Consider the following 106,677-nt stretch of genomic DNA (forward strand, 5'->3'; position numbering starts at 1 on the left):
TGCGTGAGGAAAAGGAGGGAAATGGGCTCAAACGCGCTCTAAAAAAGGGCTTCTTGATCCGGTTTTTTTCAGATCGTGAAGTGTTGGGGCTGGAAGTCCAGGAATTGCCCGGTTTTTAGAGGTTCCCTACAGTATGCCTTGCCCCTTGGCTCGGGCAGCGCCCAGCACCACGGCATCCAGTCCATTCACGCTGACTTCAAAGCCAGTGCCGCGCGCCAAGATGGTGTAGAAAATGTCGGCCTCGTAGGCCTTTTGCGACTCTTTCCCATGCATGGTCACAAGAGCCTGGCAAGTGTAACGGCCGCTGGAATGGTGCTCTATTTGTCGAACCTGACGCAGCTCATAACGCACGCCGGCCTGCAGCTCCTTGCCAAAAGCATTTTGCGCAAAGGTCTCATTGAGCATTCCTTCTACCCGCTGCAATGCCGATGGGGCATCGCACTTTGGAATCTCCTCGCCCAGGCAGCCTGCCAGTGCAACCCCTGCCGCCAACAAAGGCACCATCCGCTTCAGCCCCACCAGACGCACGGCATTGCCATGCCTTGTTGCTGCGTTTTTCATGAATGAGTCCTCCTCAGCTGAATTTGACGGCCTGCACGATATGGGCTCGTCTCTTTATTTGCTTGGGGCGGATTTTAGTGCGACCAATTGTAATGGACGATGCAAAATACAAAAATTAATGTCAACCAATGGTCAAAAATCGAAATGAGACAAAATTTTAAAACTTCTTCTACAGCAGGAAGATTCAGGAATCAATAAATCAACAAAACATATTCAATTTGAATAATCCAAAACGTCAATATTTCGTAATTATTGCAGCCCAATTCTCAATAATGCGCAGGCAACAGCCATCGACTGGCCGCGATCTGGGCGCAAGCCAAGGCGCACACTGATCAGGATGGCTCGCGCTGGCGTGCCAGCAAGCGCTCCTGCGTTGTTTGCGCCACCTTGTTTCGGATGTACAGCGGCGCGACCTCCATGGCCGTTTGCAGGCCATTGCGGGCCATCAGCGCGGGGGCCAGACGCAGCATCGCCTGCGCCGTGGGGCGGGCCTGGTGATGTGGCAGCGCATGGTGTGCAAAGGCTTCGGGGTAAGCGGTTTGGGCATTACCGGCCAGCACGTAACCGGTCGGCAATTGCAGCTCTTGGGGGGGCAAGACCAGGATGTCGGCCTCGCGCTGCCAATGCCCCGCGCCGCCCTGCTCCAGCCCCGCGGCATGCCAGCGATAAGGCGCCGCATAGACCTCTTGCATGCGCGCGTCGAGCACCGCCATGACACGCTCGGCGCCATGCTCGCACCGGGCCTGTTCAGCAATCGCCAGCAGAGAATCCACCGGCAAGGTCGGCACGCCACTGCCCCAGGCCAAGCCCTGGGCGGCCGCGCAACTGGTGCGCAGGCCGGTGAAGGCGCCTGGGCCACAGCCGTACACGATGGCATCGAGCTGCGCCAGAGCCAGCCCGGCCTGGCGCAACAACTCCAGCACCTGGGGCAGCAGCGCCTTGGAGGACTGCGCCCCCCCTGCCTGCTGCACTTGCCAGATTTGATCGCCCGCTTGCACGGCGATGGACAGCATGTCGGTACTGGTGTCGAAGGCAAGCAGGTTCATGCAGATTCCTGTTGGGAGTGGGCGCGGCAGTATATCGGCAGCCCCTGCTGCTTTTTTGCCGGATGCACCGCTTGGGTAAGTGTCAGTGCCAGGGCGCCTGCATGAAGCGGTAGAAATTGCGCAGGATGCTGGCCGTCACGCCCCAGATGAAATACTCGCGCCCCTGCGCCATGTAGGGCATGGACAGCCACTTGCGCTGCACCTGGCCCAGCGTATAGGCGTGGTGGCGGTGGTTGGCCGGATCGAGCACGAAGCGCAAAGGCACTTCGAAAATCTCATCGACTTCATGCGGATTGGCCCGCAGCGGCAAATCTGGCGCGATGACACCAACAACCGGCACAACATGAAAGCCCGTCCCCGTGACGTAAGCGGGCAGCTGCCCAATCACCTCAACCCATTGCGCTGACAAGGCCACTTCCTCCTGAGCCTCGCGCAGGGCTGCAGCCACGGCGTCCGCATCCTGGGGGTCGATGCGCCCGCCGGGAAATGCGATCTGCCCTGAATGGGTCTTGAGCTGCGCCGAGCGCCGCGTCAGCAGCACGGTGGGCTCGGCGCGCGCCACGATGGGGATCAGCACCGCCGCCTGGATCGGTGTGCGCTCAGTGTCGCCCAGCAGGGGCGACTCCCGAACCCACTCGGGCACCCAGACGGGCTGGCGCTCGAAGCGCTCGCGCATGGCGGCGATGGTCTGCGCGGCATCGGGCACCTTGGGCAGTGTGTGATCCACGGCCAGAACTGGCACGTCCTGCGGCCTGAATCCTTTAGGCAGCTGAATGCGCCCTGAAGGGGCCGAGGCAGCTGAGGCGGCCTGGCCTGCTGCTGCGTGAGAGGCGGCGGCAGGCGCCGAGGTCTTTTTGGAGCTCATGCGCGCGCCTTTGGCCTTTGGCATGGGCCCATGCGGGCACGGGCGATCATGCCCGCGCCTGCACGGCCATCATGGAAAAAAACTGCCGCCGGCCCCTCGCAACAGGGGCAGGCGGCAGTTCGCATCGAGACAGTGTGCACAGGCATACAGCAAATGGGGCGCCTACAAGTGAAAACAGCAGCTCAAAAGCTGCTGTTTCAACACGCGCGGGGCAGTTATGCCGCTTCGCTGGTCTTGACGCGCGAAGGCAGCTTTTCCTTGATGCGTGCAGACTTGCCGCTACGCTCGCGCAGATAGTACAGCTTGGCACGGCGCACATCGCCGCGACGCTTGACCTGGATGCTGGCGATCAATGGGCTGTACGTTTGGAAAGTACGCTCAACGCCCTCGCCACTGGAGATTTTGCGCACAGTGAAGCTGCTGTTCAGGCCACGGTTGCGCTTGGCAATGACCACACCTTCATAAGCCTGCACGCGCTTGCGGTTGCCTTCCACCACATTGACGCTGACAACCACGGTGTCACCAGGGGAAAAATCAGGGATTTGCTTGTTCAGCCGCGCAATTTCTTCGGCTTCCAGCGTTTGGATCAGGTTCATCTCAGTCCTTCTCGATCATGCCTGGCTTGATGTTGATGAATGGGGCTGCTGCTCGCCGCTGCGCCTGCAGCATGCGCATCAGTGGCCTGTGATAAGCAGCCAGGCAGAGGATCAAAAACGGGCGATTATAGCATCTGGAATTCAGGCCGATCTTGCACGCGCAGCCCCTCACTCATCGCCAGCCTGCAAGCACTGCTCGTCGCCTTGGCTCAACCGGCCTTCACGGCGGGCCTTGGCCAACAGATCCGGACGCAAGCGGGCGCTGAGCAGCAGGCTTTGCTGGCGCCGCCAGCGGGCGACGCGCGCGTGATCACCACTGAGCAGCACATCCGGCACGGTTTGGTCGCGCCAAGTTACTGGCCGCGTGTAGTGTGGGCAGTCCAGCAGGCCATCGATCTCAGGGTGGAAGCTATCCTGCACATGGCTTTGGGCATCATTGAGCACCTCTGGCTGCAAGCGCAGCACAGCGTCCAGAAATGCCGCTGCGGCCACTTCTCCGCCAGAGAGCACAAAGTCTCCCAGACTGAGCTGGGCATCGACATAGGCATCGACAAAACGCTGATCAACCCCTTCATAACGCCCGCACAACAGCACCGCACCATGGACACTGGCGGCAAACTCGGCCACCACAGCATGGCGCAATGGCCGCCCTGCGGGGGTGAAGAAAACCAATGGCGCGCGCTGGGCCAGCGCGACCGAATCCACAGCCCCCAGCCCCTGTGACGGCCCCTGCGGCTCGCCGCGCGCCTGGCGGATGGCATCCATACAGCGCGCCAGCGGCTCGGCCAGCATGACCATGCCAGGCCCGCCCCCAAAGGGCCGATCGTCGATGCGCCGATAGCCGCCGTCGGAAAAGTCACGCGGATTCCAAAACTGCACCTGCACCCCCGCCTGCTGCGTGGCGCGCCGGTTCACGCCATGCTCAAGATAAGGGGCTATCAGCTCCGGAAATAAAGTGATCAGGTCAAAGCGCACGGCAGCTTGGCAGGTTCGAGTGGGCAACACGCCATTCTGCATCAGGAGAGCAGGCTTCTGCGCTTGGGCAAGAACGCCGACAGTGCAAGCGATCGGCCCCTATTGCCTGTGGCTTATGGTTTCTTGCAGGTTGTACTTCAGCAAGTGTTGCCCTGCACGGTTCTGATGCGCCCACCGGCGCTAACACAAATACGGCGAGTCGCCGCCGAGCTGGCTGTGGCCGAGCCAGGAAACACTGAAACCCCCAAGGCCCCCAGCCCACCCACTTGCCCCCAGCGATCGAAGCTCAAAGCGCCGTTGACACTGCCTGAAACCAGCACCTGGGTTGCGCCTGGCGTGGTGACCGTGCGCAGGATTTGCTCACCATCGTCCCTGACTCTGTTTTCATTGCCATCAAGAAACATCTGCCAGCCACACCCCCACTGCGCATTGCCTGAGGCCAGATTGCAGCCATCCCGATTGGGCAACTTCTGCACAACGATCCGACCACCATGCTTGTACGCTTCAGATCGCGCCAGATAAATGGTAGACAGCATGCTGTCCACCACCTGTCTGACGCGCCAGCTCTCAATGAGAGGCTTGAAACTGGGCACGGCCAGCGCTGCCAAAATGGCCAACAGCAGCATCACGACCATCAGCTCCACCATGGTGAAGCCGGGCTGCTCCAACCGGCGGGCATTCGCCCAACGGGCCGAATGGGCTGCAGAGAGGAAAAGTGCAGCATGTGTCATGGTGCCGAACATGCTAGGCATCCCCTGCGCCCAAGCCCCCTCGCCCCTGACCAGCGGCGGGCGCATGCGGACAAGCGGCCGCTGCTGCGCCACGCGCGAGCGCTTCACGCCCTTGCCCTGGCCCGGTTTCAGCCTGCAAGCTGGTCTGCCAGGCGCGCTGAGGCTGGCTGTGTCTTGCTCCTATAGAATGCGCGGTTTACCTTGCCAACCCTTGGCCCGCAGGGGGGCTGCCTATATTCTTTCGCGCAGCCCTGCAACTCTTGGCGCCTCTCAGCCAAGTCTATTTAGACTTTAGACAGACACCTCATTGGACAAGCATGTTTGAATTCATTCGCAAGCACCTCAAAGTGGTCATGATCGTGTTTTTCCCACTGGTGTTTTTCGCATTCGTTCTGGTGGGCATCGATGCCTCCATGCTGGGTAACAGAAGCCCCGTTGTAGCGCGCGTTGCTGGCAAGGACATCACCCAAAGCGATTGGGACTTCGCCCACCGGCAATACGCCGATCGGATGCGCGTCGAGAACCCTGGCCTGCCTGCCGAGATGCTCGACTCCCCCATGCAGCGCTACCTGGTGCTGGAAAACCTGGTGCGCGATGAAGTCTTCGCCGCCGCCGCCGCCGACCGCCACTACACGATCAGCGATGCGCAACTGGCGCGCGAGTTGCAAAACCAGCCCGAAATCATGCAGCTGCGCGGCAGCGACGGCCGCCTGGACACCAACGCCTACCGCGACCTGCTGCGCCGCCACGGCATGACGCCGGAAATGTACGAGGCCAGCGTGCGCCAGCAACTGGCCCTGCAGCAGGTGCTAGGCGTGGTGCAAAACTCCGCCATCCTGACCCCGCGCCAAGCCCAGCCCGCCGTTGACGCCGTGTTCCAGCGCCGCGTGGTCGGCATCAAGCGCTTCAGCCCTGGCGACTTCAGCGCCCAGGTGCCCGTTGATGATGCAGCCCTGAAGGCTTACTACGACAGCCACTCGGCGCAGTTCCAGCGCCCGGAGCTGCTGGACGTGGAGTACGTCGTGCTGGATTTGGACAGCCTCATGGCAGGCATCGACGTGGCCGATGAAGAACTGCGCAGCTATTACGAAAACAACAAGCCTGCCTACGCCCAGTCGCAAGAGCAACGCCGCGCCCGCCATATTCTTTTTGCCACCGACAGCAGCATGTCCAGCGAGCAGCGCGAACAGGCGCGCGCCAAGGCCGATGCGGCCCTGGCGCAGCTGCGCCAGGATCCCAGCCGCTTCGAGGCCATCGCCAAGGAGCAGTCCGACGACCCAGGCTCCAAGGACAAGGGCGGCGACCTGGGCTTTTTTGCGCGCGGCGCCATGGTGGCCGATTTCGATGCCGCAGTCTTCGGCCTGGACAAGGACGCCATCAGCGACGTGATCGCCACGGAATATGGTTTTCACATCATTCAACTCACTGATGTCAAGCCCGCCATCATCCCCAGCTTCGAAGAAGTGCGCGAGCGCCTGGAAAAGGACGTGAAGAACAATCTGGCGCGCAATCGCTACATTGAGCGCACCGATCAGCTGCGCAATCTGGCTCACGAGCAGCCCGACAGCCTGCAGCCCATCGTCGATGAGCTGGGCCTGCGCATCGAAACCGCACAGAACATCGCTCAGAGCCCGGATGAGAAAAACCCTGCCGCCCTGCAGGCGCCCACCGTGCTCAACGCTCTGTTTGCCCAGCAGGCCAAGCAAGCGCGCGAGAACATCGAAGTCATCGACATCGGCAACAACAAGATGGTCACGGCCCGCGTGACCAAAGTGCATGAGGCGCAAGTCCAGCCCTTCGAGCAGGTGCGCGATCAGGTACAACGCTTGTATGTCGAGCGCGAATCGGCCAAGCTCGCACGCCAGGCTGGCGAGGCCGCGTTGGCGCGCTGGCACGCCGACGCCAACAGTATCGACACTGCACAAGACCTGACCGTCTCGCGTCAACACCTGCAAGGCCTGAGCCCGGCCGATGTCGAACAAATCCTGGCCGTGCCCCAGGCTGAACTGCCCAGCCTGAAGGGCTTTGAACAGGCAGAAGGCGGCTACCTGCTGGCCCGCATCAAGGAAATCGCCCCCCTACTCGACGCAAGCCAACCCGCCGACGCACGCGACACCATGCTCGAAGGCATGCGCCTGCAAGTGGCGCAAAGCCTGAGCAATGCCGAGGTCGAGGCCTACTACGAAGTGCTCAAGCAAGCCTACGACGTGCAAATTCGCGTCCCACGGCCAAACTGAGAAAAATTTCCCCTATAATCTCATTTTTCATTTGGTGGCTGTAGCTCAGTTGGTAGAGTCCCAGGTTGTGATCCTGGTTGTCGTGGGTTCGAGTCCCATCAGCCACCCCAAACAGCAAACCCCTGTTGCTTCGGCAACAGGGGTTTTTTGTTTGGCCATGAATTGCACTCGTGAGCCATTCATTTCGCAGGCTGAGCGCCACAAGCCCATGCAGCAGAGTTGTCAATCGCCGATGCGAGTCCATCGCAGGCCCAGCGCTTTATGTCCTTTGACCAATGCCTTGATGGGTATACCCGTTTTGGGTATATTTTCGAACTTGCCCACACGAATCCAGCGCACCCAGCGCGCGCCGCAGGCCGTCGGCACGGGATCGCAAGATGCAAACCGCCCGGATTCGCAGATGCACACGGCGCAGCGATTCATGCAGACCTTTCTTCGAGCTCTATCGCCCAAATCACGGCCAATAGCGCTCGTCTCAGGCAGGATGAGCGCTGCGCGAGAATTTTGATGACAGACCCTCATCACCATGGACATCCTCAAGCGAAAAGACTTTGCGCGATGGCAGGCAGGGGAGAAATTGTCCGACGCTGCCCTGTGCAAGGCAGTCAAGGAAATGGAGGACGGCCTGATCGACGCAGACTTGGGCGGCTTGCTCTACAAAAAACGGCTGGCCCGCCCTGGTAGTGGCAAGAGCGGCGGCTACCGCACGCTGTTGTCGGCCAAGCTGGGGCAGCGCTATGTGTTCCTGCTGGGGTTTTCCAAGAGCGACAAAACAAACATCACGCACGATGAGAAGAAGGCGCTGCAATTTGCTGGCAAGGTGTTTCTGGAGTTGTCCGGCCAGGGCCTGTCCAAGGCGTTGAAGTCCGGTGTTTTATTGGAGGTGCACTGTGAGCAAGATCATTGAATCCCTGCGCGCCGATCTGGCGGCACTTGTCGAGGCCGGTTCGATCAGCAAGGTGACGATGCGCGAGTTCGACGCCATCTGCCCGCCGCCCGTGCGAGAGTTCAGCGCGGCTGACATCAAGCGCCTGCGCGAAGACCTGAAGTTCAGCCAGCCGGTCTTTGCGCTTCACCTGCACACCTCCGCATCCACCGTGCGCAAGTGGGAGCAAGGCCAAACTCAGCCCAGCGGCCCGGCACTCAAGTTGCTGAACATCATTGCGGACAAGGGCTTGCAAGCCCTTGTCTGATGGCTGCTGCAAGCCTTTGCTCAAATGCACGGCAGGCAATCACGGATTTGAGCGATCTGCGGCATTGCAAGCCCCCACCGTGCCGCCCGGCTCGCCAGCGTTTCGCGCCTTGCAGCCCATCCCCAAGCAATTCTTTGTTGCACCCATATCGTGCTGTCGAGCGGTACACGCACACCCTGCAACCCTGATCGACAACGCGCCGGCCAGTGCCCAGCCGCCGGCGATCGTCGGCCATCGCCACTGGCGGCCGGCAGACGCATGGGGCCCACTGCGCTCTCTATAATCGGCGGCGCTCAAGCCCGCCCCAAGCAGTGCAGTGGGCATGCAGCGCGCTTGCCTCAAGCCTTTTGCGCCGCTCTGGCCAGATGGCGACCTGTGCTACAGCCACGCCCTGCCCAGGCAGGCGCGCAGCCAATGTTCGGGCCTCTGTCGCCCAAGGACTGCCAAGGGGCCGCACGCCACCACTGCTCTTGAACATTGAAGTCTTTCACACGCATGCACACCGCCAAAATTCCCGCCACCATCGTCACTGGCTTTCTCGGCAGCGGCAAGACCACGCTGCTGCGCCACATTCTGGACAACGCCAACGGCCAGCGCATTGCCGTAATCGTCAACGAGTTTGGCGAGCTGGGCATCGATGGCGACATCCTCAAGGGCTGCGGCATCGGCTGTGACGAGGCTGGCAACGAGCGCGAAGGCCAGCTCTACGAACTGGCCAATGGCTGCATGTGCTGCACGGTGCAGGAGGAGTTCTTCCCGGTGATGCAGCAGCTGGCCGCGCGCCGTCAGGACATCGACGCCGTGCTGATCGAAACCAGTGGCCTGGCGCTGCCCAAGCCCTTGGTGCAGGCCTTCCAGTGGCCGGAAATCGCCAATGCCTTCACCGTCGATGCCGTGGTCACCGTGGTGGACACCCCGGCTGCGGCGGCCGGCCAGTTCGCCGCCAACCCTGGCGCCGTCGATGCCCAGCGCCAGGCCGATCCGAATCTGGACCACGAATCGCCGCTGCACGAACTCTTCGAAGACCAGCTCGGCGCGGCCGATCTGGTGGTGCTCAACAAGACCGACCTGAGCGCCGCAGCCGAGGTGGCCGCCGTCGAGGCGCTGGTGCGCGCCGAAGTGCCCGCCGAGGTGAAGATCGTGCACGCCCGCCAAGGCCAGCTACCGCTGCAGGTGCTGCTGGGCCTGGGCAAGGCCGCCGAGGCGCACATCGACGCGCGCCCCAGCCACCACGACCACGACGAGGACCACGACCACGACGAGTTCGATGCCCTGCAATTGGAGCTGCCCGAGCTGGAGCGCGAGCCCTTGCTGGCCGCGCTGGCCGAGCTGGTGCAGCGCCACGCCATCTTGCGCATCAAGGGCTTCGTGGCCGTGCCCGGCAAGCCCATGCGCCTGCTGGTGCAAGGCGTGGGCAAGCGCTTTGACGCCCACTTCGATCGCCCCTGGCCCGCCGGGCAGGCGCGCAGCACGCGCCTGGTGTTCATTGGCCAGCAGCTCGATGCCGCGCAGCTGCGCGCCGAGCTGCTTGGCCTGCTGGGGCTGTGAGGGCCATGCCCACGCCACATCCGTCCACACCACGCCCGCCTGCCAGCGCCATGCAGGCCGCGCCGCAGCCGCGCAGCGCGCTGGACCAGGCCTTTGCACCGCTGCTGGCCGTGGCGCTGGGCCTGCTGGCCTGCTGGTCGGCCATCGCGCCAGCCTCGCGCGCCGTCTGGTACGCCGAGGCCCTGCCGGTGCTGGCCGTACTGGCGGCGCTGGTGATCGGCCAGCGCTGGTTTCGCTTCAGCAACCTGGCCTACTTCCTCATGAGCCTGTGGATGGCCATGCACCTGGTGGGCGCGCACTACACCTTTGCCAACGTGCCCTTTGAATGGGGCAACCGCCTGCTGGCACCGCTGTTGGGCGAGGGGCGCAACCACTTCGACCGCCTGGCGCACTTCATCATCGGCTTCTACAGCTACCCCATGGCCGAATGGCTGCTGCGCCGCCGCCTGTGCGGGCCGGTGCTGGCCTGCTTCTTTGCGCTGTTCTTCATCATGAGCGTGGCCGCCGCCTACGAAATCATCGAGTGGCAATACGCCGTGATCGAAGGCGGCGATGCCGGCATCGAATTCCTCGGCTCGCAAGGCGATGTCTGGGACGCGCAAAAAGACATCCTGGCCGACACCCTGGGCGCGCTCACGGCGCTGGGCCTGTTTCTGCTGGTGCGCCCGGATCGCCGCCTGCCGCCGAGCTGATGCCCCCTGCCCGGCTGACAGGCCCGGCGCTTTGCTCCGCCACCCATCCTTTTGATTTGCCCTGCCCGTGGCCCCACCCCATCAGCAAGCCATGCCCACCGCTGCCACCACCCCACCCCTGAACAACCGCCACATCGGCGCGCAAACGCGCCTGCTCAGCCCCAAGGAGCTGCTGGCCGCCCACCCCTTGAACGAGGCCGCGCGCGCCACCGTGACCCAGGGCCGCCACAGCGTCGAGGCCATTCTCGAGCGCCGCGAGCCACGCGTGCTGCTGGTCGTGGGCCCCTGCTCCATCCACGACCCGGCCGCCGCGCTGGATTACGCCCGGCGCCTCAAAGCCCTGGCCGATGAGCTGCAGGACGTGTTCTGCATCGTCATGCGCGTGTACTTCGAAAAGCCGCGCACCAGCGTGGGCTGGAAGGGCCTGATCAACGACCCGGACCTCAACGGCTCCTTCGACATTGAAAAAGGCCTGCACATCGCGCGCCAGCTGCTGCTGGACATCAACGCGCTGGGCCTGCCGGTAGGCACCGAGGCGCTGGATCCGATCTCGCCGCAGTACATCGGCGATCTGGTGAGCTGGACGGCCATCGGCGCGCGCACCACCGAGAGCCAGACGCACCGTGAAATGTCCTCGGGCCTGTCCACCGCCGTGGGTTTCAAGAACGGCACCGACGGCTCGCTGGAGGTGGCCATCAACGCCATCGAAAGCGCCTCGCGCCCGCACAGCTTCCTGGGCATCGACGCCAGCGGCATGACGGCCATCACGCGCAGCACCGGCAACCCCTACGGCCACGTGGTGCTGCGCGGCGGCCACCGCGGCCCCAATTACGACAGCGTCAGCATCGCGCTGTGCGAGCAGGCGCTGCGCGCGCGCGGCCTCACCCCCAGCCTGGTGGTTGATTGCTCACACGCCAACTCCAGCAAGGATCCGCAGCGCCAGCCACTGGTGTTCCAGAACGTCATCGAGCAAATCGCCCACGGCAACCAATCCATCATCGGCCTGATGCTCGAAAGCCACCTGCAAGGCGGCAGCCAGCCGCTGGGCGATGACCCGTCAAAGCTGACCTATGGCCAGTCCATCACCGACGGCTGCATCGACTGGCCCACCACCGAGGCCCTGCTGCGCCAAAGCGCGCACACGCTGCGCCAGGCGCGCGCAGCGCAGCGCAGCGCCAGCGCCAGCGCCGCCCCAGCCGGCAGCGCGGCCTGAGAGGCACGGCGCGCCCATGCACCTGCTCAGCGCCCGCCCCGGCGGCTTCGCCGAAGACGAGGGCATCGTCACCCGCCTGGAGCAAAGCCCGGCGGACATGGTCGTGCTCAGCAGCGCCGACACCACGCTGGCGCTGCTGGCCGATGCCTACGCCCAGCTGGCCGCGCAGGATGCGCAATTTCCCTCATTGCGCCTGGCCAACCTGCTGCACCTGCGCCAGAACGCCTCGCTGGATCTGTACCTGGACGAAGTGCTGCAGCACGCGCGCCTGATCGTCGTCGATCACCTCGGCTCCGAATCCACCTGGCCCTACGGCATCGGGCAAATCAGCGCGCTGGCGCGCCAGCGCGGCCTGGCGCTGGCCATGTTCTCCGGCGATCTGCAGCAAGACCCGGCCCTGCTGGCGCGCAGCACCCTGCCGGCGGCCACCTGCCAGCAACTGTGGCAATACCTGCGCTTTGGCGGCGCGGCCAATGCCGCGGGCTTTCTGCGCGCCGCTGCGCACGCCGGCCTGGGCCACGGCCAGGCCGCGCCGCCACCACGGCCGCTGCCGCAGCTGGCCATCCACCTGCCCGCCGAGCTGGGCCCGGCCCACGCCGTGGCCGGCATCGACGACTGGCAGCGCCACTGGCGGAGCGGCGCGCCCGTGGTGGCGCTGCTGTTCTACCGCGCCCACCTGCTGGCGGGCAACACCCGGCCCTTCGACGCCCTGGCGCTGGCCTTGCTGGAGCAGGGCCTGAACCCGCTGGCGCTGGCGCTGGACTCGCTCAAGGATCCGCTGTGCCTGCAGGCCCTGCGCAGCCTGTGCCTGCAGCACCAGGTGCAGCTGGTGCTCAACACCACCGCCTTTGCCGCGCTCAACCCCGGCCAGGCCGGCGCAGCCCAGCCCGCCAGCGGGCCAGAGACCTTCACCCCGCTGGCCGGCGACGCGCCTGTGCTGCAGGTGCTCATCAGCGGCAGCAACCGCGAGGACTGGCAAGGTGACGGCCAGGGCCTGCGCCCGCGTGACATCGCCATGCAAATCGTGCTGCCCGAGCTGGACGGGCGCATCATCGGCCGGCCCATCAGCTTCAAGGGCCTGCTGCGCCGCTGCGCGCTGACGCAGACCGACGTAGTCGGCTACCAGCCCGAGCCCGAGCGCATCGCCTTCACCGCCGAGCTGGCCGCGCGCTGGTGCCGCCTGCGCCAGCTGCCTGCGGCCGAGAAAAACATCGCCCTGGTGCTGGCCAACTACCCCGGCAGCGAAGGCCGCATCGGCAGCGGCATCGGGCTGGACACGCCCGCCTCCGTGCTGGCCATCCTCGACGCGCTGCGCGCCCAGGGCCATGCGCTGGGCGCGAGCGAGCAATTGCCGCGCGACGGCGCGCAACTCATGCAGCTGCTGCTGCAAGGCATTGCCAACGACCCGGCGCAATGGCCGCAGCGCCCGGCGCTGCAAAGCTACGCCCTGGCCGATTACCGCCAGCGCCTGGCGCGCCTGCCAGCGGGCATGGCCGCCGCCATCGACGCGCGCTGGGGCCCGCCCGAGGCCGACCCCATGCTGCGCCAGGGCCGCTTCATGATCGCCGGGCTGCGCCTGGGCCGCGTCTTCATCGGCATCCAGCCCGCGCGCGCGCACCTGCCGGCGCAGCCCGGCCAGGCCATGCAGGACTGGGCCGGCTACCACGACGCCGAGCTCGTGCCGCCGCACCACTACCTGGCGTTCTACTTCTGGCTGCGCGACGTATTCGCCATCGACGCCGTGGTGCACGTGGGCACGCACGGCAACCTCGAATGGCTGCCCGGCAAAAGCCTGGCGCTGGGCGCGCACTGTTGGCCCGACGCCATCCTCGGGCCGCTGCCGCACCTGTACCCCTTCATCGTCAACAACCCCGGCGAAGGCGCGCAGGCCAAGCGCCGCAGCCAGGCCGTGCTCATCGGCCACCTCACGCCGCCGCTGACGCAGGCCGGCAGCCACGGCCCAATGCAGGCGCTGGAGCAACTCATCGACGAGTACTACGACGCCCTGCTGGTCGATGCGCGCCGCGCCAAGGCGCTGCGCCAACAGATCCTGCAGACCGTGCGCCAGCAGCAACTGGCCGAGGAGCTGGATTTGGGCCAGGCCCTGGCCGCTGGCCAGGACGATGCCGTGCTCGAACGCATCGACGCCTACCTGTGCGAGCTCAAGGAAACCCAAATCCGCGACGGCCTGCACACCTTCGGCCACAGCCCGCAAGGCGCGCAGCGCAGCGAGCTGCTGCTGGCGCTGCTGCGCCAAGGCACACCCGAGCAGCCCAGCCTGCCCCAGGCCCTGGCCGCCGACCTGCAGCTGCTCCAGCACCCAGCGCAGGCCGCGGCCCAGCCCCTGCCGCCCGAGCCCGCGCATTGGCCCAGCACCGCCGCCTGGCACGGCCCGCGCCCAGCGCTGCTGCAGGCCCAGAGCGCCGCCCCCTGGCGCCACCACGGCGACACGCGCGAGCGCCTGCACCTGCTGGCCCAGCAGGTGCTGCAACTGGCGCTGGGCGATGCGCCCATAGGCTGCGACGCCGCTGGCCATGCCAGTGAGGACGCCCGCCACGATGCCAACCACGACGCACAGCACTGGCAGGCGCTGCGCCAGGCCCTGCCCCACTGGCCGCAAACGCAGGCCGTGCTGGCGCGGCTGCGCACGCAGCTGGCCCCGGCGCTGGACGCCTGCGGCCCGCGCGAGCTGCAAAGCCTGTGCGACGGCCTGCAAGGCCGCTTCGTGCCGCCTGGGCCCAGTGGCGCGCCCTCACGCGGGCGGCCCGACGTGCTGCCCAGCGGGCGCAACTTCTACACGCTGGACACCCGCGCCATCCCCACGCGCACCGCCTGGGCGCTGGGCCAGCAGGCCGCGCAGCGCCTGATCGAGCGCTACCTGCAAGAGCACGGCGACTACCCGCAGGCGCTGGGCCTGTCCGTCTGGGGCACGGCCACCATGCGCAGCGGCGGCGACGACATCGCCCAGGCCTTCGCGCTGATCGGCGTACGCCCGCGCTGGGCCGAAGGCAGCCAGCGCGTGGTCGATTTCGAGGTCGTACCGCAAGTCGGCCTGGGCCGCCCGCGCGTGGACGTGACGCTGCGCATCTCCGGCTTCTTCCGCGACGCCTTTGCCAACGTCGTGCAAATGTTCGACGCCGCCGTGCAGGCCGTGGCCGCGCTGGACGGCGAGGACGAGGCGCAGAACCCCATCCGCGCCCGCATCCTGCGCGAAAGCGCCGCGCTGCAGGCCCAGGGCCTGGGCGCGCAGCAGGCCCGCGCCCAGGCCGGCTGGCGCGTCTTCGGCAGTGCCGCCGGGCGCTACGGCAGCGGCCTGGGCGAGCTGCTGCACAGCGGCCAATGGCAAGACCAGGCCCAACTGGCCCAGGCCTATCTGCAGGCCAGCGCCTACGCCTACGGCCAACATGCCGACGGCCTGCCCGCGCACGACGCGCTGCGCCGCCGCCTGGCGCAGCTGAACATCGTGCTGCACAACCAGGACCAGCACGAAAGCGACCTGCTCAGCGCCAGCGACTACGCCGAATTCCAGGGCGGCATGGCCAGCGCCGCGCGCCTGCTCAGCGGCCGCCAGCCGGCGCTCTACCACGGCGACCTGGGCCAGCCGCAGCAGGCGCGCGTGCGCAGCCTCAAAGAAGAAATCGGCCGCGTCGTGCGCGCGCGCGCCACCAACCCCAAGTGGATTGCCGGCGCCATGCGCCACGGCTACAAGGGCGCTTTCGACATCGCCGCCACCGTGGACTATTTGTTCGGCTTTGCCGCCACCACCGATGCCGTCAGCGACCACCACTGGGCGCTGCTGACCGATGCCTACGCCGGCGATGCCGCCGTGCGCCAATTCCTGGCCGAGCACAACAGCGCCGCACTGCGCGATCTGCTCGAGCGCCTGCTCGAAGCCATGCAACGCGGCCTGTGGCGCCAGCCCGGCCCCTACCAGGAGCTGGTGCAGCAGCACCTGCTCGAACTCGAAGACCAGCTGGAGCACTGACATGCCCCACAGCCCCGCCCCGCCACCAGAGGCCAGCGCCGCGCTGCCGCCGCTCTACCCCTTCGCCGCGCTGCAGGGCCAGCCCTTGCTGCAGCAGGCGCTGCTGCTGGCGGCCATCGACCCGGCCATCGGCGGCGTGCTCATCGAAGGCCCCAGCGGCACGGCCAAGAGCACCGCCGCGCGCGGCCTGGCCGAGCTGCTCGAGCCGGGCGCGCCCTTCGTCACCCTGCCGCTGGGCGCCAGCCTGGAGCACCTGGCCGGCTCGCTGGACCTGGGCCGCGCCCTGGCCGGCCACAGCGTGCAATTCGCCCCCGGCCTGCTGGCGCGCGCGCACGGCGGCGTGCTCTACGTGGACGAAATCAACCTGCTGCCCGATGCGCTGGTGGACGTGCTGCTCGACGCCGCCGCCAGCGGCGTGCACCGCGTCGAGCGCGACGGCATCTCCCACAGCCACGCCGCGCGCTTCGTGCTCATCGGCACCATGAACCCCGAAGAAGGCGCACTGCGCCCGCAGCTGCTTGACCGCCTGGGCCTGTGCGTGCGGCTGGGCGGCCTGCACGATGCCGCGCAGCGCCAGCGCATCGTCAAGGCGCGGCTGGCCTTCGACGCCGACCCCATCGGCTTTCGCGCCCGGCACGCTGCGGCCCAGCAGGCCCTGGCCGCACAGCTGCAGGCTGCGCGCCAGCGCCTGCACAGCGCCGACGCCCTGCCCTGGAGCGATGCCGTGCACGCCGCCGCCGCCGAGCACTGCCTGGCCGCCCAGGTGCACAGCCTGCGCGCCGACATGGTGCTGCTGCGCGCCGCGCGCGCGCTGGCTGCCTGGGAAGGCGCGGCGCACATCGGCACGCAGCACGTCGATCAGGTGGCTGAGCTGGTGCTGGCGCACCGCCGCCGCCCCGCCAGCGCCCACCAAGCCGCCCAGGCAGACAGCGCCACGCCCCAGCCCGCCCCCCAGGCTCAAAGCACACCGCAGGCTGCCGCGCCAGAAGGCGTACCCGCACACAGCAGCAACGCACCGCATCGAGGCCCAAACCAGCCGCACAGCGGGCACAGCCACCATGCCGGCAGCCCCAATGCCCATGACAACGAAAGCAGCGACACCGGCAGCGCCCAGCGCCGCGCCAGCGAGGCCGACTGGGGCGCGCTGCCGCCCGAGCCCGCCGGCCTGCAGCCGCTGGGCCCTGGCCAAGCGCTGGACCTGAATGCCCTGCCCCTGCACCAGCGCGCAGGCGCGCCTGGCCAGCCGCTCACTGCGGCAAAAAAAGCCTAGGCCTTGCGCCGCGCCGGCCTGCCGGCGCAAGGCCGCCCACGCCAGCGCCCAGCCTGGCCACCCAGGCCACCGCGGCCAGCGGCAACGCCGCAGCCGGCCCCTGGGATTGGGTGCGCACGCTCATCGCGCGCGGCAGTGCCGAGCTGCAGCCCCAGCACCTGCGCCGCCAGAGCGTGCTGAGCCAGCCGCCCCAGCTGCACTGCATCGTGCTGGACTGCTCAGCCTCCATGCTGCGCAGCGGCGCGCTGGCGCAGGCCAAAGGCCTGCTGCTGGCGCTGACGCAACAGGCCTACCAGCAGCGCCAGCACATCGCCCTGCTGTGCTTTGGCGGCCAGGGCGTGCAGCTGCGCCTGCCGCCGCAACGCCCGCCCGCCTGGAGCCAGGAATGGATCGCCCCCATCCCCGGCGGCGGCGGCACGCCGCTGGCCCAGGCCGTGGCCCAGGCCGACCAGCTGCTGCACCGCCACGCCGGCCGCAACGGCCCTGCAGGCCACAGCCTCTGGCTGCTCAGCGACGGCCGCAGCCAGAGGCTGCCCCAGCGCCCGACCCACGCCCAGCAGCTGGTGCTGATCGACTGCGAACGCGCCCGCATCCGCCTGGGCCGCATGCGCACCCTGGCCGAGCAATGGCAGGCGCATTACCAGTTGCTGCCTGGGGCTTGAGGCAGGCCGCCAAGCGCAAGCCGCTCAAGGGATCAAGCGGCCAGCACCTGCGCCAGCACCGCCGCGTCCACGTTGGCGCCGGTCAGCGCCAGGCCCACGCACTGGCCTTGCAGCGAGGCGCGCTCCTGCAAGGCGGCGGCCAGCGCGGCCGCCCCCGCGCCTTCGGCCAGGTTGTGGGTGTCGGCATGCAGGGCGCGCATGGCGGCGGCCACTTCGTCGTCACTGACTTGCACCAGATGGTCCAGCCCGGCTTGCAGCACGGCCAGCGCATCGGGGTGGGCGCGGCGCACGGCCATGCCGTCGGCCAGGCGCGTGGTGGCCGGCGCGGGCACCACGTGGCCGGCGGCCAGTGAGTCGGCATAGGTGGTGGCGTGCCGGCTGACCACGCCGACAATGCGCACGCCATGGCCCAGCGCCTGTTTGGCGGCGATGGCCGCGCACGCGCCGCTGCCCATGCCAATGGGCACGTAGGCCACTTGCAGTTGCGGCACGGCGCGCAAAAACTCCAGCCAGTAGCTGGCCACGCCGGCCACCAGCGCCGGATGGTAGCTGGGCACCATGTGCGCGCCGCGCTCGGCGGCCAGTTGCTGGGCATGTTCAGCGCTCTCGGTGAAGTCATCGCCGTGCTCGATCAGCTCCACGCCCAGCGCGCGCATGGCGGCGTTCTTTTCCACCGAATTGCCGCGCGGCACGACGATGGTGCAGGCCACGCCGTGGGCGCGCGCAGCCCAGCCGATGCTTTGGCCGTGGTTGCCGCGCGTGGCGCTGATGACGGCGCTCGGCAGAGCGCCCGCGTCCTTCAATTGTTGGAAGTAGGCCAGCCCGCCACGGATCTTGAACGCGCCCACGGGCGTGTGGTTCTCGTGCTTGAGCCAGCATTCGGCGCCCAGGCGCTCGGACAGCAGCGCCCAGCGGTATTGCGGCGTGGGCGGGAATTCACGGTAAACGGTGCGCGCGGCCGCTTCGATGGCGGCCAGGCTGGGCAAGGCGGCAAGGGCATGGTTCATGGCGTAGGTGGGCAATGGGGGGTTGATGGCAGTGGATCGAGCGGCAGGCCCTGGCCATGGCGGCGCAGGCTCTGGCAGAGCCAGGCCCGCTGGGCCTGGGCCAGCACAGGCTGGAAGTGGGGCGAGAGCGGGTTCATGAAGCCGTGTCGCGTACCCGGCAAGATGGCGCAGTGCGCGCCGCTGGCGGCCAGCGCCGGGGCAATGGCCTGGGGCTCAAAGCCCGCTTCGTGCTCGGCAAACACCAGCTGCACCGGGCAGCGCGGCGTGAGCGTGAGGGCATCGCGAATGCGCGAGCCGTAGTACAGCACGGCCCGGCTGTGCGGGTGGCAGGCCGGGCCAGCCAGGGCATGCCAGGCGCTGGCCGCGCCAACGCTGAAGGCCACGAGAAACACCGGCGCATCGCCCATGGCCTGCGCGATGCGCTGCGCATAGCGGGGCAAGCCCTGGTGCGCATGAAAGGCGGCCACGGCTTCTGCCTCGCTGGCGTGGGGCGGCCTCTCGCCATCGCCCGGCCAGGGCGAGAGCAGCTGCACGCTGTGCGCCAGGGTCAGCAAGGGCGAGAGCCAGGCGCGCAAGGGCGCATGCAGGCCGTGGATATCGGCGGCGATGAGCAGGCGTTGGGGCATGGTCTTCAGGGGTTGTCTTGCCCATCCAGGGCGCCAACTGGTTCTTGGAACCTGTTCACGATCTTGGTGCGGGCGGGAACGGATTTTGAACAGGTTTTCAACGCCGTCACGCCACAGTCACCAGGCCGCGCGGCGTGTGCAGTTGCGCGCTCAAGCGCGCTGGGCCGGCGCTCAGCTGCAGCTGCCCGCTCAGGCCCAGGGCCTTGAGTGCGGCGCGCAGCGCCTCGGCCTGGGGGTGCTGCAAGTGCAGGCTGTGCAGCGCCAAGCCGCTGTCGGGCAGGGCCTCGCTCGGGTGCGCCTGGCCCCATTGGATGAGGGTGGGCAGGCAGCCATCGAACAGGCGCTGGCCATCGGGGCGCACGGCGATCTGCCATTGCAGCAGGCCGCGCGGCGTCTGGCGGCTGGCTGGCAGGATGTCGCCGCGCTCGATGCCTTGCGCGGCCAGGGCGGCGCAGGCGTGGGCCAGGTCGGGCACGCGCGCCACCCAGTGGATCAGGCGCGGGCCTTGCGCGCGCACCTGGGCGCGCAGCGCGGCCTCGTCCATGTCGAACCAGCGCCGGCGCGCGCGGCCATCGGGCCCGGCGGCGGGGCTGGCGGCCGGGTCGATGGCGATGATTTCCAGATAGGCCTGGGCAAATGGCCCGGCCTGCGTGGCGATGGGCAGCAGGCGGTTGTGCGTGCCAAACAGCGGGTGCGCGCCGCCAGGGCCGGGCGCGATGCCCAGCGTGGCCTGGCACCAGGCCGCGCCCTGCTCCAGCGTGTCGGCCATGACCACCAGGTGGTCGAGCCGGGCCTGCGCGGCGGCTGTCGTTGCCGCTGCGGTCTCGCCAGCGGCGCTCACAGCTGCACCTCGCCCTGCACCACGGCCACGCAGTCGCCGCCCACCCAGACCTGGCCTTGCGCATCGCGCGCCACGTGCACACGCCCGGCGCGGCCCATGCGACTGCCTTGCGCGGCCACGTAAGCGGCGGGCAGCTGGCCTTGGGCCATCAGCCACTGCGCCAGGCTGGCGTTGAGGCTGCCGGTGACCGGGTCTTCGGGCACGCCGATGACGGAGACGAAGGCGCGCACTTCGATCAGCGGCTCGGCCTCAGCCTGTGCAGGCTGTGCGGCTTGTGCAACCTGCGCCGCCTGTGCCAGGCGCGCGGCCGGGGCGGCGAAGGCGCGTGCCTCGCGGCTGGCGCGGGCAATCAGCGGCGCGCCTTCTTCGGCCTCATCTTCCCCCGCCGCCTGGGTCACCGTCTGGGCCGCCAACTGCGCTGCCCACTGTGCCGGATAAGGCCCGGCCACGCCGGTGTACACGCCCAGGGCGGCCAGCGCGGCGTGGTCGGGCTGCAAAGCCAGCACGGCGTCGGCATCGGCCAGCCACAGGCCCAGCCAGCGCGGGCCATTGTCCAGCCAGCGGGCCTGGCCGATGGCGGTTGTATCGGGCAGGCCCAGCGCGCGGGCCACCTGGGCCAGCAGCGCCTCGTCCACCGCCGTAGCCTGCATGGGCGGTGCGGCAAAGGCCAGGCGGGCGCCGCCGCCGGGTTGCGCCTCGCGGCGGATGGGGATCAGCCCTTTGGCGCACTGCTGCACGATGCAGGCCGGATCCTTGGGCTGGCCGCCGGCGGCCAGCCAGGCAAAGCAGGTGCCCAGCGTGGGGTGGCCGGCAAAGGGCAGCTCCTCGGCCGGGGTGAAGATGCGCACGCGGTAGTCGGCCCCGGCCTCGGTGGGCGGCAGCACGAAGGTGGTTTCCGACAGATTGGTCCAGCTTGCAAAGCGCTGCATGGCCTCGTCCGTCAGGCCTGCGCCATCGAGCACCACGGCCACGGGGTTGCCCCAGCCGGGCTGGGCGGTGAAGACGTCGATCTGGGCGAAGGGGCGACCGAAGGAGCGGTGAATGGCGGCAGTGGGCATGGCAATGCAACGGCAAGGGTGAGGAAAAAGCGCCAGTCTATCGCCAATGGCGCGCAGGCCCACACAGCGCGGACGTGGCGGGCGAAAGGGGGATAAAATCGCGGGTTTTTGTTTTTTCACCCCAGCCGGCATGGCTGGCATGCGGCGCAGGATACGGCCCAGGGCCTGCCTGGGTCGCCCATTTTTGAATTGTCTTTATGGCCAAAGAAGAACTCATCGAGATGCAGGGCTCCGTCACCGAGGTGCTGCCCGATTCGCGCTTTCGCGTCACGCTGGACAACGGCCACGAGCTGATTGCCTACACCGGCGGCAAGATGCGCAAGCACCACATCCGCATTCTGGCGGGCGACAAGGTGACGCTGGAGATGTCGCCCTACGACCTGAGCAAGGGCCGCATCATCTTCCGCCACCTGCCCGGCCGCGGCGGCCCGGCCTCGTCGAGCTGAGCGCCATTGCCACCAGCTGCCGCCAGGCTTGGCGGCCCAAGCCCTCAGTCTGCCCTGGGCTGGCGGGGAATGCGCCCGAGCAGATAAAACTCCGGGTTGGGCAGCAGGCCCGTGGCGTTGGCAATGCGGTTGGACATGCCAAAGAAGGCCGTGATGGCGATGATGTCCCAGATGTCCTCATCGTCGAAGCCATGCGCCAGCAGCGCCTGGCAATCAGCATCCTCGACCTGGGCTGAGTGCTGGCTGACCTTGACGGCAAAGTCCAGCATGGCGCGCTGGCGCGGCGGCAAGTCGGCTTTGCGGTAGTTGATGGCCACCTGATCGGCCAGGCGCGGCTTTTTCTCATAGACGCGCAGCAGCGCGCCATGGGCCACGACGCAGTACAGGCATTGGTTGAGTGCGCTGGTGGCGGTGACGATCATCTCGCGCTCGCCCTTGGTCAGCGAGCCGCCCTCGCGCAGCATCAGCGCATCGTGGTAGGCAAAGAAGGCGCGCCACTCGGCCGGACGCCGCGCCAGGGCCAGAAAGACGTTGGGAATGAAGCCGCTTTTCTCCTGCACCTGCACGATGCGCTCGCGGATATCGTCCGGTAAGTCGTGCAGTTCCATCAATGGGAAGCGCTCTCGCATGGGGGTGTCTCCTGTTGGCTCAATCTTCTGAAAATTGTTTCCTGGCACAGCAGGAAGCCTCGAACGCCAAGATAATACGCAGCGTTTGCCCATTGGCCTGTCGCGCAGTCGGCCCCATGCCGCCGGTTTGCTGCTGGCCCGCCCCTACGCCCACAGCGCCTAAAGCGCCCGCCCCATGTCCTACCTGCCCCAGCCCGATGCCGAGTCGCTCGAGCTCTCGCAACTGAGCCTGCCGCCTGCGCCGCGCCTGCAACTGGCGGGCATCACCAAACGCTATCCCGGCGTGGTGGCCAACGACGGCATTGACCTGACGGTCGAGCGCGGTCAGATCCACGCCATTCTGGGCGAGAACGGCGCGGGCAAGTCCACGCTGATGAAGATCATCTATGGCGCCGTGCAGCCCGATGCGGGCAGCATCCACTTCGACGGCCAGCCGGTGCGCATGCGCTCGCCGCACCACGCGCGCCAGTTGGGCGTGGCGATGGTGTTCCAGCACTTCAATCTGTTCGAGTCGCTGACCGTGGCCGAGAACATCTGGCTGGGCCAGGAGCGCCAGATGCGCCGCGACATGCTGGATGTGCACCTGGACGAAATCGCCACGGTGTTTGGCCTGGATCTGGACACCAGCCGCCCGGTGCATGCGTTGAGCGTGGGCGAGCGCCAGAAGATCGAAATCCTGCGCAGCCTGGTGGCCAAGCCCAAGCTGCTGATCCTGGACGAGCCGACTTCCGTGCTCACGCCGCAGGCCGTGCGCAGCCTGTTTGGCGTGTTGCGGCGTCTGGCCGATTCGGGCTGCAGCATTCTCTACATCAGCCACAAGCTGCACGAAATCCGCGAACTGTGCGATGTCTGCACGGTGATTCGCCAGGGCAAGGTGCGCGGCGTGGTCAACCCCAAGGAGCAAAGCGATGCCTCGCTGGCGCGGCTGATGATCGGCATCGAGCCGCCGCGCCTGCTGGGCCGCCACCACCGGCCAGGGGCCACGGTGCTGGAAGTGCGCGGCCTGCAGCTGCCCAGGGCGCACCGCTTCGGCGTGGATTTGCACGACGTGCAGCTGCAATTGCAGGCCGGTGAAATCGTGGGCATCGCCGGCATCTCCGGCAACGGCCAGAACGAGTTGCTGCAAGCGCTCAGCGGTGAAGATACACGCGCCGCGCCCGGCCAGGTGCTGCTGTTTGGCCAGGACGCGGGCCGCGCCGGCGTGCAGCAACGCCGCCGCGAGCACGGTCTGCACTTCGTGCCCGAGGAGCGCCTGGGCCGAGCCACGGTGCCCAGCATGAGCCTGGCGCAAAACCTGCTGCTCACGCGGCGCCTGGAGCGCGGCCCGCTGGGCTGGCTCAGCCCGCGCCGCCTGCACGCCAAGGCCAGCGCGCTGATCGAAGGCTTTGGCGTCAAGGCCGCCGGCAGCCACGCCGCGGCGCGCTCGCTCTCGGGCGGCAATCTGCAAAAGTACATCGTCGGCCGCGAGATGGACGCCGCGCCGCGCATCCTGCTGCTGGCGCAGCCGACCTGGGGCGTGGACGTGGGCGCAGCCGCGCAGATTCGCTCGCAGCTGCTGGCGCTGGCCGAGGCCGGTTGCGCGGTGCTGGTGGTCAGCGAGGAGCTCGAAGAGCTGTTCGAAATCTGCGACCGCCTCTACGTGATGGCCAAAGGTACACTCTCGCCCTCGCTGCCGCGCGCCCAAGCCAGCGTGGAGCTGATCGGCCTGTGGATGAGTGGCCTGTGGGAGGCCTCCGCCCCAAGCCAGGCGACCGGCCAGCAAGAACAGCCCAATGCCCAGCAAGAGATCGCCACGATGGTCTGACGCAGTGGCCCGACGGCACAGATGACGCAAATGCCCCCTCTGCTTGCACACGACAACCCATCGCTGATCGGTCCCTTTTCTTCGCTTTTCTTTCTCGCCCCAGCAACCTGCCCGGCATGAAACTCGTCCTCGAACCCAGGCCACAGCCCTCGCGGCTGTGGTCGGCCCTCTCCCCGCTGCTGGCGCTGCTGCTGACCATGCTGCTCGGCGCTGTGCTCTTTGGCCTCTCGGGCACCTCGCCATTGCAGGGCCTGGCGGTGTTTTTCGTCGAGCCGCTCAAAAACGCCTACGCCTGGGGCGAGATCGCCCTGAAGGCCACGCCGCTGCTGTTGATCGCGCTGGGCCTGGGGCTGTGCTTTCGCTCCAACATCTGGAACATCGGCGCTGAAGGCCAGTTCGTGCTGGGCGCCATCGCCAGCGGCTGGGTGGCGCTGCAGGCCCAACCGGGCAGCGGCCCAGGTTTCATCGTGCTGATCCTGCTGGCCGGCAGCCTGGGCGGCATGGCCTGGGCAGCCATCGTGGCGCTGCTGCGCGACCGTTTCAACACCAATGAAATCCTGGTCAGCCTGATGCTGGTGTACGTGGCCATCCAGCTGCTGAACTACCTGGTCTATGGCCCCTGGAAGGATCCTGCGGGCTACAACTTTCCGCGCACGGCCTCTTTCGATGCCGCCACGCAGCTGCCGCGCCTGATGAACGGCGCGCGCGCCAATGCCGGGCTGTGGCTGGCGCTGGCGGCCTGCGCACTGATGTGGCTGTTCATGTTCCGCACCCGCGCTGGCTTTGCCCAGCAGGTCGGCGGCCTGGCGCCTGCGGCAGCGCGCTACGCCGGCTTCCCGGCGCGGCGTGCGCTGTGGACGGCGCTGCTGCTCTCGGGCGCGCTGGCCGGTCTGGCCGGAGCGCTGGACGTGATCGGCCCGGTTGGCCAGCTCAACCCGCAGATTCCCGTCGGCTATGGCTTCACTGCCATCATCGTGGCCTTCGTCGGTCGGCTGCATCCGGTAGGGATGGTGTTCTCCAGCGTGCTGCTGAGCATGCTGGTCATCGGCGGCGAGCTGTCGCAATCGCAGCTGGGCCTGCCCAAGTCGCTCTCCAACGTCTTCCAGGGCCTGCTGCTGTTCTGCCTGCTGGCCTGCGACACGCTGATCAACTACCGCCTGCGGCTCAAGCGCGCGCCGGTCGATGGCACGGCAACGCCGGCCAGCGCCACAGCGCCCAACCCGGCAGCCCATGTGGCAACCGGCGCGGCCACCACCAGCGCCCACCAAGGATTGTGATGGACCTGTTCATTGCCTCCACCCTGAGCACCGGCACGGTGCTGGCCCTGGCTGCGCTGGGGTTGTTGATTAACGAGAAGGTTGGCATCGTCAACCTCGGCGCCGAGGGCATGATGCTGTGCGCGGCCATTGCCGCCTACGCCACCGTGGTGCACAGCGGCAGCCACTCGCTGGGCTTGCTGGCCGGCGCGGGCGCGGGCGCGGCGCTGGCTGCCGTACTGGGCCTGTTGGTGATCTTCCTGCACACCAACCAGTACGCCACCGGGCTGGCGCTGAGCCTGTTCGGCATGGGCTTTTCCGCCTACGTCGGCGTGGGCTACGTGCAGGCCAGCATCCCGGCCACGCCCAAGCTGGCGCTGCCGCTGCTGTCCGATCTGCCCTTGATCGGCCCGGCGCTGCTGCGCCACCACGCGCTGGTGTACGTGGCAATCGCCCTGGCACTGGCCCTGGCCTGGCTGTATGGGCGCACGCGCACTGGCCTGGTGCTGCGCGCCATCGGCGAGTCGCCCGAATCGGCCCACGCCCTGGGCTACAAGGTGCGCGCCATCCGGCTGCTGTGCGTGGCCCTGGGCGGCGCGCTGTGCGGCCTGGCCGGCGCGTATCTCTCCACCGCCTACACGCCGCTGTGGGCCGAGGGCATGGTCTCCGGCCGCGGCTGGATTGCCCTGGCGCTGACGGCCTTTGCCACCTGGCGGCCGCTGCGCATTTTGCTGGGCGCCTACTTGTTCGGCAGCATGACCATGCTGCAGCTGAGCCTGCAGGCCGGCGGCATCCAGGTGCCCAGCCAGTTGCTCAGCATGCTGCCCTACCTGGCCAGCATCGCCGTGCTGGTGCTGATCTCGCGCAACCCGGTGTGGATCCGCACCAACATGCCCGCCTCGCTGGGCAAGCCTTTCTCGCCTTGAGCATGGGCTTGTCACAGCCCACCGTTTTTTGTTTTTTCACCCACTTTGGAGAACCCCTCATGAGCCCCCTGCCCCATCGCCTGAGCCTGCGCAGCGCCGCCCTTGCGCTGTGCGCCGCCACGCTGGCCGCCTGCGGCCAGCAGGACGCCCCGGCCCCCGCGCCAGCGCCCGCCCCCGCGCCTGCCCCGACAAGCAGCAGCGCCAGCCCCGCACCGGCTGCAGCGCCGGCCACCGCACCGGCCTCGGCGCCCAGCGCCGCCACCGCGCCACAAGGCGAGCAGGCCGCTGCCGAGAAAAAGCCGCTCAAAGTGGCCTTTGCCTACATCGGCCCGGTCGGTGACGGCGGCTGGACTTTCGCGCACGACAACGGCCGCAAAGCCATGGTGCAGGCCTTGGGCGACAAGGTGCAGACCAAGTTCGTCGAAAGCGTGCCCGAGTCGGCCGATGCCGAGCGCATCCTGCGCGGCTTTGCCGCCGAGGGCCATGACGTCATCTTCGGTACCACCTTCGGCTACATGGACTACATGGCGCGCCTGGCGCAGGACTTCCCCAACGTCAAGTTCGAGCACGCCACTGGCTACAAGACCGGCCCCAACCTCAGCACCTACGACAGCCGCACTTATGAAGGCGCCTACCTGGCGGGCATCGTCGCCGGCGCGATGACCAAATCCAATGTGCTGGGCGTGGTCGGCTCCGTGCCCATCCCCGAGGTGATCCGCAACATCAACAGCTTCACGCTGGGCGCGCAATCGGTCAATCCGGCCATCACCACCAAGGTCGTCTGGGTCAATGAATGGTTCAGCCCCCCCAAGGAGACCGAGGCGGCCACCTCGCTGCTGCACAGCGGCGCGGACATCCTGTTCCAGAACACCGATTCGGCCGCCGTCATCAAGACCGCGCAGGAAAACGGCAAGCGCGCCTTCGGCTGGGATTCGGACATGACCGCCTATGGCCCCCAGGCGCACCTGGCCTCGGTCGTCATCAACTGGGGCCCCTACTACACCCAGACCGTGCAGTCCGTCATGGACGGCAACTGGAGCAGCAAGCAAAGCTGGTGGGGCGTCAAGGAAGGCGCGATCGATCTGGTGGGCTTGGCCGACGACATCCCGCAAGAGGCCAAGGACAAAGTCGCCCAGGTCAAGCAGGGCCTCAAGGACGGCAGCTTCCATATCTGGAAAGGCCCGATCGTGGACCAGAGTGGTCAGGCCGTGCTGGCCGACGGCCAGGTGGCCGACGATGCTTTCCTGCTGGGCATCAAGTTCTACGTCAAGGGCGTCGAAGGCCAAGTGCCCGGCAGCAAGTGATTGAGCGGCGGTGCCACATGCGCCCGCCGACCCAGCGCTGCAGCCTGAGCCTGTAGCGAACGCATCAAAAAAACCCCGCCATGTATGCGCATGGCGGGGTTTTTGGTTCATGCCCGGCTGGATGCTGCCTCAGGCATCAGCTGCATTCATCAGCTGGCATCTCCCACTCGCAGGTGATAACCCTGGGCGAGCGCATCGCGCGTGGCGCTGCGCACCTCGGCGCGGGTCAGGCGGCTGGCCGGCTGGGCCAGCGCGGCAGTGGCCGAAGCTTCGCCAGCGGCTGGGCGCTGGGCCAGCGCTTCGGCATGCACAGCCGCGCGCTCCACCACTTGCTGCGAATGCTGCTGTGGCTCAGAGAACAGCGGCCCTTCGCCAGCTGCAGGAGTGGATTGAGCGGCCAAGGCATGACCAGCCAGCAGCAAAGCGGCCAGGGCGGGGGCGGTGGTGATAAGACGGCGGTTCATGGTCGTGATTCCTTTCACTTTCAAAGTCCATGCAGTGGAGACATTCCACTGCAAAAAGCCTTCAACGGCTTGCGTGGGACGCATTGTGAGACAACCAAAATGTGTAAAAAAGCCCCAAATAGGCAATACATTGATTCCCAAAAAGAAACAATTGAAGCACTGCCCCCAGAAATCTCACGCCAACCCACGCCTGCCCTGCCTGGCCCAGCCCAACGCTGGGCCGGGCCACCGGATCGGGCGCAAGCGCGCTGGGGCCGTTGCAGGCAGCAGCGGCAAACCCCACCGGCCCGCACAGCCGCACGCAAGCACAGCCTCGCCAACACGGCAGGCGGCCTGGGCTGTGTTAGGCTCGCCGCCCTGTAGCGGGCAACGCCCACCTTGGCCAAGCCCCCGCCGCCCCCATTGCGCCATGGCCCTCGCTGGCGCAACGGCATTCCCCTCGATGGCCTGCACCATGATTTCTTCGACTTTTCGCCGCCTGGCGCTGCTGTGCTGCGCCCTTGGCCTGCCGCTGGCCGCCACCGCCAGCGAGCAGCTGATCAAAAGCAAGGCCTGCATTGCCTGCCACAGTGTGGAGCGCAAGATCGTCGGCCCCTCGTTCAAGGACATTGCCGCCAAGCGCCATGCCGAGGATGGCGCGGCCGCTGCCATGGCCGAGCGCATCCGCAAAGGCAGCAAGGGGCAATGGGGCCCCGTGCCCATGCCGCCCAACACGCGCGTCAACGAGGCCGAGGCCCAGGCGCTGGCGCAATGGATTCTCTCTTTGCACCCCGCCAGCGCCACGCCGGCAAAAGCGCCGCCTGCCTCAGATCAAGCGACGGACAGCGCCAAGGGCAGCCCCAAAGACCAGCCCAAGGAAGACAAAGCAAAACCCACGGCCAAGCCGTGAGCGGCTTGCCGTGGGTTTGAGCAGGCCATCAATGCCGGCTCTCAAGCCTTGTGCAGCAGTAGCGCCAGTTGATCGGGCTGCAGCCAGCGCCACTGGCCTGGGGCCAAGTCTGCGGGCAGTTGCAGCGCGCCGATGCGGCTGCGGTGCAGCGCCTCGACGCGGTTGCCCACGGCCGCGATCATCCGCTTGACCTGGTGGTACTTGCCCGCGTGCAGCGTCAGGCTGATGTGGGTGGGGCTGTGCTGCTCGATGGCATCGGCGCGCACGCTCTGCCCGGCGCGGGCATCGTGCAGCACCACGCCCTGGCGCAGTTGCTCGATCTGCGCGGGCGTGACGGCATGGCGCGTATGCACCTCATAGACCTTGGGCACGTGGTGGCGCGGCGAGCTCATGCGGTGGATGAAAGCGCCATCGTCCGAGAGCAACAGCAGGCCGGTGGTGTCCTGATCGAGCCGGCCAATGGCCTGCACGCCCGGCTGCCCGCCCTTGACGGGCCGCTGGCGCAAGGGCCCAGGCAACAGGGTGTAGATGCTGGGGTAGGCCGAAGGCTTTTGCGAGCACTCCGTGCCGGCGGGCTTGTGCAGCATCAGATAGGCCTTGGCATGGTAGGGCCAGACCTGCCCTTGCACGCGCAGCTGCAGCGGCGGCTGCGCGGCTTCATCGACGGGCAGCCATTGCGCCGTATCGTCGGCGCGCTGCCAGGGGCCATCGCCCCAGGCAAATTCCACCATGCCGGCTTGCACCAGGCCATAGCACACGCGGCGCGTGCCAAAGCCTTGCGAGTACAGGATGTCAACCAGCTGCACGGCTGCGCCCGGCCTCAGGCTGCGCGCCCGTTGGCGTAGAAGCGGCGGATCAGCTCCCAGGCCTGCTCGGGCTCGTCGCAGTAGTGAAACAGCTCCAGGTCCTCGGGCGAGATCATGCCCTCCTCGACCAGTACCTCGAAATGCACCAGGCGCTTCCAGTACTCGCTGCCAAAGAGGATGATGGGCACGCGCTTGGCCTTGCCCGTCTGCACCAGCGTCAGCACCTCGAACAATTCATCGAGCGTGCCGAAACCGCCAGGGAACACCACCAGCGCCTTGGCGCGCATCAGCAAGTGCATTTTGCGCAGCGCGAAGTAGTGGAACTTGAAGCTCAACCCCGGCGTGATGAAGCGGTTGCCGCTTTGCTCGTGCGGCAGGGTGATGTTCAATCCCACGTTCAGCGCGCCGGCCTCGTAGGCGCCACGGTTGGCCGCCTCCATGATGCCGGGGCCCCCGCCAGTGCAGATGACGAAGCGCTGCGGCACCGGCTCGGATTCGCAGGCGCGTGAGACCAGGTGCGCAAAGGCGCGCGCGCTTTCGTAGTAGCGTGCGTTGCGCACCATGCGCTGGGCGCGCGCCAGGGCGGCGGCATCGCCGCTGCGCTGCGCCGCTTCAAGCTCGGCCTGGGCCGTCTTGGCATCGGCCACGCGCGCGCCGCCAAACACCACCACCGTCTGGTGGATGCCGCGCGCCTCCTGCTCCAGCTCGGGCTTGAGCAGCTCCAGCTGAAAGCGCAGACCGCGTGTTTCCTTGCGGCTCATGAACTCCGGGTCGTCAAAGGCCAGGCGGTAGGACTCGGGCTGCAGGGCCTGGGGGTTGAGGGCCTGGGCGTCGATCTCGTCGATCGAGCGGGTCAGGGTGTTGTGGATTTGCGGTGGCGTAGCTTGCATAAAGAAAGAACAGAAATCGGATGGCGATGAATCAATGAACGGATTGGCTGGGCTTGGCGCAAGACGCTGGCTCGTCAGGCATGGGTAGCAGCGGACTGGGCCGCACCGCTGCTGGCCATGGCCTGGCCCATGCGCACGGCAGCGCCGGGCTGCCACTGCGGGTTCCAGCGCAACCGCGCCTCGGGGGGGGTGAGCACGATCACAGTCGAACCCAGCAGAAAGCGCCCCATCTCCTGGCCCTGGCGCAGATCCACAGGCGTGCCGCTGGCGTACTCCCAGTGGCGCACAGCGCCAGTGCGAGGCGGCGTGACCACGCCATGCCAGCTGGTGGCGATGCTGCCGACAATGGTCGCGCCCACCAGCACCAGCACGAATGGCCCCCAAGGCCCTTCGAACCAGCAAACCAGCCGCTCGTTGCGCGCAAACAGGCCATCGAGCGCCTGGGCCGTGGCTGGGTTGACCGAATACAGATCACCCGGCACATGGCTCATGCGCAGCAGGCGTCCGGCACAGGGCATGTGGATGCGGTGGTAATCGCGCGGGCTGAGGTAGAGCGTGGCGAAGTCGCCCTGGTGGAACGGCGCGGCCCGCTGGGCATCGGCCAGCAGCTCGGCCACGCTGTAGTCGCGCCCCTTGGCCTGCACGATGCGCCCTTGCTCGATGCGCCCGCACTGGCTGATGGCGCCATCGACCGGGCAGATCCAGTCGCTGTCGGCCAAAGGCCTGGCATCCGGACGCAGCGCGCGCGTGAAGAAATCGTTGAAGCAGGCGTACTGCGCCGCATCGCTGTGCAGCGCCTCCTGCATGTTCACCTGATAGCGCCGGATGAACCAGCGGATCAGCGGCTGCGCCAGCCAGGGCTGGCGCGCCGCTGCCAGCTGACCAGCCAGGCGCGTGAGCGCCACGCGCGGGAGAATCTGTTGCAGCAGCAAGGTCATGGAGGTTCCAGAACGGCGCCAGCCAGCCAAGACGGGGACGGAGATGGCGCCTTTTCGGGGCAAAGGGCGCGATTTTAGAGCCTGTTACGAACCCACGCCCGCCACGCTGGCCTCATGGTTTTTGGCGCCAAAGCCCGGCGCTGACGTTGTGCCGCTCGTGGCGCAACACCTCAAAGTGCGCGCCGCAGGCTTGCTGCAGCGCCTGGGCCACCGCCGGGTAGTAGGCCATGTGCAGGTGCGCAAAGCGCTGCGGCAGCGGCGCTTGCCGGCACAGCGGCTGTGCATCCTCGGCGCTGTAAAGCGGCAGAATGCGCACCGGCTTGTCCGCCTTGCGCTACAGGTAGTAGCGGTAGCCGGCCGGGTTAGAGCGTGTTCAAAATCTCGGCGCGAGTGGGCAAGAAGCGGTTTGGGGTGGGCTGCAAGGCGCAAAACGCAGCCATAGCTGGGGCTATGGCGAGGCTTTGCGGGCGCAGCAGAGCGCCCAAATCCGCTCTCTTGACCGCCGTGCAAAGATTTTGAACAGGCTCTGAGTGCTGCAGATGCATTCTGGCTGGCACAGCGACGGGGCAACCCTGCACCTACACAGTACAAAGCCCGCCCCCCGGCGATGCCAGAGAGCGGGCTTTGTATGGGCAGCCGATTACTCAGTCTGCGCGCAACGCACAGGCTTACTTCTCAATCTTCGCTGCCTTGTAGAGCTTTTCCTGGAACTCGGCCAGCTGCTGCTGGGCCAGGTGCTGCTCGATCTGCGGCTTGAGCGCGTCCAGTGTGGGCGGCTTGCTCTCGCGCTTGTCCTTCAGGTGCAGGATGTGCCAGCCGTATTCGGTTTTGACGGGCTCCTGGGTGAACTTGCCTTTTTCCAGCTTGGTCAAGGCCTCGGCAAATTCGGGCACGTAGGTCTCTGCGCGCTGCCAGCCCAGATCACCGCCCTTGGCGCCCGAGCCAGGATCCTTGGATTTTTCCTTGGCGATGGCCTCGAACTTGCTGAAATCCTTCTTCAGATCGGCAATGATGGCCTTGGCCTCTTCCTCTTTCTCGACCAGGATGTGCGCCGACTGGTATTCAAAGCCTTTTTGCTGCTCGACGAATTTGTCGTACTCAGCCTTGATGGCCTTGTCGGTGATGGGATTGTCCTTCTGGTGCTTCTGGAACAGCGCGCGGATCAGAAAGGTCTGGCGCGCCAGGGCCATTTCTTCCTTAAACGCCTGGCTGTCTTCGAGCTTGAGCTTCTTGGCTTCCTGCTCGAACACGGCGCGGCGGATCAGCTCCTCCTTGACCTGGGCCTCCAGCTCAGGGGTCTTGGGGCGGCCACTTTCTTCGAACTGCTTGATGAAGAAGTCGTAGCGCGCCTGCGGGATGGCCTCGCCGTTGACGACCGCCAAATCCTTGGCCGAGGCGGGCAGCACAGTTGCAGCCAGGGCGCCGGCCAGAGCGGCGCACAGCAATTGTTTTTTCATTGAGATCAAAGCCTTTCAGGGCGTGGAGAAAAGAAAACACGGCGCCACGGGCACCGGGCCATGCGCTCAGCAGCAGAGCAGCCATGGCTGCAAAACACAGCGGGGGCTGCAAAGCCCCCTGCTGCAACCCGCTTCGGGTTCAGGACTGCTTGAGCTCGATGGCCAGGGCATGCAGGCCGGCATCGAAAAAATCGCGCAGCGCATCATACACAAGGCGATGCGCGCTCACGCGGCTGGCCCCCAGAAACAATGGTGAGGCAATGTGCACCCGGAAGTGGGTGCCAAAGCCCGTGCCATTGGCCCCGGCATGGCCGGCGTGCTGATGACTCTCGTCGATGACCTGAAGTTCCGTGGGCTGCAGCCGCTGGCGCAGCCGCGCCTCGATGGCGGCGGCGGTGACGGCGTTGGCTGCATGAGATGCAGCGTCAGCGCCTGGGGTGTCGGGCGAAGGGTTCATGGCGTATTGGGGGTGGGGTATTGAGAAGGCCACTCTTTCAGCGCTGCTCCGGATGCTGCACGGCGGCGGCATCACCTGTCGCTGCGCTGGGCGGCGGCGCATCGCCAGGCGGCGTGGCAGGCGATGCTTGGCTGCCGGGCGCGCCGACGATCTCGATGTGCCGGCCCAGCAGCATGAACAGCAGTGCAATGGCGAGGAAGCTGATGACCGGGCTGCCAAAGGTCTTGTAGTTGACCCAGGCGGCCTCGCTAAAGTTTTTCGCCACCACAATATTGATCACGCCCATGGTGATGAACAGCCCGCTCAAGCCCCAGACCAGCTGGCGCCAGGCGTGCTCGGGCATGCGCATCTGCCCACCCAGCAGCAGCTTGAGCGGGTTACGGCCCAGCACATGCAGAGACACCAACAGCACGGCCGCCAGCAGCCAATTGACGATGGAGGAGCGCCACATCACGAAGATGGGGTTTTGCAGCACCAGGGTCATGCCGCCGAAGACGCCGATCAAACCCATGCCCACCCACTGCATGGGCTCGACCTTGCGCCCGCTCAGCAGGGTCAGCACGATCTGCAGGGCCGAGACGCCAATGGCCACGGCAGTGGCTACGTAAATCCCCCATTTCACATAGGAGACATAAAACAGCACGAAGGGCAGAACGTCGAAGAAGAATTTCATGGCGCAAGGACCAGGCGGCGGCATGGCCTGCCGCCTGCCGTGGCAGGGGGAAAAGAAGCGCCCGCCAGCGGCGGGCTCCAGCGGGCGATTCTATCCACGGCCTGCCATGAGCGCCTTGTCCCTCACCCGCCCAGCGAAGGCCTGCGCCACTGCCAAGCTGGGCGACAATGCGCGCTGGATTTGCCACCCGCCCGCGCCTGAGCACCTGCTGCGCCGGATGTGCCAGCGCCAAGGCCCGGGCGGGCCATCCCGCATTCCCCAACGACATTCCCAAGACATTTCCAAGGAGAAAAACCATGCTGGGCCTGATGCAGCATCAACCGCTTTTGATTTCGGCCATGCTCGAACACGCCGAGCGCCACCACGGCGACGGCCAGATCGTTTCGCGCCGCGTCGAGGGCGACATTCACCGCTACACCTACAAGGATCTGGCCGCGCGTGCGCGCCAGATCGCCAATGCACTCGATGCCGAGCAATGCGCGCCGGGCGAGCGCGTGGCCACGCTGGCCTGGAACGGCTACCGCCACATGGAGCTGTACTTCGGCGTCAGCGGCTCGGGCCGGGTGCTGCACACCATCAACCCGCGCCTGCACCCCGAGCAGATCGCCTGGATCATCAACCACGCCGAGGACGTGATCCTGTGCTTTGACACCACTTTCACGCCGCTGATCCAGGCCGTGCACAGCAAGTGCCCGGGCGTGAAGAAGTGGGTGGCCATGTGCGACGCCGACAAGCTGCCGGCCGACACCGGCATCCCCAACCTGGTCAGCTACGAGAGCTGGCTGGCCGGGCAAAGCAGCCAGTACCGCTGGCCGCAGCTCGATGAGAACACCGCCTCCAGCATGTGCTACACCAGCGGCACCACCGGCAACCCCAAGGCTGCCGTCTACAGCCACCGCTCCACCACCTTGCACACCTACGGCATTTGCATGCCCGATGTGATGTGCCTCTCGGCCAGCGACGCCATCTTGCCCGTGGTGCCCATGTTCCACGTCAACGCCTGGGGCACGCCCTACGCGGCGGCGGCCACCGGCTGCAAGATCGTCTTCCCCGGCCCGGCGCTGGACGGCAAATCCGTCTATGAGCTCATCGAGAGCGAAGGCGTGACCATGGCCGCTGGCGTGCCCACCGTCTGGCAGATGCTGCTGGGCCATATGCTGCCCAACCAGCTCAAGTTCAGCACGCTCACGCGCACCATCATCGGCGGCTCGGCCTGCCCGCCAGCCATGATCGAGACCTTCGAGAAGCAGCTGGACGTGCAGGTGCTGCACGCCTGGGGCATGACGGAGATGAGCCCGCTGGGCACGCTGGGCAAGCTCAAGAACAAGCACCTGCAGCTGCCGCAAGAGGAGCAGTTCAAGGTGCTGCAAAAGCAGGGCCGCGCCGTGTTCGGCGTGGACATGAAGATCGTCAACGAAAAAGGCGAAGAGCTGCCCTGGGACGGCAAGACCTATGGCGACCTGCTGGTGCGCGGGCCCTGGATTCTGTCCAAGTACTACAAGCTCGAGGGCAACGACCCGCTGATCTACGACGAGCGTGGCCAGGGCTGGTTCCCCACTGGTGACGTGGCCACCATCGACGCCGACGGCTTCATGCAGATCACCGACCGCAGCAAGGACGTGATCAAGTCCGGCGGCGAGTGGATCAGCTCCATCGACATCGAGAACATCGCCATGGCCCACCCGGCCGTGGCCATGGCCGCCTCCATCGGCATGCCGCACCCCAAGTGGGACGAGCGCCCCATCGTCGTCGTGGCCCTCAAGCCCGAGCAGCAGGTGAGCAAGGAAGAGCTGCTGAAGTTCTACGAAGGCAAGCTGGCCAAGTGGCAGATCCCCGATGACGTGGTGTTCGTCGACAGCATCCCGCTGGGCGCCACTGGCAAGATGCTCAAGACCAAAGTCCGCGAGCAACTGGTGGGCTACAAGCTGCCCACGGCCTGAGCGCCCTGTTCACCGTCTCTGCCCCCCGCTCTCGCTCATCGCCTCCGTGGCAAGCGGGGATGAGTGTCTGAGGGCGGGTCGCAGCACCCGCCCAGCCTCAGCGCCATCGCAGACGCTGCTGGGCGTTCATTCAGCGTCTGAAGGCAGCAGCACGGTGCGACCATCCGCGGCCTGGGTCAGGCGCAGCAGTTGGGCATTGAAGGCTTGGTGGTCGCGCTCGTCGTGCGAGATCAGCATCAGCGGGATGCCCAGCTGCAGCAGCAGCGCCAGCACCTGCTCGCGCATCTCTTGGCGCAGTTGCGGGTCGAGCGCCGAGAACGGCTCATCGAGCAGCAACGCCTGCGGCTTAAGGATGGCCAGGCGCGCGAGCGCCACGCGCTGCTGCTGCCCGCCCGAGAGCGTGTGCGGGTACTGCCCGGCCAGGTGCGCGACCTGGAAACGCTCCAGCCAGTGCATGGCCTCGTCCTTGTGCGCGCGCGACAAAAACCCCCAGGCGCCACGGCGCAGGCCAAAGCCGACGTTGCCCAGCGCCGTCAGGTGCGGCAGCAGCGCGTAGTTCTGGAACAAAAAGCCCATGCGGCGCTGCTGCGGCGCCACGTGCAGGCCGCTTTCGCCGTCGTAGAAGGTCTGGCCGCCGATGCGCACGTGCCCGGCATCGGGGCGCAGCAAGCCGGCCACGGACTGCAGCACCAAGGTCTTGCCAATGCCCGAAGGGCCCATCAGCACGATGCGCGGGTGGCTGGCGCGCAATTGCACGTCCAACTCGAAAACACGCTCGGCCGATTGCAGGCGCTTGCGCACGTCGATGTCGCACCAGGGCTGGGCGCCCTGCCCTGCTGCGGCCTGCAACGCGGCGGCATTGGCGGCTCTGGCACCGCTGACGGCCTCTGGGAAGCTCAAGCTGTTCATGCTCCGCGGGCCTCCTGCCGCTTGGGGGTGATCCAGGTGGCCAGCAGCAACATGCCCACGCACACGCTGGAGATCACCAGCGCCAGCAGCGTGGCCGTGCCATCGCGCCCGGCCTGCACGGCCTCATAAATGGCGATCGACAGGGTTTGTGTCTTGCCCGGGATGCTGCCGGCAATCATCAGCGTGGCGCCAAACTCGCCCAGCGCGCGCACGAAGCCCAGCACCATGCCGGCCATGATGCCGCGCCAGGCCAGCGGCAGGCTGATGCGCAGCACGATGCCCCATTCGCTCACGCCCAGCACCCGCCCGGCCTGCTCCAGCTGCGGGTCGACGGACTCAAACGCTGCGCGCGCCGGCTTGAACACCAGCGGAAAGCTGACCACGGCGGCGGCCACGACCGCACCCTGCCAGCTGAAGATCAGGCTGATGCCCAGGCTGTCCTTGAGCCAGGCGCCCAACCAGCCCTTGCTGCCCAACAGCACCAGCAGGTAATAGCCCATCACCGTGGGCGGCAGCACCATGGGCAGCGTGAGCACGGTGTCGAGCACATTGCGCAGCCAGCAACGGCTGCGCGCCAGATACAGGCCGACGACGATGCCCAGCAAACCGCTGATGCAGGTGGCCCAGAACGCCACCTTCAGCGACAGCAGCAGCGGCACCATGACCGCTGCCATGTCCAGCCCCTGCGTCATCGCGCCCTCCCCGGCCCTAGCGACCGGCTGCCCTTGCCATCCATGGCGTCGCGCTTACTCGGCCGGCGGCAAAAAGCCAAATTGCGCCAGCACCTTTTGCCCATCGGTCGAGAGCACCAAAGCCATGAAGCGCTGCGCCGCCTCGGGCTGCGGCGCCTTCTTCAGCACAGCAATGGGATAGACCACCGGCTTTTGCGTAGGCACCGTATAGGCTACCTTGACCTTGTCGGCCATCAGCGCCGCATCCGTGCCATAGACGAAGCCGGCATCGACCTCGGCGCGCGCCACGTAATCCAGCGCCTGGCGCACGTTCTGCGCCAGGATCAGCTTGGGCTGCAGCGCCTCCCACTGGCCGCCGGCCTCCAGCGTGGCCTTGGTGTAGCGGCCCACGGGCACGCTGTCGGGGTTGCCGATGGCAATGCGCGCAATGCCTTGGGCGCGCAGGCCATCGACATCGGCCAGCGCCACGCTGCTGTCCCTGGGCTGGATCAGCACCAGGCTGTTGCGCGCAAACGCCTGGCTCTTGCCCTGCTCGATCAGGCCCTTCTCCTCGGCCATCTGCATGGTCTTCTGATCGGCGCTGGCGAACACATCCACCGACGCGCCCTTGTCGATTTGCTGCAGCAGCGCGCCCGAGCCGGCGAAGTTCAGCTCCACCTTATCGCCCGGATGGCGCTGCTCGTACTGCTGGGCGATGACCTTAAAAGCATCGGCCAGGCTGGCCGCTGCCGAAACCGTGATCGTCTCAGCCCAGGCCGCGTGTGCGCCCAGCGCCAAAACCGCAGCGGCCAGGGGCCGCAGAAAAACAGAAAACCGCTTGTGCATGGCAATGCTCCCATCGTGAGGTGAAACTGCGCGCCCTGAGCGCCGCATTTGCCCTGCAGGCTGCAGCGGCTGGCGCAAGCCGCGAAATATACACAAAGATATAGCGCCAGCCAGGCAAGCGCCGCCCATGCCGCAACCCACTTGCCGCTCATTGCCCACCCATTTGCCGCTACCATGCGGCCCCATGCCCCATCGCCCCGAACAGCCCCACAACGACCGCCCGGCCAGCACCTCCGGCCTCAGCCACTTCGACGCCCAGGGCCAGGCCTGGATGGTGGACGTGGGGGCCAAGCCAGCCACCCAGCGCAAGGCCGTGGCCTGCGGCAGCATCCGCCTCTCGGCCGCCGGCTTTGCCGCGCTGCAAGACCCCGCCGCCGGCCACAGCCCCAAGGGCGACGTGCTGGGCGTAGCCCGCATCGCCGCCATCCAGGGGGCCAAGCAAACCAGCGGCCTGATCCCGCTGTGCCACCCATTGCCGTTGAGCCACCTGCGCGTGGACTTCCGCCTCGACGCTGCCGCGCTGCGCGTGCATATCGAGGTCTGCGCGCAGACGCTGGGGCAAACCGGCGTGGAGATGGAAGCCCTGACCGGCGCGGCCATTGGCCTGCTGACCATCTACGACATGCTCAAGGCCCTGGATAAGGGCATGGAAATCGAGCACATCGGCCTGCTCAGCAAGGAAGGCGGTAAAAGCGGGCCCTGGCAGCGCCCGGCCCAAGACTGACCGCCTGTCATTCAGGGCCTGTCATTGCCCTGTGCCGCACCGCAGACGGCGCAATGCGGGTCGCGCGCCAAGGCCCAGGCCTGCGGCGCAGGCGCCAGCGCATTGAACAGCAGCAGCTGCCCGCACGGCGCGCCGCCCAGGCCCAGCAACAGCTTCAGCGCCTCGCTGGCCTGCGCCGTGCCCACCATGCCCACCAGCGGCGCGAACACGCCAAACACCGCACAGGCCCCGTCGCCCGCCTGCCCTGGCGGGAACAGGCAGGCATAACACGGCGAATCTGCGCGGCGCGGGTCGAACACACTGAGCTGCCCTTCAAAACGCGTGGCCGCCCCCAGCACCAGCGGCGTGCGCGTGGCCACGCTGGCCTGGTTGATGGCATGGCGCGTGGCAAAGTTGTCGCTGCAATCGAGCACCACATCGCAATCGCCCAGCAACTGCTGCAACTGCGGCCCATCGAGCCGCCGCACCAGCGCGCGCACGGCAATGTCCGGGTTCTGCGCCGCCAGGCGCTGCGCCAGCACCTGCGCCTTGGGCTGGCCCAGATCGCCCGGCGTGAAAAACACCTGGCGCTGCAAATTCGAGGCCTCCACCACATCGTCATCGGCCAACCAAAGCCGCCCAACCCCCGCCGCCGCCAGATACGCCGCCGCCGCATGGCCCAAGCCGCCGCAGCCCACCACCAACACCGTGGACTGCAACAGGCGCTGCTGGCCCGCGATGTCGATCTCATCGAGCAGAATGTGCCGCGCATAGCGCAGCAACTGGTCGTCATTCATTCAAAGCCACCCGCATCCAGACCGCGCCAGCAACACACACCGCGCCAACGCCAAAATCGGCCATTGTGCCGCAGCGGCGCAGGCCCACCATCCCGAGACGAGACACAGACCATGACCACCCGCGCCCACCGCCTGCTGCAATTGCTGGAGCTGCTGCGCGCCCGCCGCAGGCCGATGCCCGGCCAGCAACTGGCCGAGGCACTGGGCATCAGTCTGCGCACGCTCTACCGCGACATCGCCAGCCTGCGCGCCGAAGGCGCCGCCATCGAGGGCGAACCCGGCATCGGCTATCTGCTGCGCCCCGGCTTCACTCTGCCGCCGCTGATGTTCAGTGCCGACGAGCTGGAAGCCCTGGTGCTGGGCGCACGCTGGGTCGCCAACCAGTCCGCCGACCCGGCATTGGCCGAGGCCGCCGACCAGGCGCTGCGGCGCATCACCGGCGTGCTGCCCAGCGATTTGCGGCTGCAAGTGGAAACCAGCGGCCTGTTTGTCCCCGGCCGCTGCGACGCACCATTGACTGAGCCGTGGCTGCCTACGCTGCGCCATGCGATTCGCCACGAACACATCCTGCAACTGGACTACCGCGATGCCGAAGATGCCCCCAGCCAGCGCCGCATCTGGCCGTTTGCCATGGCCTTTTTCGATGAAACCCGGCTGATTGCCGCCTGGTGCGAGCTGCGCCAGGACTTTCGCCACTTCCGCGCCGACCGCGTGCAGCATCTTGCCGACACCGGCCAGCGCTACCCCGAGCGCCGCCACAGCCTGCTGCGCCGCTGGAGCATTGAGCAGGGCATTGCGTTAGATTGATCGCCCTTTCTTGCAGCACCCGACCCGGCAGCCGCCATCATGACCATCTTTCACCAAACCATCGACAGCCCGGTTGGCCGCCTGCTGATTGCCGCCAGTGACGAGGGCCTGCACGCCATCGAGTTTCCGCAAGGCCGCCACTCGGTCAAACGCGATGCCAATTGGCAGGAAAGCCGGCAGGAAAGCCCGCACCCGCTGCTGAGCGAAGCCGCCCGGCAACTGGGTGAATACTTTGCCGGCCAGCGCCGTGTGTTCGAGCTGCCGCTGGCGCCGCAGGGCACGGACTTCCAGCAGCGCGTCTGGCAGGCGCTGCGCACCATCCCCTATGGGCAAACCCGCAGCTACGCGCAACTGGCCGCCGCCATCGGCCAGCCCAAGGCCATGCGCGCCGTCGGCGCGGCCAATGGCCGCAACCCGCTGTCCATCGTCGTGCCCTGCCACCGTGTCATCGGCGCCGATGGCGCCCTGGTCGGCTTCGGCGGCGGCCTGCCGGTCAAAACTTTTTTGCTGCGGCTGGAAGGCGCGCTGGCGCGAGGCTTGACCGACTGAAAAGGCATCGCCCCCAGGGCATCTTCAGCCACCGCAAGCGGGGCAGCCGCCCAAGTGCGCTGCGGCTCAAAGCCGCACCCGGCGGGCCTCGCGGCCTGCACGCTTGTCTTCCAAGTCGGCATAGATCACCAAATCGTTGCCCACGATTTTTGCCCTGGGTTTCTCCCAAGCCTGCGCATCATCTGGGACGATGCACTGCGCCGTGCGGGTCTGCACGTCATAGACCCAGTGGCCACGGATATTGCCCAAGCCAAAGGCATCAATACAGATGCGGGCATGCGGGTGCTGGTGAAAGCCCCCCAGCCACGCCGCAAAATAGCGTTCGCTCAGCCACCAGCCCCAGTCATCCAGGCGGCTGCCGCCATCCACCGCGCGCGGCACGGGCACCGATTCGCCATCCACCCACACCACTGCGCCACCTTCCCACGCATCGGGGCCCGCAAACAGCAGCGCGCAATGGGCCTGCTCAGGCGAGAAGAACGCCCAGGCGCTCCAGTGGTCCTGTTCCCGGGCGTGAATCTCTCCGGCAGTGTCGAAAATCTTCCACTCTGCCGCGCGGAAGTCATGCACGCGTGCGCTGGCCGCCAGCGGGGGCATGGCTTGGGTGAACACGCCCTGGTCGGGCCGCACGCCGTTGCGCATGGCCTCAATCAGCGTGGCGTACCAAGCCTTCAGGGCTTTGGATGCCGGAGTGGGCGCGGGATCTTCTTCAAGCGGCATGGTGACAACCCCTGATCAAAGCGGCACCCAGCGGGCCACGCGGCCTGCGACCTGATCCTCAGGGCTTGCATAGATCGCCAAATCGTTGCCCACCACTTCCGCTTTTGGTGTTTCCCAGGCGTCTTCGTCGCCCGGCGCGATGCTCCGCGCCGTGCGGGTCTGCGCGTCGTATATCCAGTAGCCAAAGATGTTGCCCAGGCCGTGGGCGCTGATGCAGATGCGGGCATGCGGGTGCTCGTAAAACCCTCCCAGGCGCACCGCAAACCAGCGCTCGTTCAGCCATTCGCCTGTGTCCTCCAGACGGCTGCCTCCCGTAGCAAATCGCGGCACGGGCACCGGCTCGCCATCCACCCAGACCATCGCACCACCACCCCAACCGACGGTGGTTCCGGTAAAAAGCAGCGCACAATGCGCCTGCCCCCTGGGCGAGAAAAAGGCCCAGCCGCACCAGTTGTCCCGCTCCTGCGCTTCTGTTCGTCCCGCGTCCTCATCCACCGTCCATTGCGCCGCCAGAAAATCCGACGCGCGTGCGCTGGCCGCCAGCGGTGGCATGGGCTGGATAAACACGCCCTGGTCCGACGGCACGCCGCTGTGCATGGCCTGCACCAGGGTGGCGTACCAGGCCTTCAGGGCTTTGGATGCCGGAGTGGGCGCGGGATCTTCTTCAAGCGACATGGTGACAACCCCTGATCAAAGCGGCACCCAGCGGGCCACGCGGCCTGCGCCCTGATCCTCAGGGCTTGCATAGACCGCCAAATCGTTGCCCACCACTTCTGCTCTGGGTGTTTCCCAGGCATCTTCATTTCCCGGCGCAATGCACTGCGCGGTGCGGGTCTGTGCATCCAAGACCCAGAGTCCGAGGATGTTGCCCAGGCCGTGGTCCGTGATGCAAATCCGGGTGCGGGGGTGATGGTAGAAGCCACCCAGCCGCACCGCAAAGTAGCGCTCGCTGAGCCACAGTCCCCTGCTGTTCAGACGACTGCCGCCGTCAAGCGCCCTGGGCACCGCCACCGGCTCACCATCCACCCACACCACGGCGCCACCGGGCCATTCCACGGTGTCGCCCGCAAAAAGCAGCACGCAGTGCTTTTGCCCTTGCGGTGAAAAGCTGGCCCAGCCGCACCAACTGTTTTGCTCTTGTGCCTCCAGCTGTCCCAACTCGTCATCCACCGCCCACTGTGCCGCCAGAAAATCCAGCGCGCGTGCGCTGGCCGCCAGCGGGGGCATGGCTTGGATAAACACGCCCTGGTCGGGCCGCACGCCGTTGCGCGCGGCCTCAATCAGCGTGGCGTGCCAGGCCCGCAGGGCTTGCGAGGCGGGCGTGGGCGGGCAATCTTCGTCAAACAGCATGGCGGTTGTTGGCAGGTGAAAGGGCGCGTGAAAGCACGCATCACCCAGCGCATTTTCACGACACGCAGACCTTTCACCCAAGATGACCCTGTTTTCGGCTCAGTCACGCCCCCGCCTATGCGCGGCCCTGCCGGGGACCACCCGACGCCGTCAGCACCTTATGGCTTGTCGCCTCTTTCGCTTAGCCAAGTCTTCCAAGTATCACCCGGCTCCAGTTGCTGGACGGAGGGATCCGGAAGCGGCGGCGCATCGGGCCGGCGCGGCAGAAAAATCTTGACCTGCACCTCGCCCGTGAGGGCGTTGACCTTGGCTTGCGTCAGGACGATGGCATTCTCAGGCGGATCGGCTGATATATACAGCATGAATGTTTGATGATCTCGGTCATCAGGAGATCCAAAAACACCTAATGTCAGATTTTTTTCGTCTTCCGGCGTCAGCGGCCACACGTAATCTTTAAGCGCCTCCCGCGTAGCCGGTCGCGCAATCGCTTCCATTTCCCTGGAGTGAAGGCGTTTCTTTTTATCAACTGAACGTTGTTTGTTTGCCATGGCTTCCATCCGGTTAAACATCCAGCCCAGCCGGCCATTGACCACTTTCTGCCCCAGGCTGTTGGCCGGGGGGTTGCGCCTTCCACGGCCATGCCCAGACGGCTTTGGAAAAACCCCTGCGCAGGCGTGTAGAGGTTTTCCACCGGCGGCAAAGTGGCGTGTGTCTGCGGTGTCTGTGTCAAGCCGGTTGACACTTTGACGGCAACGGCTGGGTCCAGAGGCAGTTGCCTCAGATCCATCGGAGGATGCGCGGCAGGCGCCGCACTGGCGGAGGATACGGCCACGCCCGCCTGAGGGGAAGACTCCGCAGAGCCCGGCGGGCTTTGGGCTGCATCAGGCTTGCAGTACGCGTCTTGCGCAAATCGCGGGCCGGCAGCAACGGAAACAGGGCCAGTCATGGGAGCCCCTTCAGGCGATGGGACAAACGCCTTGGATTAGGCGCCGCCAAGCCATTGCTGTACAGCCGGTAGCGTTACCAGCTAGGACTTTTACTAGCTGGGATTCTTGCTAGCTGGTGCTCTTTCTTGTCAGGCGTTGGCGGCTCGTACCGTCTGCCTGCCACCCATCACACTGCTGACAGAAAATGACAGCCTGCCGCTCTACAGTGGCGCTGGTCGGGCAAGCCGCCTGAGACTTGCCCAGCTCCGTCCCGTCCACTTTCTGGAGATCGCCCATGTTCGCCCAGCTCACCTTCTATACCCACCCCATGTCCCGTGGGCGCGTCGTGCGCTGGATGCTGGAAGAAACCGGCCTGCCCTACGACACCGTGCTGCTGGAATACGGCACCACGATGAAAGCGCCCGAATACCGCGCCATCAACCCGATGGGCAAGGTGCCCGCCATCCGCCACGGCGACACCGTCATCACCGAAGTGACTGCGATTTGCCTGTATCTGGCCGATCTTGTGCCCGAGAAAAAACTCGCCCCGCCGGTGGGCAGCTTTGAGCGCGGCAGTTATTACCGCTGGATCAGCTTCATGGCGCCGCTGGAGCAGTTGATGATGGCCAAAGCCAGCGGCGGCAACCTGCCCAGGCCGGAATCGGCCGGTTTCGGCACCGAGCAAGACCTGCTCGACACCCTGGAAGCGGCGCTCAAAGACCGCGTGTATCTGGTTAGCAACACCTTCACCGCCGCCGACCTGCTGGTATCCGCCTTCGTCGGCTGGTATCTGCAATTCCAGCTGCTGGAGCCGCGCCCGGCCTTCGTGCAATTTGTCGAACGCCACAGCCAGCGCCCCGCTCGCCTGCGCGCCGACGAAATAGACAACGCTTTGCTGGCCGGGTCTTGATCGCGGCGCAAGCGCCCCATGTCCGTTTGGGTAGCCCAGCAGCGGGGCTTGCGACCACTGCTGTGCCACCTTCGGTCGCGCCCACACACTGCTGACAGAAACTGACAGCAGCCCGCTCTACAGTGGTGCAGGCCGGGCAAGCCGCCCGACTTGCCCAACCCCGTCCCGCCCACTTTCTGGAGATCACGCATGTCCGCCCAACTCACCCTCTACACCGCCTTTCCTTCCCGCGGCAACAACGTGCTGTGGATGCTGGAAGAATGCGAAGCCCGCTATGAAGTGGTGCCGCTCACCCTTGGCCCGGCGCTGAAAACGCCCGAGTTTCTCGCCATCAACCCGATGGGCAAGGTGCCCGCGCTCAAGCACGGCGAGGCGGTGATCACCGAAACCGTCGCCATCCTCAGCTACCTGGCCGAGCTGCATCCGCACAAGCAGCTGATTCCCGCCGCCGGCACGCCCGAGCGCGGCGCCTATTACCGCTGGCTGTGCCTGGCCCTGCATCTGGAATACGCCGCCTTCGACCGCTGGCGCGGCGTGCACAACACGCCCGAGCAGCGCATCGCCATCGGCTATGGCGATTTCGACACCTTGCTCGCCACGCTGAAAAACCATCTGCAAGGCAGCGACTACATCGTCGGCCAGCAGTTCAGCGCGCTGGACGTGTACTACAGCGGCCTCTTGGCCTTCTTGATCCACCGCGCCCAGGCCATCCCCGCCGACCCGCTGCTGCTGGCCTATATGCAGCGCCACCTGGCCCGCCCTGCCTTCGCCCGCGCCGAACAAATGAGCGCCTGATTGATGGAGGAAAGACCATGAAGATAGAAAACGTCCAAGCCTTTGTCGGCCAACACTGCGAAACCACCGCCACCGGCACCCTGCTGCGGCAACTGGGGATTGAGCTTTCCGAGCCCATGCTTTTCGGGCTGGGAGAGGGGCTGAATTTCATGTTCTGGAAGATGAAGTCGATGGCATTCCCTTTCATCGGCGGCCGGATCAAACCCGGCATCCTGACGCAAAACATCGCCAGAAACCTCCAGCTTGAACTGATTGAAAAAGAGACTTCATCCCCGCAAAAAGCCTGGAGCCATGTCAAACAGCTTCTGGACGATGGGCATGTCGTAGGACTGAAGCTCGATTGCTTTCATCTTGAATACTTTAAAAACGCCCCTCATTTTGCAGCGCATTATGTGGCCATCTATGGCTATGACACGGAAAATGCCTTCCTGATTGACACCGAACCACAAGGCGTGCAGGTCAAAACCAGCCTGGACAGCCTGGCGCGGGCCAGAGCTGAAAAAGGCTTCATGGCATCCAAACACCTGTATTACACGCTCCGGCCTTCCGGCAAGCATTTCGAGCTTGAAAAAGCCATCCCGGCGGCCATCCGCAACAACGCCCGCGAATACCTGAACCCGCCCATTACCAATATTGGCTACAAAGGAATTTCAAAAGCCAGCGCAGAAATCCAAAAGTGGTTCAAGACCAGCCACAACATCGAGCATGAATTCAAAACGGCGGCCATGCTGATGGAGCGCGCCGGAACCGGCGGCGCCTTGTTCAGAAACTTCTACCGGGATTTTTTGCTGGAAAGCCACCGGCTGCTGTCGCTGGAGCCGCTGAAAGCCGGACATGAAGCCTTTGTGGAAATTGCCAGCCTCTGGCAACAGGTGGCCGAGTTGTTTGAAAAGGCAGGCGAAAGCCAGGACTTCCAATACATCGCTCAAGCCTCGCAAACCTTGAAAGCGCTATCCGACAAGGAAAAAAGCGCCATGGAAATCCTGGCAGGGATATAGCCCACGCCCAGCCCAGGGCGCAACGCTCGCCTGCTTCGCATACAGGCCGCCATCCCCAAACCGCCCAGACAGGAGCCGCTCATGCCCACCAACCCCGACCTCGCCGCCCGCGTCCGCCGCCTACTGATTCGGCACCTGCCCGATGGTTTGGCCGTGGACGACATCACCGAGAAAAAGATGTTCGGCGGCCTGGCATTCATGGTGCGCGGCAAACTGTGCGTCGGTATCAGTGGCCGCGACTGCGAGGTGATGCTGCGCATCGGCAAGGCCCAGCACGACGCCGTGCTTGAGCACGAAGGCGTGCGCACCACGGTGATGAAAGGCCGCGAATACCGCGGCTACATCGACCTGGACGAAACCGCCTTTCCCATGCTGGAAGACCTGCTGGCGCTGGCGCTGCGCCACAACCAGGAGCTGACCGATGCCCCGCCCCGCCGCCGCAAGCAAAAGCCATGAGGTATTGGCTCGGCGTCGTCAGCCGCGCGCATGTGCTGCGCAGCGTAGCCTGACCTGATCAGCCCTGCCATGGCAACACTGCTCAAGATATGCCGCTTTTGTCCAGAAAAATGACCGACACTCTGCACACCATTTCCTATCTTGGCGCGGCCCTGCATGTGACCGTGAGCGGGCGCAGCGATGCGCCAGCGGTTTTGTTGCTGCATGGCGGGCTGGGGTCGATGGATGATTTCGCGCCCTTGCTGCCGCACTTGCAGCAGGCGTTTCGCGTCATCGCCCTCGACAGCCGCGGGCATGGCCGCTCCACCTTGGGCGATGTGCCCTTGAGTTATGCGCAACTGGCCGAAGATGCCCGCCATGTGCTGCAAACGCTGGGCGTGGCGCGCTGCACCGTGATCGGCTTCAGCGATGGCGGCATCGCCGCCTACCGGCTGGCCGCCTGCCATCCGGACATGGTCGAGCGCCTGGTCACCATCGGCGCGCACTGGCACAGCCGCCAATTGGCCGGCATCCGGCCGCTGTACGAGGCGCTGGACGAGGGCTTTGCGCGCGAGCACATGCCCTCACAAGTGGCCGCCTATCTGGCGCACAACCCCGCCCCCGACCTGCCGCGCCTGCTGTCCGAGCTCAAGCGTATGTGGCTGGATGAAAGCGCCAGCGGCTACCCGGATGCGCTGATTGCACAGCTTCGCGCGCCGCTGCTCAGCCTGCGCGGCGAGGACGATTTTTTGCTCTCGCTGCCTGACTGGGCGGCGCTCAAAACCGTGCTGCCCGGGGCGCACCTGATGCAGGTGCCGTTTGCCGCGCACGAGGCCATCGCTGAGCAGCCGGACATGGTCTGGGCAGCGCTGCAAGCCTTCATCGCAGCCTGCTGACCATGCAAGCTCTGCTGCGCCATCTGCTACATTCACAGGTAGCATCCTGCAACTGCAACAAGGTGTTTTCATGAACCGCCCCAACCCCAATATCAGCCTACTCTCGCACGTCTCGCTCGGCACCAACCGCTTTGCCGAGGCGGTGGCCTTTTACGATACCGTGCTGGCCACGCTCGGCATTGGCCGGGTGATGGATGTCAGCGAGGTATTCCCCGCCATCGCCTATGGCCGCATCTACCCGGAGTTCTGGATTCAGCAGCCACACGACGGCCAGCGCGCACAAACCGCCAACGGCGTGCACATCGCCTTCATGGCCGCCAACCCGCAACAAGTGCATGCCTTCTATGAAGCGGCCCTGGCCGCTGGCGGCACGGGCGATGGCGAACCCGGGCCGCGCCCGCACTATGGCGAGCAGTATTACGGCTGCTTCGTGCGCGACCTGGACGGCCACAAGATTGAGGCCATGGCCTGGCTGGAGCAAACGCCGGCATGAGCACACTTCCCGCCGGACTCCCCGCCGAGCTGACCGAGGCGCTGGCGGCCGCCCCACAAGCGCACGCTTTGTTTCTGGCGCTGCCAGCTTCGCACCAGCGCGAGTACGGCCACTGGATCAGCGAAGCCAAGCGCCCACAAACCCGGCAACAGCGCGCGGGAAAAGCCTTGGCGATGCTGTTGGCTAAATCACAGGCATCAAAACCACGAAAGACATGAAGGCCAAGCCCGCCCCTGCTTCACCTTGGCGCTGTCAGCCGCCCGCCATCAAAACGACGAACCCGGCTGCTTGAGAAATTCGACCTCCTCGGCCGTGCTTTCGCGCCCCAGCACGGCATTGCGGTGCGGGTAACGGCCAAAGCGGTCGATGATGCGCTTGTGCCTGATCTCGAAATCCAGCGCAGACGGCGTGGTGTAGCGCTCGAACAGGGGCACCGCCTGTTCATGGATGCGGCGGCTCTCGCTGTGCATCAGCGGCATCAGCATGAAATGCCGTTCAGTGGGCTGCATGTCGGCCCAGCCCGGCTGGCGCACGGCCTCCTGCGCCAGCGCCACGGCCATGTTGTCCTGGGCAAAGGCAATGGGGCTGGCGCGAAACAGGTTGCGCGAGAACTGGTCGAGCACGATGATTTCCGCCAGCCGCCCGGCCAGGGTTTCGCGCCAGCCATCGAGCTCCGAATACGCGGCCTGCTGCCACAGCGCGGCAAAGCGCTCGCGGATTTGTGCGTCGAAATCCTCGCTCTTTTTGAACCAGAGTGGCTGATGGTCTTCGTTGAACCAGAAATCGAGTACGGCTTGGGGGGACATGCGGGCTTTCTTGAGGTGGCTGGTGGATGGTGGGTTCTGGTTGCGGCTCAGAGCCTGTGCAAAATCTCAGCACGAGTGGGCAAGAAGCGGTTTGGGATGGCTGCAAGGCGCAAAACGCAGCCATAGCTGGGGCTATGGCGAGGCTTTGCAACGCGGCAGAGCGCCCAAATCCGCTCTCTTGACCGCCGTGCAAAGATTTTGAACAGGCTCTCAGGGCTTGGGCGCGCTCAACTGCCAGCGCGAGCGCGCCAGTGGCACGTCCTCACAGCGCTGCATCGACAAGGTGCGCCAGCGGTGATCCGGGTCGAAGGTGCGCGCCGACTCGGCCCCCGCCGACAGGCACAGGCCCGAGCCGGCCAGCTCCACCCGGCCATCGGGCCGGTGAATGAAGCGTTGCAGATGCTGCGCTTCCAGAAACGGGCTGCGCTCATCGCACTGGCGCGGCATGACGGCGGCGCCGGGCAATACGGTTTGCTGGATGCCCGCCACGGTGGCGCAGACGTTGTAGGCGGGAAAGCGGATCTTGCCGTCGGCATCCCAGACCACAGCCTCGTCGGCATACAGCCCCGGCTTGCAGTTGTGCGCGGTCATCGGCATGTCAAAGCGGATGTACGGCCCGGAGCCGAGAATATCCAGGCAATAGCCATCCTGCGGGCGGTCCAGGGCGTCCACCAGCCGCAGGTGCGCGGCCTGGGCCGGGCGCTGATTTTCGGGACTGCCTTGCGCCTCGGCCTGGGCACAGGCGGCGAAGGGCAGGCTGCTCAAGAGCAGGGCCCAAACAGGGCTGCGCCAGGATGGGATGGGGTTGCGGTGTAGGGGCATGGGGCTGGATCAATCAGATGAAAGGATGAACACAAGTGCGGCCGGCTGTTTTCGCGATGGCGATGGCGATGGCTATTCATCACACGGCAACTTGTCGCTGATGAAGTCGATGAAGCTGCGCACTTTGGCGCTCAGGTATTGGCGGTCGGGATAGACCGCATACAGCGGGTGGGCGGGCATCTGGTAGTGCGGCAGCAGGCGAATCAGGCGGCCTTGGGCCAAGTCCTCGCGGGTGATGAAGTCGGGCAGATAGCCGATACCGCGCCCTGCCAGAATCATCTGATAGACCATCATGCTGTTGTTGCTGCTGAAGGCGGTCTGCAAGTGCAGCGGATGGCGCTGGCCGTCCGCCGCTTGCAGCATGCGGCTGCGCATGTCGGCATAGTTGGGCAGCACCGCCGGAAGGGCTTGCAGCGCGGCGATATCAGCAGGCAAGCCGTGTTCGGCGATGAAGCCGGCAGAGGCGCACAGCAGCATGGTGACGGTGCCCAGCTTGCGTGCAATCAGCGAGCCGGAGAGCGTATCGGAGGCGCGCAGCGCCAGATCGAAGCCTTCGGCGACCAGATCGGTGTGGCGATTGTCCAGCGTCACATCCAGCGCCACCTCGGGGTATTGCGCGCTGTATTCAGTCAGCCACTGCGCAAACAGCGGTGAGGCAAACCAGACCGGCGCAGTCAGCCGCAGCTGCCCTTGCGCACGCGCTACGCCAGAGGCGGCTTTTTCTGCGGCCTGCTGCAAGGTGTCCAGCGCATAGACGCATTGGCGGTAATACTCGCTGCCGGCTTCGGTCAGGCTGAGGCTGCGCGTATTTCGCAGCAGCAGCTTGGCGCCGATGCTCGCTTCCAGATGGCGCACATGCTTGCTGACCATGGCGGTGGAAAGGTTCATGTGTGTGGCGGCCTTGGTAAAGCTGCCGTGCTCCACCACCTGGCGGAAGATTTTCATGCTGAGCAAAGTGTCCATACCGCCTCCATCAAGCAACAAGCTCAAGCCACAAGCAAAAAACCATCCGCCCACGTGAGCGGGCGGATGGTAGGCAATCATTGCACGGGGCAGGCAGGGGTGTTGGCCGCTTGCCTGCCGAGCGTGCCATCAAAGGCCGTGTACTTTGACACGCTCTTGCAGCGGAGCGAAAGCCTTTTCACCGGCCGGAGCGCTGATGCCGCCGAACACCAGTTGTGCGCGCAGCTTCCAGTGGCTGGGGATGTTCCAGGTGCTGGCTACCTGCGCGTCAATCACCGGGTTGTAGTGTTGCAGGTTGCCGCCGACACCGGCTGCGGCCAGCGTTGACCAGACCACGTACTGGTGCATGGCGCTGGTGTGCTCGCTCCAGATGGGGAAGTTGTCGGCATACAGGGCGAACTTTTCCTGCAAACCCTTGACCACGTCTTGGTCTTCAAAGAACAGCACGCTGCCCGCTGCGGCCTTGAACATGTTGAGCTTGTCCTCGGTGGCCTGGAAGTTCTCGGCCGGCACAATCTTGCGCAATTCGCTGATGGCGATGTCCCACAGCTTTTCATGCTCGCTGCCAAACAGCACCACCACGCGGGCGGATTGCGAGTTGAAGGCGGACGGGGTGTGTTTGACCGCATGCTCAACGATTTGCACTACCTGCTCGCCGCTGACCGGCAGGTTCTTGTTGAGGGCATACACCGAGCGGCGGGTTTCTGCGGCTTGTTGCAGGGTCTGAAGATTCGACATGGGATTTCCTTGCATGAAAAGTGGAAAGATGGGGCGGCTGCCCGTGGGCAGCCAGCCTTGACAGAATATCCGCTCAATGCGGCTGATTGATATTGGCCTCGATATCCATGGGCACGTCCATCAGCAGGATTTCGGCATCGCCCAGCGCCTCGACCTCGAAGCCATCGGTTTCCCAAAGACCCAGGCCATCACGCTCGCCCAGCTCGATGCCGCCGACTTTGGCCTTGCCCTTGATCACGAACACATAGACGCCGTTGCCTTCGCGCTTGACCTGATAGCGCTTTTGCGTGCCGTCAGCAAAGCGCGCCAGCGAGAACCAGGCATTTTGGTGGATCCACACCCCGTCATCATCGGCATGCGGCGAGAGGATTTGCTGGAAATCGTTGGGCTGCGCCTGATCGGCGATGGTGATTTGCTGATAGCGCGGCTCGACACCATTCTTGCGCGGCAGCACCCAGATTTGCAGGAACTTCACCGCCTGGTCGCGGTTGGCATTCATCTCACTATGGGTGACCCCGGTGCCGGCCGACATCACCTGCACATCGCCATTTTTGATGATGCTGCCATTGCCCATGCTGTCGCGGTGCGCCAAGTCGCCGGACAGCGGCACGGAGATGATTTCCATGTCGCGGTGCGGATGAGTGCCAAAGCCCTGGCCGCCTTCAACGAAATCGTCATTGATCACGCGCAGCACGCCAAAGCCCATGCGCTCGGGGTTGTAGTAATTGGCAAAGCTGAAGGTGTGGGCGCTTTTGAGCCAGCCGTGGTTGGCGAAACCGCGCGAGTTGGCAGCGTGGTGGATGGTTTTCATCACAGAACTCCTGATATTCAAGCAAGCGCCACAAAAGCGCGATGGCAGGCATGTTAGCCACGCAGCGGATGCAGAAAAAGCCGCAAACAGGAAAATCACTGTTTCCAAACAGGAAATTATCAATCAAAAATACCGCAACCCATTTCCATTTCATAGGCCAATTACCCACAATCCTCAGGGCGTCATGGCATCAGTGTGCACTGCGGCAATGGTCGCAGCCATAGCACCCACCGGGCAAAGCTTGCAAACGCAGCAGACCGTGGTCAATCCACAGGCAGGCCCTTGACGCCGGGGTTCGTGCAGATCTGTGCCTGCCCCTCACTTCCCACGGTCTTTGCGCAAGCCAGCCCCTACGGCACACAATCCTATGTCTTATATAAGATGCGAATGCCATCGCGCTGATCGGCAGTAAAATTTGCGCCACACCGACCCGCTCGCGCCTCCTGCCTCCTGCTATGGCGCCTTTTCCCTCTTATTCTTTGCTCTTCTTGCTGCGCTGCAACAGCTGCGCGGCCCCACACCATGACCGAGCTCCAAGGGCTGAACAAGGCCAGCCATGGCACAGCCAACGCCCTGTCGCCCCCCTCCTTCAGCCCTCTTTATCGCCAGATCAAAGACTTGCTGCTGCAAAAGCTCCAAGCCGGGCAGTGGCAGCCTGGGCAAGCCATCCCCAGTGAAATGGAGCTATCGCAGCAATTGCGCGTCAGCCAAGGCACGGTGCGCAAAGCCATTGATGAGCTGGCTGCGGAGAACCTGTTGGTGCGCCGCCAGGGCAAAGGCACCTTCGTGGCCACACACTCCGAGCAGCATGTGCAATACCGCTTTCTGCGCCTGCGGCCCGACGCTGGCGATCTGGACGAGGAAGGCGCTGCGCAGCGCCACATCCTGCATTGCAAGCGTGGCCGCGCCAGTGCAGAACTGGCTGCGCAGCTGGGCCTGCGCAGCAGCGATGCCGTGGTGCATATCCGCCGCACGCTGTCGATGCAGGGCGTGCCCTCCGTGCTGGAGGACATCTGGCTGCCCGGCAACACCTTCAAGGGCATCAGTGCCGAACAAATTGCCGATTACCCCGGCCCAACCTATGCGCTGCTGGAAAAGGAATTCGGGATACGCATGGTGCGCGCCATCGAAAAGCTCAAAGCCATTGCCGCGCCCGATGCTCAGACCGCCACGCTACTGCAGGTGCCTCCAGGCTCGCCACTGCTGGCCGTCCAGCGCCTGGCCTATACCTACAACGATGTGCCGATGGAAGTGCGCCACGGCCTGTACCGCACCGATACCCACCACTATTTGAATGAGCTGAACTGAACACGGCGCGCCCTCGCCGAGCGCGTCAACTTTTTACATTGTTGTCACAAATGGCCGCAGTTGTCAGCCAGCTGGAATGGTTGGGTCTAAAATCCTGCCGTTTTGCCTGAAACAGGCCCACGGCTGCCTGCGCTGCCGTCAGCTTGAATCGACTGCTGTTTCAACGCATTGCCCCGCTCCCCTGCACAGAAAGACATACGCCCATGAATGAAGTCGCAAAGAAAAGGCCTGAATTTCGCAACATCAATCTCTTCCACGATGTGCGCACATACCGCCTGCCGCCAGCAGGGGTGCTGTCGATCCTGCACCGGGTCAGCGGCGCGATCATGTTCCTGCTGCTGCCCGTGCTGCTGTGGCTGCTAGACATGTCGCTGCGCTCGCCAGAGACCTTCGCAAAGGCCACCAGTATCTTCCGCACGGGCCTGTGGATCTTCCCCGGCTTTCTGGTGCGCCTGGGCGTGCTGGTGCTGGTCTGGGCGTTCCTGCACCACCTCTGCGCTGGCATCCGCCATTTGTGGATGGACGTGGATCACCACAGCGTCACCAAGGAGTTCGGCCGCAAGTCGGCACTGGCCTCGTTCGCCATCAGCCTGGGCCTGACCGTGGTGTTCGGCGCCAAGGTCTTTGGCCTGTACTAAGCCCAGCCAGTGCCAGCCCGCATCTCACCTTAGGAGTTCTTCCCATGTCCATCAACTACGGTTCCAAGCGCCTCGTGGTCGGCGCCCATTACGGCCTGCGCGATTGGCTCAGCCAGCGCATCACAGCCATCCTGATTGCCTTGTTCGCTCTGGTGCTCATGGCCCAGATTTGCTTCACCAAAGGCCCGATCGACTACGCCGCCTGGCGGGCGATTTTCGATGCGCAGTGGATGCGTCTGTTTACCTTCGTCACCGCGGTGGCCGTGCTTTGGCATGCCTGGGTTGGCGTGCGCGATATCTGGATGGACTACGTTTCCCCGGCGGGCCTGCGCCTGTTCATGGACGTACTGACCATCGTCTGGCTGGTGGGCTGCGCCGGCTGGGTCTTCCAGATCCTGTGGCGCCTCTGACCGCCCCGGCCGCAGCTGCCAGCGGCCTCTGACCGGCCCTGCAAAAACAACGATCCCCGCCCCGCTTTGAGATACCACGATTTCCCAACACCATGAGCTACTCCAAAGAAAACATCATCACCCGCAAGTTCGACGCCGTCATCGTCGGCGCGGGCGGCTCCGGTCTGCGTGCCGCGCTGGAACTCTCGCGCGCGGGCCTGTCCGTGGCCTCGCTGTCCAAGGTCTTCCCGACCCGCTCGCACACCGTGGCGGCCCAGGGCGGCGTGTCCGCATCGCTGGGCAATATGAGCGAGGACAACTGGCACTACCACTTCTACGACACCATCAAGGGCAGCGACTGGCTGGGCGATCAGGACGCCATCGAGTTCATGTGCCGTGAGGCACCCAACGTCGTCATCGAGCTGGAGCACTTCGGCATGCCGTTCGACCGCAACCCCGACGGCACCATCTACCAGCGCCCCTTCGGCGGCCACACCGCCAACTACGGCGAGAAGCCCGTGCAGCGCGCCTGCGCCGCCGCCGACCGCACCGGCCACGCCATGCTGCACACGCTCTACCAGCAGAACGTCAAGGAAAAAACCAACTTCTTCGTCGAGTGGATGGCGCTGGATCTGATCCGAGACCAAGATGGCGACGTGGTCGGCGTGACTGCGCTGGAGCTGGAAACTGGCGACCTCTACATCCTGCAATCCAAGGTGGTGCTGCTGGCCACTGGCGGTGCAGGCCGCATCTTTGCCGCCTCGACCAACGCCTTCATCAACACCGGCGATGGCCTGGGCATGGCCGCACGTGCGGGCATCCCGCTGCAGGACATGGAGTTCTGGCAGTTCCACCCCACCGGCGTAGCCGGCGCTGGCGTGCTGCTGACCGAGGGCTGCCGCGGCGAGGGCGCCATCCTGCGCAACAGCGAGGGCGAGCGCTTCATGGAACGCTACGCCCCCACCCTCAAGGACTTGGCGCCGCGCGACTTCGTCTCGCGCTCCATGGACCAGGAGATCAAGGAAGGCCGCGGCTGCGGGCCGAACAAGGACTACATCCTGATGGACATGACCCACCTGGGTGCAGACACCATCCGCAAGCGTCTGCCTTCGGTGGAGGAAATTGGCCACAACTTCGCCAACGTGGACATCACCAAGGTGCCCATTCCCGTGGTGCCCACCATTCACTACCAGATGGGCGGCATCCCGACCAACATCAACGGCCAGGTGGTCGTCAAGACACAGACCAACAATGCCGAAGTCGTCGGCGGCCTGTATGCCGTGGGCGAGTGCTCCTGCGTCTCGGTGCATGGCGCCAACCGCCTGGGTACGAACTCCCTGCTGGACCTGCTGGTATTCGGCAAATCGGCCGGCAAACACATCGTGCAAACCGTCAAGGCGCAGGCCGCGCACAAGCCGCTGCCAGCCGATGCCGCCGATCGCACGCTGGCGCGCCTGAACCGCCTGCAAGCCTCAAGCTCGGGCATCTACTCGCAGGACATCGCCAACGAAATCCGCCAGACCATGCAGCAGCACGCCGGCGTGTTCCGCACCCAGAAGGGCATGGACGAGGGCGTGGTCAAGATCAACGCCATCCGTGAAAAGGTCGGCAGTGTCACCCTGCAGGACAAGTCCAAGGTCTGGAATACCGCCCGCATGGAGGCGCTGGAAGTGGACAACCTGATCGAAGTCGCCCAGGCCACCATGACCTCGGCCGCAGCGCGCAAGGAATGCCGTGGCGCGCACACCGTCTACGATTACGAGCGCCCTGCCGATGATCCGGAAGCGCCACTGGGCCGCAACGACAAGGAATGGATGAAACACACGCTGTGGTACAGCGATGGCAACCGCCTGGACTACAAGCCCGTGAACCTCAAGCCGCTGACGGTCGAGAGCGTTCCGCCCAAAGTGCGCACTTTCTAATCATCCACCGGCCACCGCAGAGCCTCACGAGAGCCAAGACACCATGACAATCCGCAAATTCCAGATCTACCGCTACGACCCCGACAAGGACACCAAGCCCTACATGCAGGAGGTCGAAGTCGAGCTCGATGGCCACGAGCGCATGCTGCTCGACGCGCTGGTCAAGCTCAAGGCCAAGGATCCGTCCATCGCCTTCCGACGCTCCTGCCGCGAAGGCGTGTGCGGCTCGGACGCCATGAACATCAACGGCAAGAACGGCCTGGCCTGCCTGACCAACATGAACACGCTGCAGGGCACCATCGTGCTCAAGCCGCTGCCGGGCCTGCCAGTGATCCGCGACCTGATCGTGGACATGACGCAGTTCTTCAAGCAGTACCACAGCATCAAGCCCTATCTGCAAAGCGACATCTACGCCTCGGCAGAAAAGGAACGCCTGCAATCGCCTGAGGAGCGCGAGGAGCTCAACGGGTTGTACGAGTGCATTCTGTGCGCCAGCTGCTCCACCAGCTGCCCGAGCTTCTGGTGGAATCCGGACAAGTTCGTCGGCCCTGCCGGCCTGTTGCAGGCCTACCGCTTCATCGCCGACAGCCGCGACACCGCCACAGGCGCGCGTCTGGACAATCTGGAAGACCCCTACCGCCTGTTCCGCTGCCACACCATCATGAACTGCGTGGACGTCTGCCCCAAAGGTCTGAACCCCACGCGCGCCATCGGCAAGATCAAGGAATTGATGGTGCGCCGCGCCATCTGAGCCTCTGGCCCCGCCAGCATCCATGACCGAGCCCACCGCCCCCTCCGCCACTTGCACTGCCACTGCCGGGCAGCCCACCCAGAGGCTGCTCAGCGAGCTGGAGCTGCGCCAGCTGCACTGGCGCAGCCGCCGCGGCCTGCTGGAAAACGATCTGCTGATCGAGCGTTTCTTCAAGGCCCACGGCAGCGCCCTCACGGTCGAGCAGGGCATGGCTGTCACGGCGCTGATGAACCTGGCCGACAATGATCTGCTGGATCTGCTGCTGCGCCGCAAGGAACCCCAAGGAGATACCGATACCCCCGCGATCCGAGCCGTGCTGGAGCTGATGCGCCCCGCCAAGCCCTCTTCGATGGCTTGAGGCCACTGGCCCCAAGCCTGTCGCAGCCAACGCGCAGCCGCCCGGCACTCCATCCCTGCACCCGCATTTTTCGAAACCCTCCCGCCAGGCATGGCCCTTGCGCTGTATTGCGCAAGCCGCCCCACCAGCTTGGCCCCACCAAAGGAAGAGAACCATGAAGTTGTCCGACAACAAAGCCACCCTCTCATTCAGCAATGGCAAGGCATCGGTCGAGCTGCCCGTTTACGAGGGCAGCATGGGCCCGGACGTGATCGACATCCGCAAGCTCTACGGCCAGACCGGCATGTTCACCTACGACCCCGGTTTTCTGTCCACTGCAGCCTGCCAGTCGGCCATCACCTACATCGACGGCGACAAGGGCGAGCTGCTCTACCGCGGCTACCCCATTGAGCAACTGGCCGAAAAGTGCGACTACCTCGACACCTGCTACCTGCTGCTCAAGGGCGAGCTGCCCAACGCCCAACAGCGTGAAGACTTCCACCAGCTCGTGCTCAAGCACACCATGGTCAACGAGCAGATGCAGTTCTTCCTGCGGGGCTTTCGCCGCGACGCGCACCCCATGGCCGTGCTCACCGGCCTGGTGGGCGCCATGTCGGCCTTCTATCACGAGAACACCGACATCCATAACCCTGAGCACCGTGACCGCGCCGCCATCCAGCTCATCGCCAAGATGCCCACGCTGGTGGCCATGGCCTACAAATACGGCAAGGGCGAGCCGTACATGTACCCGCAAAACAACCTCAGCTATGCCGGCAACTTCATGCGCATGATGTTCGGCACCCCGTGCGAGGAATACAAGGTCAACCCGGTGATTGAAAAGGCGCTGGACCGTATCTTCATCCTGCACGCCGACCACGAGCAAAACGCCTCCACCTCCACCGTGCGCCTGTGCGGCTCTTCGGGCACCAACCCATTCGCCGCCATCGCCGCAGGCGTGGCCTGCCTGTGGGGCCCGGCCCACGGCGGCGCCAACGAAGCCTGCCTGAACATGCTGGAAGACATCCAGAAGATGGGCGGCGTGGCCAAGGTCGGCGAGTTCATGGAAAAGGTCAAGGACAAGAATTCCGGCGTGCGCCTGATGGGCTTTGGCCACCGCGTCTACAAGAACTACGACCCGCGTGCCAAACTGATGCAGGAAACCTGCAACGAGGTGCTGGCCGAGCTGGGCCTGGAAAACGACCCGTTGTTCGCCCTGGCCAAGAAGCTGGAGCAAATCGCGCTGGAAGACGACTACTTCGTGCAGCGCAAGCTCTATCCGAACGTGGACTTCTACTCCGGCATCGTGCAGCGCGCCATCGGCATCCCGGTCAACCTGTTCACCGGCATCTTCGCGCTGGCGCGCACCGTAGGCTGGATTGCCCAGCTCAACGAAATGATTGCCGACCCCGAGTACAAGATCGGCCGCCCGCGCCAGCTCTACACCGGCTCGCCTCGCCGCGACGTGCCCTGAAGCACTCACTGCTCGGCCAATGCCACGAAGCGCGATGCCCGCATGGGCGTCGCGCTTTTTCTTTGTCCGTCGCAGCCAAGCAATTTGCATATTTGCAGAGATAAACTGCAACCCCTGCTATTGATACAACAAATTTGCACAGTAAGATGCGTGCTGCACGGCGTGTGCCGCACCATCGCTTGCCCCAGCGCCTACCCACAGGCCATGGCCGATGAGCGCATGCGCCCCGCTTTCACCTTTTTTTCAATCTAGGAGACAACGCATGAACGCTATCAGCGAGCAGGGCCTGAAGGCCCCCACCGTCAAACTGCTCATCAACGGCCAGTTTGTCGAATCCAAGACCACCGAATGGCGCGAAGTCATCAACCCCGCCACGCAAGAGGTGCTGGCCCGCGTGCCGTTCGCCACGCAGGATGAAATCAACCAGGCCGTGGCCGCCGCCAAGGAGGCCTTCAAGACCTGGCGCAAAACCCCCATCGGCGCACGCGCACGCATCTTCCTGAAATACCAAGAGCTGATTCGCGCCAACATGAAAGAACTGGCCGCGTTGCTGACGGCCGAGCAAGGCAAGACCCTGCCTGACGCCGAGGGCGATGTGTTCCGCGGCCTGGAAGTGGTGGAGCACGCCGCATCCGTGGGCAACCTGCAACTGGGCGAGCTGGCCAACAACGTGGCCAATGGCGTGGACACCTACACCCTGCTGCAACCGCTGGGCGTGTGCGCGGGCATCACGCCGTTCAACTTCCCGGCCATGATCCCGCTGTGGATGTTCCCCATGGCCATTGCCACGGGCAACACCTTCGTGCTCAAGCCCTCCGAGCAAGACCCGATGGTGACCATGCGCCTGTGCGAGCTGGCGCTGGAAGCGGGCATCCCCGCCGGCGTGCTCAACGTCATCCACGGCGGTGAGATGGCCGTCAACGCCATCTGCGATCACCCCGATATCAAGGCCGTGTCTTTCGTCGGCTCCACCAAGGTCGGCACGCACGTGTACAACCGCGCCAGCCTGGCGGGCAAGCGCGTGCAGTGCATGATGGGCGCGAAGAACCACGCCATCGTACTGCCCGATGCGAACAAGGAACAAACCCTCAACGCCATCGCCGGGGCATCGTTTGGCGCCGCAGGCCAGCGCTGCATGGCCCTGCCGGTGGTGGTGCTGGTGGGCGAGGCGCAAAAATGGCTGCCCGAGCTGGTGGAAAAGGCCAAGACGCTCAAGGTCAGCGCCGGCACCGAGCAAGGCGCCGATCTGGGCCCGGTGATCTCCTGCGCCGCGCTCTCGCGCATCGAAGGACTGATCGAGCGCGGCGTGGCCGATGGCGCCAAACTGGAGCTCGACGGCCGCAAGCCCAACGTGCCCGGCTTTGAGAAGGGCAACTTCGTTGGCCCCACCATCTTCAGCGGCGTCAAGCCCGGCATGGCCATTTACGATCAGGAAATCTTCGGCCCCGTGCTGTGCGTGGTCGAGGCCGCTACGCTGGAAGAGGCCATCGAGTTCATCAACGCCAACCCCAACGGCAACGGCACGGCCATCTTCACGCAATCGGGCGCGGCGGCGCACAAGTTCCAGGAGGACATCGACGTCGGCCAGGTTGGCATCAACGTGCCCATCCCCGTGCCCGTACCCCTGTTCTCGTTCAGCGGCTCGCGCGCGTCCAAGCTGGGCGATCTGGGCCCATACGGCAAGCAGGTCATCCTGTTCTACACACAGACCAAGACGGTGACGGCGCGCTGGTTTGACGACAAGTCCACCGGCGGCCTGAACACCACCATCAGCCTGAAGTAAGAAGCTGTTCAAATCTCGGCACAAGTGGGCAAGAAGCGGGTTGGGATGGGCTGCAAGGCGCAAAACGCAGCCATAGCTCGGGCGATGGCAAGGCGATGTAACGCCGCAGGCCGCCCAATTCGCTCTCTTGGCCTCCGTGCAGAGATTGAGGACAGACTCTAGAGCGGCGGCCAGCAACCCTAAAGTTGCTGGCCGTTTTGGAATGTTCTGCGGTGGATGCGCGGCGCGCCTCCCAGCGCTTGCCATCCGCCATTTGATTTGTCATCCCACACGGAGGGTTTGCCCATGTTCGTCACCGTCACTACCTTTGTCATGCCCCAACCCGTCACGCGGCAGGAGGCCCAGCGCATTTTCGAGAGCACCGCGCCCAAGTACCAAAGCGTGGCCGGGCTGCTGCACAAGCGCTACATCCTCAGTGAGGATGGGCGCACCGCTGGCGGCATCTACACCTGGCAGAGCAAGGCCCATGCCCAAGCGCTGTACACGGAGGAATGGAAAGACTTCGTGCGCGACAAATACCACTGCGAGCCGCAAATTGCCTGGTTCTACAGCCCCGTGGTGGTGGACAACGAACGCGGCGAGATCCGCACCGACTGAGCCTCTCATCACCCCATCGCTCAACCCGCCCAACCGCCATGCGCCTGCGCCCGCCGCCGTTTCTTTCTGCCATCGCCGCCCTGGCCTTGAGCGCCGCTGCGCCACAAGCCCAGGCGCAAGCGCTGGCCCCGGCCACGCCCGCTTGCACCGCCGCCACCTGCACGCTGCAGGACTTCGAGGCCGTGCGCGATGCCACGGAAACCCTGTATGGCGACGTGCTGCTGGTGCTCTCGGCCCATGAGCGCCCCGCCCTGCGCGGCAACCAGAACGAATGGCGGCGCACCGCGCGCCAGCATTGCCAGCAAGCAGCCCCCGCCGGGCCAGACTTGCACGCGCCCGCAGCCAGCGCACACCACGCCTGCATGATCGAGCAGCACGCCCTGCGCCGCCAGGCCCTGCGCCACTGGCTGATGCACGGCTACAGCGTGGAATGAGCGCACGCGATGCCCATTGCGATGAAGATTTTTTGCGCCCATGCCCGCCTTCGACCCCGTTTTGCTGTTGTTGCTGGCCATCGCCGCCCTGGGCATCGTCAGCCAGAACCACAGCATCACCTACGCCATGCTGGCCCTGCTGCTGGTGCGCATGACGCCCTTGCAGCAGTACTTTCCCTGGATCCAAAAGCACGGCCTGAATCTGGGCATCACCATTTTGTTCATCGGCGTCATGGCGCCCATTGCCAGCGGCCAAATCGCTCTGGCCGATGTGCTGCGCAGCTTTACCCACTGGCAATCGCTGCTGGCCGTGGCGGTGGGCGTGCTGGTGGCCTGGCTGGGCGGGCGCGGCCTGCCGCTGATGATGGAGCACCCCGGCCTGGTGCCTGGCCTGATGGTGGGCACCGTCATCGGCGTAGCCTTCTTCAAGGGCGTGCCCGTCGGCCCGTTGATTGCGGCGGGCATGCTGGCCGTTGTCATAGGCAAATGGTAGGCCGGTAGGCCGGAGAGCGCGGGCCAGCCGCAGCGACTGAAAAACCAACGCATCCCTCAAACCACAACAACCCAAGGAGACACTCCATGCACTTTGAACCCACCGAAGACCAACTGGCCTTTGCCGAAACCGCGCGCGCCTTCGCCCAGGCCGAGCTGGCCCCCTACGCTGCGCAATGGGATGAGGAAGGCCACTTCCCCAAGGAAACCATTGCCAAGTCCGGCGAGCTGGGCTTTTGCGGCCTGTACGCGCCCGAATCCATCGGCGGCCTGGCTCTGCCGCGGCTGGATGCCACCTTTGTGTTTGAAGAAATGGCCGCGGTCGATCCCTCCACCACCGCCTTCATCACCATCCACAACATGGCCACCTGGATGCTGGGCACCTGGGGCGGCGACGAAGTGCGCAAGGAATGGGGCGAGGCGCTGACCAGTGGGCAAAAGCTCGCCAGCTACTGCCTGACCGAGCCGGGCGCAGGCTCTGACGCCGCCTCGCTCAAGACCCGCGCCGAGCTGGTGGGCAACGAATACGTCATCAACGGCAGCAAGGCCTTCATCTCCGGCGCGGGCAGCACCGACGTGCTGGTGCTCATGGCGCGCAGCGGCGGCCCCGGGGCATCGGGCGTTTCGGCCTTTGTCGTGCCCGCCAACGCCGAGGGCATCAGCTACGGCAAAAAAGAGCAAAAAATGGGCTGGAACAGCCAGCCCACGCGCACCATCAGCTTCGACAACGTGCGCATCCCCGCGCACAACCTGCTGGGCAACGAGGGCGAAGGCTTCAAGATCGCCATGAAGGGGCTGGACGGCGGGCGCATCAACATCGCCACCTGCTCCGTCGGCGGCGCGCAGGGCGCGCTGGCCCAGGCGCAGCGCTACATCCAGGAGCGTCAGCAGTTCGGCAAGGCCATCTCCACCTTCCAGGCGCTGCAATTCAAGCTGGCCGACATGGCCACCGAACTGGTGGCCGCGCGCCAAATGGTGCGCCTGGCCGCCAGCAAGCTCGACCGCCAGGACCCCAACGCCACCACCTACTGCGCCATGGCCAAGCGCTTTGCCACGGACTTTGGCTTCAAAGTCATCAACGAGGCGCTGCAACTGCACGGTGGCTACGGCTACATCCGCGAATACCCGCTCGAGCGCCTGCTGCGCGACGCGCGCGTGCACCAGATTCTGGAAGGCACGAACGAAATCATGCGCGTCATCATCGCCCGCCGCATGCTCGACGGCGACGCGCCGGATGTGATCCGCTGAGCCAACGCAGCCGCTGCCCCGCCGCATGGCCGCCCGCCCCCTCGACCCGCACACCCTGCAACGCATCGACGCCGTGCGCGATGTCTTGCTGGCCTGCGCGCCCAGCGCCGAAGTGGCAGAAAAAACCCTGTTCGGCGGCTACGCCTTCATGGTCAACGGCAAGCTGTGCCTGGGCGTGGGCGAGGACGAGCTGCTGTGCCGCATCCACCCCGAGCAACACGACGCCGCGCTGGAGCGCCCCGGCACGCGCGAAATGCGCCACGGCCAGCGCGTCATGCGCGGCTATGTGTTCGTGGAGTGGGCCAGCTTGCAAACCAAGGCACAGTTTCAGACCTGGATCGAGCAGGCCCTGGCCTACAACCCGCTGGCCAAGGCAGCGCCCCGTCGGCGAGCACGGCAACAGGCGGGTCAGCGGACAAAAGGACTGCGCGCATGAGCACGCCGCTGCACACCGCCTCCAGTGCCGCCCTGCCCTATTGGATGTGGGTCGGCCTGGGCGGCCTGCTGGGCGCTATCGCCCGCTACACCCTGAGCCTGCGCCTGAGCGCCGCCACCGCGCCCTCGGCAGGGCTGGCGCCGCTGCCCTGGGGCACGCTGGCGGTCAATCTGCTGGGCTGTTTGGCCATCGGCCTGCTGGCGGGCCTGGCGCTGCGCGGCGATTGGCTTGGCCCCGCACTGCGGCTGTTTCTGTTCACCGGCGTGCTGGGCGGCTTCACCACCTTTTCCGCTTTCGGGCTGGAGGCGCTGACGCTGCTGCTCCAGCGTCAGTGGGCGCTGGCCTTGGGCTATGTGCTGGCCAGCGTGGGCCTGGGCCTGCTGGCCGTGGCCGCCGGGCTATGGGCTGGCGGCGGCGCAGCCGCATTGCGGCATTGACGCTCTTTCACTTTTTTCCCTTCAACCCTCAACAACCCTTTCCAAGGAGACTCTCATGAAAATCGCATTCATCGGCCTGGGCAACATGGGCAGCGGCATGGCTTTGAACCTGCACAAGGCAGGCCACGAAGTCAGCGGCTTTGACCTGTCCGAAGCGGCCAAGAAGTTCCACGCCGAGCAAGGCATCCGCGTCGCAGGCAGCGCGAAAGAAGCCGCCGCAGGCGCCGAGGTCGTCATCACCATGCTGCCGGCCAGCCAGCACGTCGAAGGCATGTTCATCGGCACCGCCGAGCAGCCCGGCCTGCTGGCCGACATGCCTGCAGGCACGCTCATCATCGACAGCAGCACCATCGCCGCCGACACCGCCCGCAAAGTGGGCAAGGCCGCCGCTGCCAAGGGTGTGGACTTCATCGATGCGCCCGTCTCCGGCGGCACCGCAGGCGCGGCCGCGGGCACGCTGACCTTCATGGTCGGCGGCAGCGATGCCGCGCTGGAGCGCGCCCGCCCGCTGCTGGAGAAAATGGGCAAAAACATCTTCCACGCCGGCGACGTGGGCGCAGGCCAGACCGCCAAGATCTGCAACAACATGCTGCTGGGCATCTTGATGATCGGCACCAGCGAGGCGCTGGCGCTGGGCATGGCCAACGGGCTGGACCCGAAAGTGCTCTCTGAAATCATGCGCCGCAGCTCTGGCGGCAACTGGACGCTGGAGGTCTACAACCCCGTGCCCGGCGTGCAAGAGGCATCTGCCGCCACACGCGGCTACACCGGCGGCTTCGGCACCGACTTGATGCTCAAGGATCTGGGCCTGGCGCTGGAGAACGCCGTCACCGCCAAGGCCAGCACCCCGCTGGGCGCCATGGCCCGCAGCATCTACGCCGCCCACAGCATCGGCGGCCACGGCGGCGAGGATTTCTCCAGCATCATCAAGATGCTGCAAAAGCAGGCCTGAGCCTCTGCGAGAGCCCCAAAGCGCGCCTTGGGTTGTCTGCGCCTTGCAGGCCGGCCCAAGCCGCGCTTTTTTTCAAGCCCAAAAGAGATCCCAAGAATCCGCGAACAGACGCTGACACCATGGAACAGCCCAGCAGCCCCACCGTGCGCCTGGACGAAGCCGCGCTGCGCGCCATTGCCAGCGCCTACCCCGGGCTGGCGGCCGATTACCTGGCCTATCTGCGCGATACCGGCTGGGGCGAAAGCGCCAGCGGCTGCATGATCTACAGCGCCCCGGTGCCCGCGCACGAAATCTACGGCCCCGAGGCCGCCCTCAGCGGCAAGCTGCTGCTGGGCGACGACTTCCAAGGCCACTGCCTGGGCTACGACCTGCAGGCGCGCTGCTACGGCGAAGTCAGCCCCGAGGGCCTATGGCAGCCCTGGCCGGCAGACCAGGGGCTGGCCAGCTACGTGGCCTGAGGGTATTGCCGCCGCTGCAACAAGTACCCAGAGTGACCATGACCATCACTTGACCAAGGCCAGCATTTCCTTGAACTTGGGATGCTCGGCCGAGCCGCACCATTCGAAGGCCACCATCTCGGTGCTCACCAGCTCTGCCCCAGCCGCCGCCAAACGATCGAAGGCCGCATCGCGGTTGCGTTCCGTGCGCGAGCTGCAGGCATCGGTGACGACCCAGACTTCAAAGTCCTGCTCCAGCAGGCCCAGCGCCGTTTGCAGCAGACAGACGTGGGCTTCGCAGCCGGCAATGACGATTTGCTCACGCGGATTCGGCGCGCTGGGGCGCGCTTTTTGCAGGTGCTTGGGCAGGCTGCGCGCATTGCCCGCAGGCGCAGGCGCTGGCGGGCGCAGCAGTTGCAGCAGGTCAGGCTCGGCACAGGCGCCGAAGTGCATTTTCGAGATGGTCTTCTGGCACAGGCTCTGGATGGCCGCGTCGTTGGGCCCCAGACGCTGGGGGTTTTGCTCCGTGCCCCAGCAAGGCACTTCGAACAAGGCCGCCAGTCGCCCCAGCAGAATGGCCCGTTGCAGCACCTGCTCGGCCTCAAAAATGACGGGCATCAGTTTGGTCTGGTAGTCCACCAGCACCAGCTGTGCTTGTTGTGCATCCATCAGCATGTGGTTTTCCTATGTATTGCAGTCGGTGGGTTGCGGTCGTCGAATTGGGTCGCTCTCTGCCCTGCCGGCCAGGTCATTCAGCGGCGCAGGCCCCGGCATGGCGCCTGGGCAGCGATTGTGCGCGCCTGCACGGTTTTGCTCAATTGGTCAATTGGGCCTGCAGCGCCTGGGCAAACAATGCTCCGCAAGCACGTCAAAGATGCCAAAGCCGCTTGGTAGGGCAAAGCCAGGGCATTATTTGAAAATGGAACAATTTGTGTTCAAATGCAAGCCCTGTTTCTGATACGCCAATGTCAAATATTGCAATCTTGCATGAAATCATGAAGTTACAAGAATTTTCTCATGATTTTCTGTGAATTGATGCTAGGCTTACAACCATGACTTTCCGCCACCGCCCACTGCCTGCCGCCTTGCTGCTGGTCGCCTTGTTCAGCCCCTGGGCCGCCCATGCCGACGTAGCCCCCAGACAAGATGTTCTGGGTCAGTTCCTGCTGGGCCAGCAGGCCCACAAGCCATTGGCGCGCGGTTTTGGCGAGCGCGTGGCCGCTGCGCGCCACAAGGCTGCCACCAGAAGCCAGGCCCAGCTGGCCCGCAGCCCCAGCCCTGCCGCCCAGTGGCCCGGTCAGCCTGCGCCACAGGCCAGCGCCGCGCCACGCATCGACACGCACACGCTGATGATGTCGGATGTGGTCGTTACCGCCATGGGCTATCTGGGCAAGCCTTATTCGTATGGCAAGAGCTCGATGCAAGGCGGTTTTGACTGCAGTGGCTTTGTGTTGTCCTTGTTCCAGCGCACACTGGGCCATACCCTGCCGCGCACCGCCGCCGAACAGGCGCGCGCCACCAAGGCCATAGCCAAGAAGGAGTTGCGCCCGGGGGATCTGGTGTTCTTCAACACCATGCGGCGCCAGTTCAGCCACGTGGGCATTTACATTGGCGAGGGGCGCTTTATTCACTCACCGCGCGCCGGCTCGCGCATCCGGGTGGAGAGCATGGAAAAGGCCTATTGGCAGTCGCGCTTCAATGGCGCACGGCGCATTGCCTTGACCAGCACCCAAGTAGCCAGCGCGCGCTGACACAGCGCCCATCGCAGCCTCGCACCTGAAACCAACAAAGAGCGCCCACACCGGGCGCTTTGTTTTGGGCGCTCAGCCGCTCTTGAGGCCAAAGAGCTGCCAGAACTGCGCCGTCTGCTGGCGCACGTTTTCCTGCATTTGCTCCTGCGCCCGCACAAAGGCCTGACGCGATTGCTCGGTGTAGTTTTCCACCACGCCGGGCATGACGGGCTGCCCCCAGGACTGCCACTGCCGCCAAAGCTCTGGCGGGATCTGGCGGCTTTGCTCCATCCACTGGGCCTGCATCTCGGCCATGCTCAGAATGGTTTTCTCGATGTAGGCGCCCATGAAGCCCTGCATGGCATGGCCATAGAAGCGGATCAGCTGCGCCAGCACGGTCTCGCTGAAGATCGGGCTGCCGCCGATTTCTTCCTCAAGGATGATCTGCAACAGGATGCTGCGCGTGAGGTTCTCGCCCGTCTTGGCGTCCACCACGACCAGCGGCTCACGTTGCATCACCATCTGCTTGACGTCCGCCAGCGTGATGTAGGTGGAGGTCGCCAAGTCGTACAGGCGGCGGTTGGGGTATTTCTTGACGATCCGCCCTTGCACGTCGCCATGTCCTGCGGTTTCGGTGGATGATTTCTTGCGGGTCGCCATGCGCGCTGGGCTCCATTGATTGTGCAATGCACGCGATTCTAGAGCGTGCAGCACGCCTCAATGCCCTGTGGGCGACTCCAACCGCGCCACGCTGCGCTGCGACAGCGCCGGTGTGAAAAACAGCAGCACCAGCACGCCCAGGCTGGCTGCCAGCGCAAACGCCTGCAGCACGCGCTCGGGCCCATGGCCAGCGGCCAGGATGTGGCCGCCCAGCGATGGCGCGATGACCGCCCCCAGTCGGCCCAGGCCCAGCGTCATGCCGATGGCGGCGGCCCGGTAGGCCACAGGAAATGCATCGCTGACCAGGGCATTGTGAACAGAGATGAGATAAATATCTATGGATGGGCGCGATAAATCGGGATGTTGCGGGACTGGGCGGGAAATAGGGGGATTGGTTTTTGCAATAGCCTTGCATCTACTGCAATGACATGCCTGGAAGGATTCCGAGCCTTTTAGCTCAAGTTGCGGCCCAGGTATTCCTGCACGATCTCTACGATGGTTTGCTCGTCGCTTGCGTTGATGCCCAGATAGGGGCGCGCGGGGATGTGGCCCCAGGGCGATTGGGCGCGGCGGCCGCGCTTGTCCCGCCCTTGCCAGAGGCTGCCCTGGGCGGTGCCGAATTGGTGTACGGCGGCGTATTCCTGGGCGCTGCCGATTTCGATGGTTTGGCCGCGCACCTGGTGGATGATGCCTGTGGCCAGGGCCAAGGTTTCGCCTTGCAGGGGCTTGTGCTTGGTGCGGGGGCTTTTGCGCTGGGCCAGCTCGCCCTTGGGCGCCCAGGGCGTGCCATCGGGGGCCTTGGCAGCAGGGAAGCGCCGCATGGTGGATTCGGCCATTTCGCGGCCGATCTTGTGCAGCATGGGCTGGGGGTTGTCCAGCGCGGCGATGAGCTTGCCCAGCGCGGTTTGCACGGCCTGGCCTTGGTACTTGATGGTGAGCATGGATGTTTCCTACAATGATGGCGTGTGCCCGGTAATGCTTGTCGTTGTGGACGTTAGGACTCCGGGGGCTGATGCAGCAGCATGGGGTCGCAAGAAACCCGGGCACCGAAGCGGCGAATCATTCGCCGCTTTTTTCTTGCCCGCTCCATGCACCATGCTTTTTGCGCATGGAGTTGAACGCCAGAGCGCGGCGACCTGGCTGTACTTCCATGGCCACCAAATAACCCACGCCGTCAATGAGCTTGGTGAACAGCAGCACGTCTCGGCCCGAGGCGTTTTTGCCATCGGCAATGATGGCATCGGGCTGGTTGACGATTGGCTCAATGAGGCCGAAGTCGCTGGCCGTGATGCCGATTTGACCGCGCTTGGCCTCTGATTTCGGGTTGCCGTGGTTTTTGATGGCGTGCTGCACGCCCGAGTTGTCCAGGCTGATGGTGTAGCCGCTCAAGTCCAGGCCGGGCCTGTCCGGGGTGGCGCTGGCCTTGGCAATGACATCGGTTGCCTTGAGGGGGCCAACGTGCATGACCAGTTTGCGGTTTTGGGTCTCCTGCGCCGTCTGGGCAAACTGCTGCAACGCGGCAGCGCTGGCCGTAGTTTGGGCCTCGCGCGCGGCCTGGTAGGCGGCGATGGCTTCGCGCAGGGCCTGGCCTTCGGGCAGGGGCAGCTTTTGCGCTTTTTGCTCCACCATGAACCGGATGGCTTCGCCGATGTACTGCGGCGGCGCGCCTGCGCCGATCTGCGCGTCTTTTTGCCAGCCCTGCGGGGGCTGGGTTGGCGCGCCTTGCGCCGGGGCGGCGACGGGGCGCACGCGGCAGGTGCAGCCCCAATCGGGCGGGATGCGCGGGGGGTAGTGGCTGCGCCAGAACGGGTCGCTGTGGTGCAGCGTCATACCGTGCCAGGCCAGGTGCTGGGGGCGCGGATCATTGGCCAGGCCGCTGTGCACCCATTCCCAATACGGGTATTGGGCGGCAAATTCAGGCTCGGTCATTTGCGCCCAGCGCCCGGCGGCGTAGCTTTTGCGCAGGTTGGTGGTGTAGATGACGCGGGTGCGCCAGGCGCGGCCGCCTTCGCTGTCTTCGCCCGTCCAGCCGTGCCAGCCGTGTTTGTGCACAGCGGCCCAGAAGTCCTTGCGGAAGGCTTCGATGGACACGCCCGATTCGATGACGCGCTGCACGGCGGCGCGCAGGTCGGCCAGCAGGTCGGCCTTCATCGCACCTGCGACGGCAAAGGCGCGGTAGTGTTCTTCGCTGCGCAAGTCGTCCCAGCGCCGGGTGCCTTCAAGGCGCTGGCGCTGGGCCAAGGCGGCGATGGCCTCTTCAAAAGCCAGGCGGGCGTTGTCGATGCGGGCATCGACGGTGCGGGCGCTGCGGTTGTCGTCGCTCATGGCCGGGCCTCTTGCTGCACGTCGTGCATGCCGGCCAGGCGCGCGGCGGTCATGGCCAGGTGCATGACTTCGACCAGGGCGTCTTCGGGCAGCTCATCGAATGCGCTGGCGATGCGCTGTTGCAGTTGCTGCCAATCGCTGGCAGCGCTCAGGTGCTGCTCGATGCGGCGCATCCAGTCGGCGACGATGGCCTGGCCGGCCGGGGCCAGTTGCGCGGCCAGGCGGGCGGCATGGGCTTCTGTATCGCCGGGCTGCACGCCCGATGTTTCGGCGGGTGGCTCGGCAAACAGGGCGGCAGGAGCCGTTTTATAAAACGCCAGGGCAGGTTTTTGAGCGGCGGCGGGTACATCGGCCCCGGCGGCGGGCAAAAAGCGCCTGTACGGCCCCAAATCCTGCGCGCCGGTTTGCAGCGGCTGCAATGGCGTTTCAGGCTGCTCGGGCAGGTCGCCGTCTTCCAGCTCGTAAACGCGCTTGAAGTATTCGGGCGAGAGGCCGCCCATGCGGATGGCGCGGCTGAGGATTTCGTCCCTTTCTGCCTGCGCCTTGCTGACCTCCTCGTCCTGCCACATCACAAAGCGCGGCGCGGGCGCGCCCTCGCCCTCGTGCAGATCGACAATCCAGCGCAGGAGCTGGCTGTTGATCACGCCCTCGACCAGGCGCTTGTCGCCGTCACGGATGTCGGTGGCCACATCCAGCCCGGCGGTGGCGCTGGCGCGGGTGCTGTCGGCCTCGGTGGACTGGTTTTGCCCCAGCAAGGCAATAGCGACTTCACTGCGGCAGAACTTGAGCAGCAGCTCGTAGGCGCTGGCGTTGCCGCTGCTGCCTGCGGCCTGGATCATCTCTACGCTGGCGTCGTCGGGGATGACGGCCACGGCGTCTTCGATCATCGCCTCAAGTTGCTCCAGCAGGCGGTCGCTTTCGGGCTGCGGGCTGTTGCGCGGCTGCTTGCCCACGGCCCAGGGGCTGCCGTATTTCTCGGCAAACTTCACCCAGTAGCGCAGCCCGCCGCGCTTGAAGGTCACGGGCCAGAAGCACATGGAGAGGTCGGCAAAGCCGTAGGGGTTGGCGTAGCTGGCTTCCTGTCTGGCCAGGAGGAACTTGCGCTCGGGCAGCAGCTCGCCATGCAGCGGGTGCTCGCGGCTGCGAAAACGCAAGCGCGCGTCCGCGTCAAACAAAAACCACTCGGGCGGCTTGCCCACGATGTGCTGCACCGTCGGGGCCTGGCCGGGGCGTTGCTGCCAGAGGATTTCCAGCGGCTGCCAGCCGTAGAGCGTGGCGTCGAGCATTTGGTCGATCAGCGCGTCCAGGTCGAGCTGCTCCAGCACGGCCTGCGCTACCTTGTGCATGCGGGCGCTGGCGCGATCGCGCTCCACGCGCCACTCCAGCGCACGCACGGCCGCTTTGCGGCGGCGGATGCAGCCGCCCGTGTGGGCATCGCTGCGCAGCTCGCGGTACACGGCAATGTCCTTGCCCTGGCGCTTGAGGATGGGGTCGGGGTTGGGCAGCCACATGCCCAGGCCCACAAAATCCGGGCCGCGCTGGCGCGTGGCGATGTGGGCCGAGAGCGGGCGGGCCGTGCTCATGGATGCCCCCAAACGGCGGGGCGCCTCGGAAAAGCGCACGAAATCGCCGCCGGGCAGGTACAGGCCGGGCGCGCTCATGCGTGGCCCTCCATGGCCTGCTCGGCGCCTACCAGCGCCAGGGCCAGGCGGCCGTGGTCATTGGTGCGCGCCAGCAGCTCGCGCAGGGCCTGGGCGGCCTGCTGCACGCCGCGCTGGTCGGCCTCGGGCAGGCTGGCAATCACGCCCCGGATGTAGGTGAGGGTTTCGTGGTCGGTCATCAATCGTCCTTTACCAATAGCCTTGCAACAGGTTGGCCGCATCGCGCTTGCGGCGGCTGGTGATGTGCACGGGCCCCCAATCCATGCGCGCGGCGGCATGCGCATACACACAGGCCATGGTGCTGTCGCCGTGCCCGCCGTCGGCCGTCTTGCCATCGGGCATGCGCGGCACGCCGCGCACCAGGCGGATGGCGCGGTGGCCCTGCAGCAGCGGGTCGTGCCGGGGCAGCCAGATCGTGCCGTCCTCCAGCGCCGCCTTGTAGGGCGGCATGTGATCGCGGTACCAGCCCTCGGTGGGCATCAGCCGATCGACCACCGAGCCGTATTTGTCGTGCGCGGCCTCGCCCACGTAGCTGCCATTGCCCCGACTGTCGATCACCATGCCGCTCAGACGCGGCAGCGCATCGGCAATGGCAAACAGCACCTGCAGCTGCTGGTTGTAGGGCACGTTTTTAAGCTCCACCAGAAACGGGATGCGCTGGTGCAGGTTGGGCGACACCTCGTTGGGTGCAATGGCGCTCAAATCGCCCGTGCGCGCAAAGTCCATCCCCAGCGCATGGCGCAGCGCTGGGTCAAACGCCAGCAGCGGGCGCAATTCGGCGTCGATCCAGTCCTGCATCTCGGCGGCGCGCCGCTGCGCGCTGGCCTGGTTGAATGCCTCACTGCCGGTAAAGCGCAGCACCGGCGCGGGCCGCATGCGGCTCTCGACCAGCGCGCGCGTCAGCCAGGCGCCACCGCCCTGGGCCGGGATGCAAAACAGCTCCTCATCCTCGTTGGGGCGGTAGCGCTCAATCGTGGCCTTGCGCCAGGCGGCCTCGGCTTCGGGCGACCAGGCACGGCCCGTGACGGCGCAAATCTTGCGGTACAGCCCATCGTGCAGGGCATCGTCGAGCGTGATGCGGTGCAGGCCGTAGTCGTAGCGGCCGGCGCGCACGTCGTTGATCAACTCGTTGAACGGGTTGTCCGTGCCATTGTGGGTGCTGATGATGCGGATTTGCCCGCCCCACATCGTCATGGCCATGGCCGCCTTGAGCAGCTCCTTGAGATCATCCACAAAGGCCGCCTCGTCGATCACCAGACGCTCGCCAGGCCGCCCTTTGGAGCGCAGGTTGCGCGGCGCGCTGGTGAAGGCCTGGATCATGTGGCCGCTGTCAAAGCGGATGGTGTAGGTGAGGATTTGCTTGTCCTCCTCCTCCAACACCGATTCTTCGATTTGGCCGGCGGCCGTGTTGAACGCGCGCGCCCACGTGGCGCAGTCCTGGACGAAGCCCTGCGTCATCTCCTTGTTGTAGGAGATGTAATAGACATTGGCGCCGCCCTCGCTGGCGGCGTACAGCACATCGTCGGCCGCCTCGGCATAGCTCAGGCCGATGCGGCGCGACTTCTCGCAAATCTTCACCGGCGCCTGGTCATTGATCCAATCGACCTGGTACTGCATCAGGATGCGCGAAGCCCGCGCCGTGCCTGCCGCCTGCATTACAGCGCCCCCGCAATCGCATCGCGCAAGGCCTGCACGCCCTGGGCTGACAGGCCCTGGCGCTTGGCCTCGGTGGCGGCCGTCTCGGCCGCTTCGGCCAACGCCTTCTTGCGCGCCGCTGCCTCCACTTTGGTCTGAAACTGCTTGAGCGTCACGCTGGAGCGGGTGAGCGTGGCAATGTGCTTGGCCGCCTCGCTGAGCAGGCCGATGCGCTCGGCAGGCTCCAACTGCCGGCCATCGGGCCCCGGCTCGTCCGCAGACTGCAATGCCAAAATGGCTTCGAATAACTCGGTTTGCACCAGGCTGGTCAGCGCTTCGCTTCGGGCATCCTCCCTGTCTTCAGCGTGCTTGCGGATCAGCATGGCCGCCTCGGTGCTGGCCTTGATCGCCGCCAGGCGGCGGTCAAGCTTGCTGCCATAGCGGTGCAATGCCGTGCGGCTGGGCAGCTCGCCCGCGCGGGCCTCAGCCGGCCAGCGCTCTTGCAGATCCGCAATCATCTCATCGAGCGTCTGCGCGCCAGTGGCCAGCATTGCCTCTATGTAGGCTTTGATCTCGGCGGGCAGGCGGCTGATGCTGCTCTTGCGTCCCATGGCCGCCTCACCAGTACTTGGCGGGCCGGGCAATGCCTGGCTCGCAATCGACCGTGTACTCGGCCACGTCCACGCCGTGGCGCGTGAGCTTGGCCTGCCAAATGCCATCGGGGCGGCGCTCCAGCGCCACCAGATCGCGGTCGCTCAAGTACTCCAGCTCACGGCGCAAATCCAGCAGCGTGGCATCCGGGTATTGGGTTTGGGCCACGGTCAGCACCAGGGCATCGGTCGCGCCAATCGGGCGGGCATTGTTAAGGGTCAGCACAATCAGCCAGCGCAAACCTTCGCGGCGCGCGCGGGCCAGATCAAGCGGGGTGGCGGTGGTCATGGCTTTTGGCCTCCTATCAACATTTGGACATTGGTCAATTGCCCGGCAATGGCATCAAGCCGGGCCTGCGTCACGCTCTCGCTGCGGATGTGGTCGGTGCGCTGCAAATACGTCATGGGCAGCTCCGCCTTGAAGACCAGAAACTCCCGCTCCAGCTTCTGCACCCGCACGGACTCCTCTTTTTGCGAGATTTCGATGCCGTCCAGGCGCTTGTGCAGGCTGGCTTGCATGCCCTGGCCCGCGCGCTCCAGCGCGGCAAACTTGGCGTCCTGGTGCTTTTGGTGCTGGGCCAACAGCAGCTTGCCAATGCCCGCAGCGGCGCCAAAAAACGCGATGAGCAAGCCCACCAGCCAGGTGAATTCAATCTGCAAAGTCATCGTTGTTGCTCTCTCTCCATAGCGGCCTGGCAGCCCACACAGCGCCGCACGCCCGGCAGCGCCTGGCGGCGCGCGGCGGGGATGGGCTCGCCGCAGTCCTCGCAGTCCAGCACCTGCACCGCACTGCGCTGGCGCGCCGCGCGCACGGCCTGGTGGGCGAGCTGGTCGTGCAGCCATTCCTGCCCGCGCTCCTGCGCGCGATCCATCACATCGCCCATCACTGCACCTGCTCTAGCCAGTCGATCAATTGCCGATGCCGCCAGGCGCACAGGCCGTAGGCGTCATAGGTGTGCTTGAGCGCCAGAATCACCGCATCCACCTCAGCGCCCCCCTGTATCCCTGGGGGCGGCTCGCAGCCGCTCATCAGCGCCGCTGGGGGCATGGCCGGCGGCAGCCGCAGCGGCTCGGCGGCGGGCGCCCTCCAGCTGCTGCACGATGCCAGCATCCATGCGGCAGCCAGCACGATCAGCGGCCGTTGCCGCCAGTGCCTGGTGCAATTCATCGGTAGTCCTCCGGTTGGTTTGCGCAATTGCTTCGGCCGCGCTGCGCACACGGGCGCTGGCCGCCTGGCTGGCCTCGATCAGCGCGGCATGCTCGCGCGCGGCGGCGCGGTATTCATCCAATTGGCTGGCCTGGGCGGCCACAGTGGCGCGGTCGGCAGCAGCCCGCGCGGCAGACTGGCCGCTGGCATAGCCCAGCGCGTACACGGCGCACAGGCCGGCCAGCACCAGCAGCGGGCCGATCAGCGGCCCAATCAAAGGGCGCAGCAACAAGGCGCTCATCGCTCACACCCCCGCGCTGAAATGCCCATCGCGCCCCCATTCGGCGCAGATTTCCGCCGTGCTGTTGCGGCGCTTGACCAGACCCGCCCAGCGCACCTTCTGCCCCGTGCGCGCATCGCGCCCCCAGACCCAGCGCAGCATCTGCGCGCACGCCGCATCCAGGCGCCCCGCATTGGCCTCGCGCAAATGGGTGGAGGCCCCCACCTGAGCCGCGCCCAGGTTGTAGAGCATGTCCAGCATGCTCGCGCGAACCCACATGTTGTAGCTGCCCCAATGGCGGTACAGCCGCCTGGCATCGCGCTCGGCCTGCGCGTAATGGGCCAGCTCCAGCCGCTTGCACTCAGCCTCCGAATAGCGCTTGCCCGTGCGCGCCGCCTGATCCACCGCAGAGCCGGTAATGCCCCGGCACACCGTCCACACCCCGCCGCCATCGCGATACGGCGTAAAGCGCAAGCCCTCGTAATGCGCGCCAATCTCCATCGCCAGCAGCACCTCCGGCGACGGCGCAGGCACATGGCCCACACTCGAAACCCCCAAGCCCGCGCCCAGCCCCACACTGGCCGCCGTAGCGGTCGAAAGCAGGCGGCGCGTCAGCGACGAAGGGACAGACGAATCGGACATGGCGGCACTCCAGGAAAAGCAACAAAAAAGGCTCCCCGCGTGGGGGAGCCTTGACTGTGCCGGGCAGAGTGCCTGGGGAATAAATAAAGCGTTTTAGTGTTTGGCTGTACGCCTTAGTCAGGTGTCAAAACACGCTCGCCCAAGTAGTACAAGCCCCAGAAAGTGATGCATGTCATTTGAGCGATCAAAAACAAGAACCACACTGAGCCTGGCCACCATAGCCATGCAGAGACAGGCGCCGGTATGGCAGGCGAAACGACAAGCGCCGCAATGGCGCAAAGGTTGAAAATGAAGCTCGATGCCGTCAGGAATGCAAACATCGACGTCAGAAAGCGCCTGCGTGTGAGCTCGACCTTCTCATAGCCGCCCTGGTACTTCACCCGCATCGTTGGGGCTGGGGACGGCATGATTCGATCAAGATGAGGGCTATTGAAAGAAGACACCGCCGCCAAGGCAGCAATGTAAAAACCCGTGAGAGTTTGTGTGAACGATAGCAAGCGATCAACCACCCCTTGCGCACCGAAAAAGTCGATGTTGAGCCCGCTGTACCCCAGCAGCAATGCCACGGCCGCCACTGCTGCACCTGGCGCAATCCAATTCACAGCAACAGGCAAGCCCGATGCATGACGGATGGTGAGGTAGGCAAACGGCCTGAGAAGATCGCCGATCATGGGCACATTCCATCTAGGAAGGCACGACTTTTAAGAGTTCGCGCAAAGGTTGGACGATAGCCCGATGAAAATCGCTTTGGTATTCCTCTACCTCACCGTCCAATTCAATCTTGGCCTTTTTGGTAAAGGACCGCTCTAGATCGTTGATCGCCAAGGTAGCTGTGGCATCCCTGCCATCGTCAGATTCGTAATGCACACGCAAGGTCTGAAATTCATCCCCGTCAGCAAGCGCCTTTTTCCCTGCAAGAGACTTGACGAAATTCTTGAGACTAGCCGCTGTCACCAATTGTGGCGTATGGGCTTTAACCGTCACCGTTTTTTTGACGGCCTGAAAATTGCCGCTCCCATCATCCATCTTGATCGGCCCCTCGGCAATCAACTCCATGTCTTGGAACTTGCCGTGCGTAAGCGCTTCGCTGAGCGTCTGGCCAAGATAGCATTCATGCTCGAAGCGATACCGTACCTTGTACTGCTCAGAAGTGCCATCCTCCTTCTTGGCCGCTGAAGGATGATCAAACCAAAAACATTTTTTGAACCTGCTATCACCAGCAGCTTTGTTGGCCAGTTGGCCCAACAGCTTGGTTACATCGCGGACACTCACCCCCGCTCCCATTGTCATCAGCACAGTGGCCGTATAGGGGTTTGTGGTATTGGGCCGCACTATAACGTAAGACGAAATTTCCACGCCTTCGTCAACCGCCTTCCCTGCCTTGCGCCGGTTGACGCTTTTCAGTTTACGAAACGTGACGTCTGAACGGTCAGCATTGGCTTTGGAAAGCAACAGCTCATACGTCTTCCCGTTTGGTCTGAATCGATCAAGCACAGTCTGCTCTTTGTCAAAGACGCTGATCTCATATGGCAAAGCTTTGGGGTCAAGCTGACTGATGCAGGCATTGAGCAAATCCTCCATGGTGCAGCAGGCAGGGTTTTGAATACCTTTGGCAGATGACTTCAACCGCAGAAGAAAAAAATGCACGGTACGGCTGCGCAATGGAAGGGACATAGGCTGGCTTTCTTTTTCAATGCAGGTTAAAGGTAGGCGCTGGGAAGGTTTTTCGGGTTGGGATATCGGAACAGACTGCGCACCATCACCGCGCCGAGATATGGCCCGCGCAGGTCAGCCACTGGCAGGGCAGTTGGGGCCAGGCGCGCTGCGCCTCTGAGGCGGGCAGCGTCTTGCCGCGCAGCTTCTTGTGCGGGCAATGGCGGCCACTGATTTCGGCATGGCACACAAAGCCCCATTGCCCGTAATGGGCCATGAAATCCGGTTGCAGCAACTGCTCATAGCGCAGGGCATTGATGGCCTTTGATGCCGCGCGTGAGGCGATGAACAGCGCCATCTTTTCGCGGCACTTGCGCACATCGCCATCGCGCAGGCGCCGCACCACGCCATCGAGCGCATCGCGCGCCTGGCCGCGCCCCGCCCGCTGAAGCAACTCGCCCAGCGCCGCCTTCGTTTGCGAGCGCTTGAACTCAATGCCCAGCACATCCAGCGCCTGGCCCAACTCATCCTTGCTCGCCTTGGCCAGCACATCGGCCAGCTTGATGCGCTCATAGCGCCGTTCAATTTCCTCCAACGTGTCATAGCCCTCGGCGCGCGCAAACGCCTCCCAGGCCGGCCAATCCCACCAGGCGCAACTATTGAGCGCCACCAACAACGCCTTGGCCGCTTCGCGCGGGTTGTTCAGGCGCCGCACCACCAGCGTCTCCACCGCCGCGCAGCGCCGACGCATGGCCTCATCGCCCACCAGCTCGTCCAGCACCTCGCGCAAGGCGCGGCGCAGCTGCGCGTCGCTGGGGCCAAAACCGTCAGGGTTGCTCATATGGCCCGTCCTTTCGTGTTGTATTGGGCATCTCAAACGCCCGCGCCCGCATGGCTGGCTGCGGGCTTTTTTTCTTGGGGCAGGGGCGCCTGCACATAGATATGCACATGGGTATGGCTGCCCCAGTTGTGGATGGCGTGCGCGGCTTGCCCGATTTGCCGGGCGCTGGCCGTGGTCACCGCGCCATGCCCGGCACTTGCGGCCTCAGCCCTTGCCAGAGCGCTTTCTTGCATTGGGTTTGTCTCCTTTTTGTTGTTTGAAAAAACCGATAGCCCCGGCGTTGTGGATGGTCCCTGCCTGCTGGCCTATCTGTACGTTGCCGCTGCCTGACTGGTGCAGGTTGAGGCCGCTTTGCACTGCGGCGCCTTGCAGCGCGCCAATGGCTGCGGCCTTGACCGCCAGGGGCGCGGCACGAAACAAGGCCAAAAGCTCTTGTTCGTCAGGCGTAAGGCGGTGGGCCGGAGCTGCGGGGTTGCGCTGGCCCGTGAGGATGTACAGGACATCGGCGCCTGCTGCTGCAATGGCAGCCAAAAAGGCGGCATCCGGCATGCGTTCATTTTTTTCATAGCGAATCAATGCTCGTTTGAGCACCCCGCCGATTCGGCCAAAAGCCTCTTGTGTCATTTCGAGCCGTTCGCGCTCTTCGCGAAGTCGCGCGCCAATGTCCATACGAGCACCTCGACTATTCAGTCAATACTTGAAAAGTGTCCAAATGGACATAAAATAACACCCATCAACAACGAATCACAGCGAACAGCCAATGCAGCACACACCCAACCAAATCAAGCACCGCCTGCGCCAGCAAGGGCACACGCTCAAGAGCTGGGCGGCGGCCAACGGCTTCAAGTACCGCACCGTCAGCGACGTGGTGCGCGGCCTGCGCCAGGGCAACTACGGCGAGGGCCGCGAAGTGCGCCAGCGCCTGGGCCTGCCCGTGGCCGATTGAGATTTTCGCACTGTTTCACAGTGTAACCAGCGCCCAAGGCCCCGGGTTTTCCTGATGCCCCAAGCCCCTGTGACGCCCGCCAGCGGCGCGCCCCAGCCACCGCCTGGCGGGCACCCCATGAAGGAGACGCCATGAGCCGCCTGCAAACCGGCTTCGACATCATCCGCGCGCTCTCGGGCCATGAGTTCGATGGGCTGCGCCTGGCGCAAATCGCCAGCGCCTGCCAGCGCAATGCGCCCACCACGCTGCGCACGCTGCAAGAGCTCGAAGCCCTGGGCATCGTGCAGCGCGACGCCCGCCGCGAAGAGGTTTGGCGTCTGGGCCCGGCCCTGGTGCAAATCGCCATCGCCTTCCAGCAACACCTGCTCAATAAGCAGCGCGAGCTGGCCGACTTTGAACGCAACTACACCCGCACACCGTAAGGAAAAACATGGCCAAAAAACTCAAACCCGCCGAAAACTACCTGCCTGAACTGGTGGACAACGCTGCCGAAAAAATGGGCGAACTGGTCAGCACCGTGGCCGAGCAGGAAAAGGACGAAGTGTTTGCCGCCGGGGTGGACGTTGGTCGACTGGAGGCAATGGATTTTGTGGCGACGATCGCCACTAGTGCCATGCTGACTGTTTACGAAAACGTAAAAAAATCAAAGACTTGGCGTTTTCTGCGCAATCCAGAAAGTGGCGATGGTCGCCACTTTGAGAGTCTGGAGGAATTTTGCGAGGTCAAGTTGGGGCGTTCTTATCGGCGCGTCCGCGAATTGGCCGCCAACCGCAACCTCATCGGCCAAGAAGCCTTCGAGCAAGCCGAGCGCATTGGCCTTCGGCAGACGGACTACAAAGCCATCAAAGCCCTGCCCGCGCCCGAGCAGGAGCTGGTGCGCCGCGCCGTGGAAGAGGCGCAAAGCAAGGATGAGGTGGTGGATTTGATCCAGGAGCTGGCCGCGCGCACGGCCAGCCACAAGGCGCAGGCCGAAGAGGCCCGCGCCGAGCTGGCCGCCAAAGAGCAGTTGCTGGCCGACAAGAACAGCCGCATCGACGCCCTGACCAGCGATCTGGCCCGGGCCAGCCAGCGCCTGGCCAATCTGCCCGCCGACCAGGCCTGGGTAGAGCTGCAGCGCGAGGCCACGGGCAAGGCCGCCGAGGCCGCCGGGCTGATTGCCGGCAGCCTGCGCCATGCGCTGCAAACCCTGCACGAGGCGGGCGAGCAGATGGGGCGGCGCGACCAGGTTTTCATGGCCGGGCTGCTGGGCCAGGTGGAGCAGGAAATCCACACCCTGCGCGAGCAGTTTGCCCTGCCCCTGGCCCCGGCCGCGGGCCGGCCCGAATGGCAGCAATGGGCCGATGCGCAGGACGCGGCCGAGGCCGCCGAGGCCGCCGCCCAGGCCATGGATGCGGCCCATTGAGCCCCGGCGCAGGCGCCCCCGCACGACGCCCCATCACCAGGAAAAGCCCCGCCATGCCCCCCGCCGCCCACACCGAGGTTTTGCTGCACATCAAGCAGCAGGCCGATGCCGCCGGCCACGGCCACAAGGAGCGCATCTACCAGGCCGCCTGCCAGCAATACGGCTGGGCGCTGCCCACGCTCAAGCGCTGGCTGTCGCAGCTGGGCGCGGCCCGCGCGCGCAAGCGCCGCAGCGATGCCGGCGCCTGCGCGCTGACGCTGGAGCACGCCCAGATGATCAGCGCCGCGCTGATGGAGGGCTACCGCGCCAACAACAAGCGCGGCGCCACGCTCGATGGCTGCCTGCGGCGCCTGCGCGCCAACGTCCCCGGCCTGGCCTGCGCGCTGGATGCGGCCACGGGCGAGCTGCGGCCGCTGTCGGCCAGCGCCGTCTCGCGCGCGCTGCGCCACTACCGGCTGCACCCCGAGCAGCTGCGCCGCGCCGCGCCCGCGCAGCCGCTGCGCAGCGAGCACCCCAATGAGGTCTGGCAGATCGACGCCTCCATCTCCATCCTGTTCTACGTGCCCGATGAGGGCGGCCTGCAGGCCATGGCCCGGGCGCAGTTCAACAAGAACAAGCCGGGCAATTTCGAGCGCATCAAGCGCCAGCGCCTGACGCGCTATGTGATCACCGACCACTACAGCGGCAGCATCTTCGTGCACTACGTGGCCGGCGGCGAGAGCACCGTCAACATGGCCGAGGCCTTTTTGCGCTGCATTGCCCAGCGCCCGGGCCAGCAAATGTACGGCGTGCCCTTTCACCTGATGATGGACCCGGGCAGCGCCGGCACGGCCGGGGCCTTTGGCAACCTGCTGCGCCGCCTGCAGGTCGCGCCCATCGTCAACCAGGTAGGCAATGCCCGCGCCAAGGGCCAGGTGGAAAACGCCCACAACCTGGTGGAGGTGGATTTCGAGAGCGGCTTTCGCCTCACGCACGTGCCCGGCATCGACTGGATCAACCAGCAGGCCGCGCGCTGGATGCGCTACTACAACAGCCAGCGCGTGCACAGCCGCCATGGCGCGCCGCGCTGGATGAAATGGATGGAGATCACCCCCGCGCAGCTGCGCACGGTCGATGCCGCTCTGGCGCGCGAGCTGCTCACGCATGCGCCGGCCACGCCCAAGGTCGACGCCTTCTTGCAGGTGCGCTTTGCCGGCCGCGTGTGGGACGTCAGCGGCGTAGGCGGCGTGATGGTGGGCGAGCGCCTGGCCATCACCTACAACCCCTTCAACCCGGCCGCGGCCTATGTGCTGCTGCGCGATGCGGACGGCCATGAGCAGCTGCTGGAAGTGCCCGAGGTCGAGAAAAACGCCGCCGGCTTTGCTGCCAGCGCTGCGCACATCGCCCACGAATACAAGCGCCCGGCCGACACCGCCGCCGACACCCAGCGCAAGGCCATCGAGCGCCTGGCCATGCAGGCCGACACCGATGCCCAGGCCGAAGCGGCCCGCAAGGCCAAAGCCCTGCCTTTTGGCGGCCGCATCGACCCCTACAAGCACCTGGAGCAGGCCGACAAGCTGGCGCTGCTGCCGCGCCGCGGCACAGAGCTGGCCCCGGCGGCCAGCGCCCGCAGCGATCTGGCCGAGCGCACCCTCACGCATTTCGAGGCCGCGCAAGCGCTGCGCGCGCAGCACGGCGTGGAAATGGACAAAGCCAAATTCGCCCAGCTCGCCGCCTGGCACCCGAACGGCGTGCCCGAAGGCCAATTGCCCGAGCTGGCCCACAAGCTGACCGTGCGCGCCACGCTGCGCGTGGTCGGCGGGCATTGATCACCCAGAAAAGGAGAAACGACATGGACATGACCGAACAAGAGCTATCCATCAGGATGCAGCGCCTGCTGGAGCAGCTGATCACACTGCTGGTTCGAGAGGGCGAGCCTGTTGGCATATGCATTGGCGCGCTGATTGAAGCGGTGGGCCGCCTGGCCGTGGCCGATGGCCGCACCGAACCGGCGGCCGCCCTGCTGCGCGAATGCGCCGATGCGCTGCAAGAGCAGGGCCGGGCATCGGGGAACCTGCAATGAGCGCCGCCGCCGACATGTGCATCCACCCCGCCGCCCTGGCCGCCCTGGCCGCGCGCCTGGAGCTCAGCCAGCGCGAGCTGGCCCGCGGCGCCGGGCTGAGCCTGGGCAGCGTCAACCACCTGCTGCAAAGCGGCGAGCTGCCCCGGCGGCGCAGCAGCACGCTGCGCGCCAAGCTGCTGGAGTTCCTGCACGACCGCGGCGCCCGCGCCGATGAGCTGGCCGCGCTCCAACCCCCATCCCAACCCCAATCCAAAAAGAAGGCCCCAGGCGCGGCAACGCCTGAGGCCGGTATCCCCCTGACTGAAACCACTCAACCAGAAAAGGACGATCCTATGCTACTGGAAAAATCAGCCCTCACCCTGCAAGCGCGCCAGCACTTTGGCCTGCCGCGCAACCCCTTTGTGGACGACGTGCAAACCACGGACGACGTCTACCAAACCCCCAGCGTGCGCTACGCCCGCGCCGCGCTGCTGGACTGCGCGCGGCACCACGGCTTCATGGCCCTGGTGGGCGAGAGCGGCGCGGGCAAATCCACCCTGGCTGAAGACTTGGAAGAGCGCCTGGCCGCAGGCGCCGGCGGCGGCGGCGAAGTCGTCGTCATCCGCCCCTACGTGCTGGCCATGGAAGAAAACGACGCCAAGGGCAAAACCCTCAAAAGCGGCGCCATCGCCGAGGCCGTGATCGCCGCGCTGCAGCCGCACGCCACGCCGCGCGCCAGCGCCCAGGCGCGCTTTGCCCAGGTGCACGCGCTGCTGCGCGAGGGCCAGCGCGCCGGGCGCCGCCATCTGCTGCTCATCGAAGAGGCGCACAACCTGCCCACGGCCACGCTCAAACACCTCAAGCGCTGGCTGGAGCTCAAGGACGGCCTGCGCCGCCTCATCGGCGTGGCCCTGATCGGCCAAACCGAATTGCGCCGCCGCCTCTCGGCGCAAAACGCCGAAGTGCGCGAAGTCGCCCAGCGCTGCGAGATCGTGGAGCTGGAGCCGCTGAACAACGAGCTCGAAGGCTATCTGCGCCACAAATTCGCGCGCTTTGATCTGCCCTATGAAAAGGTTTTTGCGCCCGATGCGCTCGACGCCATCCGCGCGCGGCTGATCTACACCCCTCGCGGCGGTAGCGCCCGCGACGCCATCTCCATCTGCTGGCCGCTGGTGGTCAACAACCTGGTCTGCCGCGCCATGAACGCCGCCGCCGCCGTGGGCAGCCCCGTTGTCAATGCCGATGTGATCCGGGGGTGCTGAGATGCATGTCTTGCCCCACACCATCACAGCAGCCCCCGCCACGCCATGCCGCGCCATGCCCGGCATGGGCGCCTGGCTGTTTGCCGTGCACTGGCCCGGCCAGGCCGTGCGGCAGATTGCCAAGACCGGGCGCAGCCAGGCCGATGCCCTGGCGCGGCTGATCGACCAGGACTTGCGCGGCGCGCCCGAGGTCAGCCGCATCGACTGCCTGGCCCTGGCCCCCGTCGCCCCGCTGTTTGTGGGCATGGAGGGCGCAGCATGAGCCGCAAGCCACACATGCCCTACCAACCCGCGCCCTGGCACGGCGTGATCGTCGGCTACGCCCGCCGCCGCATGCTGCGCGCGCGCTGGCAGCGCTGGCGCTGCACGGCGCTGGCGCTGCTCATCACGGCATTGCTGATGGGCACGGCCATCGGCCTGGCCTGGCTCGTCACCGAACTGACCTGGGGGGCGCTATGAAAGGCTTGACGCATGACATGGCCCGCCTGTGGCGGCACCTGCGCCAATCGGGCAGCTGGTGGACGGCGCAGGATCTGTACCAGCACTGGTACCCGGTGTTTTCCGAGGAGGCCGTGCAGCAAATGCTGGACTACCTGCAGCGGCACCGATTCGCGGCGCGGCGCATGCACATCGACTGGGGCCTGCCCATGTACGCCGTGACGGCCGATTGCCGGGCGCTGCCCGGCTTCGAGAAAGGAGGGCGTGCATGAGCCAATGCCCATTTTGCGCCGGCACGGGCCGGCAGCAGGCGCCGCAGCCCAGCGCCAGCCTGCGCTGCCCCTACTGCCGCTGCGACCTGCCGCTGACGCAGCTCTTTGCCGATGCCGTCACCTGCGAGGCCGTCACCCGCCTCGCCGCCGTCAGCCTGCCGCTGGGCGAGCGCGTGACGCAATACATCATGCTCTTTGGCCCGCAGCAGCGCCCCTTGACCGTAGCGCGCCAGGTGCGCCTGCTGCTGGAGCTGCTGCCCGACATCGAGCGGCGCGCCATCACCTACAAGGGCCGCGACTGGCAAACGCCGCTGCGCGCCTGGGGCGAGGCGCTGACGCGCATCCTCGCCGCGCGCGACGCCGGCAAGCTCGATTTGCCGCTGACCGGCCACAACTACCTCTACGCCATCCTGGCCAGCCTGGCGAGCGCGGCCGAGGCCAAGGCCGAGCAAGAGACCGAGCAACAGCGCCGCAACGCCGTGCGCAGCGCGCCAGGCGCCGGCGCCGTCGATGCCTCCGCAGCGGCCGCCGCGGCCCTGGCGCCCGCCGCAGCCAGCGCCACAGGCGCTGCCGCCGCCCAGGGCGCCGAGCCCGTGCGCTACACCAGCCTGGCCGTGCGCCGCATGCAGGAAGAGCGCCAGCGCAACCTGCAGCGCCGCGAGCGCATGCTGCAGCGCACGCAGGGCGAGGCACAGGGCAGCGACGCCGGCGGCAACGGCCCCGACGAGCCGGGCAAGCCAAGCGATGGGAAGGCGGCCCCATGAGCGGCGCCCCCATCACCCTGCAGGCGCAGGTGCAGCTGACCGAAGGCCAGGCGCGCGGCGTGGCGATCCGCGTGCTGATCGGGCTACTCGATGGCGGCGAGGCCATCGCGCATGACCTGCTGCTGGCCGATGACGGCCGCGGCCTGTACTCACCAACCCTGGCGCCGCTGCGGGCCGCCACAGACCTGGACCGCGCCGCGCTGCTGGTGTTGCGGCACCTGGCGCAGATCAAACCGTGATTGTTGATTTTGAGAGAGAGGACACACCATGGACACCCAAACCAACCCTATGACTGCCATTGCCGCTGCTGCACGCAGCTACCGCCAGCACAAGGATGTGCTGACCGAGCGCGCCCAGGGCCTGCATGACGCGCTGGAGGCCATCAAGCGCCAGCGCCTGGCCGGGCTGCGCAGCGCCGTGGCGCGCGTGACCGAGGCCGAGGCGGCGCTGCGCGCGGCCATTGAGGCCAGCCCGCAGCTGTTCATCCGGCCGCGCACGGTGGTGCTGGAGGGCATCAAGCTGGGCTACCAAAAGGGCAAGGGCAAGATCAGCTGGGAGGATGACGCGCAGGTCGTGCGGCTGATCCGCCGGCACCTGCCCGATGCCGCCGATGCGCTGATCCAAAGCCGCGAGGTGCCCATCAAGGCGGCATTGGCGGGCCTCAGCGCCGCCGAGCTCAAGCGCGTGGGCGTGAGCATCAGCGATGCCGATGACGAGGTCGTCATCAAGGACACCACGGCCACCGTGGACAAGCTGGTGGCGGCCCTACTCAAGGGGGCGGAGGAAGAGGCTGGCGAGGCAGTTTGAGGAGGTGTGACCATGACCCGCGACGAAGCACTGATCAAGATCAAAAAGTGCATGGCATTGGGCCGCAGCGCCGAGCCGCACGAGGCCGCCGCTGCGCTGCGCCAGGCGCAAAAGCTGATGGAGATGTTTAACCTCTCCGAGCGCGCTTTGGAGATGGCCGATGTGCATGAGGAGGCCGTCAACGCCAAGAGCGGCAGCCATGCCCTTTGGGAGGGCTTTCTGGCCAACTGCATCGCCGAGGCATTCGGCTGCGAGCACTACATCAATCGCAGCCGCAAATGGACAGCGGCGTTTGAGATCAAAACCACTTGGCAATACGTGTTCGTCGGGCTGGATGCTGCACCCACTCTGGCCGGTTATGCGTTCGACGTGCTCGGCCGCCAGTGCTACCGGGCGCGTGCCGCCCACATCAAATTGCAACCCAAACGCTGCAAACCGGCCACCAAAACCGCCCGTGGCGATGAGTTCGCCATCGGTTGGGTCAATGCCGCAGTCTCTGTGGTCAAGCGCCACGCCCAGCCGCAGCGCAACGAGCAGCTGCTGTTGGAGTACATGGCAGAGCGCCACCCCAATATGACCACCATCAAGGCGCGCGACTCCCGCAGGGGCAAGAACGTCAGCGGGCATGCGCAGGAGGGATACCGCCAGGGCCAGGGCGCGCAGCTCCACCACGGCGTAGGCCAACGCGAGCAGATATTGATCGGGGGGGTGGGATGACAAACCTGCGCGTGCAATGCCTGACCAATGCGTTCAAAAGCGTTCAGAACGCGCCGTCGCGCCGCGGCATGCCCCGTTGCATGCCCGCGCCCCAAAAACGCCTTGCAGGCCCGGTTTTTTGAACCAGGGGAAAAGCCATGACCCAGCAACACATCGCCGCCATCCACACGCTCAAGGCCAAGCTGCGCCTGAGCGATGACGACTACCGCGCGCTGCTGCTGCACCTGACGGGCAAAAACAGCAGCACGGCCATGAGCGTGGGCGAGCGCGCCCGCGTGCGCGACCACCTGCACGGCCTGGCCGTGCGCGCCGGCCTGGCCGCGCCCACGCGGCTGCGCCGCCAAAGTTTTGCGCAGGCCTACCAGGCCGCCAGCCCGCGCGAGCGCAAGGTCTGGGCGCTGTGGAACCAGCTGCACCGCCAAGGCCGCATTGCCAGCGGCGGGGCCCGGGCCCTCAACGCCTGGGTCAAGCGCCAGACCGGCGTCGATGCGCTGCGCTTTTGCAACGGCGCACAGCTCGATGCGCTGATCGAGGCGCTCAAGCTCTGGCAGGGCCGGCCAGAACAAGAGGCACAAGAGGCGGGCCATGACTGAGCGCAAGCAGCCCAGCGCCGCCGAAGCGGGCGTGCTCGACGCCGCGCTGCCCGCCGGCCTGACCGAGGAAATGCGCGACGTGGCCTATTGCCTGTTTGAGGCATTGGTGCTCGACGATGCACGCTGCGGCACCGCCGCCCCGGCAGGCCCCTGGCTGGCCCAATTGCACAGCATGGCACGCCAGGCGCTGATGCAGCTGCAACACCTGGCGCGCGAAAAGGGCGGGCGCGCCATCTACCTGGCCAAGGGCATGGCCGTGCACCTGAGCGCGCGCGACCGCGCCATGTGCGCCGAATTCCGCGGCAATAATTACCGCGCCCTGGCCGACCGCTACGGCCTGACAGAAATGCGCGTGCGCCAGATCGTGGATGCCTGGCAGCGCGAACAGTTTGCCCGGCGCCAGGGCAAGCTGCCGGGCATTGACCCCGATCCCGAGGATTGACGGCGCGCCCGTCCACCCCCTCCATCAATTCCTAAAGCGCTTTACTTAAGCGCCAGGCCCCATGCCCCGCACCATGCGGGGCATGCGTCATATAGAAATCTTCCGCGCCGGCCGCCACACCGACATCAACGGAGTGGAGCGCCAATTTACCGATGCCGACCTGCAAGGCATGGCATCGGGCTACGACCCGGCCCTGCACGAAGCGCCGCTGGTGGTAGGCCACCCGCGCACCGACGACCCCGCCTACGGCTGGGTGCAGGGCCTCAAGGTGGCTGCCGGCAAGCTGCTGGCCATCCCCCACCAGGTGCAGGCCGCCTTTGGCGAAGCCGTGCAAAGCGGCGCCTACAAAAAAGTTTCAGCAGCCTTTTACAGCCCCACGGACAAACACAACCCCACGCCCGGCCAGTGGTACCTGCGCCATGTGGGATTTCTGGGCGCCATGCCGCCCGCCATCAAAGGTTTGGAGGGAGCAGCCTTTGGCGAGGGGGACGCGCTGGAAAACGCGGTCGTGATCGAGTTCTCCGAAGGTGATGGCCCACAGCCAGCCGACACCCAAGGGGCCGATGCCCAAGACACGACCGCCAGCGCCGAACCCTCGCCCGCTTTTTCCCCCACCGATACCCCGCAACCCCCGAAGGAGCCTGCCGTGACTGAAGCCGAAGCCGCCGCCCTCAAAGCGCAAAACGAAACCCTGCAACGCGAGCTGGACGCCGCCCGAGCCCGCGAAACCGCCGCCGCCCAGGCCGCGCGCACGGCCGAGCACGTGGCCTTTGCCGAGCGCCTGATCAGCCAGGGCAAGGTGCCCGAGGCCGACAAGGCGCGCATCGTGGCCATTGCCGATGCCATCCACCCCGTGGGCGAGCCTGTGATGTTCGGCGAGGGCAAGGACACCACCGAGCTGTATGTGCAGTTCCAGCAGTTCCTCGATGGCCTCAAGCCCATGGTCGCCTTTGGCGAGGCCGCCAGCCGCGAGCGCGCCCCTGAGAGTGACGAGCAGGGCGAGCACATCGAATACGCCGAAGGCGCCGACCCCGAGCGCATCGAGTTGGACAAACGCATCCGCGCCCATGCCAAGGCCAAAGGCGTGGACTACCGCACCGCTGCGCTGGCCGTGGCGCGTTAAGAGCCTGCCCCAGCCCAACCCATTTCACCCACTGCAAAACCCTTGCAAAGGATTGACCCATGTCCCGATTGAAAGAGCTGCGCATCGTTGACCCGGTGCTGACCAACCTGGCCACCGGCTACAGCGGCAATGAATACATTGGCCACCACCTGCTGCCGTTCGTGCCAGTGGAAAAAGAGGCGGGCAAGATTCCCCGCTTTGGCAAAGAGGCATTCGTCGAGAGCCGCACCGAGCGCGCCATTCGCGCCGATTCCAACCTCATCGACCCCGAGGGCGTGGGCCTGGCCGACTTCACGCTCACCGAGCACGACATTGGCCAGCGCATCGATTACCGCGAGGAGCAAGAAGCCAACTTCGCGCTGGAGGCCTGGGCCACGCACGTGGTGACGGAAAAAATCCGCCTGCGTCACGAGATCAAGGTCGCGCGCCTGGTGCAAAACACGGCCAGCTACCCGGCCAGCAACCGCATCACCCTCTCGGGCAGCGACCAGTTCACGCACGCGGACAGCGACCCCGAGGGCGTGATCGACGACGCCAAGGACGCCATCAGCGCCGCCGTGGGGCGCGAGCCCAACACCATGGTGATCGGCCAGGCCGCCTGGCGCGCGCTCAAGCGCCACCCCAAGCTCAAAGCCATTTTGAGCGACACCCGCACGCGCCTGGTGCAGCTGGCCGACCTGCGCGAAATCTTCGAGGTGGAGCACATCGTTGTCGGCAAGGGCGTGCAGGCGGCCACGCCCACCAGCCCCTTTACCCGTATCTGGGGCGACAACATCGTGCTGGCCTACGTCAGCCGCGGCGCGGGCGGCCAGCGCACGGTGTACGACCCCTCCTTTGGCTACACCCCCCAGAAAAAAGGCTGGCCTCAAGTGGACAAATATGCGCTGCCCGGCGGCAAGGTGCAGGTGGTGCGCAGCACCGACATTTTCGAGCCCTTCATCCTGGGCGCCGATGCCGGCTACCTGATTGCCGACACCAACGCATAAGGAGCGCGCCATGGCCACCAAACCCAACAAAGCTGCCGATCAGGACACCGCCGCGCGGTACGTGGTGCGAGAGCCCCTGCGCTGGGGCGGGCAACGCCACGAAATCAGCGGCGAGCTGCATCTCACCCCCGACCAGGCCAAGGCTCTGCTCGAACGCGGCCTGATTGCCCCCGCCTCCACTGAGCGCACCGACCAGGAGTAACGCATGCAACCGAGTTTCCACCCCATTCTCACGCTGAGCATCACCGCTGCTGCCGATCTGGACAAGCCCCGCCGTTTCGTCGGCTTTGACGGCCAGCGCTGCGCCGCTGCCGCCAAGGCCCTGGGCACCAACAACGCCACCTTTGCCAAGGGCGAGCAGGCATCCATTGACGCCCTTGGTGTCATCCTCGTCGAGGCCGGCGGAGCCATCGCCCTGGGCGCCGAAGTGCAGTGCGATGGAGAGGGCCGCGCCGTCCCCCTGTCCGGCGGCAAATCCAACGGCTGGGCAATGGACGCGGCCAGCGACGCGGGCCAAATCATCCGCATCGCCCGGGGCATCTGATGCCATACGCCACGCCCGCTGACCTGGCCCGCGTGGCCACGCGCGGCTGGGACGATCTGGCCCAGCGCAGCGTGCAGGACGCGCGCCTGTCTGGAGCCCTGCTGCGCACCCTCTACGAGGGCGGCAGCACCGCAGGCGCCGACCCCGCCGCGCTGGAGCTGGCCCGCCGCGCGCTGGAGCTGCTGCACGATGTATTGGAGCGCGCCAGCCGCCATGCCGACACCTACATCCAGCCGCGCTACCAGGGCGCGCTGCCGCTGCCCGCGCACCTGGTGGCCGGCAGCGATCTGCCCAGCGTCGTGGCCACCATCGCCTACCGCCGCCTGATGGGCGCATCCATCAGCGAAGACGTGGAGCGCAACACCCGCTGGGCCGATCAATACCTGCGCGATCTGGCCGATGGCCGCGTCAGTCTGGGCGGCAGCGACCGCCACACCCCGCAGCCGCCGGGCCGCATGATCAGCTGCACCGCGCCCAAACGCATCGACTGGCGCACGTATTGAGGGAGCGGGCCATGAACACCATCGACATCAAGCGCGGCAGCAGCATCCACTGGCAATGCACCGTCCAGCAAGGCGGCGCGGCGCTGGACATCACCGGCTGGCACATCGCCTGCCAACTGCGCGAGCCCGGCGGCGCGCTGGTGCAGCAGTTCGCGGGCGTCGTCACCGATGCCGCGGCGGGCCAGTTTGAGCTGCGCGCCAGCGCCGCCGAGACCGCCGCCTGGCCCTTGGGCGGGCTGTACGCCGACATCCGCTACACCGACGCCGCAGGCGCCGTCATGCACAGCGCCACCTGGCCCGTGCGGGTGGAGGCCGCCATCACCCGGGAGCAGCCATGAGCCCAGACAACTGGATGGCCGCCGAGCCGCTGCTCATCGCCCGCCTGCGCGCCACGCTGCCGCCCCAGGTGCACGTGCTCTCAGCCGCTGACCTGGCCGCCGTGGCCGATGGCGATCAGCCCACGCCCGCCGTGCACGTGCTGTACCTGGGCTACCAGGTGGCCGACAGCCGCACCGGCGCGCTGGCCGCCGTGGATCAGCAATGGCTCACCGTCATCCACACCCGCAACGTGGCCGACATCGAGCAAGGCTTCCATGCCCGCCAACAGGCCGGGCCGCTGGCCGCGCAGGTGATGGATGCGCTGTACCGCCACCGCCTCAAGGACTCGCAGGGCCAGCCCATTGGCACATCCCCGCTGCGCCTGGCCCCGGCCCCGGCAGCGGGCTACCGAGACGGTGATTTCTTTTTGCCGCTGGGCTGGATTTGCCCAGTCATCTTTGGGAGCGACACATGTCCATCGTGACCATCATCAACCACGGCGCCCGCGCCAATCTCGTCACCATCGTCGGCGTGCCCGGCCCCGCCGGGCCACCCGGCCCGCCAGGCGCAGGCAGCGGCGGAGCGCCCCTCATCAGCGCGGACGCCGCCAACCGCCTCAAGCCCGGCCGCGACGGCGGCCTGCATGTCGCCGACACCCTCAGCGACCCCGTGGCCTATTACATCCTGGCCAAGTCCTGATCCCATCAATCCCCATCACCCAAGCACCACAAGGAGCAAACACATGACCATGGACGCCCAAATCATCACCCTGGCCCAGACCATTGGCGCAGACATCAAAGCCATCAATCTCAAGCAGGGCGATTTGAGCGCGCTGCCCACCACTGCCAAGGCCAGCCTGGTAGCCGCGCTCACCGAACTGCACACCGCCATGCAGCAGCTCAGCGCCAGCGCCGGTGCGCAGATCGACGACAGCGCCGGCACGGGCGTGAAAGACAAGACCTGGAGCGCCGACAAACTCATCGCCGCCATCGACGAGGCCAAGCAGGCCGTCAAAGACGATCTCACCAACGGCGCGGGCGCGGCGCTGGACACCCTCAAGGAGCTGGCCGAGGCCCTGGGCAATGACGCCAATTTCAGCCAGACCATCGCCGCCGACCTCGCCCGCCGCGTGCGCTGCGACCAGGCCCAGGTGTTGAGCCAGGAGCAGCAAAAACAGGCCTGCGCGAACATCGGCGTGGGCGACCCCACGCACGACTACGTGGCCGACTACAACGCCGCCAAGGCCTGATTGCGGGGCACGCCATGACGATGCAACAAAGCATCAGCGCGGCCTTTGCGGCCGTGGGCGCAGACATCAAGGCGATGCGCGCCAGCATCCCGCCCAACGCCATCCACAGCAGCAGCAGCGGGCGGGGATCACATTCGCGCTACATCAGATTTGCCGATGGCACCCTGATTGTCTGGGGCTGGATGAATACAGGCCAAATCAACGTGCCCGCAGGCGAGGTGCGCGATCTAGGCCATGCCACATGGTCGTTCCCGGCGCGATTTGTTGAGGGGCCAGTGGTGTCGTGCCAAGTCTATGGCGCCCAGGCGGCGTATTTCACGTGCGGCTATGGAAGCATCTTCAACGATGTGGGGCCGCGCGGCTCAGGCGGCCCCAATTACACCCGGCTGCAGCAGCTGTGGGTGCGCAGCCATGCGACCACGCAGCAAAGCGTCAATCTGATGCTGACGTTCCATGCGTTTGGCCGCTGGAAATAAAAGGAGCACACACATGCAAACCACCACCATCCAATTGCTGCGCCCGCACCGTCATGCTGGGCGCGATTACCCAGCCGGCGCGCAGCTGACGCTGCCCGCGCACAAGGCCAGCTGGCTGGTCGGCCTGGGCGTGGCTCAAAACGCCCCGGCAGCCGCGCCCGAAGGCAACCCGCCTAAAACCAAGAAGGAGTAAGCCATGTCCAAAATTGCAGCCAAGCCGATGATCTGGAACGGCCAGGGGCCGGTCATGGTCGGGACATACGACCCGCAACGCGGTCGCCCAGACATGGGCTATCTGGTGGATATCTACAGCGTCGGCTGTGCCAACCGCACATTGACGGCCACGCCATCGAGCGAGACTACCAAATTGGTGGAAAGCTGCTCCGGCCAGAGGTTGACCCTCAAAGAGCTCGATGGCAGCAAAGAGTTGCAAATCAGCTTGTCCATGGCGCAGTTCGACAGCCGGACATTGGCGCAGGCGTTCTATGGCGAGGCCATCTCCAAGCCGGGCGGCACGGTCACTGATGAAGTGCTCGCCGCGCTCAATCCAGGGGACTACTTTTACTTGAAGTACCCGCGTAGCTCCAGCGTGGTCATCGAGGACAGCACAGGATCGCCCAAAACCTACGTGGAGGGTACGCACTACAAAGTCAGCGATGCCGATCACAGCCGCTACCAGCTCATCGCCCACCCCGATAGCCACACTGAGCCACTGAAGGTGGACTATTCGTATGCTGGCTTTGTCAATATCAGCGCGTTCTCGAAGACCAACATCGAGAAGGGGATCATCTTCAGCGGCCTGAATGGCGACGGCCAAAAGATACGCGTGATCATCCCCCGCATCCGATTGGCCATGAGCAATGATTTTGGCTGGATCTCCGACGAGCCATCCGAGCTGACCCTGGGCGGCCAAGCTCTGTATGCAGCCGAGCTGCAATCGGACGCCGAGTTTGGCCCGTTTATGAGGATCGATGTCATGCCCGATCTCTGATCGCCAGCACGGGCATTGACCACACCAAAAAAAACCGCGCCGGGCAAGAGCTGCTGGGCGCGGTTTTTTGTTGATGTGGCCAGGCTATCGGCGCAGCGCGCCCACGAACTGCCAAGCCGTGTAGAGGCACAGCGCCGCGAATGCGCCGCCCAGCAGCAGCCAGAAAGGCAGGCCCAGGCCATAGGCCGCAGACACGGCGGCCAGCACCACGCAGCAGAAAACGAATTTCATGAGATTGAGCATGCCCAAATGATAGGGCCAGAGAGGAAGACATGGCAACGGAGTTGAAGACCAAGCTGACCATTGAAGCGCAGACCAGCGGCAGCGAAAAAATCACGCAGCTGGCCGGCGAGCTCGATGACCTGGCCCAGCAAGGCGGCAAGGCCGCGCCCCAGTTCCAGATGCTGGCCGCTGAGCTGCGCGCCCTGGCCCAGCAAAAAGAGGCCGTCGAGCAATTTGCGCGCCTCAAAGGCGAGAGCCGCGCATACGCCCAGGCTGCGCAAGAGGCCCAGGCGGCCACCCGGGCCGCGGCCCTGGCCCTGCGCGAAAAACAGCAGGCCGCCGCCCAGGCCGCCGCGGCCGAGCGGCAGGCCGGCGAGCGGCTGCAGCAGCAGCGCAGCTACCAGGATGAGCTGCGCAGCGCCATCAAGGCGCTGGCGACCGAATACAAGGCCCAGGCCAAGGCCGCCAAGGCCTCGGGCGACAGCTCGGCGCAAACGGCCCAGCGCCTGGCCGACACGCGCGCGCAGCTGGCCGTGCTGCGCACCGAGTACAGGCAGGCTGCCGCCAGCGTGCAGCAGCTGGGCGCGGCCCAGCGCGACAGCGCCCAGGCGTTGGCCGTCGCAAACAAGGCCCAGGCCGAAGCCGGCAGGCAGTTCGATGGCTTGCGCAAGAGCGCCCGCCAGGCCCAGGATGCGCTGGATGCGCACAGCATCACCTTGCAGCGCCTGCGCGATGCCATGGCCGCCGCGGGCGTCTCCGGCAAAGACCTGGCCAACCAGCAGGCACGCATTCAGCGGGACATGGGCCGCGTGAGCGAGCGCGCCACGGCGCTGGCGGCCGACTACAAAAAACTCGCCGGCGCCGCCCAGGCCTCGGGCGATGCGCAGCAGCGCAGCCACCGCAAGGTGGGCGAGGGCGTGCAGTCCATCAGCCGCCAGCTGGCCCAGCTGCGCAATGCCTACATTGGCCTGCAAGGGGCCATGGGCCTGGCGCACTCGGTCAAGGGCCTGGTCGAGACGGCCGATGCCGTGCAGGGCCTGCGCGCGCGCATCCAACTGGCCACCGGCGAGGGCGCGCTGTTTGAGCAGATGTGGCAGCGCGTGGCCGAGACGGCCCAAAGCACCAGCAGCAGCCTGCAGGCCACGGGCGATTTGTTTGCCAGCCTGACCAAGGCCGGCCAGGACGCGGGCCTGTCCACGGCGCAGGCCGCCGAGCAAAGCCTGGCCCTGGTGCAGACCATCAATCAGGCGGTGCAGGTCTCAGGCGCATCGGCTTCGGCCAGCGAGGCGGCCGTGCGCCAGCTCATCCAGGGCCTGCAGGCGGGCGTGCTGCGCGGCGATGAGTTCAATTCCGTCATGGAGCAGGCCCCGCGCCTGGCGCGCGCCCTGGCCGATGGCTTGGGCGTGACCACCGGCGAGCTGCGCAAGATGGCCGAGGCCGGCCAGCTCACAGCCGAGGCCGTCACCGGCGCGCTGCAATCGCAGGCCCAGACGCTGCAGCAAGAGTTCGGCCAGCTGCCGCAGACCGTGGGCCGCGCCATCGAAAACCTGGGCACGGCCTGGTCGCTGTTCGTCGACCGCATCAACGAGGGCACCGGCGCATCGCGCCTGCTGGCCGGCGCCATCGAGGCGCTGGCGGGCAACCTGGAGACGGTGGCGGCCTGGGCCCTGCGCGCCGGCGCCGTGGTGGCGGCCGTGTTTGCCATCAAGGCCGTGCAAAGCGCGCGCGACTTTGCCGCGGCGGCGCTGTCCTCGGCGCGCGCGCTCGATGCCGTTGCCGCCTCGGGCAAAAGCGCCAGCGCCGCCATCAGCGCCGCGGCCGATGCCAAGCAGCGCTTTGCCAGCATTGCGCGTGGCATTGCCTACGTGGCCATTGCCGAGCAGGTGCTGCGCATCGCCTCGGCCTATGCAGAGCTGCGCCGCCAGCGTGAGCGGCAGGCCCAGGCTGAGCAACAAAACGCCAGGCTGCAGGAGCAACTGGCCCAAAGGCTGCGTGAAATCTCCGAATCCACCGGCGTGCTGGTGCAAAGCGCAGAGGAGTTTGAAGCGGCGCTGGCCTCTGGTTTGATTGTGGCCGACGAGGCCAGCGGCCAATGGCTCTCGGCCGCCCAGGCGCAAGAGCGGCTGGCCCAGGCCGCGCAAAAGACCACCGCCGAGCTGACGGCCCAGGCCGCCGTCGATATCGTGGGGCAGTTCGACAAGCTGACCCAGGCCGGCAAGGATGCGGCCCAGGCGCTGGGCGAGATCGGCCAGGCCGTGGACTGGGCCGACACCACGCAGATAGACGGCTACATCCGCGCGCTGTACGCCCTGGAGGCCGCAGGCCGCACCACGGCCGAGCAGACCGCCGCGGCCTGGCAGGCGGCCTTTGCCAAGATGAGCGGCGCGCAGCTGACCCAGGCGCTCGAAGGCGTCAAGCGCGCCTATGCCGAGCTGCGCATCGGGGCCGATCAGTTCGCACAATTCAACGAGGCCGTGCTGACCGAGAGCTTCAGGCGCCTGGGCCTGAGCGCCTCGCAGGCCATGGGCAGCGTGGGCCAGGCCGTGCAGGACGCCATGCAGGACATGGAGCGCATGGCCGAATCCATGCGCCTGGCAGGCGCCAGCGCCGATCAGCTCGGCCAGGCGCTGGAGCTGGCCTTTGGCCAGGCCATTGCCAAGGCCGACAGCCTGCAGGCCCTGGACGCATTGCAGGCCAAGCTGCAGGACATGGGCGCGGCGGGCAAGATCGGCGCCGAGGGAATCGCCCGCGTGCAGGCCGCGCTGGACAAGCAGCGCGCAGCCATCGAGGAGCAGTTGCCCGGCATCCAGAGCCTGGAGCAGGCCCTGAAACAATTGGGCGTCACCCCCGTCCGTGAGCTGCAAGAGCTGGCGCGGCGCGCGCGCGAGGCCTTTGAGGCCGTGAAGCAATCGGGCCAGGCTACGCCGCGCGAAATCAATGAAGCCTGGAAGAAGATGGCCGAAGCGGCCATTGAAGCCAACGGCGGCGTGGCCGACGCCGCGCTGAGAGCCCAGGCCGCGCAGCATGGCTTTGCCTTGCAGGCCGATGAGTCGGGCAAGGTCGTCATCAAGGCCATGCAGGGTGCTGCCCGCGCCACGCGGGAAGTGGGCCAAGCCTCGCGCGAGGCGGCCAAGCAAATGCAGCAGATGCAGGCCCCGGCCCAGGACGTGGAGCAGGCCGTCTACAACGCCATTGAGCGCCACAAGGAGGCTGGTAAGACCATCACCAGCGCCTGGCTATCGGCCAGCGCCGCGGCCAGCCAGTATGCGCAAGAGGCGGCGCGCCACGCCCACGAGATGGTCGGCGCCATGGAGGTGCCCGGCCGTGTGCTCATGTCCTGGGGGCAGCTCGACCAGTTGCAGGCCGAGCACCTGGCCAAGCTGGGGCGGGTGGCCGATGAGTATGTGCGTGCTATGCAGGCCATCGACGCGCAGCAGCAGGCGCTCTCGCGCAGCAACAGCTCGGCCGCGCAAGGGGTGGATGATCTGAGGCTGCGGCTGCTGGAGCTGGGCGGCACCGAGGCCGAGATCGCCCGCGAGCGCCACCGCCGCGACGAGCTGCGCATCGAGCGGGAGATCCAGCTGGCGCAACTGGAGCTGCAGCGCGCCCAGTTGCGCGGCGACGAGCAAGGCGCGCAGCGCCTGCAACAAGACATTGCGCATTTGCGCGAGCAAATCCAACTGCTGGACAAGATTCACGCCATTGAGGAGCGCAACCGCAAGGCCCGCGCGCGTGAAGAGGCCCGGCGCGGCGGCCAGGCCGGCGGCGGCGCAGGCAGCGGCGCAGGCGGCCTGCCGCCGCCCGCGCCCGCGCCAGCGCCCCAGCTCCAGCCAGCCCCGCCCGTCAACATTACCCTGCACGCCCACGGCATCACCGATCCCGTGCGCCTGGCCAAGGCGATTGAGCCGGAATTGGCCCGGCTGACAAGGCTGGCCCGCTAAGCTGCCCATCAGCCGCCCATCTTCTGACACCCGTCAAAAGACCCGCCCCAATAAACCCGGCACAGTGCCCCCACTGGCCGGGTTTTGTTTTGCCCATTTTGCAAAACGCTTTAATCAACGTTCGCGGCCAGTACCCAGCACACTGCCGCCATGCCATCCGTCCAACGCTATCTCTCCGGCCACAACAACGCCGCCCGCAGCGCCGCATTGAGCGCCTCCAGCGTGCGCGCCAGCCAGGCCATTGAGCGCGTGCGGGCGCAGCGCACGGGCGGCGGGCGCGTGCGGCTGTCAGGGGCCTACAGCGGCCATGCGGCCGCGCAGGTGGAGATTGAGCTGCGCGCCGCCGGCGGCGTGCCGCGCGCCTCGCGGCCGCAGTTTGCCGGCGTGGGCAATGGGCAGCTGTCGGTGCTGGGCGTGGATGCGGCCGCGCCGCTGCAGGCGTTGACGCTGACGCTGGTCGATCTGGGCGTTCCCACCGAGCATGCGCAGCTGGCGCTGCGCGAGGTGCAGATCCGCGCCCGCGCCCCGGGCGCGGCGGGCAATCAGATCCGCATCACGGTGCAGCCGCAGCTGCAGCGCGCGGCCACCGATTGGGCGCTGCTGGCCGATTGGCCCGCAGGCAGCGCCCTGCAGCAGGGCGCGCAATGGGATTGGGGCGGCCTGCCGTTGTCGGCCCAGGGGCAACTCGATGAGCGCAGCGGCCGCATCCAGGTCGGTCACGACCCGCAGGTGTATCGCCCGTACCGTGTTTACAAGGATGGGGCCTGGCAGTTTGGGATCACGCCCGCGCCCGAGCGACCGCTGCCGGCGGGCGCGCCGGTCTGGCGCGTGAGCGGCGGGTATGTGGTGACGGTCACCGATGGCCAGGCGGTGGAGACCTACGGCGACACGGCCGCCGGGCAGCCGGCGCTGGTGACGCTGTATGAGCTGCTCTCCGCGCTGGCCGGCTCTGCCCTGGTGGAGGTGGCCGGCGTGGTGGCCGCCGAGCGCGCCCTGGGCGGGCAGGCGGCGCTGGACGTGCCGCTGCGCACGCAAGCCTGGCTGCATGGCACCAGCGGCAAGGTGGCATTGCAAGACGTGGCCGTGCCGCCAGCCGCGCCCACGCAGCAGCTGACTGTGCGTTGCATCAATGCCGATGTGGTCGGGCAGGAGCGCTGGAGCGTGCAGGGCGCGGTCTCCGGCGCGCTGCCCGTGGCCGTGACCGGCCAGCGCTACCAGAGCGCGGCGGCTGATTTTTTGATCCCGGCCATTGCGCCTGCTGTCCAGGGCAGCGGCGAGGTGGGGTTTGTTTACACGCCCACGGGGCGCAGCGATGACGAGGGCCTGCCCAGCGTGTGCCTGCGCCCGTTGCGCCTGGGGGCCAATGCGCGGCCGCTGACGGTGACGTTTCGGTATTCCAAACGCCCGCCGGCCGAGTGTTCGTGCAGCGACATGCCCGCGCCGCGGCTGTCGCCAGCCTGTCTGGGGATTGGAGAGGATATGGACATTGAGGACGTGGAGTTCATGAGCCGCATCAAGGCGGTCTACGCCTGGCGCGAGGCGTTCATTCGGGGCAACACCGACATACAACTGGCGGGCATGACGCCCGGCACGCCGGAAATCCCCGGCACCCCCGGCACGCCGCCTGTCACGCGCTGGCGGTTTACCGTGCAGTACGGGGGCAATGTGATGCAGGGTGGCTCCACCACCTGGCAGTCGGCGCGCGCCGTGTCGCAGCAGCTCTACGATGATGAGTCTGAGGCGCGGACGGCGCTGGATGCCGCCAAAAACGCAGGCCCATTGCCGGCAGGTACGGCCCTGGGGCCCATCACCCGTGGCGGCGTGGCGCTGGACCTGCAATCGATTTCTGGTGGATTCAGTTTTTCGAAGGTGGATGGGCCATTGCCGGTGGATATCCATGCCTCAGGCGCCGGCTCTGTTGTCACCGGGGGCACGCCTGGTACGCCGACCATCCCGGCGCAACCGGGCAAGGCCGTGCCGCTGAGCTACCGCGCCTATGTGATTGATCTGGATTGGATGGAGTCGGCCATCCCCATCCTGGTGGGGTGCCTGTCCCGCGTGTACGACAAGCCGGCTGCGCGGCAAGCGTGGGATGCTCTGTGGGAGGAGGTCAAGACAGACCTGGGCCACCTGCAGGCTGCGCGCAACGACCTGGAGACCGCGGCGCACGCGCACGCGCGCTATCTGGATCGCTACAAATCGACGGTGGACAACATCCTGCTCTCGGTGGGCATCCTCCCAAAATCTGAGGCCAGCAGCACAGACGCGGGCAGCTGCTGGACCGACCACGGTGGCACCCATTGGTGGGTGGACACCGATGGCAACTACCTGCCCGCATTCACCAATCACGCTTACATCAGCGCCAAGCGCGATGCCGATGGCAAGGTGTACTCAACCAAAGAATTCGGCTTCGGCCTGCTGGTGGCCTGCCCGGATCGCCTCAAAGAGGGCGATCAGATCACCGTGCGCATCCACAGCGTGGATGGCCACCGGCCCTACCAGGTGGGCGACGAGGCTGTGATCTCCACCGTGGCCGCAGGCCCGGCCTGGCTCTCTGGCGGCGTGGATGGCACAGATGCGCTGATCTGGCGCGTGGCCGGCAGCGTCAGCGGCGCGCTGCCCGATTACATCGTGCCTACCGATGGCGCGGCCGCGCCCGTCTATCACCAGGCGGGCGCGCGCCTGCAAATGGCCCTGGGCGGCATCCCGTTCGCTCTGGGCGATACGTTCAGCCTGGCCATCGAGGCCGGGCAGTGGCGCTGGCGGCGCGATGCCGAGGCCTGGTCGGCCCTGGCGGACATCCCCGCCAGCGGGCAGGCGCCGCTGGCCGATGGGCTGCAGGTGCATTTTGATTCGGGCGCGGCGCCCTCGTTTGCCGATGGCGACACATATATGTTTACCGCGCACCAGCCCTGGGCCGTGGGCCACGTGCGCGATGCGCACGAAAGCGCCTGGGGCTGGGCGGGCGCGGCGGCCACGCTGGAGATCGACCTGGGCGCGCCCACGCCGGTTGCGGCCCTGGCCCTGGCGCGCTACCACCTGCCCGCCGGAGCGCAGGTGCGCATCGCCATCGATGGCGCAGCGCCCCAGCTGCTGGACACCAGCGGCCCTGTGTCCGTGCTGCTGCTGGCCGCGCCCGTGCAGGCCAGGCGCCTGCTCATCAGCATCAGCGGTGCCGAGGGCGGGCACATCGGCTGGGTGTGGGCTGGCCTGCCCCTGGCCACCGACCACCACGCAAGCCAGTGCCAGCGAGTGCGGCGCTGGGCCGTGGGGCGCGGCAGCGGCATCAACCCGGCCAGCCTGTACGCCGGCGCGGGCGATGGCTGGCGCCTGGCCTGGTCGCCCGGCGACGCGGCCGCCTCGCGCCTGCTGCAGGCCGACCTGCAGCGGCTGCTGCCGCTGCTCGATTGGGCGCAGCAGCAGGATGAGCCGCTGATCCTAGTGCCGCACCACCGCCACCCGCAGGACGCTAGTTTGGTGCGCCTGGGCGCAGACGCCTTGGAGATCACCGACCAGCACGCCTGGCAGCCAGACGATGCGCAGCACCGGCTGCTCTCGGCCACGCTGGATTTGGAGCCTGTCTACGCATGATCTGCTGGCTGGACGTGGACGGCGGCGCCGATGGGCACCGCATCAGCCTGGTGCCGCCGCGCGGCGCGCCGGCCGGCGGCGCGCGCGTGCTGCCGCTGCTGGCGGGCATCTCGGCCATTGAGCGGCCGCTGTCCATCCCCGGCATCGCCGCAGCACCCACCAGCCACCTGGACGCGGCCCTGGCCAATGCCGGCGGCGCCATCACGCGGCTGTGGGGCCAGCGCCCGCCGCTGCGGCGCGCGGCGCGCATCATGGGCCGCGCCGGGCCCATCTGGCAGGGCGTGGTCACCGCGCTGGAGCTGGGCCAGCAGGCCCGCATCACGCTGGAGGCCGGGTTGGATCGCCCCCTGTCGGACAACCTGCCGCTGCGCACCAGCGCCGTCTGGGGTGGCTGGCGCGACGTGCGCGTGCTGCCCTGGGCCTGGGGCCGCGTGACGCTGGCCCCCATCCAATACAGCGACGACCAGCGCGTGTACCTGCTGGCCGACCACCCCATCGAGGGCGTGGACGAAGTCAAGCGCGACGATGTGGCCACGCAGGCCTGGGAGTGGCGCAACGCGCTGGACAGCACCGGCCATGCCGTGGCCCTGCTGGAGCTGGCCGAGCCCCTGGCCGAGGGCGAGCGCCTGGCCGTGACCCTGCGCGGGCGCATGCACCCGGAGACGGGCCGGCTGCTGCAAACCCCGGCCGAGATCGTGCACGACGTGCTGGCCCGCCTGGCCGGCGCGCCCGTGGCCTGGGCCGAGCTGGACGATTGGCGCGCCCAGACCAGCGATTGGCGCTTGGGCGGCGTGTTGGCCGACAACAGCATCACGGTGCGCGCCGCTGTGGATCAGATCATCCAAAGCGCCGGCGGCGCCTGGTCGCCGGCCATGCCCGGCATTGCCACCACCTGGCCGCCGCTGCCCGATGCGGCCGCGCCAGCGCACCCCGTGGGCCTGCGCAATGTGCGCGAGGTGCAGGCCAGCGCCGAGGCCGGCGGCATCGTCACCGTGCTGCGCGTGCTCTACGACTGGGACCACGCCGCAGGCCGCTATCTGCGCGCCGTGCAGCTGCGCGCGCCCGATGCCGCCCGCGAGTTTGGCGAGCTGGAAATGGACTGGCCCGCCCCCTGGCTGCGCAGCCCGCGCCAGGCCCAGGCCCTGGGCGCGCGCATGCTCGCCTGGCTGGCCCGGCCGCGCTGGCGCGTGAGTTGGCAGCAGGATTTTGCGGACATCGCCACCGGCGCCTGGGTGGACATCGATCACCCGCTCGCGCCCATCAGCGGCCGCCAACGCCTGGTGCATGCGCAGCTGGATTTGCAGCAAGCCAGCCTGGCCTGCAGCGTCATCGCGCCCGTGGGCGATGCGCCTGAGATCGAGATCGTGCGCCTGTCCAGCGCCTTCGAGCCCGTGATTCAGCCGGGCATCACCGTGGAGGTGGCCGAGGGCGAGATCATCTTCACCGCGCGCGACGAACACGGCCGCGTACTGGCCGGCGCGCGCATCACCCTCAACGGCCAGGCCACGCGCATTGCCGACACCGGCGGGCGCGCGTCGTTCCCTGTGGCGCGTGGCCGGCACGTGCTGCTGATCGAGGCCGATGGCTACCCGGCCACCGAGGCCGTGGTCGTTGTGTGAGGAGGCAGTGATGGATCAGGGCAGGAGACGATTCTTTCCATCCCGGCGCGTGCAGACCGTGCCCGGCCGCAGCGTGGAGATAGAGATGCAGCTGCGCCCCGGCGCCGCCGCGCCCGAGCCTGTGACCCTGCCACCGGCGCCGCCAGAGCCACCGCCGCCGGCAGGCGGCTGCGTCTGTGACGTGCAAGGCGTGGCCTGGCTGGTGCATCCCGAGTCGATTGGGGACTGGTGGGCCGTCATGGACACATTCGATTCGATCGGGCGTGTGACCCATTTGACGGCCCAGGTCTCGCCCTATGGCATGACCCGACACCTGGTGGGCGTGATTGAGGGCGTGACGCTGTGCGATGCCAGCTGGGAGTTCGAGTGGGAGCTGCCGCCGCCGCTGCCGGCCTGGGGCCCCTATGACGACGCGTGGCTGGGCCACGAGACCACTGTGCGCGGCAACATCATCGATGTGCAGCTGCATGGGCTGGCATCGCCCAATGCCGACCGAGAGGTGCTCGATGCATGGCGCGCGCGGTTGATCGCCCGCGCCTATTGCGGCGGCGAGCAGGTGGGCGAGCTGCACATGACGGCGGTGCTGGGCGAGGGGGTATGACAGTGGGCCTGGCCAGCATCGACGTCCACGTGCTGCACCTGCCAGGCGAGCGCGCCGACTGGGCCGCCGAGCTGCGCGCCGATCTGGATGCCCAGGACGGCCTGGTGCAGCACTGGCTGCCCGGCCGCATTGGCGCCCAGGGCGCAGCCGCCTGCGAGGGGTTTGCGCGCGGCAGCGCACGTTACGTGGGCAACGCTGACCCCGACGACCGTATCCTGCCCGGCGTCTATCAGCGCCTGGCCCAGCTGCTTGATGAGGACCCGGCCGTGCCGTTTGTTTGGGCCGGCGAGCGATGCGTGGACGCGCAATTGCAGCCCATGTCGCCGCCGCCCTATGCGCTGCACCCGGCCGAGCAGCCGCAGGACTACTGCCCGCGCCGCCACGCCAGCGGCGCGCTGCATGTGCATGGCGTCGTGCTCTACCGCCGCGCCATGCTGCAGGCCGTGCTGCCGCACATCCCGCCCCAAGGGCGCTACGTCAACTGGCACGTCAGCCTGCTGCTGGCGCGCATGGCGCGCGAGCAGGGAATGCGCGCGCCGCAGTACCTGCCCATGCTGGGCCGCCTGTGGCGCCAGCATGGGGCCAACAGCCACCGCCTGCCGCCCAGCCAGGCCGACCAGGCGCAGCTGCAGGCCATCCGCAGAGATTTTTGGTTACCGCTCAACCCGACGCGCGGCGGCAGCCGCCGTGCATCGCAAGGCCGCCAGGGCAGCGACTGCCCAAGCTGCCAGATGGGGAGGGCATAAAAAAAGACGGGCGACTGAACTGGTGCTCGCAACACCAGCGCAGCCCCCGATCCGCTGACCAAGGCAGCAAATCAGGCAAGGCCCGCCACACTCGCGAGTGCGGGGCGAGCCTATCACGGGTTTTACAGCCCGCGAAAAGGATTTGCACACCATGCAACAAGATCAGAGTACGCAGGAGATTCGCTGCGGCCAATGCCGCAAAAAGCTCGGTGAGGGCTACTACGTCTGCCTGGCCATCAAATGCCAGCGATGCAAGACACTCAACCATTTGAGGGCATCGACCCCAGTACCGCACGC

129 protein-coding genes and 1 tRNA gene (1 of these 130 only partly in view) are annotated in these 106,677 nt (G+C 66.1%); 78 read left to right on the forward strand and 52 right to left on the reverse strand.

Annotated features, from left to right (window positions below; all coding sequences use genetic code 11):
* Positions 1–126: 126 nt before the first annotated feature.
* The 6 genes from CLI93_RS14895 to CLI93_RS09375 form a co-directional block, all read right to left on the reverse strand.
* Complete coding sequence (locus CLI93_RS14895) at positions 127–561, reverse strand: hypothetical protein (RefSeq protein WP_143326480.1); 435 nt, start codon at positions 559–561, stop codon at positions 127–129.
* Between the two features lie 332 nt (positions 562–893).
* Positions 894–1,607, reverse strand: coding sequence for a tRNA (adenosine(37)-N6)-threonylcarbamoyltransferase complex dimerization subunit type 1 TsaB (tsaB, locus tag CLI93_RS09355; RefSeq protein ID WP_095543656.1), 714 nt, complete (start codon positions 1,605–1,607; stop codon positions 894–896).
* Positions 1,608–1,689: 82 nt separating this feature from the next.
* A complete protein-coding gene (locus tag CLI93_RS09360; RefSeq protein ID WP_238945938.1) occupies positions 1,690–2,349 on the reverse strand; it encodes a CoA pyrophosphatase in 660 nt (219 codons plus the stop codon).
* Between the two features lie 338 nt (positions 2,350–2,687).
* Positions 2,688–3,068, reverse strand: coding sequence for a 50S ribosomal protein L19 (gene rplS / locus CLI93_RS09365; protein WP_095543657.1), 381 nt, complete (start codon positions 3,066–3,068; stop codon positions 2,688–2,690).
* Between the two features lie 168 nt (positions 3,069–3,236).
* Entirely contained in the window at positions 3,237–4,043 is an 807-nt protein-coding gene (gene trmD, locus CLI93_RS09370) for a tRNA (guanosine(37)-N1)-methyltransferase TrmD (RefSeq protein ID WP_095543665.1), read from the reverse strand.
* Between the two features lie 137 nt (positions 4,044–4,180).
* On the reverse strand, positions 4,181–4,786 hold the full coding sequence (locus CLI93_RS09375) for a GspH/FimT family pseudopilin (protein WP_238945939.1): 606 nt from the start codon (positions 4,784–4,786) through the stop codon (positions 4,181–4,183).
* 305 nt (positions 4,787–5,091) lie between these two features.
* Here CLI93_RS09375 and CLI93_RS09380 point away from each other — a divergent pair, with 305 nt between their 5' ends.
* From CLI93_RS09380 to CLI93_RS09425, 10 genes are all read left to right on the forward strand, one after another.
* On the forward strand, positions 5,092–7,011 hold the full coding sequence (locus CLI93_RS09380) for a SurA N-terminal domain-containing protein (protein WP_095543658.1): 1,920 nt from the start codon (positions 5,092–5,094) through the stop codon (positions 7,009–7,011).
* Positions 7,012–7,045: 34 nt separating this feature from the next.
* Positions 7,046–7,121 (forward strand) — tRNA-His (locus tag CLI93_RS09385).
* 416 nt (positions 7,122–7,537) lie between these two features.
* Positions 7,538–7,918, forward strand: coding sequence for a type II toxin-antitoxin system RelE/ParE family toxin (locus CLI93_RS09390; protein WP_095543659.1), 381 nt, complete (start codon positions 7,538–7,540; stop codon positions 7,916–7,918).
* On the forward strand, positions 7,902–8,204 hold the full coding sequence (locus CLI93_RS09395; protein ID WP_095543660.1) for a helix-turn-helix domain-containing protein: 303 nt from the start codon (positions 7,902–7,904) through the stop codon (positions 8,202–8,204). Before CLI93_RS09390 ends, CLI93_RS09395 begins: the two co-directional genes overlap by 17 nt.
* A gap of 495 nt (positions 8,205–8,699) precedes the next feature.
* Entirely contained in the window at positions 8,700–9,752 is a 1,053-nt protein-coding gene (cobW, locus tag CLI93_RS09400; protein ID WP_095543661.1) for a cobalamin biosynthesis protein CobW, read from the forward strand.
* 5 nt (positions 9,753–9,757) lie between these two features.
* Positions 9,758–10,444, forward strand: a complete 687-nt coding sequence (locus tag CLI93_RS09405) for a DUF2238 domain-containing protein (protein WP_238945940.1) — start codon at positions 9,758–9,760, stop codon at positions 10,442–10,444.
* Positions 10,445–10,535: 91 nt separating this feature from the next.
* On the forward strand, positions 10,536–11,657 hold the full coding sequence (locus tag CLI93_RS09410) for a 3-deoxy-7-phosphoheptulonate synthase (RefSeq protein WP_095543663.1): 1,122 nt from the start codon (positions 10,536–10,538) through the stop codon (positions 11,655–11,657).
* Positions 11,658–11,673: 16 nt separating this feature from the next.
* Positions 11,674–15,642 carry a cobaltochelatase subunit CobN gene (gene cobN / locus CLI93_RS09415; RefSeq protein WP_095995743.1) on the forward strand — a complete coding sequence of 1,323 codons (3,969 nt, stop codon included), beginning with the start codon at positions 11,674–11,676 and terminating at the stop codon, positions 15,640–15,642.
* A gap of 1 nt (position 15,643) precedes the next feature.
* Entirely contained in the window at positions 15,644–16,912 is a 1,269-nt protein-coding gene (locus CLI93_RS09420) for an ATP-binding protein (protein WP_095995744.1), read from the forward strand.
* Positions 16,913–17,022: 110 nt separating this feature from the next.
* On the forward strand, positions 17,023–17,574 hold the full coding sequence (locus tag CLI93_RS09425) for a vWA domain-containing protein (RefSeq protein WP_238945944.1): 552 nt from the start codon (positions 17,023–17,025) through the stop codon (positions 17,572–17,574).
* A gap of 32 nt (positions 17,575–17,606) precedes the next feature.
* Here CLI93_RS09425 and CLI93_RS09430 read toward each other — a convergent pair whose 3' ends face one another.
* The 4 genes from CLI93_RS09430 to CLI93_RS09445 form a co-directional block, all read right to left on the reverse strand.
* Positions 17,607–18,581 (reverse strand): threonine dehydratase, encoded by a 975-nt coding sequence (locus CLI93_RS09430; protein WP_095543726.1) that lies wholly within the window; start codon positions 18,579–18,581, stop codon positions 17,607–17,609.
* Positions 18,578–19,207 carry a dienelactone hydrolase family protein gene (locus tag CLI93_RS09435; protein WP_238945943.1) on the reverse strand — a complete coding sequence of 210 codons (630 nt, stop codon included), beginning with the start codon at positions 19,205–19,207 and terminating at the stop codon, positions 18,578–18,580. The genes CLI93_RS09430 and CLI93_RS09435 overlap by 4 nt, the downstream gene beginning before the upstream one ends.
* 106 nt (positions 19,208–19,313) lie before the next feature.
* The gene (locus CLI93_RS09440; protein WP_275250734.1) at positions 19,314–20,048 is read right to left on the reverse strand and encodes a VOC family protein; all 735 of its coding nucleotides are present in this window, start codon (positions 20,046–20,048) and stop codon (positions 19,314–19,316) included.
* Entirely contained in the window at positions 20,045–21,106 is a 1,062-nt protein-coding gene (locus tag CLI93_RS09445; RefSeq protein ID WP_095543701.1) for a PhzF family phenazine biosynthesis protein, read from the reverse strand. The genes CLI93_RS09440 and CLI93_RS09445 overlap by 4 nt, the downstream gene beginning before the upstream one ends.
* A gap of 197 nt (positions 21,107–21,303) precedes the next feature.
* On the opposite strand from CLI93_RS09445, the gene infA reads away from it, so the two are divergent.
* A complete protein-coding gene (gene infA / locus CLI93_RS09450; RefSeq protein WP_095538502.1) occupies positions 21,304–21,552 on the forward strand; it encodes a translation initiation factor IF-1 in 249 nt (82 codons plus the stop codon).
* Between the two features lie 44 nt (positions 21,553–21,596).
* Here the strand turns inward: infA and CLI93_RS09455 are convergent, their stop codons facing one another.
* Positions 21,597–22,181 carry a peroxidase-related enzyme gene (locus CLI93_RS09455; RefSeq protein WP_095543700.1) on the reverse strand — a complete coding sequence of 195 codons (585 nt, stop codon included), beginning with the start codon at positions 22,179–22,181 and terminating at the stop codon, positions 21,597–21,599.
* 175 nt (positions 22,182–22,356) lie between these two features.
* On the opposite strand from CLI93_RS09455, the gene CLI93_RS09460 reads away from it, so the two are divergent.
* From CLI93_RS09460 to CLI93_RS09475, 4 genes are all read left to right on the forward strand, one after another.
* On the forward strand, positions 22,357–23,985 hold the full coding sequence (locus tag CLI93_RS09460; RefSeq protein WP_095543699.1) for an ABC transporter ATP-binding protein: 1,629 nt from the start codon (positions 22,357–22,359) through the stop codon (positions 23,983–23,985).
* Between the two features lie 116 nt (positions 23,986–24,101).
* Positions 24,102–25,262, forward strand: coding sequence for an ABC transporter permease (locus CLI93_RS09465; protein ID WP_095543698.1), 1,161 nt, complete (start codon positions 24,102–24,104; stop codon positions 25,260–25,262).
* On the forward strand, positions 25,262–26,167 hold the full coding sequence (locus tag CLI93_RS09470; protein WP_095543697.1) for an ABC transporter permease: 906 nt from the start codon (positions 25,262–25,264) through the stop codon (positions 26,165–26,167). Before CLI93_RS09465 ends, CLI93_RS09470 begins: the two co-directional genes overlap by 1 nt.
* A gap of 59 nt (positions 26,168–26,226) precedes the next feature.
* The gene (locus CLI93_RS09475; RefSeq protein WP_095550325.1) at positions 26,227–27,471 is read left to right on the forward strand and encodes a BMP family ABC transporter substrate-binding protein; all 1,245 of its coding nucleotides are present in this window, start codon (positions 26,227–26,229) and stop codon (positions 27,469–27,471) included.
* A 149-nt stretch (positions 27,472–27,620) separates the two neighbouring features.
* Here the strand turns inward: CLI93_RS09475 and CLI93_RS09480 are convergent, their stop codons facing one another.
* Positions 27,621–27,935 (reverse strand): hypothetical protein, encoded by a 315-nt coding sequence (locus CLI93_RS09480; protein ID WP_095542311.1) that lies wholly within the window; start codon positions 27,933–27,935, stop codon positions 27,621–27,623.
* 454 nt (positions 27,936–28,389) lie between these two features.
* Between CLI93_RS09480 and CLI93_RS09485 the strand changes: the two genes are divergently transcribed.
* Positions 28,390–28,824: a c-type cytochrome gene (locus tag CLI93_RS09485; RefSeq protein ID WP_095542420.1), complete on the forward strand. Its 435-nt coding sequence runs from the start codon at positions 28,390–28,392 to the stop codon at positions 28,822–28,824.
* Positions 28,825–28,865: 41 nt separating this feature from the next.
* On the opposite strand, the gene CLI93_RS09490 is transcribed toward CLI93_RS09485, so the two are convergent.
* The 7 genes from CLI93_RS09490 to CLI93_RS09520 form a co-directional block, all read right to left on the reverse strand.
* A complete protein-coding gene (locus CLI93_RS09490; protein WP_095542312.1) occupies positions 28,866–29,630 on the reverse strand; it encodes a 16S rRNA pseudouridine(516) synthase in 765 nt (254 codons plus the stop codon).
* Positions 29,631–29,644: 14 nt separating this feature from the next.
* Positions 29,645–30,520, reverse strand: a complete 876-nt coding sequence (locus tag CLI93_RS09495; protein WP_095542313.1) for an LOG family protein — start codon at positions 30,518–30,520, stop codon at positions 29,645–29,647.
* Positions 30,521–30,594: 74 nt separating this feature from the next.
* On the reverse strand, positions 30,595–31,458 hold the full coding sequence (gene asd, locus CLI93_RS09500; protein WP_095542314.1) for an archaetidylserine decarboxylase: 864 nt from the start codon (positions 31,456–31,458) through the stop codon (positions 30,595–30,597).
* A 112-nt stretch (positions 31,459–31,570) separates the two neighbouring features.
* Entirely contained in the window at positions 31,571–31,774 is a 204-nt protein-coding gene (locus CLI93_RS09505) for a hypothetical protein (RefSeq protein ID WP_095542315.1), read from the reverse strand.
* Between the two features lie 352 nt (positions 31,775–32,126).
* Positions 32,127–32,915, reverse strand: a complete 789-nt coding sequence (locus CLI93_RS09510) for a peptidylprolyl isomerase (RefSeq protein WP_095542316.1) — start codon at positions 32,913–32,915, stop codon at positions 32,127–32,129.
* A gap of 139 nt (positions 32,916–33,054) precedes the next feature.
* Complete coding sequence (locus CLI93_RS09515; RefSeq protein ID WP_095995745.1) at positions 33,055–33,372, reverse strand: BolA family protein; 318 nt, start codon at positions 33,370–33,372, stop codon at positions 33,055–33,057.
* Positions 33,373–33,409: 37 nt separating this feature from the next.
* The gene (locus tag CLI93_RS09520) at positions 33,410–34,045 is read right to left on the reverse strand and encodes an inner membrane-spanning protein YciB (protein WP_172425542.1); all 636 of its coding nucleotides are present in this window, start codon (positions 34,043–34,045) and stop codon (positions 33,410–33,412) included.
* A gap of 296 nt (positions 34,046–34,341) precedes the next feature.
* On the opposite strand from CLI93_RS09520, the gene CLI93_RS09525 reads away from it, so the two are divergent.
* Positions 34,342–35,985, forward strand: a complete 1,644-nt coding sequence (locus tag CLI93_RS09525) for a 3-(methylthio)propionyl-CoA ligase (protein WP_095995747.1) — start codon at positions 34,342–34,344, stop codon at positions 35,983–35,985.
* A 126-nt stretch (positions 35,986–36,111) separates the two neighbouring features.
* Here CLI93_RS09525 and CLI93_RS09530 read toward each other — a convergent pair whose 3' ends face one another.
* From CLI93_RS09530 to modA, 3 genes are all read right to left on the reverse strand, one after another.
* The gene (locus CLI93_RS09530; protein WP_095995748.1) at positions 36,112–36,894 is read right to left on the reverse strand and encodes a sulfate/molybdate ABC transporter ATP-binding protein; all 783 of its coding nucleotides are present in this window, start codon (positions 36,892–36,894) and stop codon (positions 36,112–36,114) included.
* Positions 36,891–37,568: a molybdate ABC transporter permease subunit gene (modB, locus tag CLI93_RS09535; protein ID WP_095995816.1), complete on the reverse strand. Its 678-nt coding sequence runs from the start codon at positions 37,566–37,568 to the stop codon at positions 36,891–36,893. Before modB ends, CLI93_RS09530 begins: the two co-directional genes overlap by 4 nt.
* Positions 37,569–37,640: 72 nt before the next feature.
* Positions 37,641–38,411 carry a molybdate ABC transporter substrate-binding protein gene (gene modA, locus CLI93_RS09540; RefSeq protein ID WP_095995749.1) on the reverse strand — a complete coding sequence of 257 codons (771 nt, stop codon included), beginning with the start codon at positions 38,409–38,411 and terminating at the stop codon, positions 37,641–37,643.
* Positions 38,412–38,595: 184 nt separating this feature from the next.
* On the opposite strand from modA, the gene moaC reads away from it, so the two are divergent.
* On the forward strand, positions 38,596–39,135 hold the full coding sequence (gene moaC / locus CLI93_RS09545; RefSeq protein WP_095995750.1) for a cyclic pyranopterin monophosphate synthase MoaC: 540 nt from the start codon (positions 38,596–38,598) through the stop codon (positions 39,133–39,135).
* Positions 39,136–39,146: 11 nt separating this feature from the next.
* Here the strand turns inward: moaC and CLI93_RS09550 are convergent, their stop codons facing one another.
* The gene (locus tag CLI93_RS09550) at positions 39,147–39,911 is read right to left on the reverse strand and encodes a HesA/MoeB/ThiF family protein (protein ID WP_095995751.1); all 765 of its coding nucleotides are present in this window, start codon (positions 39,909–39,911) and stop codon (positions 39,147–39,149) included.
* 111 nt (positions 39,912–40,022) lie between these two features.
* Between CLI93_RS09550 and CLI93_RS09555 the strand changes: the two genes are divergently transcribed.
* Positions 40,023–40,718: a helix-turn-helix transcriptional regulator gene (locus CLI93_RS09555; RefSeq protein WP_095995752.1), complete on the forward strand. Its 696-nt coding sequence runs from the start codon at positions 40,023–40,025 to the stop codon at positions 40,716–40,718.
* Positions 40,719–40,757: 39 nt separating this feature from the next.
* Positions 40,758–41,267: a methylated-DNA--[protein]-cysteine S-methyltransferase gene (locus CLI93_RS09560; protein WP_095995753.1), complete on the forward strand. Its 510-nt coding sequence runs from the start codon at positions 40,758–40,760 to the stop codon at positions 41,265–41,267.
* Positions 41,268–41,333: 66 nt separating this feature from the next.
* Here the strand turns inward: CLI93_RS09560 and CLI93_RS09565 are convergent, their stop codons facing one another.
* From CLI93_RS09565 to CLI93_RS15410, 4 genes are all read right to left on the reverse strand, one after another.
* Positions 41,334–41,987 (reverse strand): hypothetical protein, encoded by a 654-nt coding sequence (locus CLI93_RS09565; protein ID WP_095995754.1) that lies wholly within the window; start codon positions 41,985–41,987, stop codon positions 41,334–41,336.
* A 15-nt stretch (positions 41,988–42,002) separates the two neighbouring features.
* A complete protein-coding gene (locus CLI93_RS09570; RefSeq protein ID WP_095995755.1) occupies positions 42,003–42,662 on the reverse strand; it encodes a hypothetical protein in 660 nt (219 codons plus the stop codon).
* 15 nt (positions 42,663–42,677) lie between these two features.
* Positions 42,678–43,337: a hypothetical protein gene (locus CLI93_RS09575; RefSeq protein WP_095995756.1), complete on the reverse strand. Its 660-nt coding sequence runs from the start codon at positions 43,335–43,337 to the stop codon at positions 42,678–42,680.
* Positions 43,338–43,495: 158 nt separating this feature from the next.
* Positions 43,496–43,885 (reverse strand): hypothetical protein, encoded by a 390-nt coding sequence (locus CLI93_RS15410; protein WP_238946620.1) that lies wholly within the window; start codon positions 43,883–43,885, stop codon positions 43,496–43,498.
* Between the two features lie 673 nt (positions 43,886–44,558).
* Between CLI93_RS15410 and CLI93_RS09585 the strand changes: the two genes are divergently transcribed.
* From CLI93_RS09585 to CLI93_RS09615, 7 genes are all read left to right on the forward strand, one after another.
* Entirely contained in the window at positions 44,559–45,173 is a 615-nt protein-coding gene (locus CLI93_RS09585) for a glutathione S-transferase family protein (RefSeq protein ID WP_095995757.1), read from the forward strand.
* A gap of 189 nt (positions 45,174–45,362) precedes the next feature.
* Positions 45,363–45,968 (forward strand): glutathione S-transferase family protein, encoded by a 606-nt coding sequence (locus tag CLI93_RS09590; RefSeq protein WP_095995758.1) that lies wholly within the window; start codon positions 45,363–45,365, stop codon positions 45,966–45,968.
* A gap of 17 nt (positions 45,969–45,985) precedes the next feature.
* Positions 45,986–46,966 carry a BtrH N-terminal domain-containing protein gene (locus CLI93_RS09595; protein WP_095995759.1) on the forward strand — a complete coding sequence of 327 codons (981 nt, stop codon included), beginning with the start codon at positions 45,986–45,988 and terminating at the stop codon, positions 46,964–46,966.
* Positions 46,967–47,047: 81 nt separating this feature from the next.
* On the forward strand, positions 47,048–47,422 hold the full coding sequence (locus tag CLI93_RS09600; protein ID WP_095995760.1) for a TfoX/Sxy family protein: 375 nt from the start codon (positions 47,048–47,050) through the stop codon (positions 47,420–47,422).
* Between the two features lie 110 nt (positions 47,423–47,532).
* Complete coding sequence (locus CLI93_RS09605; protein WP_095995761.1) at positions 47,533–48,297, forward strand: alpha/beta fold hydrolase; 765 nt, start codon at positions 47,533–47,535, stop codon at positions 48,295–48,297.
* A 70-nt stretch (positions 48,298–48,367) separates the two neighbouring features.
* The gene (locus CLI93_RS09610; RefSeq protein WP_095542334.1) at positions 48,368–48,790 is read left to right on the forward strand and encodes a VOC family protein; all 423 of its coding nucleotides are present in this window, start codon (positions 48,368–48,370) and stop codon (positions 48,788–48,790) included.
* Complete coding sequence (locus CLI93_RS09615; RefSeq protein ID WP_095995762.1) at positions 48,787–49,008, forward strand: YdeI/OmpD-associated family protein; 222 nt, start codon at positions 48,787–48,789, stop codon at positions 49,006–49,008. The genes CLI93_RS09610 and CLI93_RS09615 overlap by 4 nt, the downstream gene beginning before the upstream one ends.
* A gap of 48 nt (positions 49,009–49,056) precedes the next feature.
* Here the strand turns inward: CLI93_RS09615 and CLI93_RS09620 are convergent, their stop codons facing one another.
* From CLI93_RS09620 to CLI93_RS09640, 5 genes are all read right to left on the reverse strand, one after another.
* Positions 49,057–49,596 carry a DUF924 family protein gene (locus CLI93_RS09620; RefSeq protein WP_095995763.1) on the reverse strand — a complete coding sequence of 180 codons (540 nt, stop codon included), beginning with the start codon at positions 49,594–49,596 and terminating at the stop codon, positions 49,057–49,059.
* A gap of 210 nt (positions 49,597–49,806) precedes the next feature.
* Positions 49,807–50,418, reverse strand: a complete 612-nt coding sequence (locus CLI93_RS09625) for an RICIN domain-containing protein (protein ID WP_095542337.1) — start codon at positions 50,416–50,418, stop codon at positions 49,807–49,809.
* A gap of 72 nt (positions 50,419–50,490) precedes the next feature.
* The gene (locus tag CLI93_RS09630) at positions 50,491–51,381 is read right to left on the reverse strand and encodes a LysR family transcriptional regulator (RefSeq protein WP_172425543.1); all 891 of its coding nucleotides are present in this window, start codon (positions 51,379–51,381) and stop codon (positions 50,491–50,493) included.
* Between the two features lie 129 nt (positions 51,382–51,510).
* Positions 51,511–52,119, reverse strand: a complete 609-nt coding sequence (locus CLI93_RS09635; RefSeq protein ID WP_095542338.1) for a nitroreductase family protein — start codon at positions 52,117–52,119, stop codon at positions 51,511–51,513.
* A 73-nt stretch (positions 52,120–52,192) separates the two neighbouring features.
* Complete coding sequence (locus CLI93_RS09640; protein WP_095542339.1) at positions 52,193–52,930, reverse strand: pirin family protein; 738 nt, start codon at positions 52,928–52,930, stop codon at positions 52,193–52,195.
* On the opposite strand from CLI93_RS09640, the gene CLI93_RS14900 reads away from it, so the two are divergent.
* The 17 genes from CLI93_RS14900 (at position 52,920) to CLI93_RS09720 (ending at position 66,583) form a co-directional block, all read left to right on the forward strand.
* Positions 52,920–53,216, forward strand: a complete 297-nt coding sequence (locus CLI93_RS14900; RefSeq protein WP_143326389.1) for a hypothetical protein — start codon at positions 52,920–52,922, stop codon at positions 53,214–53,216. The genes CLI93_RS09640 and CLI93_RS14900 overlap by 11 nt on opposite strands.
* A 236-nt stretch (positions 53,217–53,452) precedes the next feature.
* Positions 53,453–54,238 (forward strand): GntR family transcriptional regulator, encoded by a 786-nt coding sequence (locus CLI93_RS09645; RefSeq protein ID WP_095542340.1) that lies wholly within the window; start codon positions 53,453–53,455, stop codon positions 54,236–54,238.
* Between the two features lie 203 nt (positions 54,239–54,441).
* Positions 54,442–54,876 (forward strand): succinate dehydrogenase, cytochrome b556 subunit, encoded by a 435-nt coding sequence (gene sdhC, locus CLI93_RS09650; protein ID WP_095538468.1) that lies wholly within the window; start codon positions 54,442–54,444, stop codon positions 54,874–54,876.
* A gap of 44 nt (positions 54,877–54,920) precedes the next feature.
* Positions 54,921–55,286: a succinate dehydrogenase, hydrophobic membrane anchor protein gene (gene sdhD, locus CLI93_RS09655; protein ID WP_095542341.1), complete on the forward strand. Its 366-nt coding sequence runs from the start codon at positions 54,921–54,923 to the stop codon at positions 55,284–55,286.
* Between the two features lie 92 nt (positions 55,287–55,378).
* Positions 55,379–57,187, forward strand: a complete 1,809-nt coding sequence (gene sdhA, locus CLI93_RS09660; protein WP_095542342.1) for a succinate dehydrogenase flavoprotein subunit — start codon at positions 55,379–55,381, stop codon at positions 57,185–57,187.
* A 43-nt stretch (positions 57,188–57,230) separates the two neighbouring features.
* Entirely contained in the window at positions 57,231–57,938 is a 708-nt protein-coding gene (locus tag CLI93_RS09665) for a succinate dehydrogenase iron-sulfur subunit (protein ID WP_095542343.1), read from the forward strand.
* Positions 57,939–57,960: 22 nt separating this feature from the next.
* Positions 57,961–58,296, forward strand: coding sequence for an FAD assembly factor SdhE (locus CLI93_RS09670; RefSeq protein WP_095542344.1), 336 nt, complete (start codon positions 57,961–57,963; stop codon positions 58,294–58,296).
* Positions 58,297–58,450: 154 nt separating this feature from the next.
* A complete protein-coding gene (locus tag CLI93_RS09675) occupies positions 58,451–59,746 on the forward strand; it encodes a citrate synthase (RefSeq protein ID WP_095542345.1) in 1,296 nt (431 codons plus the stop codon).
* A gap of 262 nt (positions 59,747–60,008) precedes the next feature.
* Entirely contained in the window at positions 60,009–61,529 is a 1,521-nt protein-coding gene (locus CLI93_RS09680; RefSeq protein ID WP_095542346.1) for a CoA-acylating methylmalonate-semialdehyde dehydrogenase, read from the forward strand.
* Between the two features lie 285 nt (positions 61,530–61,814).
* Positions 61,815–62,126 carry a monooxygenase gene (locus CLI93_RS09685; protein ID WP_095542347.1) on the forward strand — a complete coding sequence of 104 codons (312 nt, stop codon included), beginning with the start codon at positions 61,815–61,817 and terminating at the stop codon, positions 62,124–62,126.
* 38 nt (positions 62,127–62,164) lie between these two features.
* Positions 62,165–62,560 carry a lysozyme inhibitor LprI family protein gene (locus CLI93_RS09690; protein WP_095542348.1) on the forward strand — a complete coding sequence of 132 codons (396 nt, stop codon included), beginning with the start codon at positions 62,165–62,167 and terminating at the stop codon, positions 62,558–62,560.
* A gap of 40 nt (positions 62,561–62,600) precedes the next feature.
* Positions 62,601–63,053: a DUF441 domain-containing protein gene (locus tag CLI93_RS09695; RefSeq protein WP_095542349.1), complete on the forward strand. Its 453-nt coding sequence runs from the start codon at positions 62,601–62,603 to the stop codon at positions 63,051–63,053.
* Positions 63,054–63,139: 86 nt separating this feature from the next.
* Positions 63,140–64,300: an acyl-CoA dehydrogenase family protein gene (locus CLI93_RS09700; protein ID WP_095542350.1), complete on the forward strand. Its 1,161-nt coding sequence runs from the start codon at positions 63,140–63,142 to the stop codon at positions 64,298–64,300.
* A 25-nt stretch (positions 64,301–64,325) separates the two neighbouring features.
* Positions 64,326–64,736, forward strand: a complete 411-nt coding sequence (locus CLI93_RS09705) for a TfoX/Sxy family protein (RefSeq protein WP_095542351.1) — start codon at positions 64,326–64,328, stop codon at positions 64,734–64,736.
* Complete coding sequence (gene crcB, locus CLI93_RS09710) at positions 64,733–65,173, forward strand: fluoride efflux transporter CrcB (protein WP_095542352.1); 441 nt, start codon at positions 64,733–64,735, stop codon at positions 65,171–65,173. The genes CLI93_RS09705 and crcB overlap by 4 nt, the downstream gene beginning before the upstream one ends.
* 55 nt (positions 65,174–65,228) lie before the next feature.
* A complete protein-coding gene (gene mmsB / locus CLI93_RS09715; RefSeq protein ID WP_095538455.1) occupies positions 65,229–66,125 on the forward strand; it encodes a 3-hydroxyisobutyrate dehydrogenase in 897 nt (298 codons plus the stop codon).
* Positions 66,126–66,244: 119 nt separating this feature from the next.
* Positions 66,245–66,583, forward strand: a complete 339-nt coding sequence (locus CLI93_RS09720) for a hypothetical protein (protein WP_095542353.1) — start codon at positions 66,245–66,247, stop codon at positions 66,581–66,583.
* Positions 66,584–66,628: 45 nt separating this feature from the next.
* On the opposite strand, the gene CLI93_RS09725 is transcribed toward CLI93_RS09720, so the two are convergent.
* Positions 66,629–67,237 carry an isochorismatase family protein gene (locus CLI93_RS09725; protein WP_095542354.1) on the reverse strand — a complete coding sequence of 203 codons (609 nt, stop codon included), beginning with the start codon at positions 67,235–67,237 and terminating at the stop codon, positions 66,629–66,631.
* Positions 67,238–67,614: 377 nt separating this feature from the next.
* Between CLI93_RS09725 and CLI93_RS15415 the strand changes: the two genes are divergently transcribed.
* The gene (locus CLI93_RS15415; RefSeq protein WP_238945802.1) at positions 67,615–68,313 is read left to right on the forward strand and encodes a C40 family peptidase; all 699 of its coding nucleotides are present in this window, start codon (positions 67,615–67,617) and stop codon (positions 68,311–68,313) included.
* Between the two features lie 72 nt (positions 68,314–68,385).
* Here CLI93_RS15415 and phaR read toward each other — a convergent pair whose 3' ends face one another.
* The 18 genes from phaR to CLI93_RS09815 all read right to left on the reverse strand — a co-directional run bounded on the left by phaR (position 68,386) and on the right by CLI93_RS09815 (position 80,455).
* Positions 68,386–68,952: a polyhydroxyalkanoate synthesis repressor PhaR gene (gene phaR, locus CLI93_RS09735; protein ID WP_095542355.1), complete on the reverse strand. Its 567-nt coding sequence runs from the start codon at positions 68,950–68,952 to the stop codon at positions 68,386–68,388.
* Positions 68,953–69,009: 57 nt separating this feature from the next.
* Positions 69,010–69,237 (reverse strand): hypothetical protein, encoded by a 228-nt coding sequence (locus CLI93_RS09740; RefSeq protein ID WP_095995764.1) that lies wholly within the window; start codon positions 69,235–69,237, stop codon positions 69,010–69,012.
* Positions 69,238–69,404: 167 nt separating this feature from the next.
* Positions 69,405–69,893, reverse strand: coding sequence for a phage virion morphogenesis protein (locus CLI93_RS09745; protein WP_095995765.1), 489 nt, complete (start codon positions 69,891–69,893; stop codon positions 69,405–69,407).
* 118 nt (positions 69,894–70,011) lie between these two features.
* On the reverse strand, positions 70,012–71,277 hold the full coding sequence (locus CLI93_RS09750) for a PBECR3 domain-containing polyvalent protein (protein WP_095995766.1): 1,266 nt from the start codon (positions 71,275–71,277) through the stop codon (positions 70,012–70,014).
* Positions 71,274–72,938, reverse strand: a complete 1,665-nt coding sequence (locus CLI93_RS09755; RefSeq protein WP_095995767.1) for a DUF935 domain-containing protein — start codon at positions 72,936–72,938, stop codon at positions 71,274–71,276. The genes CLI93_RS09750 and CLI93_RS09755 overlap by 4 nt, the downstream gene beginning before the upstream one ends.
* Positions 72,935–73,117, reverse strand: coding sequence for a hypothetical protein (locus tag CLI93_RS09760; RefSeq protein WP_095550744.1), 183 nt, complete (start codon positions 73,115–73,117; stop codon positions 72,935–72,937). Before CLI93_RS09760 ends, CLI93_RS09755 begins: the two co-directional genes overlap by 4 nt.
* A 10-nt stretch (positions 73,118–73,127) precedes the next feature.
* Positions 73,128–74,594: a terminase large subunit domain-containing protein gene (locus tag CLI93_RS09765; protein ID WP_095995768.1), complete on the reverse strand. Its 1,467-nt coding sequence runs from the start codon at positions 74,592–74,594 to the stop codon at positions 73,128–73,130.
* Positions 74,594–75,184, reverse strand: coding sequence for a phage protein Gp27 family protein (locus tag CLI93_RS09770; RefSeq protein ID WP_095995769.1), 591 nt, complete (start codon positions 75,182–75,184; stop codon positions 74,594–74,596). The genes CLI93_RS09765 and CLI93_RS09770 overlap by 1 nt, the downstream gene beginning before the upstream one ends.
* Positions 75,185–75,191: 7 nt before the next feature.
* On the reverse strand, positions 75,192–75,512 hold the full coding sequence (locus tag CLI93_RS09775; RefSeq protein WP_095995770.1) for a hypothetical protein: 321 nt from the start codon (positions 75,510–75,512) through the stop codon (positions 75,192–75,194).
* Entirely contained in the window at positions 75,509–75,889 is a 381-nt protein-coding gene (locus tag CLI93_RS09780; protein ID WP_095995771.1) for a hypothetical protein, read from the reverse strand. Before CLI93_RS09780 ends, CLI93_RS09775 begins: the two co-directional genes overlap by 4 nt.
* A complete protein-coding gene (locus CLI93_RS09785; RefSeq protein WP_095995772.1) occupies positions 75,886–76,107 on the reverse strand; it encodes a TraR/DksA family transcriptional regulator in 222 nt (73 codons plus the stop codon). Before CLI93_RS09785 ends, CLI93_RS09780 begins: the two co-directional genes overlap by 4 nt.
* Positions 76,107–76,289, reverse strand: coding sequence for a hypothetical protein (locus tag CLI93_RS15665; RefSeq protein ID WP_476726707.1), 183 nt, complete (start codon positions 76,287–76,289; stop codon positions 76,107–76,109). The genes CLI93_RS09785 and CLI93_RS15665 overlap by 1 nt, the downstream gene beginning before the upstream one ends.
* Positions 76,210–76,671 carry a hypothetical protein gene (locus CLI93_RS09790; protein WP_095995773.1) on the reverse strand — a complete coding sequence of 154 codons (462 nt, stop codon included), beginning with the start codon at positions 76,669–76,671 and terminating at the stop codon, positions 76,210–76,212. The genes CLI93_RS15665 and CLI93_RS09790 overlap by 80 nt, the downstream gene beginning before the upstream one ends.
* 3 nt (positions 76,672–76,674) lie before the next feature.
* Positions 76,675–77,292, reverse strand: coding sequence for a lysozyme (locus CLI93_RS09795; protein WP_095995774.1), 618 nt, complete (start codon positions 77,290–77,292; stop codon positions 76,675–76,677).
* A gap of 113 nt (positions 77,293–77,405) precedes the next feature.
* On the reverse strand, positions 77,406–77,963 hold the full coding sequence (locus CLI93_RS09800) for a hypothetical protein (RefSeq protein WP_143326999.1): 558 nt from the start codon (positions 77,961–77,963) through the stop codon (positions 77,406–77,408).
* A gap of 13 nt (positions 77,964–77,976) precedes the next feature.
* Complete coding sequence (locus CLI93_RS09805) at positions 77,977–78,966, reverse strand: hypothetical protein (RefSeq protein ID WP_143327000.1); 990 nt, start codon at positions 78,964–78,966, stop codon at positions 77,977–77,979.
* Between the two features lie 85 nt (positions 78,967–79,051).
* Positions 79,052–79,786 (reverse strand): hypothetical protein, encoded by a 735-nt coding sequence (locus CLI93_RS09810; protein ID WP_095995777.1) that lies wholly within the window; start codon positions 79,784–79,786, stop codon positions 79,052–79,054.
* Between the two features lie 204 nt (positions 79,787–79,990).
* The gene (locus CLI93_RS09815) at positions 79,991–80,455 is read right to left on the reverse strand and encodes a helix-turn-helix domain-containing protein (RefSeq protein ID WP_095995778.1); all 465 of its coding nucleotides are present in this window, start codon (positions 80,453–80,455) and stop codon (positions 79,991–79,993) included.
* A gap of 91 nt (positions 80,456–80,546) precedes the next feature.
* Between CLI93_RS09815 and CLI93_RS09820 the strand changes: the two genes are divergently transcribed.
* The 27 genes from CLI93_RS09820 (at position 80,547) to CLI93_RS09950 (ending at position 95,660) form a co-directional block, all read left to right on the forward strand.
* Positions 80,547–80,732: a helix-turn-helix domain-containing protein gene (locus CLI93_RS09820; RefSeq protein WP_095551202.1), complete on the forward strand. Its 186-nt coding sequence runs from the start codon at positions 80,547–80,549 to the stop codon at positions 80,730–80,732.
* Positions 80,733–80,863: 131 nt separating this feature from the next.
* A complete protein-coding gene (locus tag CLI93_RS09825) occupies positions 80,864–81,154 on the forward strand; it encodes a helix-turn-helix domain-containing protein (RefSeq protein ID WP_095995779.1) in 291 nt (96 codons plus the stop codon).
* 8 nt (positions 81,155–81,162) lie between these two features.
* Positions 81,163–82,134 carry a hypothetical protein gene (locus CLI93_RS09830; protein WP_095995780.1) on the forward strand — a complete coding sequence of 324 codons (972 nt, stop codon included), beginning with the start codon at positions 81,163–81,165 and terminating at the stop codon, positions 82,132–82,134.
* Between the two features lie 53 nt (positions 82,135–82,187).
* Positions 82,188–83,942, forward strand: a complete 1,755-nt coding sequence (locus CLI93_RS09835; RefSeq protein ID WP_095995781.1) for a DDE-type integrase/transposase/recombinase — start codon at positions 82,188–82,190, stop codon at positions 83,940–83,942.
* Positions 83,943–83,965: 23 nt separating this feature from the next.
* Positions 83,966–84,196, forward strand: coding sequence for a hypothetical protein (locus CLI93_RS09840; RefSeq protein WP_095995782.1), 231 nt, complete (start codon positions 83,966–83,968; stop codon positions 84,194–84,196).
* Positions 84,193–85,437: an ExeA family protein gene (locus CLI93_RS09845; RefSeq protein WP_238946621.1), complete on the forward strand. Its 1,245-nt coding sequence runs from the start codon at positions 84,193–84,195 to the stop codon at positions 85,435–85,437. Before CLI93_RS09840 ends, CLI93_RS09845 begins: the two co-directional genes overlap by 4 nt.
* 1 nt (position 85,438) lies before the next feature.
* On the forward strand, positions 85,439–85,699 hold the full coding sequence (locus CLI93_RS09850; RefSeq protein ID WP_095995783.1) for a hypothetical protein: 261 nt from the start codon (positions 85,439–85,441) through the stop codon (positions 85,697–85,699).
* Positions 85,696–85,896, forward strand: a complete 201-nt coding sequence (locus CLI93_RS09855) for a hypothetical protein (RefSeq protein ID WP_095995784.1) — start codon at positions 85,696–85,698, stop codon at positions 85,894–85,896. Before CLI93_RS09850 ends, CLI93_RS09855 begins: the two co-directional genes overlap by 4 nt.
* Positions 85,893–86,147: a hypothetical protein gene (locus CLI93_RS09860; protein ID WP_095995785.1), complete on the forward strand. Its 255-nt coding sequence runs from the start codon at positions 85,893–85,895 to the stop codon at positions 86,145–86,147. Before CLI93_RS09855 ends, CLI93_RS09860 begins: the two co-directional genes overlap by 4 nt.
* The gene (locus tag CLI93_RS09865) at positions 86,144–86,911 is read left to right on the forward strand and encodes a hypothetical protein (protein WP_095995786.1); all 768 of its coding nucleotides are present in this window, start codon (positions 86,144–86,146) and stop codon (positions 86,909–86,911) included. Before CLI93_RS09860 ends, CLI93_RS09865 begins: the two co-directional genes overlap by 4 nt.
* The gene (locus CLI93_RS09870) at positions 86,908–87,150 is read left to right on the forward strand and encodes a hypothetical protein (RefSeq protein WP_095995787.1); all 243 of its coding nucleotides are present in this window, start codon (positions 86,908–86,910) and stop codon (positions 87,148–87,150) included. The genes CLI93_RS09865 and CLI93_RS09870 overlap by 4 nt, the downstream gene beginning before the upstream one ends.
* A 28-nt stretch (positions 87,151–87,178) precedes the next feature.
* Complete coding sequence (locus CLI93_RS09875; RefSeq protein WP_095995788.1) at positions 87,179–87,718, forward strand: hypothetical protein; 540 nt, start codon at positions 87,179–87,181, stop codon at positions 87,716–87,718.
* 12 nt (positions 87,719–87,730) lie between these two features.
* Positions 87,731–88,435 carry a DUF2786 domain-containing protein gene (locus tag CLI93_RS09880; RefSeq protein ID WP_095995789.1) on the forward strand — a complete coding sequence of 235 codons (705 nt, stop codon included), beginning with the start codon at positions 87,731–87,733 and terminating at the stop codon, positions 88,433–88,435.
* Between the two features lie 137 nt (positions 88,436–88,572).
* Entirely contained in the window at positions 88,573–89,028 is a 456-nt protein-coding gene (locus tag CLI93_RS09885) for a regulatory protein GemA (protein ID WP_095995790.1), read from the forward strand.
* Positions 89,021–89,470: a Mor transcription activator family protein gene (locus tag CLI93_RS09890; protein ID WP_095995791.1), complete on the forward strand. Its 450-nt coding sequence runs from the start codon at positions 89,021–89,023 to the stop codon at positions 89,468–89,470. Before CLI93_RS09885 ends, CLI93_RS09890 begins: the two co-directional genes overlap by 8 nt.
* An 82-nt stretch (positions 89,471–89,552) precedes the next feature.
* Positions 89,553–90,593, forward strand: coding sequence for a peptidase (locus CLI93_RS09895; protein WP_143327001.1), 1,041 nt, complete (start codon positions 89,553–89,555; stop codon positions 90,591–90,593).
* 59 nt (positions 90,594–90,652) lie between these two features.
* A complete protein-coding gene (locus tag CLI93_RS09900) occupies positions 90,653–91,579 on the forward strand; it encodes a major capsid protein (protein ID WP_095995793.1) in 927 nt (308 codons plus the stop codon).
* A 10-nt stretch (positions 91,580–91,589) separates the two neighbouring features.
* Positions 91,590–91,781 carry a hypothetical protein gene (locus tag CLI93_RS09905; RefSeq protein ID WP_095995794.1) on the forward strand — a complete coding sequence of 64 codons (192 nt, stop codon included), beginning with the start codon at positions 91,590–91,592 and terminating at the stop codon, positions 91,779–91,781.
* A 3-nt stretch (positions 91,782–91,784) separates the two neighbouring features.
* A complete protein-coding gene (locus CLI93_RS09910; RefSeq protein WP_095995795.1) occupies positions 91,785–92,123 on the forward strand; it encodes a capsid cement protein in 339 nt (112 codons plus the stop codon).
* The gene (locus CLI93_RS09915) at positions 92,123–92,626 is read left to right on the forward strand and encodes a phage protein Gp36 family protein (protein WP_095995796.1); all 504 of its coding nucleotides are present in this window, start codon (positions 92,123–92,125) and stop codon (positions 92,624–92,626) included. Before CLI93_RS09910 ends, CLI93_RS09915 begins: the two co-directional genes overlap by 1 nt.
* Before the next feature lie 11 nt (positions 92,627–92,637).
* A complete protein-coding gene (locus tag CLI93_RS09920; protein WP_095995797.1) occupies positions 92,638–92,964 on the forward strand; it encodes a hypothetical protein in 327 nt (108 codons plus the stop codon).
* Complete coding sequence (locus CLI93_RS09925) at positions 92,961–93,428, forward strand: phage tail terminator protein (protein ID WP_095995798.1); 468 nt, start codon at positions 92,961–92,963, stop codon at positions 93,426–93,428. Before CLI93_RS09920 ends, CLI93_RS09925 begins: the two co-directional genes overlap by 4 nt.
* Positions 93,416–93,643 carry a hypothetical protein gene (locus tag CLI93_RS09930; RefSeq protein WP_095995799.1) on the forward strand — a complete coding sequence of 76 codons (228 nt, stop codon included), beginning with the start codon at positions 93,416–93,418 and terminating at the stop codon, positions 93,641–93,643. The genes CLI93_RS09925 and CLI93_RS09930 overlap by 13 nt, the downstream gene beginning before the upstream one ends.
* A 43-nt stretch (positions 93,644–93,686) precedes the next feature.
* Positions 93,687–94,193, forward strand: coding sequence for a hypothetical protein (locus CLI93_RS09935; protein WP_095995800.1), 507 nt, complete (start codon positions 93,687–93,689; stop codon positions 94,191–94,193).
* Between the two features lie 14 nt (positions 94,194–94,207).
* Complete coding sequence (locus CLI93_RS09940; RefSeq protein ID WP_095995801.1) at positions 94,208–94,669, forward strand: hypothetical protein; 462 nt, start codon at positions 94,208–94,210, stop codon at positions 94,667–94,669.
* Between the two features lie 13 nt (positions 94,670–94,682).
* Positions 94,683–94,862 (forward strand): DUF7210 family protein, encoded by a 180-nt coding sequence (locus tag CLI93_RS09945; protein WP_095995802.1) that lies wholly within the window; start codon positions 94,683–94,685, stop codon positions 94,860–94,862.
* A gap of 3 nt (positions 94,863–94,865) precedes the next feature.
* The gene (locus CLI93_RS09950; protein WP_095995803.1) at positions 94,866–95,660 is read left to right on the forward strand and encodes a phage tail tube protein; all 795 of its coding nucleotides are present in this window, start codon (positions 94,866–94,868) and stop codon (positions 95,658–95,660) included.
* Between the two features lie 84 nt (positions 95,661–95,744).
* On the opposite strand, the gene CLI93_RS15155 is transcribed toward CLI93_RS09950, so the two are convergent.
* Entirely contained in the window at positions 95,745–95,891 is a 147-nt protein-coding gene (locus CLI93_RS15155) for a hypothetical protein (protein WP_172425544.1), read from the reverse strand.
* A gap of 41 nt (positions 95,892–95,932) precedes the next feature.
* Between CLI93_RS15155 and CLI93_RS09955 the strand changes: the two genes are divergently transcribed.
* The 6 genes from CLI93_RS09955 to CLI93_RS09980 all read left to right on the forward strand — a co-directional run.
* Positions 95,933–99,823 carry a tape measure protein gene (locus tag CLI93_RS09955; RefSeq protein WP_095995804.1) on the forward strand — a complete coding sequence of 1,297 codons (3,891 nt, stop codon included), beginning with the start codon at positions 95,933–95,935 and terminating at the stop codon, positions 99,821–99,823.
* A gap of 150 nt (positions 99,824–99,973) precedes the next feature.
* Entirely contained in the window at positions 99,974–103,414 is a 3,441-nt protein-coding gene (locus CLI93_RS09960; protein ID WP_095995805.1) for a hypothetical protein, read from the forward strand.
* Complete coding sequence (locus CLI93_RS09965) at positions 103,411–105,033, forward strand: carboxypeptidase-like regulatory domain-containing protein (RefSeq protein ID WP_095995806.1); 1,623 nt, start codon at positions 103,411–103,413, stop codon at positions 105,031–105,033. Before CLI93_RS09960 ends, CLI93_RS09965 begins: the two co-directional genes overlap by 4 nt.
* Positions 105,034–105,118: 85 nt before the next feature.
* A complete protein-coding gene (locus tag CLI93_RS09970) occupies positions 105,119–105,634 on the forward strand; it encodes a hypothetical protein (protein ID WP_124856783.1) in 516 nt (171 codons plus the stop codon).
* On the forward strand, positions 105,631–106,380 hold the full coding sequence (locus CLI93_RS09975; RefSeq protein ID WP_095995807.1) for a hypothetical protein: 750 nt from the start codon (positions 105,631–105,633) through the stop codon (positions 106,378–106,380). The genes CLI93_RS09970 and CLI93_RS09975 overlap by 4 nt, the downstream gene beginning before the upstream one ends.
* Positions 106,381–106,531: 151 nt before the next feature.
* Positions 106,532–106,677, forward strand: the 5' portion of a protein-coding gene (locus tag CLI93_RS09980; RefSeq protein ID WP_095995818.1) for a Com family DNA-binding transcriptional regulator. 70 nt of this gene lie beyond the right edge of the window; only the first 146 of its 216 coding nucleotides appear in the window; its start codon is at positions 106,532–106,534; the stop codon falls past the right edge of the window.

The sequence above is a fragment of the Vandammella animalimorsus genome (assembly GCF_002288875.1).
GTDB lineage: Bacteria > Pseudomonadota > Gammaproteobacteria > Burkholderiales > Burkholderiaceae_C > Lampropedia > Lampropedia animalimorsus.

What these genes read in the sequence shown, in the direction of transcription:
- phaR (WP_095542355.1), bottom strand. Translation starts at nt 68,952, where the DNA reads ATGGCGACCCGCAAGAAATCATCCACCGAAACCGCAGGACATGGCGAC.
- CLI93_RS09795 (WP_095995774.1), bottom strand. Translation starts at nt 77,292, where the DNA reads ATGTCCGATTCGTCTGTCCCTTCGTCGCTGACGCGCCGCCTGCTTTCG.
- CLI93_RS09815 (WP_095995778.1), bottom strand. Translation starts at nt 80,455, where the DNA reads ATGGACATTGGCGCGCGACTTCGCGAAGAGCGCGAACGGCTCGAAATG.
- CLI93_RS09970 (WP_124856783.1), top strand. Translation starts at nt 105,119, where the DNA reads ATGCAGCTGCGCCCCGGCGCCGCCGCGCCCGAGCCTGTGACCCTGCCA.
- asd (WP_095542314.1), bottom strand. Translation starts at nt 31,458, where the DNA reads ATGACCTTGCTGCTGCAACAGATTCTCCCGCGCGTGGCGCTCACGCGC.
- CLI93_RS09430 (WP_095543726.1), bottom strand. Translation starts at nt 18,581, where the DNA reads ATGAACCATGCCCTTGCCGCCTTGCCCAGCCTGGCCGCCATCGAAGCG.
- CLI93_RS09745 (WP_095995765.1), bottom strand. Translation starts at nt 69,893, where the DNA reads ATGCTCACCATCAAGTACCAAGGCCAGGCCGTGCAAACCGCGCTGGGC.
- CLI93_RS09835 (WP_095995781.1), top strand. Translation starts at nt 82,188, where the DNA reads ATGCCCCCCGCCGCCCACACCGAGGTTTTGCTGCACATCAAGCAGCAG.
- CLI93_RS09770 (WP_095995769.1), bottom strand. Translation starts at nt 75,184, where the DNA reads ATGGGACGCAAGAGCAGCATCAGCCGCCTGCCCGCCGAGATCAAAGCC.
- CLI93_RS09690 (WP_095542348.1), top strand. Translation starts at nt 62,165, where the DNA reads ATGCGCCTGCGCCCGCCGCCGTTTCTTTCTGCCATCGCCGCCCTGGCC.
- CLI93_RS09435 (WP_238945943.1), bottom strand. Translation starts at nt 19,207, where the DNA reads ATGCCCCAACGCCTGCTCATCGCCGCCGATATCCACGGCCTGCATGCG.
- sdhA (WP_095542342.1), top strand. Translation starts at nt 55,379, where the DNA reads ATGAGCTACTCCAAAGAAAACATCATCACCCGCAAGTTCGACGCCGTC.
- modB (WP_095995816.1), bottom strand. Translation starts at nt 37,568, where the DNA reads ATGGCAGCGGTCATGGTGCCGCTGCTGCTGTCGCTGAAGGTGGCGTTC.
- CLI93_RS09685 (WP_095542347.1), top strand. Translation starts at nt 61,815, where the DNA reads ATGTTCGTCACCGTCACTACCTTTGTCATGCCCCAACCCGTCACGCGG.
- CLI93_RS09845 (WP_238946621.1), top strand. Translation starts at nt 84,193, where the DNA reads ATGAGCGCCGCCGCCGACATGTGCATCCACCCCGCCGCCCTGGCCGCC.
- CLI93_RS09600 (WP_095995760.1), top strand. Translation starts at nt 47,048, where the DNA reads ATGCCCACCAACCCCGACCTCGCCGCCCGCGTCCGCCGCCTACTGATT.
- CLI93_RS09900 (WP_095995793.1), top strand. Translation starts at nt 90,653, where the DNA reads ATGTCCCGATTGAAAGAGCTGCGCATCGTTGACCCGGTGCTGACCAAC.
- CLI93_RS09445 (WP_095543701.1), bottom strand. Translation starts at nt 21,106, where the DNA reads ATGCCCACTGCCGCCATTCACCGCTCCTTCGGTCGCCCCTTCGCCCAG.
- CLI93_RS09750 (WP_095995766.1), bottom strand. Translation starts at nt 71,277, where the DNA reads ATGAGCGACGACAACCGCAGCGCCCGCACCGTCGATGCCCGCATCGAC.
- CLI93_RS09670 (WP_095542344.1), top strand. Translation starts at nt 57,961, where the DNA reads ATGACCGAGCCCACCGCCCCCTCCGCCACTTGCACTGCCACTGCCGGG.
- CLI93_RS09785 (WP_095995772.1), bottom strand. Translation starts at nt 76,107, where the DNA reads ATGGGCGATGTGATGGATCGCGCGCAGGAGCGCGGGCAGGAATGGCTG.
- CLI93_RS09775 (WP_095995770.1), bottom strand. Translation starts at nt 75,512, where the DNA reads ATGACCACCGCCACCCCGCTTGATCTGGCCCGCGCGCGCCGCGAAGGT.
- CLI93_RS09890 (WP_095995791.1), top strand. Translation starts at nt 89,021, where the DNA reads ATGACTGAGCGCAAGCAGCCCAGCGCCGCCGAAGCGGGCGTGCTCGAC.
- CLI93_RS09975 (WP_095995807.1), top strand. Translation starts at nt 105,631, where the DNA reads ATGACAGTGGGCCTGGCCAGCATCGACGTCCACGTGCTGCACCTGCCA.
- sdhC (WP_095538468.1), top strand. Translation starts at nt 54,442, where the DNA reads ATGAATGAAGTCGCAAAGAAAAGGCCTGAATTTCGCAACATCAATCTC.
- CLI93_RS09475 (WP_095550325.1), top strand. Translation starts at nt 26,227, where the DNA reads ATGAGCCCCCTGCCCCATCGCCTGAGCCTGCGCAGCGCCGCCCTTGCG.
- CLI93_RS09800 (WP_143326999.1), bottom strand. Translation starts at nt 77,963, where the DNA reads ATGATCGGCGATCTTCTCAGGCCGTTTGCCTACCTCACCATCCGTCAT.
- CLI93_RS09550 (WP_095995751.1), bottom strand. Translation starts at nt 39,911, where the DNA reads ATGAATGACGACCAGTTGCTGCGCTATGCGCGGCACATTCTGCTCGAT.
- CLI93_RS09595 (WP_095995759.1), top strand. Translation starts at nt 45,986, where the DNA reads ATGAAGATAGAAAACGTCCAAGCCTTTGTCGGCCAACACTGCGAAACC.
- CLI93_RS09390 (WP_095543659.1), top strand. Translation starts at nt 7,538, where the DNA reads ATGGACATCCTCAAGCGAAAAGACTTTGCGCGATGGCAGGCAGGGGAG.
- CLI93_RS09520 (WP_172425542.1), bottom strand. Translation starts at nt 34,045, where the DNA reads ATGAAATTCTTCTTCGACGTTCTGCCCTTCGTGCTGTTTTATGTCTCC.
- CLI93_RS09955 (WP_095995804.1), top strand. Translation starts at nt 95,933, where the DNA reads ATGGCAACGGAGTTGAAGACCAAGCTGACCATTGAAGCGCAGACCAGC.
- CLI93_RS09950 (WP_095995803.1), top strand. Translation starts at nt 94,866, where the DNA reads ATGTCCAAAATTGCAGCCAAGCCGATGATCTGGAACGGCCAGGGGCCG.
- CLI93_RS09860 (WP_095995785.1), top strand. Translation starts at nt 85,893, where the DNA reads ATGAAAGGCTTGACGCATGACATGGCCCGCCTGTGGCGGCACCTGCGC.
- CLI93_RS09560 (WP_095995753.1), top strand. Translation starts at nt 40,758, where the DNA reads ATGACCATCTTTCACCAAACCATCGACAGCCCGGTTGGCCGCCTGCTG.
- CLI93_RS09695 (WP_095542349.1), top strand. Translation starts at nt 62,601, where the DNA reads ATGCCCGCCTTCGACCCCGTTTTGCTGTTGTTGCTGGCCATCGCCGCC.
- CLI93_RS09780 (WP_095995771.1), bottom strand. Translation starts at nt 75,889, where the DNA reads ATGACTTTGCAGATTGAATTCACCTGGCTGGTGGGCTTGCTCATCGCG.
- CLI93_RS09880 (WP_095995789.1), top strand. Translation starts at nt 87,731, where the DNA reads ATGACCCGCGACGAAGCACTGATCAAGATCAAAAAGTGCATGGCATTG.
- CLI93_RS09875 (WP_095995788.1), top strand. Translation starts at nt 87,179, where the DNA reads ATGGACACCCAAACCAACCCTATGACTGCCATTGCCGCTGCTGCACGC.
- CLI93_RS09455 (WP_095543700.1), bottom strand. Translation starts at nt 22,181, where the DNA reads ATGCGAGAGCGCTTCCCATTGATGGAACTGCACGACTTACCGGACGAT.
- CLI93_RS09515 (WP_095995745.1), bottom strand. Translation starts at nt 33,372, where the DNA reads ATGAACCCTTCGCCCGACACCCCAGGCGCTGACGCTGCATCTCATGCA.
- CLI93_RS09575 (WP_095995756.1), bottom strand. Translation starts at nt 43,337, where the DNA reads ATGCTGTTTGACGAAGATTGCCCGCCCACGCCCGCCTCGCAAGCCCTG.
- CLI93_RS09530 (WP_095995748.1), bottom strand. Translation starts at nt 36,894, where the DNA reads ATGAACAGCTTGAGCTTCCCAGAGGCCGTCAGCGGTGCCAGAGCCGCC.
- CLI93_RS09585 (WP_095995757.1), top strand. Translation starts at nt 44,559, where the DNA reads ATGTTCGCCCAGCTCACCTTCTATACCCACCCCATGTCCCGTGGGCGC.
- CLI93_RS09905 (WP_095995794.1), top strand. Translation starts at nt 91,590, where the DNA reads ATGGCCACCAAACCCAACAAAGCTGCCGATCAGGACACCGCCGCGCGG.
- CLI93_RS09940 (WP_095995801.1), top strand. Translation starts at nt 94,208, where the DNA reads ATGACGATGCAACAAAGCATCAGCGCGGCCTTTGCGGCCGTGGGCGCA.
- CLI93_RS09420 (WP_095995744.1), top strand. Translation starts at nt 15,644, where the DNA reads ATGCCCCACAGCCCCGCCCCGCCACCAGAGGCCAGCGCCGCGCTGCCG.
- CLI93_RS09760 (WP_095550744.1), bottom strand. Translation starts at nt 73,117, where the DNA reads ATGACCGACCACGAAACCCTCACCTACATCCGGGGCGTGATTGCCAGC.
- CLI93_RS09465 (WP_095543698.1), top strand. Translation starts at nt 24,102, where the DNA reads ATGAAACTCGTCCTCGAACCCAGGCCACAGCCCTCGCGGCTGTGGTCG.
- CLI93_RS09720 (WP_095542353.1), top strand. Translation starts at nt 66,245, where the DNA reads ATGGAACAGCCCAGCAGCCCCACCGTGCGCCTGGACGAAGCCGCGCTG.
- CLI93_RS09915 (WP_095995796.1), top strand. Translation starts at nt 92,123, where the DNA reads ATGCCATACGCCACGCCCGCTGACCTGGCCCGCGTGGCCACGCGCGGC.
- tsaB (WP_095543656.1), bottom strand. Translation starts at nt 1,607, where the DNA reads ATGAACCTGCTTGCCTTCGACACCAGTACCGACATGCTGTCCATCGCC.
- CLI93_RS09480 (WP_095542311.1), bottom strand. Translation starts at nt 27,935, where the DNA reads ATGAACCGCCGTCTTATCACCACCGCCCCCGCCCTGGCCGCTTTGCTG.
- CLI93_RS09525 (WP_095995747.1), top strand. Translation starts at nt 34,342, where the DNA reads ATGCTGGGCCTGATGCAGCATCAACCGCTTTTGATTTCGGCCATGCTC.
- CLI93_RS09375 (WP_238945939.1), bottom strand. Translation starts at nt 4,786, where the DNA reads ATGTTCGGCACCATGACACATGCTGCACTTTTCCTCTCTGCAGCCCAT.
- infA (WP_095538502.1), top strand. Translation starts at nt 21,304, where the DNA reads ATGGCCAAAGAAGAACTCATCGAGATGCAGGGCTCCGTCACCGAGGTG.
- CLI93_RS09910 (WP_095995795.1), top strand. Translation starts at nt 91,785, where the DNA reads ATGCAACCGAGTTTCCACCCCATTCTCACGCTGAGCATCACCGCTGCT.
- CLI93_RS09790 (WP_095995773.1), bottom strand. Translation starts at nt 76,671, where the DNA reads ATGAGCGCCTTGTTGCTGCGCCCTTTGATTGGGCCGCTGATCGGCCCG.
- CLI93_RS09510 (WP_095542316.1), bottom strand. Translation starts at nt 32,915, where the DNA reads ATGAAAAAACAATTGCTGTGCGCCGCTCTGGCCGGCGCCCTGGCTGCA.
- cobN (WP_095995743.1), top strand. Translation starts at nt 11,674, where the DNA reads ATGCACCTGCTCAGCGCCCGCCCCGGCGGCTTCGCCGAAGACGAGGGC.
- CLI93_RS15415 (WP_238945802.1), top strand. Translation starts at nt 67,615, where the DNA reads ATGACTTTCCGCCACCGCCCACTGCCTGCCGCCTTGCTGCTGGTCGCC.
- CLI93_RS09965 (WP_095995806.1), top strand. Translation starts at nt 103,411, where the DNA reads ATGATCTGCTGGCTGGACGTGGACGGCGGCGCCGATGGGCACCGCATC.
- CLI93_RS09935 (WP_095995800.1), top strand. Translation starts at nt 93,687, where the DNA reads ATGACCATGGACGCCCAAATCATCACCCTGGCCCAGACCATTGGCGCA.
- CLI93_RS09380 (WP_095543658.1), top strand. Translation starts at nt 5,092, where the DNA reads ATGTTTGAATTCATTCGCAAGCACCTCAAAGTGGTCATGATCGTGTTT.
- CLI93_RS09680 (WP_095542346.1), top strand. Translation starts at nt 60,009, where the DNA reads ATGAACGCTATCAGCGAGCAGGGCCTGAAGGCCCCCACCGTCAAACTG.
- CLI93_RS09810 (WP_095995777.1), bottom strand. Translation starts at nt 79,786, where the DNA reads ATGAGCAACCCTGACGGTTTTGGCCCCAGCGACGCGCAGCTGCGCCGC.
- CLI93_RS15155 (WP_172425544.1), bottom strand. Translation starts at nt 95,891, where the DNA reads ATGAAATTCGTTTTCTGCTGCGTGGTGCTGGCCGCCGTGTCTGCGGCC.
- CLI93_RS09820 (WP_095551202.1), top strand. Translation starts at nt 80,547, where the DNA reads ATGCAGCACACACCCAACCAAATCAAGCACCGCCTGCGCCAGCAAGGG.
- CLI93_RS09610 (WP_095542334.1), top strand. Translation starts at nt 48,368, where the DNA reads ATGAACCGCCCCAACCCCAATATCAGCCTACTCTCGCACGTCTCGCTC.
- CLI93_RS14900 (WP_143326389.1), top strand. Translation starts at nt 52,920, where the DNA reads ATGGTTTTCATCACAGAACTCCTGATATTCAAGCAAGCGCCACAAAAG.
- CLI93_RS09700 (WP_095542350.1), top strand. Translation starts at nt 63,140, where the DNA reads ATGCACTTTGAACCCACCGAAGACCAACTGGCCTTTGCCGAAACCGCG.
- CLI93_RS09620 (WP_095995763.1), bottom strand. Translation starts at nt 49,596, where the DNA reads ATGTCCCCCCAAGCCGTACTCGATTTCTGGTTCAACGAAGACCATCAG.
- CLI93_RS09725 (WP_095542354.1), bottom strand. Translation starts at nt 67,237, where the DNA reads ATGCTGATGGATGCACAACAAGCACAGCTGGTGCTGGTGGACTACCAG.
- CLI93_RS09865 (WP_095995786.1), top strand. Translation starts at nt 86,144, where the DNA reads ATGAGCCAATGCCCATTTTGCGCCGGCACGGGCCGGCAGCAGGCGCCG.
- CLI93_RS09590 (WP_095995758.1), top strand. Translation starts at nt 45,363, where the DNA reads ATGTCCGCCCAACTCACCCTCTACACCGCCTTTCCTTCCCGCGGCAAC.
- CLI93_RS09840 (WP_095995782.1), top strand. Translation starts at nt 83,966, where the DNA reads ATGGACATGACCGAACAAGAGCTATCCATCAGGATGCAGCGCCTGCTG.
- CLI93_RS09805 (WP_143327000.1), bottom strand. Translation starts at nt 78,966, where the DNA reads ATGTCCCTTCCATTGCGCAGCCGTACCGTGCATTTTTTTCTTCTGCGG.
- CLI93_RS09920 (WP_095995797.1), top strand. Translation starts at nt 92,638, where the DNA reads ATGAACACCATCGACATCAAGCGCGGCAGCAGCATCCACTGGCAATGC.
- CLI93_RS09495 (WP_095542313.1), bottom strand. Translation starts at nt 30,520, where the DNA reads ATGCAAGCTACGCCACCGCAAATCCACAACACCCTGACCCGCTCGATC.
- CLI93_RS09630 (WP_172425543.1), bottom strand. Translation starts at nt 51,381, where the DNA reads ATGGACACTTTGCTCAGCATGAAAATCTTCCGCCAGGTGGTGGAGCAC.
- CLI93_RS09555 (WP_095995752.1), top strand. Translation starts at nt 40,023, where the DNA reads ATGACCACCCGCGCCCACCGCCTGCTGCAATTGCTGGAGCTGCTGCGC.
- CLI93_RS09645 (WP_095542340.1), top strand. Translation starts at nt 53,453, where the DNA reads ATGACCGAGCTCCAAGGGCTGAACAAGGCCAGCCATGGCACAGCCAAC.
- sdhD (WP_095542341.1), top strand. Translation starts at nt 54,921, where the DNA reads ATGTCCATCAACTACGGTTCCAAGCGCCTCGTGGTCGGCGCCCATTAC.
- crcB (WP_095542352.1), top strand. Translation starts at nt 64,733, where the DNA reads ATGAGCACGCCGCTGCACACCGCCTCCAGTGCCGCCCTGCCCTATTGG.
- CLI93_RS09765 (WP_095995768.1), bottom strand. Translation starts at nt 74,594, where the DNA reads ATGCAGGCGGCAGGCACGGCGCGGGCTTCGCGCATCCTGATGCAGTAC.
- CLI93_RS09485 (WP_095542420.1), top strand. Translation starts at nt 28,390, where the DNA reads ATGATTTCTTCGACTTTTCGCCGCCTGGCGCTGCTGTGCTGCGCCCTT.
- CLI93_RS09825 (WP_095995779.1), top strand. Translation starts at nt 80,864, where the DNA reads ATGAGCCGCCTGCAAACCGGCTTCGACATCATCCGCGCGCTCTCGGGC.
- CLI93_RS09470 (WP_095543697.1), top strand. Translation starts at nt 25,262, where the DNA reads ATGGACCTGTTCATTGCCTCCACCCTGAGCACCGGCACGGTGCTGGCC.
- CLI93_RS09930 (WP_095995799.1), top strand. Translation starts at nt 93,416, where the DNA reads ATGTCCATCGTGACCATCATCAACCACGGCGCCCGCGCCAATCTCGTC.
- CLI93_RS09870 (WP_095995787.1), top strand. Translation starts at nt 86,908, where the DNA reads ATGAGCGGCGCCCCCATCACCCTGCAGGCGCAGGTGCAGCTGACCGAA.
- CLI93_RS09410 (WP_095543663.1), top strand. Translation starts at nt 10,536, where the DNA reads ATGCCCACCGCTGCCACCACCCCACCCCTGAACAACCGCCACATCGGC.
- mmsB (WP_095538455.1), top strand. Translation starts at nt 65,229, where the DNA reads ATGAAAATCGCATTCATCGGCCTGGGCAACATGGGCAGCGGCATGGCT.
- CLI93_RS09460 (WP_095543699.1), top strand. Translation starts at nt 22,357, where the DNA reads ATGTCCTACCTGCCCCAGCCCGATGCCGAGTCGCTCGAGCTCTCGCAA.
- rplS (WP_095543657.1), bottom strand. Translation starts at nt 3,068, where the DNA reads ATGAACCTGATCCAAACGCTGGAAGCCGAAGAAATTGCGCGGCTGAAC.
- CLI93_RS09625 (WP_095542337.1), bottom strand. Translation starts at nt 50,418, where the DNA reads ATGCCCCTACACCGCAACCCCATCCCATCCTGGCGCAGCCCTGTTTGG.
- CLI93_RS15410 (WP_238946620.1), bottom strand. Translation starts at nt 43,885, where the DNA reads ATGGCAAACAAACAACGTTCAGTTGATAAAAAGAAACGCCTTCACTCC.
- CLI93_RS09945 (WP_095995802.1), top strand. Translation starts at nt 94,683, where the DNA reads ATGCAAACCACCACCATCCAATTGCTGCGCCCGCACCGTCATGCTGGG.
- CLI93_RS09895 (WP_143327001.1), top strand. Translation starts at nt 89,553, where the DNA reads ATGCGTCATATAGAAATCTTCCGCGCCGGCCGCCACACCGACATCAAC.
- CLI93_RS09665 (WP_095542343.1), top strand. Translation starts at nt 57,231, where the DNA reads ATGACAATCCGCAAATTCCAGATCTACCGCTACGACCCCGACAAGGAC.
- CLI93_RS09565 (WP_095995754.1), bottom strand. Translation starts at nt 41,987, where the DNA reads ATGCCGCTTGAAGAAGATCCCGCGCCCACTCCGGCATCCAAAGCCCTG.
- moaC (WP_095995750.1), top strand. Translation starts at nt 38,596, where the DNA reads ATGCCCCATCGCCCCGAACAGCCCCACAACGACCGCCCGGCCAGCACC.
- modA (WP_095995749.1), bottom strand. Translation starts at nt 38,411, where the DNA reads ATGCACAAGCGGTTTTCTGTTTTTCTGCGGCCCCTGGCCGCTGCGGTT.
- CLI93_RS09640 (WP_095542339.1), bottom strand. Translation starts at nt 52,930, where the DNA reads ATGAAAACCATCCACCACGCTGCCAACTCGCGCGGTTTCGCCAACCAC.
- CLI93_RS09830 (WP_095995780.1), top strand. Translation starts at nt 81,163, where the DNA reads ATGGCCAAAAAACTCAAACCCGCCGAAAACTACCTGCCTGAACTGGTG.
- CLI93_RS09960 (WP_095995805.1), top strand. Translation starts at nt 99,974, where the DNA reads ATGCCATCCGTCCAACGCTATCTCTCCGGCCACAACAACGCCGCCCGC.
- CLI93_RS09605 (WP_095995761.1), top strand. Translation starts at nt 47,533, where the DNA reads ATGACCGACACTCTGCACACCATTTCCTATCTTGGCGCGGCCCTGCAT.
- CLI93_RS09635 (WP_095542338.1), bottom strand. Translation starts at nt 52,119, where the DNA reads ATGTCGAATCTTCAGACCCTGCAACAAGCCGCAGAAACCCGCCGCTCG.
- CLI93_RS09755 (WP_095995767.1), bottom strand. Translation starts at nt 72,938, where the DNA reads ATGAGCGCGCCCGGCCTGTACCTGCCCGGCGGCGATTTCGTGCGCTTT.
- cobW (WP_095543661.1), top strand. Translation starts at nt 8,700, where the DNA reads ATGCACACCGCCAAAATTCCCGCCACCATCGTCACTGGCTTTCTCGGC.
- CLI93_RS09405 (WP_238945940.1), top strand. Translation starts at nt 9,758, where the DNA reads ATGCCCACGCCACATCCGTCCACACCACGCCCGCCTGCCAGCGCCATG.
- CLI93_RS09855 (WP_095995784.1), top strand. Translation starts at nt 85,696, where the DNA reads ATGAGCCGCAAGCCACACATGCCCTACCAACCCGCGCCCTGGCACGGC.
- CLI93_RS14895 (WP_143326480.1), bottom strand. Translation starts at nt 561, where the DNA reads ATGAAAAACGCAGCAACAAGGCATGGCAATGCCGTGCGTCTGGTGGGG.
- CLI93_RS09885 (WP_095995790.1), top strand. Translation starts at nt 88,573, where the DNA reads ATGACCCAGCAACACATCGCCGCCATCCACACGCTCAAGGCCAAGCTG.
- CLI93_RS09570 (WP_095995755.1), bottom strand. Translation starts at nt 42,662, where the DNA reads ATGTCGCTTGAAGAAGATCCCGCGCCCACTCCGGCATCCAAAGCCCTG.
- CLI93_RS09925 (WP_095995798.1), top strand. Translation starts at nt 92,961, where the DNA reads ATGAGCCCAGACAACTGGATGGCCGCCGAGCCGCTGCTCATCGCCCGC.
- CLI93_RS09675 (WP_095542345.1), top strand. Translation starts at nt 58,451, where the DNA reads ATGAAGTTGTCCGACAACAAAGCCACCCTCTCATTCAGCAATGGCAAG.
- CLI93_RS09615 (WP_095995762.1), top strand. Translation starts at nt 48,787, where the DNA reads ATGAGCACACTTCCCGCCGGACTCCCCGCCGAGCTGACCGAGGCGCTG.
- CLI93_RS09850 (WP_095995783.1), top strand. Translation starts at nt 85,439, where the DNA reads ATGCATGTCTTGCCCCACACCATCACAGCAGCCCCCGCCACGCCATGC.
- CLI93_RS09705 (WP_095542351.1), top strand. Translation starts at nt 64,326, where the DNA reads ATGGCCGCCCGCCCCCTCGACCCGCACACCCTGCAACGCATCGACGCC.